Origin of the sequence: Faecalibacterium sp. i21-0019-B1 (assembly GCF_042852915.1) — a bacterium.
In the GTDB taxonomy this organism is placed as follows: domain Bacteria; phylum Bacillota; class Clostridia; order Oscillospirales; family Ruminococcaceae; genus Faecalibacterium; species Faecalibacterium taiwanense.
The window spans coordinates 2,785,939-2,898,672 of the sequence record NZ_AP031425.1 but is presented as its reverse complement, the minus strand read 5'-3'; the positions used below and the strand labels follow the sequence as shown (position 1 = coordinate 2,898,672).

Genomic DNA, 112,734 nt, shown 5'->3' with positions numbered 1-112,734 from the left:
TTCGCAGGTGCCGGCTGCCGCCCAGAGCATTGCCGACACCACCGTGGACCCGGCCCGCATCGCGGCCATCTTCCGGGAAGAGGGCGTGATCCCTGTGGCCCAGCTTGCAGCCTTCAAGGACCCCATCTCCTCCCGCACCGACCGCAGCATGGCCATCCACTACGGCGACGGCCTGTGGCTGGACGCCCAGAAGGACGGCAATGCATGGCTGAATCCCTACTCCGCTGCGGCAGTGGAATATGTAGGCGATCTGGTAGCCGAGGTGCAGGGCATGGGCTTTGAGCAGGTAGTCCTGACCAATGTCCAGTTCCCGAAGCTCAGCCGCAAACAGGACTACGGCGAGACCAGCGGCGTTTCCCGCGCGGATCAGCTCAAGGCGGATATCGCCGCCCTGCAGAGCCGCTTTGCGGGCAGCATGACCCTGTGGTTCAGCTACACGCTGGATCAGTGCAATACCAACAGCGTGTCGCTGGATGTGCCCGCTGTGACGCTGGGCATGGACAACCTGCTGGTGACGGCAGACAAGGCGATGGACGCCGACAGCCGCACCGCACTGGAGCAGTCTGCCGCCGGACAGGGCGTGCAGCATCTGGTGCTGCACAGCGCCGACATTTTCCAGTAACGTCTCTGGTTTTATAAGAGGGAGGAATCTGCTATGAATACCAAATCCTGCTTTGCACCGGCCCACATCCTTCTGCCTTCGGAGCAGATCCCACTGGAAAAGTGGGGCTGCATTGCCTGCGATCAGTTCACCAGTGACCGGGATTACTGGCAGAAAGCCGAGGCTGCCGCGGCAGGCAGCCCAAGCACCCTGAACATGATCCTGCCGGAGGTCTATCTGGAAGACGGCGATGCCGATGCACGCATTGAGAAGATCCATGCCACCATGGATGACTATGCCCGGAACGTGCTGACTCGCGCGGTGGACGGCTTTGTTTACGTGGAACGCACCGAGCAGAGCGGCAAGGTGCGGCAGGGCCTTGTGGGCATGGTGGATCTGGAAGCCTACAGCTACCGCCGGGGCGAGAAATGTACGGTGCGTCCCAGCGAAAGCACAGTGGAAAGCCGCATCCCGCCCCGCATGAAGGTGCGCACCGGTGCCGCGCTGGAAACGCCCCACATCATGATGCTGGCGGACGACCCCGGCTGCACCCTCATCGAGCCGGTGGCGGCGCATAAAGCCGAACTGCCCAAGGTATACGAGGGTGAGCTGATGCTGAACGGCGGCCACATTGCGGGCTGGGCTGTGGAAGACCCTGCCCTCATTGCGCAGATCGAAGATGCGCTGGCTGTGCTGGGCAGTCAGGAAGAATTCGACAAAAAGTATCCGGATGCCACCCGCCGCGACCCGCTGACGCTGGCCGTGGGCGACGGCAACCACTCGCTGGCCACTGCAAAGGCCTGCTGGGAGGAGCTGAAAAAGACACTCACACCGGAGCAGGCAGCAAACCATCCGGCCCGCTGGTGTCTGGCCGAGGTGTGCAATGTGCACTCGCCTGCGATCGAGATCGAGCCGATCCACCGCGTGCTGTTCAATGTGGACTGCGCAGCGGTGCTGCTGAGCCTGATCACGTGGAGCGATTCCAATATGGCCGGCTGCAGCTTTGGCGGCAGCAAGCAGCAGCCCTTCACGCTGGCCGGGCCGCACATGTCCAACGTGCTCAGCTTTGAGGACCCAACCGCACCGCTGACCGTGGGCACCATTGACGAATTTATCGAATACTATCTTGAGCACCACAAGGAAGCCCGCGTGGACTATGTGCACGACGAGCCTGCTGTGCGCGCCCTGTGCAAAAAAGGTGCTGTGGCATTCCTGATGCCGCCGTTTGCCAAGAGTGACCTGTTCAAAGGCGTTGTGATGGGCGGCGTGCTGCCGCGCAAGACCTTCAGCATGGGCCACGCAGAAGAAAAGCGGTACTATGTGGAGTGCCGGAAAATTACGGAATAATTATTGGAGAACCATGACATTTAAAGAATTGAATCTGTCCGCCCCGCTTCTGCGCGCTGTGCAGGAGGCAGGCTATGAGACCCCGTCGCCCATTCAGGCGGCGGCGATCCCGCCGGTGCTGTCCGGCCGGGATCTGATGGGCTGCGCCCAGACCGGTACCGGCAAGACGGCTGCTTTTGCGCTGCCCATGCTGGACCGGCTCACGGCCAATGCGCCCCGCAGAAAAGGGGCCATCCGCGCCCTGATCCTGACCCCTACCCGTGAGCTTGCTTTGCAGATCGGCGAAAGCTTTGATGCCTACGGCAAGTATCTCAAGCTGCGCAGCACCGTCATTTTTGGCGGCGTGGGCCAGGCACCGCAGGTGGAAGCGCTGAAAAAGGGCGTGGACATCCTGATCGCCTGCCCGGGACGGCTCAACGACCTGATCGGTCAGGGATTTATCGATCTCTCAAACCTTGAGATCTTTGTGCTGGACGAAGCCGACCGGATGCTGGATATGGGCTTTGTGCACGATGTGAAGAAGGTGATCGCAAAGCTGCCCGGGGAGCGTCAGAACCTGATGTTCAGCGCCACCATGCCCACCGAGATCGAACAGCTGGCCGCAGGCATCCTGCGCAAGCCCGCCTTCGTCAAGGTGGACCCGGTGTCCAGCACCGTGGACCGCATCCAGCAGAGCCTGTACCATGTGGAAAAGGGCAACAAGAAATTCCTGCTGCCGTGGCTCATCAAGAACCTGCAGCCCCCGGTGGTGAACGCGCTGGTGTTCAGCCGCACCAAGCACGGCGCGGATAAAATTGCAAAAGACCTCACCAAGCAGGGCATCCCGGCGGCGGCCATCCATGGCAACAAGAGCCAGACCGCCCGCGTGACCGCGCTGGAAAACTTCAAGGCCGGTAAGACCAAGGTGCTGGTAGCCACCGATATCGCCGCCCGCGGCATCGATATCAGCGAGCTGTCCCATGTGTTCAACTACGACCTGCCCGAGGTACCGGAGACTTACGTGCACCGCATCGGCCGCACGGCCCGCGCCGGTGCCGACGGTACGGCGGTCAGCTTCTGTGCACCTGAGGAGCAGGAGTATCTGGCAGGCATCGAAAAGCTGAACCGCCGCAAAATTCCCGTGGTGAGCGGCCACCCGTGGGACGGCGTGCCCGCGCCGGTGCGCCCGGAGCCGCCCGTGCGCGGCAAAAAGCCCAAGGCAGCCGCCGCTGAACCGGCAGAAAAGCCTGCCGCAAAGCAGCCGAAGCCCGCAAAGGCCGAAGCAAAAAACGCAAAACCTGAAAAAAAGGCTGCACCCGCACCCAAGGTGCAGGCAAAGCCCGCAAAAACCGAAAAAGAGGAACCACTCATGGATGATACCAAGCGTACTACCGGCGGACGCAGCAATGACCGCCGTTCCAATAATAACAGCCGCCCGCGCCGGGAGCAGAACGCTCCTGCCCGCGGCAGCAATGCGCAGCCCAAGTTTGACCCGCATTTTGTGAGCGCCCCGGAGGCCACTCCGCTGCGCCCGGCCAAAAAGACTCCGGCTGCACCCGCCGCCCCGGCCATCCGTACGGCTGCACAGCCTGCTCAGCAGAACAGCAGCATGCAAGGCCAGAAGAGCCGTCGCAATGACCGCAGCGACCGTCCGGCCCGCCAGAACAGCCAGCCTGCCGCCCAGAGCCAGAGCGCAGAGCAGGGCCGCGGTGCAAACAACGGCCAGCGCGGCCGTCAGAATACGTCCCGCAATGCGCAGCCTGCACCGGCCCGTGCCCCCAGAGCGGAGAGCAGCCGCCGCGGCCGTGCCGCTGCTGCAAGGGACGAAGACCCGGGCCTTATGCTCATCAGCCGTCGTCCGCCGCAGCAGAAGTTCACGAACTTTGAGGAGTATATGAACGCCCACGGCGGTGCAACTGCACCCATTGAGGACCACAGCGACGAAGTATGAGCAAAAATGAACCGTTTGCCCCATGGCAGTGCCCGCTGTGCGGGGAGAAACTGACCGGCGACAGCACCCTGAAATGCACAAAAGGCCACTGCTTTGACCGCGCCAAGGAGGGCTACTGGCATCTGCTGCCGGTGCAGAGCATGCGCACCAAGGCCCCCGGCGACAGCAAGGAGATGGTGGCCGCCCGCCGTGCGTTCCTGAATGCCGGATACTACGGCATCTTTGGCAAAGCGGTGGGTGAGCTGTGCGCAGAGTACGGCCAGCCTGCCAGCCCGGAGGCGGCGCTGCATCTGCTGGATGCAGGCTGCGGCGAGGGCTGGTACGACCGCTGCATCGCGCAGGCGCTTGCCGAAAAAGGCCGCCGGGTGCAGCTGGCGGGTTTTGATATCGCAAAGCCTGCGGTGCGTCTTGCGGCCAAGGCCCTGCCCACGGCACAGTATGCGGTGGCATCCAGCTTCAGCCAGCCGGTGCGCACCGGCTGGGCCGACCTGCTGCTGAACTGCTTTTCGCCCTTTGCACAGGAGGAATTCCTGCGGGTGCTGCGCCCGGGCGGACGGATGATCTATGTGGTGCCCGGTGCCGAACATCTGTACCAGATGAAGGCCGTGCTCTACGAAAAGCCCTATAAAAACCCGGTGCAGCAGATCGCCTATGACGGTTTTGCCGCCATTGGGGAACGGGAAGTGACCGGCCGCGTCACAGTGCCCCACGAACAGCTGGAAGCGCTGTTCGCCATGACACCCTATTACTGGAAAACGCCGCGCGGCGGGGCGGAGCGCCTTGCTGCGCTGTCCCAGCTGGAAACCGATATCTCGTTCCGGTTCCTTGTATTTGAAAAGCTGTAATGATAGCAGTTTGCGTTTTTAATGCACAAGCAACATCCGCAAACTGCATATCGCAAATATGCCGTTTTAATAGGCACTATTTTTGAAAATTGCGATAAAAAGCAAAAAACGCTCGTCATGCAGAACTGTGTGACGAGCGCTTTTTTGCTTCAGTTTCTGTCAAAAGCCCCGTCCCCGAGGGGGCTGTCGAGCGAATGCGAGACTGGAGGAGTTCCGTGTGATAGGTCGTCCACGAAAAACACCACTGCCCCCACCGCCGGAGGATAGGAGAAGTCCGGCAGGTGAGGGCAGCAGTGCTGTATCAGGATAGAGAGATCGCTTAGTGTTTTTCGCCCTTGGGCAGCAGACCGGCACGCTCCAGGGCCGGACGCAGGGCGAGGTACAGGATGACCGCACACACGGTGGAGGCCACGCTGTTTACAAAGGTGACGCCGCCTGCAATTTTGGTCAGCGCCTGCGCCACGGTGTATTCCTGACCAAAGATGTACACATTGCGGAAGTAGCCAAGGAACGGGTCGGTCAGCACGTTCAGCAGCAGGCCGGAACCGGCAGAAACGATCACCTTGACGAGATAGCCGGAGCTGTGCTTGTCGAGGTCGCGCAGCTTGAATGCCTTGTGCGCCACGGCACCGCAGGTGACGCCGATGATGAACTTGAGCACAAAGGTGGTGACGGCGTAGCCCGGGTCACCGGCCAGAATATCGGCCAGCGCCAGACCAATGGCACCGGCCAGACCGCCGGACACACCGTCCAGCAGCAGGGCGGTCAGGGCGGTGAAGGTGTTGCCCAGATGGAACGAAGAACCGCCGTAGAACGGCACACGGAAGAACAGATAGGCCACAAGGCTTAAAGCAGCCATGACACCGGTCAGGGCCAGCTCCTTGGTGGTGAAGGTGCGCTTGTACAGCACACTTGCAAACAGAATGACGATGACAACGACTGCCAGAAGCAGCCACATTGCAGTAGTAGACATGATTTACTCTCCCTCCAAATTTCCGTTCCCGCGGCACCAAAGCCCCACTGGGGCTTTGATTGCTTCGCAACCACTTACCTACAATCCTACTTGACATTTGGGTGTCCAGCGGGTATGCTCCTATTATACGCAGAACTGACACCATGAAAATACCCAGAATAAAGTTTTTTAATGGGGTCAGTTTGATGCAATACCCAGACAGGAGGGATAATTTATGGTCCATCTGACCACGGCGCTGGATGCTTCTTCTGGCGTGCCGCTGTACGAACAGCTGTACCGCAGCCTTGCCGGAGAGATGCGAAGCGGCACCCTTGCGGCGGGCACCCGGATGCCCGGCAAGCGGCGGCTGGCGGCAGAGCTGTCCGTCTCGGTGAATACGGTGGATGCCGCCTATCAGATGCTGGCGGCGGAAGGGTATCTGGAATCGCGGGAGCGCAGCGGCTTTTATGTACAGGAATATCTGGCCCTGCCGTCCCGGCCTGCCGGCGGGCCGGAACAGCCCGCACCGCCAAAACCGGAACCGCCTGCGCTGCCGGTGCGGTACGACCTTTCCACCCGCGGGGTAGACCCGGAGCTGTTCCCGTTCCGCACATGGGCGCGGCTGCAAAAAGAGCTGCTCTATTCCTCGCCCCAGCTGCTCACCCACGGCGATGCGCAGGGCGACCCGGCCCTGCGGCAGGCGCTGGCGGAATATCTCTCTGAATACCGCGGTGTGCAGTGCGGGCCGCACCAGATCGTGGTGGGCGCGGGATTGGAATATCTGCTGGGCCTGCTGGCACCGCTGCTGCCCGGCCCTGCAGCGGTGGAAACGCCGGGCTACCCCCGTGCTTTGCAGGTGCTGCAGAACAACGGTGTGCACTGCTGCTGCCTACCGGTGGACGAGGACGGCCTTTCGGTGGAAGCACTGAACCGGTCGGATGCAGCGGTGTGCTACGTCACGCCCAGCCACCAGTTCCCCACAGGCGTTACCATGCCTGCGGGCCGCAGGGCCGAGCTTCTGCACTGGGCAGCCCGCAGGCCGGGCGGGCGGTATATTATAGAAGATGATTACGATTCGGAGTTCCGTTTTGATACCCGGCCTCTGCCCAGCCTGCAGGGCATGGCGGGTGCAGACGGCCCGGTGGTGTACCTCTCCACCTGCTCCCGCAGTCTGGCTCCCAGCATCCGTATCGCCTATATGGTGCTGCCGGAGCATCTTCTGCCTGCATGGCGGAAAAAATACCGCCTGTACTCCGGCACGGTGAGCCGGTTTGAGCAGCAGACGCTGGCCCGCTTTATCACCGAGGGCTACTTCACCCGGCATCTGGCCCGGGAACGTGTGGCCTACAAGGCCCGGCGGGACGCACTGGCGGCAGCGTTGAACACTGCCTTTGCTCCCGGCGAGCTGACCCTTGCGGGCCTGCACACCGGACTGAACCTGCTGGCAAAGCTCAAAGACCCGCCGCCGGATGCTGCGCTGCGCTGCGCGGCGGAAGCCGAAGGCGTGCAGCTGAGCCTGCTGAGCGATTACGACCTGACCGGAGAAGCACCCTCAGCGGCGGGCACGCTGGTGCTGGGTTATGGCTCGCTGAAGGACGAGGCCTGCGCCTCGGTGGGTGAAACATTGAAAAAGGTCTGCATGGCAGCGCGGGAAACATCCGTGACCGTGTAAGTGCCGCTGGCGGCATTCCACTGGCCGGGCAGGGCCTGCGCCGCCACAGCGGCGCTGTTGTTGGCAAGAAATTCCAGTGTGCGTTCCAAAGCGTCATAGTCCAGCGCGGTCAGGTCGGTGAGCAGGGCCGAACTGCTGGCACGCAAGGCATCCGGCAGGGTGGCGGGCAGCAGGTCCAGATCCTGCCGGAGAAACGCATCCCACACGGCAGCGCGGGCCGCTGCGGTGCGTACTGGTGAAAAGGCTTCGTCGGCCTGCAGCTGGCACAGGAATTCGTGCGCGTCCCCGGCGGAAATGCCCTGCACGGCCCGGCTGCGACCATAGCGGGCAAGCTCTTCCTCGGTCAGTGCGCCGGTAAAGCCCACCCGCACCGGCCCGTACCGGCTGGCAATGCGCTCCAGCACATCGGGAGAAAAGGCCAGATACCTTGTGCCCTCCGGCAGGGCCAGCACCTGTGCCAGCGCTTCGCGGCAGCGGGCAGGGCCAGCGGCGGCATAGCAGCGGGCAAGGGATGTTTCTTCTTCTGCAAAAGGCACAGTGAGCACGGCAGGCACGCTGAGCAGATGCACGCAGTTCTGGCTGGCGTTCAGGTAGGCCAGCACAAAGCCGGGCTGTTCGCCGGAGACGCACAGCAGCACAGTGAGCTGGTCGGTCGTCCGGGGCAGCTGGATGGGCACACCGCTCTCGCTGCGGGCAGCCTGCCGCAGCTGGGTGCGCAGCTGCTGACGGGACAGCAGCACCGTGCCGCCCACCAGCGGCACCAGCACCAGCAGCGAAGCAAACAGTGCTGCCCAAAAGGGCTTCCAACCTCCACTGCGCATGGGATACACCGCCTTTCCTTTGCATAAAGCTTTGGCCTGCAGGCAAGACTTTATGCAGAAAAGGAGGCGTTTGCAGATGAAAAACAAAAAAGAGACAGCACCGACCACAGAGAAAGAACGGGAGAACTTCTGGCTGGAGATCGGCCCCGCCAGCGCCTATTACGGCACAGATTCTTACGAGACCGCGAAAGAAAACGGCGATGCCAGCCCGGATGGCAAAGCCCGGGGGTTTGAAGGCGCAGAGCCGAAAGAAAAGTAAAATAAATTTATGGCAGCGCTATGATGAGGGAGGATAAAAGTAATACCAAAACAAAATTCATCTGTCGGCATAACAGATGAAAAAGCAGCGTATGATATACAAAATGTCTTGCGCACAAGGACAGAATATGGTATAGTCTTTCTATCGCGCACAACTGTGCGCCGGAAGAACTGAAAAAGACGTGCACGGCGGGGAAAGACCGTGCACTCTGGAGAAGCCCGCTTGTAAAGTGGGTGCCGAAGGTGTAAGGCCGCAGGGAAAGCGGCTGTATCTCTCAGGCAAAAGGACAGAGCCATCGTCTTTGCGCAATGGGGCGCAGCCGGGAATGCGGCGCACCCCGGCTGCGGAAAATGAGAGCGCTCCGAATTTTGCGGGCAGAGCCTTTGGTGGGTTCTGTCCGCTTTTGTTTTGTGTATAGGGGGAAAGAGAGAATGGTCGAGATGATCACGCAGGTGAACAATGCCATCAATGGCGTGGTGTGGGGGCCGTTTGGTCTGGCACTGCTGTTCTGCACCGGCTTCTGGATGAGCGCCCGCACGGGCTTTTTCCAGTTCCGCAAAATGGGCTACTGGCTCCGGCACACCATCGGCGCGATCTTCACCAACAAGGACATCACCGCGCACACCAGCAAGGAGGATATGGCCATCAGCCAGTTCCAGAGCATGTGCACAGCGCTGGCGGGCACCATCGGCACCGGCAACATCGTGGGTGTGGCAACGGCCATCGTTTCCGGTGGGCCGGGTGCCATCTTCTGGATGTGGGTCATGGCATTGCTTGGCATGATGACCAGCTTTTCGGAAAATGTGCTGGGCGTGTACTACCGCCGCAAAAACGAAAAAGGCGAGTGGTCGGGCGGTGCCATGTACTACCTCACCGATGGTCTTGGCGCAAAGAAGGGCTGCAAACAGCTGGGCAAGGTGCTGGCAGTGTTGTTTGCCTGCTTCTGCATTCTGGCTTCCTTCGGCATTGGCAACATGAGCCAGATCAATTCCATCGCGGGCAACATGAACGCTGCTTTTGGCGTACCGACCCTCGTCACCGGCCTGTGCCTGATGGTGATCACGGCCCTTATCGTCATTGGCGGTTTGAAGCGCGTTGCCGCTGTTACCGAAAAGCTAGTGCCGCTCATGGCCCTGTTCTACATTGCAGGCGCGCTCATCATCGTAGTGCTGCACGCGGGCAACATCCCAGCGGCATTTGCGGCTATTTTCAAGGGTGCGTTCAACCTGAACGCGGCAGGCGGCGGTGCGCTGGGCTACGGCATCAGCCAAACCATCACCTGGGGCTTCAAGCGCGGTGCCTTCTCCAACGAAGCCGGTCTCGGCTCTGCCGTCATGGTCAACTCCGCTTCCAACGTCAAGGAGCCGGTGCATCAGGGCATGTGGGGCGTGTTTGAGGTGTTTGCCGATACCATCGTGGTCTGCACGCTCACTGCTCTGGTCATCCTGACCACCGGCGTGGTGGACCTGCAGAGCGGCGCTGTACTGGCCGGTGTGCAGGACAACGCATTGGTGGGTCAGGCCTTCACCGCCGCATTTGGCAGCTTTGGCCCCAAGTTCATTGCTGTTTCCATTCTGTTGTTTGCCTACTCCACTACGCTGGGCTGGAGCCACTACGGCACCAAGGCCGTGGAGTATCTCTTCGGCACCACCGGCAGCCGCATCTACAAGGTGGTCTTTGTGTGCATGACCGTGGTGGGTGCCACCATGAAGCTGGGCCTTGCGTGGGATCTTTCCGATACTTTCAACGGTCTGATGATGATCCCGAACCTGATCGGCGTGCTGGTGCTGTCCGGCACTGTGGTGGACATCACCCGCAACTACTTCGACCGCCGGGTGAAGGGCAAGGACATCGAACCCATGTGGTCGGCTTTCCTGGAGTACCAGAAGCAGGAGGAGGCCGAAGCCGCCGCAGAGGAAGCGGAGCTGGAAAAGGCCGCAAACGAATAAAATACCCAAAAGCAAGGGCTGTCTGTGAATGAGGACAGCCCTTGCTTTTGTCTGCTGCCCTGCCTTATAATAAATTAAAAAAAAACAGGGGAGGGAACAACCATGAGCGAATTTTCCCATCTGAAAAACAAACTCCTTGCCGAACAGGTGGAGGACGAAATATACCACTATATTCTGGATACCCCGCTGGAACCGGGAGCCAAGCTGCCCAATGAATTTGAGCTGGGCGAAAAATTCGGTGTGGGCCGCAGCACGGTGCGCGAAGCCGTGAAGCTGCTTTCCAGCAAGGGCATCGTGGAGGTGCGGCGCGGCTCCGGCACCTATGTGGTCACGACCGCCAAGGGCCTTTCGGACCCGCTGAACCTGCGCAGCGTGCAGGACAAGAACGCACTGGCGCTGGATCTTGTCAATGTGCGTCTGCTGCTGGAACCGGGCATGGCCGAGATGGCAGCGCTGAACGCTTCCGACGAGGACATCGAGCGCATCCAGCGCCTGTGCGACCGGGTGGAGAGCAAGATCCACAGCGGTGATCTGTACATTGAGGACGACATCGCATTCCATACCTGCATTGCCGAGAGCAGCAAGAACATGGTGGTGGAGCAGCTGATCCCCATTATTGATACGGCGGTCATGATGTTCGTGAACGTCACCCACAAAAAGCTGACGGAGGAGACCATCCTGACCCACCGCATGATCACCGAAGCCATTGCCCGGCATGACCCCATTGGCGCCCGGTCTGCCATGGTGATGCACCTGAACTTCAACCGCAACTGCATCCGAAAGCTTTACGACGGCGAATGGGAAACCTGACGCCGCCGCATTTTACGTCCCCGCACAGTGCAAGGGCTGTGCGGGGACTTTTTATGCCTGAAGTTGTCTGATGACTTTTTAAGACAAATGACACAAAAAAGTTGGAAAAGGGTTCGGATTGTATGATGTATCCAAGATTTCAGAGCAATATGCACGAAAAACTGGGCTGGTTATTGTTATAAAGTGGGTTCTGACTGCGACAACTTGCAAACGAGGCGGGAGTCGATTAAAATGAACATGTAAGATGTCCGACAGTCAAAAGGACGATTTGCAAAGCAGAAGAGTATTTTGGAGGTACGATCATGGAACTGCGTTCTCAGGCAGTGCGTAAACTGGCACCGGAAAACGATCCGCTGAAGATCGGCATGGGCTGGAAGGTGGACGACCTTGCAAAGCCCCAGATCATGGTGGAGAGCACCTTTGGCGACAGCCACCCCGGCAGCGCCCATCTGGATCAGTTCGTGAAGGAGGCTGTACAGGCAGTCAACACCCACGGCGGCAAGGCTGCACGCTATTTTGCAACCGATATGTGCGACGGTATCGCACAGGGCCACGACGGCATCAACTACTCGCTGCCCCACCGTGACGCCATCGTGAATCTGGTGGAAGCTCAGGCCAACGCCACCGTGTACGACGGCGGCGTGTTCATCGCCAGCTGTGACAAGTCCATGCCGGCCATGCTGATGAGCATTGGCCGCCTGAAGGATATGAGCGCCATCGTGGTCACCGGCGGCGTGATGGAAGCCCACACCCTGCCCAAGAAGTACGTGGTCAACGACCCCGCCTGCGCCATCAACGACCTGCTGACGCTGGAACAGATCGGCAAGTTCGACGCATGGGAAAAGACGGGCGTGATCCCCAACGAGCAGCTGGACTACTACAAGCACAATGCCTGCCCCAGCTGCGGTGCCTGCTCCTTTATGGGCACCGCTTCTACCATGCAGATTATGGCCGAGGCTCTGGGCCTGATGCTGCCCGGCACCGCCCTGATGCCGGCCACCGCCCCGGAGCTGAAGCAGGCTGCCTATGATGCCGGCGTTCAGGTGATGAAGCTGGTGGCCGAGGGCATCAAGGCCAAGGACATCGTCACCATGAAGAGCTTTGAAAACGCCATCATGGTGCACGCCGCCATCTCCGGCTCCACCAATGCCACCATGCATCTGCCCGCCATTGCACACGAGTTCGGCTTTGAGATCGATGCCGACACCTTTGACCGGATGCACCGCGGCGCACACTATCTGCTGAACATCCGTCCTTCCGGCGACTGGCCCGCACAGTACTTCTACTATGCAGGCGGCGTGCCCCGCGTGATGGAAGAGATCAAGTCCATGCTGCATCTGGACGTGATGACTGTCACCGGCAAGACGCTGGGCGAAAACTTGGAAGACCTGAAGAAGAACGGCTTCTACGAGCACTGCGACGAGATCCTGCAGGAAAAGACCAAGGGCCTGGGCATCAAAGTCACCCGCGAGGATATCATCCACAGCTTTGACAACGCCAAGGGCACCGACGGCAGCATCGCTATCCTGAAGGGCAATCTGGCCCCGGAGGGCAGTGTCATCAAGCACACCGCCTGCCCCAAGAACATGTTCCACGCCACCCTGCGCGCAAGGCCCTTTGACAGCGAGGAAGAGTGCATCAGCGCCGTTCTGAACAAGCAGGTCCAGCCCGGAGATGCCATCTTCATCCGTTACGAAGGCCCCCGCGGCAGCGGCATGCCCGAGATGTTCTACACCGGCGAGGCCATCTGCGCCGACCCGAAGCTGGCTTCCAGCGTGGCGCTCATCACCGACGGCCGCTTCTCCGGCGCAAGCCGCGGCCCGGTCATCGGCCATGTCAGCCCGGAGGCCGCTGTGGGCGGCCCCATCGCTCTGGTGGAAGAGGGCGATCTCATCCGCATCGATGTGCCGAACCGTCAGCTTGCCATCGTGGGCGTGAACGGTGAGGAAAAGACCCCCGAAGAGATGGAGGCCATCCTTGCCCAGCGCCGTGCCAACTGGAAGCCCAAGGCTCCCAAATACACCAAGGGCCTGCTGAAACTCTACTCTCAGCACGCCGTCAGCCCCATGAAGGGTGCATATATGGAGTAAAAACGCTTCGTTTGCGATAAAAACCAAAAACAAAAATCAACTGTTCAGCGTTGTTTTGCTGGACGGTCTGGATAAAGTTACGCCAAAAACAAAAAAGCGGATATTGCTTCGTCTATAAAAACCATCGAAATCCGGTGTCCGTCTGCGGGGACGGCGCTGAAATAAGACCCAAAGCACACAAAATATCAAAAAATGGAGGAAACGTTTATGACAGCTGTTGCAACCCCGGACGCCGCACGGCTCGTGTTCGCCGCGGTGGCGGGCCTGATCCTTTTGCTCATCCTCATCATCAAGTTCAAAGTCCATGCCATGATCTCCATCCTGATCGGTGCGGTGGGCATCGGCCTGATGGCCGGTATGCCCCTGTCTGACATCATCGGCTCGGTCAACGAAGGTATCGGCAACACCTTAAAGGGCATCGCTCTTCTGGTGGGCCTTGGCTCCATGTTCGGTGCCATTCTGGAAGAATCCGGCGGCGCACAGACGCTGGCCGTGACCATGGTGCGCAAGTTCGGCGACGAAAAAGCCGCATGGGCGCTGGGTATCACAGGTCTGGTGGTGGCCATGCCGGTGTTCTTTGATGCCGGTCTGATCATCCTGATCCCGCTGGCCTTCTCTCTGGCAAAGCGCACCAAGCGCTCGGTCCTGTACTATGTCATCCCTCTGCTGGCCGGTCTGGCTGTCGGCCACGCCTTCATCCCTCCCACGCCGGGCCCCGTTCTGGTGGCCAGCATGCTGAGCGTTGATCTGGGCTGGGTCATCCTCATCGGCATCTTCTGCGGCATCTTCGCCATGATCGCTGCCGGTCCCATCTGGGGCTCCATCTGCGGCAAGAAGTATATGATCGAGGTGCCCGAGCACGTTGCACAGCAGGCAGACATCGACGAGAGCAAGCTGCCCAAGTTCGGCACCATCGTGGGCATCATCCTGATCCCGCTGGTCCTCATCATTGCAAACTCTGTGGCAAAAGTGGTGCCCGCTCTGGCTGGCATCCAGCCCGTTCTGGCCTTCCTCGGTGAGCCCTTCATGGCTCTGCTGCTGGCTACCATCGCTGCTATGTATCTGCTGGGCACCCGTCACGGCTATAACAATGCCCAGCTGGAAAAGATCATGACCAAGTCCCTTGAGCCCACCGGCATGATCCTGCTGGTCACTGCCTGCGGCGGCGTGCTGCGCTACATGCTGCAGAACTCCGGTCTGGGCGATGTCATCGGCAACGCCGTGGCAAACGCCAGCCTGCCGCTGGTTCTGGTGGCCTTCATCGTGGCTGCTCTGGTGCGCATCTCCGTTGGTTCCTCTACCGTGGCTATGACCATGGCAGCAGGCATCATCTCCGCCATGCCCGGCATCAGCGAACTGAGCCCGCTGTATCTGGCCTGCGTCACCGCTGCCATCGCCGGCGGCTCCACCGTGTGCTCCCACTTCAACGACTCCGGCTTCTGGCTGGTGAAGAGCCTTGTGGGCATGGATGAAAAGACCACCCTCAAGACCTGGACCATCATGGAAACTCTGGTTGGCGGTGTGGGCTTCCTGGTAGCACTCATCATCTCCTTCTTTGCCTGATCATCCTCATCTGCGGGGCTGTGCCTGCACACAGTCTGCGCAATGCTTTGCAAATTCCTGCAATCTCCTCAGCACAGCAGACCCCCGGGCGGTTTACCGCCCGGGGGTCTGCTGCTTTCTGTATTATAAAAGCTTTCTGTATTATAAAAGAGGCAGGTCCGGCCCGGAGGCCAGCTGGATGAAGGCGTCCATTTCCCGGGTGCAGCATTTATCCTTGTGGTAGAACATCTGGCGGTACATGGTCAGCCGGAAGTCTGACACCTCCAGAATGCGCAGATCTCCTCTGGACGCAGGCTCGGCCACAGCGAAGCGCGGCAGCAGGGAAATGCCGGAGGAGCGCTCCAGCATCTTGATGATAAAGGAGGTATCGCTGATCTCAAGGCTGGGGGTCAGCTCGATCTGGCGGGAAGCCAAAAACCGGTCAAAGGTGCGGCGGTAGTTGGCGTTGCGTTCGGTGAGGAAGAAGGGCTTGTCCAGAAGCTCTGCCACCCGGTACGGGCCGGGGTGGCCGAGGTCGATGTCCGGGGAGGCCACGAACACCACCTCTTCCGGCACCTCGTTGCACTTGTGCCAGCTGTTGGAGTAGCGCGGCTCGTCCAGAATGCAGATGAGGTCCACCTCGCCGCGCTCCATCTTTTCGATCAGCTCTTCCGGGGAGCCGGTAGTGACCCGAAGGCTGACTTTGGGGTGTTCCACCCGGAACTGATGCATCAGGCCGGGCAGACGGAAAAAGCAGAGGGATTCCAGCGTGCCGATGTGCAGGCAGCCCTCCAGCTCGGCATCCTCGCTCAGGGCGCGGCGGGCGTTGTGGATGGTATCCAGAATGCTGTTGGCGTATTCCAGAAAGCACTGACCCTGTGCGGTCAGGATCACCCGCTTGCCCATGCGGTCGAACAGGCGCACACCCAGCTCTTCTTCCAGCGCTTTGATCTGCACGGTAACGGCAGACTGGGAATAGCCCAGACTTTCCGCTGCCTTGGAAAAGCTCTGGAACTGGGCGGCACGGATCAGGGTGTTCAGCTGGCGCACTTCCATGGCAAAGCTCCCTTACTATTAAGATTTTTAAACCATAACTTTATTTTTATGAATTTGAATCATGCATATGTCTATGTTAAACTAAATGTGTCAACACGTCAAGTGAAAATTTGACGTTTCGTGAAAGGCTGGCCGTGCGGGCTGCGGCGGAGAGAGCGCTGTCAGGTGCTGCACAAAGGTCAGGATAGGAAAAGGAGGATTTTATTCTTATGGAAAAGAAAAAATTCAAGCTCGGACTGCTGCCGAAGCTGCTCATCGCCATCGTGCTGGGCATCATCATCGGCCAGTTCTTCCCGGTGTGGTTCTGCCGGGTCGTCGTCACGGCATCCAGCATCTTCAGCTCGTTCCTGAAGTTCATCATCCCGCTGATGATCGTGGCCTACGTCACCATGGGCATTGCCGACCTGAAGAGCGGCGCAGGCAAGCTGCTGCTCATCACGGTGGCTCTGGCCTACGGCTCCACCCTGATCGCAGGCTCGGCATCCTATCTGGTGTCCGCAAGCCTGTTCCCCAGCTTCATGAGCGAAGGCGCTCTGGAACAGATTGCCGCCACGGCTGACAACTCTCTGGCCAGCTACATCTCCATCTCCATCCCTCCGCTGCTGGACACCCTGTCTGCCGTGGTGCTGGCCTTCGTGCTGGGCCTGTGCCTGTCCACCTTGCGCGGCAAGACCATCGGTGATACACTTTATAATGGCATGAAGGACTTCTCCGGCATCATCGATCAGGTGCTGCACAGCGTCATCATCCCGTTGCTGCCCCTGTACGTCTGCGGTACCTTCATCGACATGACCAAGTCCGGCAAGACCTACGCCATTCTGGGCATCCTGTGGAAGGTGTTCCTGGTGGTCATCATCATGCATCTGGTCTGCATCTTCCTGCAGTTCTGCGTTGCAGGCGCTGTGAGCCACAAGAGCCCCTTCAAGATGATCCGCAACCAGATCCCCGGCTACACCACCGCTCTGGGCACTCAGTCCTCTGCAGCCACCATCCCGGTCAACCTGCAGTGCGCTGCGGCTGACGGCGTGAGCGAGCAGATCCGCAACTTCGTGGTGCCTCTGTGCGCAAATATCCACATGGCAGGCTCCATGATCACCATTACCGCCTGCGCAACTGCCGTCTGCCTGATGAACCAGCTGCCCATCAGCCTTGCTACCGTGGTGCCCTTCATCATGACGCTGGGCGTTGCCATGGTGGCTTCTCCCGGTGCTCCCGGCGGCTCCATCATGACCGCTCTGCCCTTCCTGTACATGATCTTTGGCGCTGAGGCCGGTGACCCCAATGGCCCCATCTGCGCCATCATGGTGGCTCTGTACATCACTCAGGATTCCTTCGGCACTGCCTGCAACGTCTCCGGCGACAACGCCATCGGCGTGATCGTGGAGACCATCTACCAGAAGTTCATCAACAAGAGCAGCGCAAGCGTCTGATGCGCGGCGCGGTTCTTGACCTGACAGGAGTGACACCCCATGGCATTTATCAGTGTTTTTGATGTTCTGGGCCCGAACATGATCGGCCCTTCCAGCTCCCACACCGCAGGCGCGGAGATCATCGCCTTTCTGGCACAGAAGATGATCGCCCCGCCGCTGAAGCGGGCGGACTTTACCCTCTACGGCTCCTTTGCCAAGACCTACCACGGCCACGGTACCGACCGCGCCCTGCTGGGCGGCATCATGGGCTTTTCGGCCGATGATACCCGCATCCGGGATTCCTTTGCCATTGCCACCGACCGCGGCCTTGGCTACAGCTTCACCCCCAATGAGGTGGAGACCGACATCCACCCCAACACGGTGGATATCCGCATGGAGAATGCGGCCGGTCAGGTGATGACCGTGCGCGGTGAATCGCTGGGCGGCGGCAAGGTGCGCATCGTGCGGATCAACGGCGTGGAGGTGGACTTTACCGGCGAGTACAATGCCCTCATCGTGGTGCAGAAGGACAAGCCCGGCGTGGTGGCGCATATCTCAAAGATCCTCAGCGACCGCGGCGTGAACATCGCGTTCATGCGCCTGTTCCGCGAGGGAAAGGGACATACGGCTTATACCATCGTGGAGTCGGACGAGCGCCTGCCCGAGGGTGTGGATCAGCTGCTGCTGGCAAACCCGAACATCAACGATGTAATGGTCGTGCAGCCGTAAGGAGGGACGAGCGATGAACATGGATTTCAAGTCCGCCAAGGAGCTGCTGGACCTGTGCGAGGAAAACCAACTGCCCATTTCGGAAGTGATGCGCCAGCGGGAGTGCATTCTGGGCGAAGTGCCCCGGGATGCTGTGGATCACCGCATGGCAAAGGCATGGGAGATCATGCACGCTTCTGCCACCCAGCCGCTGAAAAAGCCCATCAAATCCATGGGCGGCCTGATCGGCGGCGAGGCCAAAAAGCTGGAAACACATTATAATAAGAAGAAAAACATCTGCGGCGATGTGCTGCAGAAGGCCATGACCTACGCTATGGCCGTGCTAGAAGTGAACGCTTCCATGGGCCTGATCGTGGCTGCACCCACCGCAGGCTCTGCAGGCGTGGTGCCGGGCATGATGCTGGCTCTGCAGGAGTGCTACCGTATCTCCGACCAGCGCATCGTGGATGCCCTGTTCAACGCCGGTGCCGTGGGCTATCTTGCCATGCGCAACGCCACCGTGGCCGGTGCCGTGGGCGGCTGTCAGGCCGAGGTGGGCATTGCGTCTGCCATGGCTGCTTCTGCCGCCGTGGAGCTGATGGGCGGCAACCCGCAGCAGTGTCTGGATGCAGCTTCCACCGTGCTGATGAACATGCTGGGCCTTGTGTGCGACCCCGTAGGCGGGCTGGTGGAGTACCCCTGCCAGAACCGCAACGCTGCCGGTGTGGCCAACGCCCTCATTGCAGCAGAACTGTCCCTGAGCGGCATCCGTCAGCTGATCCCCTTCGACCAGATGCTGGACGCTATGTACGCTGTGGGCAAGCGCCTGCCCGCCGAGCTGCGCGAGACCGCCCTTGGCGGCTGTGCCGCCACCCCCGCCGCCTGTGCCGCCTGCGGCCTGTGCAGCGGGAACTGATCTTTCAACATGCAGCGCCGCCGGTGTGGAAACGCCCGGCGGCGTTTTTGCGCGTTCGTGACCGGAAATGCCGGCCCAAACGGCGGGGCTTTGCATCTTTTTGTGCAAACACACCGAAAAGATGGCCGGGATGACTGGCGCTTGTCTGCGAAATGTGATAAACTAAACGCAGAAGTGCTCTGCGCAGCCCGTGCAGAGCGGCAAAAAAGATGATAAGTGAGGTCGTTTGTAATGAAGATCATTCGTGCAAAAGATTATGCGGATATGTCCCGCAAGGCAGCCAATATCATTTCGGCACAGGTCATTATGAAGCCCAACTGCGTGCTGGGTCTGGCGACCGGCGGCACCCCCGTGGGCGCGTATGCACAGCTGGTGGACTGGTACAACAAGGGCGACATTGATTTTTCTGAGGTGACCACCGTCAATCTGGACGAGTACCGCGGCCTGCCCAAGGAGCACCCGGAAAGCTACTGGAGCTTTATGCACCGCAACCTGTTCGACAAGGTGAACATCGACCCTGCAAAGATCAACCTGCCGGACGGCACCAACCCCGATGCAGAGGATGCCTGCGCAAAGTACAACCAGATCATCCACGCTGTGGGCGGCATCGACCTGCAGCTGCTGGGCATCGGCCACGACGGCCACATCGGCTTCAATGAGCCGGGCGAAGCCTTTGAGCTGGAGACCCACTGTGTGAACCTGACCGCCGAGACCATTGAGGCAAACAAGCGCTTCTTTGACGGCAATGTGGATCTGGTGCCCAAGCAGGCTTATACCATGGGCATCAAGACTATCATGCAGGCACGCAAGGTGCTCATGGTGGCAAACGGCGCAGGCAAGGCCGAGATCGTCAAGAAGGCATTCTTCGGCCCCGTCACTCCGGAGGTGCCCGCAAGCATCCTGCAGATGCATCCGGACTTCACGCTGGTGGGCGACGAGGAAGCTCTGAGCCTGATCTGATCGTTCCACGCTCTGACTGCCGCACGGTGCAATGCTGTGCGGCAGTTTTTTGCTGCCAACGGCTTTACAATCGCGCAAAAAGGCGGTATTCTTTTATATATGACACTTTTCTCAGGGAGGAAACCATGGATATCCGCCAGCTGCACTACTTTCTGGTATTGTGCGATGAAATGAATTACAGCCGCGCGGCACAGCGGCTGTTTTTGTCACGGCAGGCACTGCGGCAGAGCATCTCTGCGCTGGAAGCCGAGCTGTGCGGGCCGCTGTTCCTTAGCGCCCACCACAAGCTCACCCTTACCGACCGCGGCATGAGCCTGCAGCGCCATGCCGCGCCGGTAGTGGAGCAGTTCCAGCAGATGCAGGCATCCCTGCGGGCCGAGATCCAGTCGGCGCAGCCGGTGCGCATCGGCATCAGCGTGTCGCTGGTGCCGGACTACCTGCCCGGATTGGAGACCCAGCTGGACAAGTTCCGCCAGCAGTATCCCCATGTGGAGATGCGCTTCCGCATGATGGACAACGATGCGGTGGCGGACGATGTGGAGCAGGGGGAGCTGGACGCGGGTCTGGTCATCGATCTGGGCTGTGCTGCGCCGGTACTGGCCCGCACCACCCTGCGGGCAGACCCTGCCTGCCTGCTGGTGCCTCGGGGGCATGCGTTCTGGGATAAGGAGAGCATCCCGCTGGCAGAGCTGCGCGGTCAGCGGGTGCTGCTGCCCAGCTTGCGGCAGGATCTGTTCAGCCCGCTGTGGTCGGCCTGCGCCCGGTTGGGCTTTGCGCCGAATGCGGAGATCGGCCCCAGCTTTTATCAGGCCTATTATCTTGTGCAGGAGCAGCTTTGCACCTGTCTGACCCGCTATGAACCGGGAGCCAGACGAGAACTGGACCGTGTGCGGGATGTGCTGCTGGAAGATCTGCCCCCGCTGTGCGTCTCACTGGTGCAGCGGCGGGATCATTCCTCCGCCTACATCGACCTGCTGCGCAGCTACCTGATGGAGGTGCTGGGCGGTTCGGCCAGCCTGCCGCCCCGCCGCGGACGGCCCGCAAAGCCGTTCTACAATTTCCCGGTGCTGTCCAGCGCTGCGGCAAAGGCTGCACCGGCCCACCCGGTGCCCGGCACCCAGCTGGATTTTGCCGGCGGCACCAACTTCCGGGAGCTGGGCGGTTACGAAGCCGACGAGGGCAAGCATATCAAGTGGGGCCAGATCTGGCGCGGAATCCCTACCTGCAAGCTCACCGGTGAGGCCGACCGCGCGAAGCTGGACGCGCTGGGCCTGCGCCTGATCCTTGATCTGCGCAGCAGCGGGGAAGTGCAGAAAGAACCGGACTACGTACCGGACGGTGCACGTCTGGTGCAGATCTGCGGCCTGTGCGCCGAGGACGGCCACGAGATCTCCTTTGCGCCGGATGATATCGCCGCCCTGATGAAGGGCTATGAAGAAAGCGCCGACGGAAGCACCTTCGTGCAGGCTATGTACGAGCGGATGCTGTTTGGCAACAAGGCGTTCAAGGAGCTGTTCCGTGCGCTGGAAGCAGGCGAGACCCCCATCCTGTTCCACTGCTCGGCCGGCAAGGACCGCACCGGCGTGGCGGCCATGCTCATTCTGCTGGCACTGGGCGCTTCGGATGAGACGATCTGTGCGGACTATGAGCGCACGAATCTCTGCCGCAAGGCTGAGATCGACGCAGTGCTGGCGGAGCACGCCGAAGAGATCGCGGCAAACCCGGCCTGCCGGATGCGCTATTACCGCAAGGCGGGCGTGGACCCGGCAACCGCACCCTTTGTGCTGCGCACCATCCGCGCAAAATACGGCAGCGCCGAGAACTATCTGGAAGCCGAATACGGCCTGACCCCTGCGCGCCTGATGCGGCTGCGCAGGATGTATCTGGAATAAACGGGAACGGGGACGGCATCCGGTGCGGATACTGTCCCTGTTTTCTGCACAAAATGTTCTGCGGGGCAGGGTTTTCCTCTTGACAAGCGGGCAATTGTTTCGTACTATAATTAGTAGTATGGAATAAAAGACGCTGTGTGCAGGTCGTTCCCGTGACCCGTGTCCCTTACAGGCAGAGCCTGCCTGTTTTTATATAAGATAGAACTGTAGATAGAAAAGCTTGCAGCCTGTCCGTGCGGTATTTGCCGTGCGTGTGGTCTTGTTGCCACTTTTTGCATTGAAAGCTCACTTATAAAAAATGTTTGCAGCCTACACCTGCCCTACAGCGTCTCCTGCTTATGATTCAGAATTTTGAATTTTAACAAAGGAGAGTGAAATGCGATGTCCACGATCATCTGGATCGTGATCTTGATCGTCGCGCTTGCTGCGGGCATCGGTGCAGGCTATTTTATTGGTTACAACAACCGTAAAAAGACCGCCGAAGCCCAGATCGGCAGTGCGGAAGCCGAGGCCACCCGTCTGGTGAACGAAGCGATCAAGACCGCAGAACAGAAACGCAAGGAAGCGGTTCTGGAAGCAAAGGACGAGGCCTTCAAGCTGAAGGCCGAGGTGGATGCCCAGAAGGCAGAAGCCGATAAGGAGATCAAGCAGCGCCGTGCGGAGATCAGCCGTCAGGAGAACCGCATCGACCAGAAGGAAACCGCCCTCGACCGCAAGACCGAGGTACTGGAAAAGAAGGAAGAGGAGCTGAAAAAGCGCGCTGCTGAGGCCGAGGAGCGTCTGGCAGAGATCGACGCCCTGCGCGCCAAGGAGATGGAGCGTCTGGAAACGCTGGCCGGTCTGAGTCAGGAGGACGCCCGCGAGGTGCTGCTGCACAAGGTGGACGAGGAGCTGACCCACGAAAAGGCCGTGCGCGTTGCCGCCTACGAGACCGACCTGAAGGAGAACTGCGACAACATCGCACGCAACCTGATCGGTCAGGCCGTCAGCCGTTGCGCTGCCGACCACTGCAGCGAGACCACCGTCAGCGTGGTGCCGCTGCCCAGTGATGAAATGAAGGGCCGCATCATCGGCCGCGAGGGCCGCAACATCCGCGCTCTGGAGACCGCGACCGGCGTGGACCTGATCATCGACGATACCCCGGAGGCCATCACCCTGTCCTCCTTCGACCAGACCCGCCGCGAGGTGGCCCGCATGACGCTGGAACGCCTGATCGGCGATGGCCGCATCCACCCCGCCCGCATCGAGGAGACGGTGGAAAAGTGCCGCCACGAGCTGGAGCTGCAGATGAAGCGCGAGGGCGAGCGTGCCGTGATGGAGCTGGGCATCCATGGTCTGCACCCCGACCTGATCAAGCTGATCGGCCGGTTGAAGTACCGCACCAGCTTTGGCCAGAACGCCCTGACCCACAGCATGGAGGTGGCATGGGTGGCCGGTCTGCTGGCAGGCGAAATGGGTGTGAACGTGACCATGGCACGCCGTGCCGGTCTGCTGCATGATATCGGCAAGGCACTGGATCATGAGATCGAGGGCAGCCATGTGCAGATCGGTGTGGATATCTGCCGCAAGTATAAGGAAAACACCCAGATCATCCATGCCATTGAGGCTCACCACGGCGATGTGGAACCCAAGACCCCGCTGGCCTTCATCATTCAGGCTGCCGATGCCATCAGCGCTGCACGCCCGGGTGCCCGCCGCGAGAACGTGGAAAGCTACGTCAAGCGTCTGGAAAATCTGGAGGAGATCTCTTCCAGCTTCGAGGGTGTGGAGCAGGCCTTTGCCGTGCAGGCAGGCCGCGAAGTGCGCATCATGGTCAAGCCCGATGTCATCAGCGACGATCAGGTGATCCTGCTGGCACGCTCCATTGCCAAGAAGATCGAGGACACGCTGGATTACCCCGGCCAGATCAAGGTCAATGTGATCCGCGAGAGCCGCGCTGTGGAGTACGCAAAATAAAGTTTTGCCCAAAAAGCTGCCGTGCAGATGCACAGCAGCTTTTTTCTGCTTGTAATCCGGCGGCAAAAAAGGTATCATGGAGAAAAACAGACCGAAAGGGGAGAACCACTATATGAAACATGCAAGAAAATGGCTGGCTTGCCTGCTGGCGGGTGCACTGGCACTGGCGGTGCTGGCCGGATGCAGTGCACTGATGGACGGCACGGTGCAGAAGGATACAGAACAGGCCAAGGCCCTGATGAAAGAGGTAGACCCCAGCCTGACCTATAATACCGATCTGGAAGATGCAGCCAGCCGTCTGGCAGACTGGCTGGTGGAGGACTCCACCCAGCTGACCACCCAGTCCGGCCTGCTGACACGCAAGGTGCCCATGACCACCGGCTCCGGTGCCATGCTGGATACGAATGTGTACGATTTTATTGATCATTCCACCAGCTTTCTGTTCCTGCCCAGAGGCGTGGTGATCGGCCTTGCAATGAACAACGAATGGGGCTTTACCGGCTACCTGTATGCTCCGCCGCTGAGCGAGGCGGGCAGCGCACTGCGCAGCTATGCGGCAGGCTGCAAACAGATGGGCGCGGTGTTCATTGAATACGGCGGCGAGACTTACGTAGTGGCTATGTTTGCCTAAAAACCGAAAAAACGGTGTTTCCCTGCTGAGAACGGTGCGTTTTCAGCAGGGATTTTTTGTGTCTGGTCTGTGCACAAAAAAACAGGTTGAAAGTACGACTTATACACAAAAAATGAAAATACGCAGGTGAAATCTCTTCATCTGTTCCCCCGAAAAACACAAAAAACTCATGTTTTCGTGAAACTGTATTTTGAGCAACTACAGTATATCTTCAAAACTGCACAAAAACAAAAACAAAATTTTTGCTGACCATTGGTCAAAGCACAGAAAAACAGCCGGAAGCCTTTCCTTTTCAGGCGGAACAGCGTATAATGCGGATATCGCACAAAGGTGTGCAGCGCTCCAGAGGAGGAGCAAAAAACCTTTGTGCATTTTTCACCATTCAATGCTTTACTTCAATAAAGCATTGAGGTAAGAGAGAGGGAAAAAATATGAAATTCGATCGTCGTATTTCTCGCCGCAGCTTCCTGGCTGCTGCAGGCGTATCGGCTGCTGCACTGGCTCTGACTGCCTGCGGCGGCTCTTCCAGCACCGCTGCTTCCGGCTCCACCGCTGCTTCTGGTGCAGCCGCCTCTGCTGAGGGCGGTGTGCTGAACGTCATGCTGGAGACCGAAGTCCAGTCTCTGGACCCCCAGCTGGCTACCGACGGCACCTCCTTTGAGGTCATCGCCAACTACACCGACGGCCTGATGCAGATGGATGCGAACGGTGCAGCCGTGGAGGCTCTGGCAGAGAGCTATGAGCTGAGCGAGGACGGCAAGACCTACACCTTCCACCTGAAGGATGCAAAGTGGTCCAACGGCGATGCCGTTACCGCAGCAGACTTCGTGTTTGGCTGGCAGCGTGCTGTTGACCCCGCAAACGCATCCGAGTACGCCTACATGCTGAGCGATATCGGTCAGGTGGTCAACGCCGCCGATATCATTGCAGGCAACAAGCCCGTCACCGATCTTGGCATCACCGCAGTGGACGACAAGACCCTGAAGGTGGAGCTGAACGTTCCGGTCAGCTACTTCCTGAGCCTGATGTACTTCCCCACCTTCTACCCCATGAACCAGAAGTTCTTTGAGAGCTGCGGCGATACTTACGGCACCAGCGCAGACACCGTGCTGTCCAACGGTGCATTCGTGCTGACCAGCTATGAGCCGGCCGCCACCGCTTTTGAGCTGGTGAAGAACGCCGACTACTACGATGCTGACCGCATTGCTCTGGACGGCCTGAACTATCAGGTCATCAAGGACAGCCAGCAGGCTCTGATGAGCTATCAGAACGGCGATCTGGATATCACCCTGCTGAACGGCGAGCAGGTCGAGCAGGTCAAGGACGACCCCGAGTTCACCAGCGTGGGTGCCGGCTACCTGTGGTACATCAGCCCCAACATGGACGCTGTGCCGGAGCTGGCAAACCTGAACCTGCGCCGTGCCATAACCTTTGCACTGGATCGTGATTCCATCACCAATGACGTGCTGAAGGACGGCTCTTCTCCCGCCTACACCGCAGTGCCCGCACAGTTCGCCACCGGCCCGGACGGCAGCGATTTCAGCGCCGACCAGACCAAGTTTGCAGAGTTCTGCGCATACGATCCCGACAAGGCTGCAGAGTATTACGAGCAGGCCAAGGCTGAGCTGGGCAAGGATTCCTTCTCCTTCACCATGGTCGTCGATGCCGACGATGCTCCTCAGAAGGTCGCTCAGGTCGTTCAGGAGCAGCTGCAGACCACTCTGCCCGGCTTTACTCTGGAGCTGAAGGTGGAGCCCAAGAAGCAGCGCGTGCAGGATATGCAGGACGGCAACTTTGAGATCGGCCTGACCCGCTGGGGCCCCGACTACGCCGATCCCATGACCTATCTGGGCATGTGGGTCACCGGCAACTCCAACAACTACGGTCTGTGGAGCGATGCTGACTACGATGCCGTCATCGCAGAGTGCACCACCGGCGATCTGTGCACCGATCCCGAGGGCCGCTGGGAAGCCATGTATGACGCTGAGTCCATCGTGCTGGAGCAGGCCGCCATCTTCCCGCTGTATGGTCAGTGCAACGCCGAGATGATTTCTTCTGCCGTGACCGGCGTGGACTTCCACCCGGTTGCTCTGAACCGCGTCTACAAGGACGCAAAGAAGAGCGTCTGATCCTGATCGAGAACTGAAATGCCGCACAGTGGCAGCGAAAATGCCGCTGTGCGACTTTTTGGCTTTTGCACTGTCCGCGTGCGGTGCACGGCTGACCGCGGCAGGCGGGAGCCGTTCTGCCCCGTGCAGGGCGGAGAAGAAACTTTAAGGGGGTCTACCCAACGTGAAAAAATACACGCTCAAGCGTATCATCACTTCGTTGTTTACGCTGCTGGCCATCCTGCTGGTGTTGTTCATCCTCATGCAGCTGATGCCCGGTTCGCCCTTCAACGATGAAAAGCTGACGCCGGAAATGCGCGCATCCCTGTACGCAAAGTACGGTCTGGATCAGCCCATCTATGTACAGTTCTTCCGCTATGTGACCAACATGCTGCGCGGTGACTTCGGCGTCAGCTACAATATCTCCAAGAACACGCCCATCTCCCAGCTGATCCAGTCCCGTCTGCCCATTTCCATCCGTGTGGGCGGCATGGCTGTCACATTGGGTGCCATCGTGGGCCTTGTGCTCGGCATCATTGCAGCCCTCAAGCGGGACACCATCTTCGACACGCTGGCCACCATCATCTCGGTCATCGGCGTGTCGGTGCCGTCTTACGTGATCGCACTGGCCCTGAGCTATACCTTTGGCTTCAAGCTCAAGTGGTTCCCCATGCTGTTCTCCGCAAAGGACGTGTTCGGCTCCAGTGTGCTGCCCAGCATCTCGCTGTCCATGTTCACCATGGCTTCCATTGCCCGCTTTACCCGCAGTGAAATGATCGAGGTTCTGGACTCCGATTATATGCTGCTGGCCGAGAGCAAGGGCATTTCCGGCCCGGCGCTGATCTTCCGCCACGCGCTGCGCAACGCGCTGATCCCCATTATCACCGTGCTGGCCCCGCTGATCGTGGACCTGATGACCGGCTCGCTGGTGGTGGAGAAGATCTTCGCCATTCCCGGCGTGGGCAGCCTGCTGGTGACGGCCATCCAGTCCAACGACTACAATGTGGTCATCAGCCTGAGCTTCATCTACAGTGCCATGTACATTGGCATCATGCTGGTCGTTGACCTGCTGTACGGCATCATCGACCCGCGCATCCGCTTGGCAAAGGGGGACGACTGATATGGCAGAAAAAGCGATTCACCTGGGCGGCGAAGCCACGGCTGATGCCATCGTCAGCGCAGTGGATACCATGTATTCCGAGCATACCTTCAACGAGAAGGACTTTGCGCTCAAGCATAACGACGCAGAGATCGCAATGGACTCGAACTTTGCCGCACAGAGCTTCTGGAAGGATGTGCGGGTGCGCTTCTTCCGCAAAAAGAGCGCGGTGCTCGGCCTGATCCTCGTTGTCTTTATCGTGCTGCTGGCGGCATTTGGCCCCGGCATGAACGAGTATACCTACTCCGGTCAGGAGCTGAGCCAGAAAAACTTTGCGCCCCGCGTGCAGATGCTGGAGAACTTCGGCATCTTCAACGGTGACGAGAAAATGAGCACCACCACCGGTTCCAAGACAGTGAATGCCTATGTGGAAAAGGGCAAGGAGGATGTCTACTACTGGTTCGGCAGCGACACCTATGGCCGCGATATCTGGACCCGTACCTGGGAGGGTGCCCGCGTGTCCCTGATCATCGCGGTTGCCGCCGCCATCATCGATATGGTCATCGGCATGAGCTACGGCCTGATCTCCGGCTACTTTGGCGGCAAGGTGGATATGATGATGCAGCGTTTTCTGGAAGTTGCCAACGGCATCCCCCGTCTGGTGATCGTCACGCTGCTTCTGCTGGTGCTCAAGCCCGGCATGATCACCATTATCTTTGCTCTGATGCTCACCGAGTGGGTGGGCATGAGCCGCATTGCCCGCGCTGAGATGCTCAAGCTGAAGGATCAGGAGTTCGTGCTGGCCTCCCGCACGCTGGGTGCAGGCAGCTTCTTCATCATCTTCAAGGAAGTGCTGCCCAACATCATCGGACCTATCATCACGCAGGTCATGTTCAGCATCCCCACCGCAATTTTCACCGAGGCATTCCTGTCCTTTGTGGGTCTTGGCATCCCGGTGCCGCAGTGCTCGCTGGGTTCTCTGATCAGCGAGCTGTACAACAGCTTCACCACCCATCCTTATCAGATCATCCCGCCGATGGTGGTCATGAGCCTGCTGATGATGAGCTTCAACCTCGTGGCCGACGGCCTGCGCGAGGCTCTGGACCCCAAGATGAAGAGTATGTAAGGAGGAACACCCCATGCCTGAAAAGAAAAAAGAACAGGTCTTGTCGGTGCGAGACCTTGATATCACCTTTAAGACCACCGCAGGCCCGGTGCACGCCATCCGCGGCGTGAACATCGACCTGTACAAGGGCGAAACAGTGGCGCTGGTGGGCGAATCCGGCTCCGGCAAGTCCGTTACCATGAAAGCCGCCATGGGCATTCTGGCACAGAACGCCATTGTGAACAGCGGCTCCATCCAGTTCAGCTACCATCACGCTGATGGCAGCCCCGAGACGGTGGATCTGCTGCAGAAGGACAAAAAGTGGATCCGCCGCCACATCAACGGCAAGCGCATCGCCATGGTGTTCCAGGACCCCATGACCAGCCTTGACCCCACCATGCCCATCGGCAAGCAGATCATGGAGGGCATGCTGTGGCACTACAAGATGCCCAAGGATGCCGCCTACAAAAAGGCTGTGCAGCTGCTGGAAGAGGTGGGCATCACCGATGCCGAAAAGCGCATGAAGAGCTACCCGCACCAGCTGTCCGGCGGTATGCGCCAGCGCGTGGTCATTGCCATTGCACTGGCCTGCGACCCCGACCTGCTGATCTGTGACGAGCCCACCACGGCACTGGATGTGACCATTCAGGCCAAAATTCTGGAGCTGATCCGCAGCATCCAGCGTGAGCGCGGCATCTCGGTCATTTACATCACCCACGATCTGGGCGTTGTGGCAAAGGTGGCCGATTATGTGGACGTGATGTACGCAGGCAAGATCGTGGAGACCGGCACCATCGACGAGATCTTCTACGAGCCGCGCCACCCCTACACATGGGGCCTGCTTTCCGCCATGCCCGATCTGGACACCGCAGACGACCGTCTGTACACCATTCCGGGTTCGCCGCCGAACCTGCTGCATGAGAAGCAGGGCGATGCCTTTGCGCCGCGCAACCATTATGCCCTGAACATCGACGACGAAGTTGACCCGCCCATGTTCAAGATCAGCGACACCCACTATGCAGCTACATGGCTGCTGGACCCCCGCGCACCCAAGGTGGACATGCCGCCTGAGCTTGCTCAGCGCATTGCCCGCATGCGTGCCGAGGCAGAAAAGATCAAGGAGGCGGAATAAATGGCAGGACAGAATGCTGCTCCGCTGCTGAAGGTCGAGGGCCTGAAGCAGTATTTCCGCGTGAGCAAGAGCTATACCGTCAAGGCTGTGGACAATGTCAGCTTTGAGATCTATCCCGGCGAGACCTATGGTCTGGTGGGCGAGTCCGGTTCCGGCAAGTCCACCATCGGCCGCAGCGTCATCCGCCTGTATGACCCCACTGCCGGAAAAATCACCTTTGATGGGCATGATATCAGCGGCAGGCTGAGCCGCGTGCAGAACGATACGCTGCGCACCCAGATGCAGATGATCTTTCAGGACCCCATGGCGTCCCTGAACCCCCGCAAAAAGGTGGAGGATATCATCGGTGAGGGTCTGGACATCCACCACATGTACAAGACCCGCGAAGAGCGCCGCGAAAAGGTGGAGAAAATTCTGGCCAAGGTGGGCCTTGCGCCCGAACATGCCGAGCGCTATCCCCACCAGTTCTCTGGCGGCCAGCGCCAGCGCGTGGGCATTGCCCGCGCCCTCATTATGAACCCCAAGCTCATCATCGCAGATGAGTGCATCTCGGCGCTGGACGTGTCCATTCAGGCGCAGGTGGTCAACCTGATGAAGGATATCCAGCAGGAGACCGGCACGGCCTACCTGTTCATTGCGCATGACCTTTCCATGGTCAAGTACATCTCGGACCGCATCGGCGTGCTGCATCTGGGCCACCTGCTGGAGACGGGTACGACCGAAGAGATCTTCGAGAATCCCGTCCACCCCTACACCCGCAGTCTGCTGTCGGCCATCCCGCTGCCGAACCCCGTTGTGGAGAAGCGCCGCGTGGCTGAGACCTACGACTACGCCACTTCCGGCATCGATTACAACAAGGGCACCGATCACCATGTGAGCGGCAGCCACTATGTCAAGTGCACCGACGAAGAGTTTGCAAAATGGTGTAAATGATAGTAAACAAAGAAGGAGCGTTCCCGCGTGGAAACGCTCCTTCTTTGTTTTATTATAATTACGCAGAAAGGAATGGAATGCAGGAGATTCAGCAGTTATCGTAGCGGGCAAGGTTGCGGTTGCGGCGTTCGATAAAGTAGTACAGGGCTTTGCTCCGGCTGAAAAAGGCAAAGCGCATTTTATTGTAGAAGGACAAAATGGAACGGCTCTTTTGGTAGGCATGGCGGATGAGCTGATCCGATTCAGGGTCTAAGGCAGAACGATAGAGGATCGGGTAATCATTCAGGGCCATATCCACAAAATAGGCATCGTTTTCCAGCATGTCGGGGTACCGCTTTTCAAGAAACAGATAACGCTCTGTGACCATCGCAAGCCTGTCCTGAAAGAACTTTATACAGTCTGTATGGAGAGTGCTGCCATCGCGCTGATAATAGTAATACAGGGGTTCGTCCGAGTACACGATCTGCCCTGCGTCGAACAGGATCTTGTATGCAATGCCAAGATCTTCCATAACGCGACCGACCGGAAACCGGATGGTGTCAAACAGTTCCCGTTTGCATAATTTATTCCATGCATAACATGCGTAGGTATCCTCCGTAAAAAGCTCCCGGATGGCATCAGCACCTTGAAAGAGCGTAACGTTTCGGGAAGAAAGCGGAGCAGGGACCTCCGGCGCGTCAGCATAGACGAGTTTCCAATGGACGGCAGAAATATCAGTGTGGTACTCATGGAGCAGATCATAAAGGGTCTCGATGAAATTTTCTGCAATGTAATCATCGCTGTCAACAAAGGAGATGTACGCACCGGATGCCGCATCCAGTCCCACATTCCGGGCATCGGATAGGCCACCGTTTTTCTTATGGATGACCCTGATGCGTGCGTCCCGCTGTGCCCATGCATCACAGAGTGCAGGGCAGTTATCGGGAGAACCATCATCGACCAGGATCACCTCAAGGTTCGGATATGTCTGGGCCAGAATGCTGGCGACACATCGGTCCAGATAGGGTTCTACTTTATATACCGGAACAATGACGGACACGAGTTCGTTATTTGTATTCTGCATGATATCCTCCTCCAAGCTGGTTTAATCATATCATGGGAGCAGGGATTCCGCAATGAGAACTTTATAAGTTTTGGGTTCAAGCGGTTATGAGAACGTCGCTAATTTTGAAATCCCGTTTTTCTTGTGAAATCTTGTGACTGTCTGATAATTCCATGAAAGTGCCTTTGTGTACTTTGATGTAACTTTTGGTGGCTTTTTGTCTCTAAAACGGCTCTTTGTACCCAGAACCGTACCCAAGAATTTTTGGGTACGAAACTCGACACTTACTGTTACTATTTTGGATTTACATGGCTCACTTTCTAAAATTGAAGGTGAGCTTTTTCTTTTGCAGAAATCGGGAAGGAGGTTTTCTACTCCTCTGCTGCGGACCCCCTCTATCTGTCCGCAGCAGAACAACAAAATGCAAAAAGCCCAGAGCGATACCGCTCCAGGCTCCTTTGTCTGTATGTACATATCATATGTATAATGTCCGGGGCGGATATTGTCAAGGGAAGTGAACGGGTTTCATCTCTAGGTGCCCACCGATTCATCTTGTTTGGTGTTTTGCATCCACCGCACCAGCGCTTCGGCGTCCTGTTTGCCTTTGGCGTACATTTTTTCAAGGCAGGCGCGGTTCTTGGTCAGGGTGGACATTCCCTCGGTGCTGTCCGGGGCGATGATGCAGACAAGGCCCTGTCGCTCCAGCTCCCGCGCCCGCTGGACAGCCGTGTTGTACCGCCATGCCCGGCGGCGCAGCCCCTCGGCTGCAGCGGGGTAATGCGACTGCAGCAGGTGTGCCAGATGCTTGTCCCGGGCATCACTACTCACCAGCCCGATGGGCTTGGTCAGGATGAGAGCCACCCGGTCGCAGCCGTGGGCAAAGGCCCATTCCAGCGGGACGGGGTCGGCCAGGCCGCCATCAAAATAAGGCACGCCGTCGATGACGCAGGGCTGGTCGATGACCGGGATGCAGCAGGACGCCATGAGGACGCGGTAGTCGTCCGGGTGGAGGTCTGCCTTGGTGAAATACTGCGCCTCGCCGTTCTGTGCATTAGCGGCCACCACGCAGAGCTCTGCCGGGCTGCGGGCAAGCGCCGCGTAATCCAGCGGATTCTCGCCGCCTGCATTGCTGAGGGTGCCGTAGACATAGCCCAGATCGAGATAGGAGTGCTTGCGGATGAGGTTGTGCACGCTCATGTACTCCCTGCGGAAGGAGTATTCATCGTAAAAGGGCTTGTTCCGCCCATGCTGGCCTGCCAGATAGGACGTCATATTGGCGCTGCCCGCCGAAACGCCGATGCAGAGATCGAAGCGGAGGTCCTCCTCCAGGCAGCGGTCCAGCACGCCAGCGCCGTAAATGCCCCGCAGGCCGCCACCCACATCGATGACACCGTATTTCATGGTCTGTTCCTCCATCGTTTAATTCCATTTCTCTCCCAGTATAACGGGACGGCGGGAAATACTCATTGAGCAAACGGCGGGATCTGATGCAATTTGCGGCAGAAAGCAGGATCTGCCGCAATGGGGGGCAAACAAAAACGGCCAGCGTATCATGTGCTCTGTGATATGTACCCCTAATCGAAAAAATCCATCCGCATATGTTCCGGCACGCCTTCGTCAGCATTCTGTTGTCTAATCCCAATATCGGTGTGGCAACGGTGGCCGCAGAAGCCGGACGCGCTCAGCCCAGCACGACCCTTGCAATCTACACGCAGGTCTACGACAGACGACGTGATGAGATTCGGAAACAGATGAGCAAAGAATTGTACAAGTAAAGCGCCTATTCATGCAAAAAGAAAAGCACGAGAGCAAAATCTCGTGCTTTTTTGGTGGGCCAGGCAGGACTTGAACCCGCGATAACCCCGTTATGAGCGGGGAGTTCTAACCACTGAACTACTGGCCCTTATGGAATTTGAACGTACCCGTGAGGGCGCGTTCAAATGCTCCTTCGTAGGTAAATAGTAGGTGAAACCGCTTTTTTGAAGATTGCTACTTCAAAAAGTGACGTAAACAAACAGGTTTTGAAAATGAAAATCGTTACATCAAGCGGTTATGAGCCGCCAGCTCTGACCAACTGAGCTACTAGCCCGCATATTCTGCGCTGCGGCACTTACAAGTATACCAAAAACAGCGCAAAATGAAAAGCATTTACACAAAACTTTATTTGGTACGGTGGGCATCCAGCTTCTGCTGCATAAAACGATCAAGCATTTCCTGCGGGAACAGCGGCTCCTTGTAGCCAAAGGCCTCGCGGATGAAGATCAGGGTCACTACGGTCTGACGACCGGGGTCCAGCCGAAGGGTATACAGGGTGTCCAGTGGCTGCTGGGTGGGCTGGTGCAGGGTGAGATGCAGCAGAAAGCCGCCGTCCTTTTCCCGGCGGCACTCGTACACGAACTCGTCGGCATCCCTGTGCTCGTCCAGCCGGTCGAAGCACTCGTCCAGCGGCAGGTCGGTGCGGAACTCCGAAAGGCCGGCGGGGCCGTACTGGCTGCGGCGGTTATTCTCGCGCCGGGACAAAAGAAAAACGATCACGCCAAGTACGGCGGCAAGCAGGACAATGGAAACTGCGGCGTTCATGAAGATCCTCCTGAAGAGTTTTTCTTATTGTAACACAACCCGCATACTTTTGTGCTATAATATTTTTAATTCTTTGAAAATTTTGTCAGGAGCCTGCGCACTGCTGCAGGCGGGAGGAACACAATGAAGCTCAAATTTACACGCAAGACCTGGTACTTTTTCCTGCTGGCGGCAGCGGCAATGTCCATGCTGGGCGGCTTTGCCGTGCTGGGCGGCATGGATTTTTCGGGGCTGGAACTGATCGTGTTCTGCATCACCGGCATTGCAGTGCTGTTTTTGGCCGCACAGAAGGGTGCTCCCGCCAAGGATAAGCGCAGCTACACGCTGGTGTTCGTGCTGCTGATGCTCAGCAAGCTGGCTGCAGGCGGCTGGGCGGGCGACCTGTGCTCGGCACTGGTGTGGCCGGGCCTGCTTGCCATCGAGTACGGCCACGGCAGGCCCGTTCAGCGCCCGCTGCAGCTGGTGTGCATCTCGGAAGCGCTGCGCCTTTTGTTCTGGCTGCTGACGAAGTATGCGGGCATGAGCGCCCTTGCCTTCTGGACGAACATCATGTTCGTGCTGCTGGCCTGCGCCCGGGGCTGGGCAGCGCTTGTGCTGTATAAGACCCAGGAGGAGACCCTGTGACCCAGCGGCGCAAGTCCAAAAAAACGGAAGCGGAACCACGCCGTGTGAACCGGCGCACCTTTCTGGCGGGGGCCGGTGCTGCTGCCTGTGTGGGTGCGGGGCTGTGGCTGCGCAGAAAAAAGTTTTCCAAACGGGACAAAACGAAAGCAGAAAAACAGCCTGTTGAGAACCCTGCCCTGCCTGCAGGCGAGTGGCGGGCCGTATGGGTGAGCTATCTGGAATGGGCAGCAATGGATTTTTCCTCGGCGGATAGCTTCCGCGCCGGGTGCGTGCAAATGCTGGAAAACTGCGCGGGCCTTGGGCTGAACACGGTGCTTGCGCAGGTGCGGCCCTTCGGGGATGCACTTTACAAAAGCCAGCTGTTCCCGTGGAGCCACCTGTGCACCGGCGTGCAGGGGCAGGACCCCGGTTTTGACCCGCTGGACATCCTTTTGCAGGAGGCCCACGGGCGCGGCCTTTCGGTGGAAGCGTGGCTGAATCCCTACCGGCTGCGGTCCTCTGCAGCCATGCCGCCGAATCTGGCAGAGAACAACCTTGCCAACACCCACCCGGAATGGGTGTGTGCAGTGGGCGACGGGCTGTATCTGAACCCGGCCGAGCCTGCAGCGGCGGACTATGTGGTGCAGGGCGTGGCCGAGCTTTTGCAGAACTACGCGGTGGACGGCATCCACTTTGACGATTATTTTTACCCTACGACCGAAGAAAGCATCGATGCGGCGCAGTTTGCGGCCAGCGGTGCGGCAGACCTTGCAGCATGGCGGCGGCAGAACGTGACCGCTCTGGTCAAGAAGGTGCACGACACGGTGAAGACTGCAGACCCGACGCTGCGCTTTGGCATCAGTCCGCAGGGGAATCCCGACAACGACCTCAACAGCCAGTACAGCGATGTGACGGCGTGGCTGGCTGCGGGCGGGGAAGAACAGGTGGTGGATTATCTCTGCCCGCAGATCTACTGGGGCTATGGCTACACGCTGCAGAGCGGCAGCACCCGCTTTGCCTTTGAGAACATCGTGCCCGCGTGGCTGGCGTACCCGCGCGCAGAGGGCGTGGCCCTGTACTTCGGGCTGGGTGCGTACCGCGTGGGCACCGGTGACGGCGGCGCGAACCCGGACAGCGTGAGCGGCTGGAGCACCGGCGATGTGCTGGCCCGGCAGGTGCAGGACCTGCGCAGCCAGAACGCGGGCGGCTGGGCGCTGTACCGGTACGGCAGTCTGTTTGGTGCAGGCGCACCGGAGCAGGCCGCTGCCGAGTGTGCTGCCCTGCAGGCGGTCACTGGCAAAGAAACGTAAAATCGGGCGGCAAACCGCACAAAAAGAAAAGCCCCGGCGGGGCTTTTCTTGCAGTACGGCACAGGACAAATGTCTTGTACAGCGCCGGAAAATGCGGTATACTATATCTGTATCTGCTCTGTACAAGAACAGGGCGGAGGGATGAAAAACAAAGAGAAGCGCATTGCTTCGTGAGGAAACGTATGAAGATGAAAAAAAGGATCGTTGTGCTGCTGATGGCGCTGGTGCTTGCAGTGGGCCTGATCGGCTGCAAGGACACCCTGAAGAGCATCGTGCACAAGGCATCGGGCACTTCGGACGAAGTGCAGGAAGAGGACACTACCCGCTGGGCCGACCAGACCAGTGATCCGCTGATCATTCAGGGCATTGCAGACTCCTCGGCCAAGTTTGCCACGGCCACGGCGGATGGCTGCCTGTATGCAGTGTTCAACGGCATCTGGAGCCGCCAGACCAGCTACTTTACCGTGCCCTCCGGCACGCTGAGCATTATGGGCTGCGGCACGGCTGAGGGCACCCAGCGGTTCAAGGTGGCCGTGTGGAAAAAGGTGGACGGCGGCGCAGAGTATGTGACCGACAGCACCTATTATATCCATACCGACGGCACCGACTACCGCTGCACCATCTCCGGGCTGGACCCGGCGGCGCAGTACCGTGTGACCATCTCCTATGACTCCAGCAAGTACTACCTGTACGGCCTGCTGAAGGTGGAGGGCATTGGCTGATGAACACACAAACCAAGAACTCTCTGCTTTTGCTGCTGTGCTCCCTTATTTGGGGCACAGCCTTTGTGGCCCAGAGCGCCGGTTCCGGCATGGGAGCCTACAGCTTTCTGGCCGGGCGCAGCTGGCTGGCTGTACTGGTGCTGATCCCCACGGTGATGGTGTTTGATGCCATCCGCCGCAAAAGCGGCACCGATGCAAAGCCCAAAACTGCTGCCGAGAAGAAAAAGCTGCGGGCGGCAGGCTTTGTGTGCGGCACCCTTCTGTTTGCTGCTTCCGCTGCACAGCAGATCGGCATTACCATCAATCCGTCCACGGCAAAGGCTGGCTTCCTGACCGCCATGTACGTGGTGCTGGTGCCGGTGTTCGGCCTGTTTCTGGGCCGCAAGGGAAGCGCGCAGCTGTGGGTGAGCATGGTGGTAGCCGTGCTGGGCCTGTATCTGCTGTGCATGAAAAACGGCTTTGGCAGCATCGAATCCAGCGACTGGCTCCTGCTGAGCTGCGCGGTGCTGTTCAGCTTCCAGATCATTGCGGTGGATCACTTTGCCCCGCAGGTGGACGGCGTGCGGCTGAGCCTTGCCGAGTTTCTGGTGGTGTCGGTGGAAAGCACCGCTGCGGCTCTGCTGTTCGAGACACCTTCCGCAGCGCAGTTCGCGGAGAATGCGCTGCCGATCCTCTACTGCGGCATCATGTCCAGCGGCGTGGCCTACACCCTGCAAATTCTGGGCCAGCGGGACCTGAACCCCGCCATTGCCAGCCTGATCATGTGTCTGGAAAGCGTGTTCAGTGCGCTGGGCGGCTGGATGCTGCTGCACCAGAACCTTTCTGCCCGGGAAGTCTTTGGCTGCGTGCTGATCTTTGCTGCCGTGGTGCTGGCCCAGCTGCCGCTGGAAATGCTGCACCGGGCAAAAAAGACTACCTGACCTCATGGCGGGCAGAAAGCAGGAGACACAGCTGCGCACGGCAGGCGGCATCCAATACGAGCTGACCCGCAAACGGGTCAAGAACCTGAACATCCGTGTGCGGGAGGATGGCACCGTGGCGGTGAGCATCCCCCTGCGGACGAGCGCAGAAGCGGCAGACCGTTTTGTGGCCGCACGCGCCGACTGGGTGCAGCAGGCCCGGGAACGTGCCATGCGGCGCGCAGCGCAGGAAGCGCGGTCTCTGCCGGATAAGGAAACAGCGCTGGCCTATTTTACGGCCATGAGCGATAAGGTCTACCCGGCCTTTGCCGGAGTGCTGGGCGGGCACAAGCCTGTTATCAAAGTGCGCAGCATGACCAGCCGGTGGGGCGTGTGCTTTATGGCAAAGCGGCAGATCACCTTTGCTTTGCAGCTGTATCATATGCCCCCGGCGGCGCAGATTTATGTGGTAGTGCATGAGTACTGCCACTTTTTGCAGCCCAACCACAGCCCGGCGTTCTGGGCCGAGGTGGCAAAGCTGCTGCCGGACTGGAAAGCCCGGCGGGCGCTTTTAAAGTGACTAAATAGTGGGAAAGCGGATGCGGGCAGTCACAGACCGGCCCGCATCCGAATTGTAAAACAGGAGGGAAGTTCCCTTGGAAAACGAAAAAAAGTCCGGCGATAAATATTCAAAGCTGGCCGGCAACACATTGATCTTTGCAATTTCCAGCTTTTCGTCAAAGCTGCTCACCCTGATCGTCCAGCCGTTCCTGACCTATGCAATGGCGGAGATCTCCGATCTGGGCCTTTCCAAGATCCTGAGCCAGTACGCGAACCTGCTCATCCCGTTCGTGTCCATGGGCATGTCCAACGCCATCATCCGCTTTGGTCTGGACAAGGGCAACAGCGAAAAACAGGTGTTCACCAACGGCCTGCTGACCATTCTGGGCGGCTTTGGCATTCTGGTGCTGTGCTGGCCCATTGCGCAGTTCCTGCCCGATATGGCACAGTACGGCCTGCTCATTTACATCTATGTGCTCATGAGCTGCCTGCGCACCCTGTGCACCCAGTTCGTGCGCAGCCGCCAGTGGAACAAGCTGGTGGCCGTGGACGGCGTGCTGTGCACCGTAGCCACTATGGCTTTCTACGTGCTGTATCTGGTGGGCTTCAAGTGGGGTGCCAACGGCTACCTGCTGGCCATCATCAGCGGCGACCTTTCCAGTGTGCTGTTCCTGATGTTCACCGGCAAGCTGTGGAACTATGTGGAGCTGAAGGGCATCAACAAGGATCTGTGGAAGCAGATGCTGCGCTTCTCGCTGCCCATGATCCCGGCACAGATCAGCTTCTGGATCATCAACGCATCCGACCTGTTCTTTGTGCGTGAGATGTGCAACGGTCTGGACGGCCGCGACGGCAATGCATGGAGCGGCCTGCTTTCCACCGGCTATTTCCTGCCCACCATCCTTACTACGCTGGGCCTGATCTTCTACGATGCATGGCAGCTTTCCGCTGTGACCGAGGAAGAGGGCCGCGCAAAGTTCTTTACCAAAATTTTCCGCACCTATTCCAGTGTGCTGTTCTGCTGCGCAGCCGGTATCATCTGGCTGTGCCGCCCGGTGATGCACGTGATGAAGTCCAACTACTACTATGCATGGCACTTTGTGCCCTTCCTTGTGCTGGCTTCCACCTGCAGCTGCTTCAACCAGTTCATGAACAGCGTGTATGTGGTGAATAAAAAGTCCGCCCGCAGCATGATCACCATGATGGCGGGTGCTGTGAGCAACTGCATCATGAACTACTTCTTCATCAAGTGGTGGGGGCCTGTGGGCGCTACCTATGCGTCCTTCCTTGGCCTTGCGCTGGTGTTCACCCTGCGCGCCATCGATGCCCACCGCATGATCGGGATGCAGGTACATCCGGGCCGCGTGCTGGTGAATGCGGCTGCGCTGGTGATCGAAGCCTTTGTGCTGCTGGCCGAAACGCCGCTCTATGGCCTGTGGACCGGCATCATCACGGCGCTGATCATCCTGTACAACTTTGCCGGTGTGTGGGCCATGGCCCGTGTCCTGCTGCCCAAGCTTCTGGGCCGCCGCGGCAAGGCACTGGTAAATGTGATCGACGGCTGGATCGCACCCAAGAAAGCATAACAGCATAACTGAAAATAAACGCAGAAAGTCCCCGGAACGCTGGTTCCGGGGACTTTTTCAGCAATCGGGAAAACTTTCAGTGCCGGGCATTTTTGCCGGTCAGGCTGGCAAAAGTGCCGCCAGCCATTAGGGCAAAAAGTACCGCCATTCCTCAGAATGACGGTAAAACGGATGCGGCAGATCAGGCAAGATGCTTTTCCAGCCAGCTGCCGATATCTTCAAACACTTCCTGATGGTTCGTTTCCACCAGCAGTTCATGCCGGGCACCGGGGTACAGCTTGCACTCAATGTTCTGCACACCGGCGTCTTTCAGGCTCTGGATGGCACGCTGCACGCCCTTGCCCTGTTCGCCCACCGGGTCGGCATCGCCAGCCAAGAACAGCAGCGGCAGGTCTTTGGGCATTTTTGCAAGGAACGCCGGGTCGTGCAGGCGCAGGATGCCGCTGAACATGCTGTAGTAGGCGTTCAGCGTAAAGGTAAAGGTGCAGCGTTCGTCGGCCAGATATTTGTCCACCTCGGCCTGATCGCGGTTGAGCCAGTCGTGGGTGGTGCGGCCCTCCAGCCCTTTGTTGTAGCCCATAAAGGACATGTTGGCCACGAACTTGCTGCGGTACTGCCAGCCATGAAAGACCGCCAGCACCCGGCAGAGGGCTTTGGCAAACTGCACCAGTGCCTTGGGCTGGAAGCCGGTGCCCATGATGATGGCTCCGTCCAGCTCATGGCCGTATTCGCACAAATACTGCCGGGCATAGAACGAACCCATGCTGTGCCCCAGCAGAAAATAAGGCACGCCCGGGTACAGCTCTTTGGTGCGCACGGTCATGGCGTGCAGGTCGGCCAGAACGGCGCGGTTGCCGTCCGGCTCGGCAAAGTAGCCGTAGTCCGCTTTGGTACGGATGGAGCCGCCGTGGCCCAAATGGTCGTGGCCGGTAACAAGGATGCCCCGCCCGGCCAGATATTCCGCCAGCGGCTTGTAACGGTCAATAAATTCCACCATACCGTGGGACAGCTGCAGAACCGCCTTTACTTCACCCTCCGGCACACAGCGGAAGGCATGCAAAGTCCGCCCCGGTACAGTGGACGGGACGGTGAAATCGATCATCTGGCTCATAGCAGAGCCTCCTTTTTGTGTGTTTTACAGTGCACCGATCTTGCGGCGGCAGGCCGGGCAGATGCAGTAGCCCGCAAACTGTACCGAAGACTCATCCACCTCGCCGCAGAAATCGCAGCTGCCGGCGGGCCGATGCTTTTTGAGCACGATGGAGTCGCCATCCACAAAGATCTCTAGCTTGGTGTCAGTGTCCAGATGCATACTGGTGCGCAGCTCCTTGGGCAGAACGATGCGGCCCAGCGCATCGATGCCGCGGACAATTCCGGTACTTTTCATAGTATTCCATTCTCCTTTATCCTTTTCCTGTGATAGCCAGTCTGTGACACAATAGGAAAATTGTTCCAGTGGCGCTATGCTCAGTATACAAAAAATAACAGGGTTCGTCAATGATTGCGTGACATTTCGACAAAAAACAACCTTTTATGCAACTTCTTCCGGCTTGTTCTCCACACGGGCGCTGGTGCGTCCCTCGGGACGGATCTCTCCAGCGGCAGTCAGTGCGATCTTGGTCAGCGTGGGGCCTGCCAGCTCATACACCAGCACCGAGAACAGCACCACGTTGCGCACCATGTGGCCGTCCGAGAGCTGGGCGGCTGTGGCAGCCATGCCAAGTGCCACACCGGCCTGCGGCAGCAGGGTGATGCCGAGGTACTTCTGGATATCATCACTGCAGCGGGCCCGCGATCAGCGAAAGGGAAGAACGAAAAGGAAAAACGCAGCGCAGCCAGAAAAAACGCATATACGTCCAATATACTATCCGCCCAGACAAAAAGCAACCGGAATACGGCATTTTTGCAAAGATTTTTTGCCGTGTGACAAAAAGAAACTCCTTCCGTCATCGCTGCGAGATGCCACCCATTCCCCTTCTGGCACTTTCGTGCCACCTCCCCCGGCCGGGGGAGTCTTTCTCACGGAGGGAGGCTCTGGCGAGAAGGAGAAGTGTTCCATTCTGCCAAAGGCTCCCTCTTTGAGGAAGCTGGCACGGCGTAAGACGTGACGGAAGAAGTAAATTTCAAACAATCAGTTGAACTTGAAGACCTTGCGCAGCTGGCGGTACACGCCCAGAGTGAGCTTGTCGCCGCCGGGGAACTTCAGGTCGGTCAGACCGCCCAGATTGTAGCGCACGGCGCGGTAAACGCCGGTGCTTACGTGGTCCTTGAGGTACTGCCACAGCCCGGTGCGCTTGGCCTTTGCCTCGTCGCTGCCGTCCAGCAGCAGGAAGATGTCGCTCACAGCCATCATCACGGACAGATAGTGCACCATGTAGGCGTGCAGACGTTTCTGATCCTTCAGCTCATCCAGATCCTGACAGTCGATCATGTGCCGGGTGACCCGCAGCTGCTGATCCACCCGCTTGACCATGATGCTCTCGTTCACGCTCTGGTCGGCACGGCCGATGAAGTAGCGGTACAGATCCAGATCCATGTAGTACATGCTCTTGACATAGGGCAGGGGCTGGTAGACAAAAATGTTGTCCACATAGAAGGTGTGCTTGGGCAGCACCATGCCGCACTTGCGCAGCACCTCGGTGCGGTACATCACCGAGTGCATCAGGATGTTCTGGTCCGGGCGGAAGTGGCCCACATGGGTCCAGTTGAACAGGCGGTTCTGGGGGAACACGTTGGTGTAGCGCACGGTCAGGGTGGTGTTGTCCTCCACATGCTCGTACACATAGTTGCAGATCATCATGTCCGGCGCGGTGCCGCGGGCCACCAGAGTGGTCAGGCGGGCCAGAACCTTTTTCAGGGCGTCGGTGTCCAGCCAGTCGTCGCTGTCCACTACCTTATAGTACAGGCCTGTGGCGTTGCGGATGCCCTGATTCACACCCTCGCCGTGGCCGCCATTTTCCTGATGGATGGTCTTGACGATGGTGGGATATTTGGCGGCGTACTCGTCGCAGATGGCGGGGGTATCGTCCTTCACGGAACCGTCGTCCACAAGGATGATCTCGGCCTGCTCTCCGGCAGAAAGCAGGGTCTCGATGCAATGGCGCATATATGCCGCCGAGTTGTAGCACGGAACGGCGAAGGTGATGAGTTTCTGCTGCATAAGATGATTGCTCCTTTTTCTATCAACAGTCGGCGCACAAAAAACGCCGGACATGGAGTTATGTGCTCCTATTATATCATTTTCGCGCCTGAAAAGCTATCATTTGCAAAAAAATTACCTTTGACATTTCGTGCTTTTTGCCAAAAAAACGGCTCTGCACCTGCGCAAAAGCCCGGCTTTTGTGGTATACTGATATGGTTTTGAAGACATTGCGCAGAAAAAAACCTATTCTATGATACGGAGGAACCCATGGAAAACCCGCACTCGATCTTAAAAAAGGTATTTGGCTACGACAGCTTCCGCCCCGGGCAGGAGGAGATCGTCAGCCGCCTGCTTGCCGGGCAGGATGTACTGGCGGTGATGCCCACCGGTGCGGGTAAATCCATCTGCTATCAGGTGCCGGCGCTGCTTTTGCCGGGCATCACCATCGTGGTGTCGCCGCTGGTCAGCCTGATGAAGGATCAGGTGGGGGCACTGGTGCAGGCCGGTGTGGCGGCGGCTTTCCTCAACAACAGCCTCACCGACAACCAGAAGGCCCTGATGCTGCGCCGCGCCCGGGAAGGCTGGTACAAGATCATCTATGTGGCACCGGAGCGGCTGGAAATGCCCGGCTTCCAGCGGTTTGCGCAGGAACGGACCATCAGTATGGTGACGGTGGACGAGGCCCACTGCATCAGCCAGTGGGGACAGGACTTCCGGCCCAGCTACCTGCGCATCAAAGCCTTTGTGGACAGCCTGCCCAGCCGTCCGGTGGTAGGCGCATTCACGGCCACGGCCACCGCCCATGTGCGGGACGACATCCGGGAACAGCTGGCCTTGCAGAAGCCCTACGAGGTGACCACCAGCTTTGACCGGCCCAACCTCTATTTTGAGACCCGGCGCGCCCTGCCCAGCCAGAATCCGAAGGAGCTGCTGGATCTTGTGCTGAAAGAGGGTGACAACGCGGGCATCGTCTACTGCAGCACCACAAAGCAGGTGGATGAGACTGCCCGCCTGCTGCAGAGCCGCGGTATCCGGGCTGCGGCCTACCATGCCAAGCTGGACGCGGATACCCGGCGGAAGAATCAGGACGATTTCCTCTATGACCGGGTGCAGGTCATGGTGGCGACCAATGCCTTCGGCATGGGCATCGACAAGCCCAACGTGCGGTTCGTGATCCACTACAATATGCCCAAGGATGTGGAAAGTTATTATCAGGAAGCAGGCCGTGCAGGCCGCGATGGACAGCCCGCCCGGTGCACGCTGCTCTATTCCGGCACCGATGTGCGCACCATCCGGTTCTTCATCGAGAAGGAGATGGAGGCAGACAACGGCCTGCCCGCCGATGTAAAGGCCGAAGCTGCCCGCAAGGCCGAGGAACGGCTCAAGTACATGACATTTTATTCCACCACGCAGGACTGTCTGCGGGGATTTCTGCTGCATTACTTCGGCGAAGCTGCACCAAAGAAATGCGGCAACTGCTCCTGCTGTCTGGCCGCAGAGCAGGAAGCGCAGCTGCAGGTGGAGTATTCCCGGCGGCGCGCGGCGGATAATGCCCGCCGCCTGACCGAGAAGCCGCGCCGCACAAAGGCGGTGGCAGGCGAGCTGAGCGAGTTTGACGAAAAGCTGCTGAATGCCCTCTATGCTCAGCGCAAGCGGCTGGCCGGAAAGCAGAATATCCCGGCCTTTATGGTGTTCAGCGATGCCACCCTGCGGGAAATGGTGGAAAAGAAGCCGCTGAGCACCGATGAACTGCTGAATATCAGCGGTGTGGGCGAGAAGAAAGCCGCCCGCTACGGCAATGCCTTCCTGCGCATCATCGAGGATGCCGTGGGCAGCAGAGAGTAAAACAAAAAAGAAAGCGTTCGGTTTTCCACACGTTCCGTTCAGGAAGTGGAAAACCGGACGCTCTTTTCTGTTATGTTTATTTTTCCATAGTATGGGTGGCGAACACCTTTTCGTCCTCCCACCACACGGGCTGACCGGCGGCAAGGGTCTTTTTCACATCCAGCAGACGCTGGTTGCTGCTGCCCCGGAACCGCAGGGAGATATCGTGCTTTGCCTGCACGAACTCGCCGTCCACCAGCACATCCAGCAGGCTCAGCAGCTCGTCGGTGGCTTCACACCGGGCAAGGCTTGGCTCTTTGCCGGTCAGCTGTTCCCAGGTGTAGCCGGAATAGCACCATACCGTTTTGTTCGGGTACAAGGCCTTGAAGTTGCGCACGAAGGGCAGCAGCTCCCGCTGATTTTCCGGCTCCATGGGTTCGCCGCCCAGCAGAGAAAGGCCCGCGATATAGTCCGGCTGGCAGGATGCAAACACTTCGTTGCGGGTGGGTTTGTCGAAGGGCTGGCCATAGTCAAAGTCCCACGCCACGGCGTTGAAGCACCCTGGGCAGTGGTGGCGGCAGCCGGACACGAACACGCTGGTGCGCACCCCCGGGCCGTTGGCAATGTCATAGTATTTGATGGTTGCGTAGTTCATAATTTTAGCGGCCTAGCCCTCTCAGGCCGCTTCGCGCCCAGCCTGTTCCCCCTTTTGGCTTCGCCATCTTCCCCCGGCGCGGGGGAAGTCTGTCAAAGGGAGAGCCCCTGGCGAAACCACACACTTTGCATGGACTGTCAAGGCCTCCCACTTTGGGGGAGGTGGCATCGCGTCAGCGATGACGGAGAGGGCAAGGATGCTTTCCTTTCTACAAAAAGGTTACAGATGCAGCACGCGGTCCTTGATCTCCTGCGTGCGGCCCTGATTCCAGAACTGGGTGCCGATATAGCCACAGGTGCGGCGGGCAACGTTCAGCTTGTTCTGGTCGCGGTTGCCGCACTTGGGGCACTCCCACACCAACTTGCCGTCATCCTCCACGATCTTGATCTCGCCGTCATAACCGCAGACCTGACAGTAATCCGACTTGGTGTTCAACTCCGCATACATGATGTTGTCATAGATGAACTGCAGCACACTTATGACGGCTTCCAGATTGTCCTGCATGTTGGGCACTTCCACATAACTGATGGCACCGCCCGGGGACAGGCGCTGGAAGTCGGATTCAAACTTCAGCTTGGTGAAGGCATCGATCTGCTCCGACACATGCACATGGTAGCTGTTGGTGATATAGTTCTTGTCGGTAATGCCGGGCACGATGCCAAAGCGCTTCTGCAGGCACTTGGCGAACTTGTAGGTGGTGGATTCCAGCGGGGTGCCATAGAGAGAGTAGTCGATGTTCTCGGCCTTTTTCCAGGCGTTGCACTTGTCGTTCATGTGCTGCATCACGCTCAGAGCAAAGGGCTTTGCACCGGCATCGGTGTGGCTCTTGCCGGTCATATACTTCACGCACTCATACAGACCGGCATAGCCCAGACTGATGGTGGAGTAGCCGCCGAACAGCAGCTTGTCGATCTTTTCCCCCTTTTTCAGGCGAGCCAGTGCACCATACTGCCACAGAATGGGAGCGGCATCGCTGGGAGTGCCCAGCAGCCGCTTGTGCCGTGCCTGCAGTGCGCGGTGGCACAGGGCCAGACGCTCGTCGAAGATCTTCCAGAACTTCTCAAAGTTGCCCTTGGAGGAGAGTGCCACATCCACCAGATTGATGGTGACAACGCCCTGATTGAACCGACCGTAGTATTTGGGCTTGCCGGTCTCGGGGTCCACATAGGGGGTCAGGAAGCTGCGGCAGCCCATGCAGGTGTAGCAGTGGCCTTCGCCGTTTTTGTCCACCTTGAGCTCCAGCATCTTCTTCTCGGAGATATAGTCGGGCACCATGCGTTTTGCGGTGCACTTGGCGGCCAGCTCGGTCAGATAATAGTAGGGAGTGCCGGGGCGGATGTTGTCCTCTTCCAGCACATAGATCAGCTTGGGGAAGGCGGGGGTGATCCACACACCGGCCTCGTTCTTCACGCCCTGATAGCGCTGGCGGATAGTCTCCTCAATGATGATGGCAAGGTCTGCCTTCTCCTGCGGATTGCGCGCCTCACCCAGATACATGAACACGGTGATAAAGGGGGCCTGACCATTGGTGGTCATCAGCGTGACCACCTGATACTGGATGGTCTGCACACCGCGGTTGATCTCGCTGCGCAGGCGGCGCTCTACGATCTCCTTCTTGCGCTCGGCAGAAACGTCCAGACCGGCCATTTCCACTTCTACCTCAGCGGCGATCTTCTTGCGGGAGACATCCACAAAGGGGGCGAGGTGGGTCAGGCTGATGCTCTGGCCGCCGTACTGGTTGGATGCCACCTGTGCAATGATCTGGGTGGCGATGTTGCAGGCGGTGGAGAAGCTGTGAGGCTTTTCAATATAGGTGCCGGAAATGACGGTGCCGTTCTGCAGCATGTCCTCCAGATTCACCAGATCGCAGTTGTGCATGTGCTGGGCAAAGTAGTCGGAATCGTGGAAGTGGATCAGACCCTCCTGATGTGCCTTGACGATCTCCGGGTCCAGCAGCAGACGGGCGGTCAGATCTTTGGAGATCTCACCGGCCATATAGTCGCGCTGTACGCTGTTCACGGTGGGGTTCTTATTGGCGTTCTCCTGCTTGACCTCTTCGTTCTGGCACTCGATCAGGCTCAGGATGCGCTCATCGGTGGTGTTGGTCTGGCGCTTCAGGCTCTGCACATAGCGGTAGGTGATGTAGTGCCGGGCCACATCATGTGCCTTGATGTCCATGAGCTGGTTCTCCACCATATCCTGCACTTCTTCCACGCTGACGGCGCGGTTCAGCGCCTGACACTGGTCGGTAACAGCAGCGGCGATCTGGGTGATCTGGTCCTTGGTTAGACGGCTCTGGCCGCTCACGGAATCGCTGGCCTTAGTAACAGCGGTGATGATCTTGGTGATATCAAAGGGGACCTCTGCACCGTTGCGTTTGATGATCTTCATCGGCTCTCCTCCTTAACAAATAAAGCACAGTGTGAACGGGTATCTCTTACAATAAGAGATACCCGTTTTACGCACACGATATCCAACAAACTGAATGTAGCTCTATTCTATCACTATCTAGTGGCAAGTCAAGGAAAATACCACTACATTTTGCGTTTTGGAGTTTTAGCCAAAATTCATGGATAATTTTCAGGATAAAATCTGAGCCAAGACCTCTTGACAACGCACACCTGTTTCCGAGGTGTAATATCGCAAAATATTATACGGCGAAAGCTTTATAATACATTATATAAGTAAAGAGAAAGGGCATTTGTGCCAAGCTGCACCAAAGCAGCTGCGGCGCATATACCTCACGGTCAGATGCCGTTTCCGGTCGTGCGCAAAAAAGAATGGAAAAAATCTGTCAAAAAGTGTTGACAAGGAGGCGGGGGTGTGGTATTATACTTGAGCGCCAAGTGCTGAGGCAAAAGAATGACTTCCGAAGCCTCAGCAGGAAGCCCTTGAAAAGAACCAATAGACGCAGAAAACACCAGCTGACACTGAGATGCTTGAAGCAGTCCAAGTTCAGAAAGTTCAAAAGCTTCTAAAAAATAAGGCTTGACAAAAAACCACTTCGGTGGTACAATAAACAGGTCGTCAGCCGAAAGGCTGAGGCGCTACAGGACCTTGAAAATTGAACAATATCGAAAAACTTGTAAGGAACCTTTTAAGTGTTTGGAAAAACACTAAAAACAATTCCAAAAGTAATTCACACAGGACGCAAGCGATTGCGTGCTGAGCGAACAAGATTTAACACTTTAAAAGTGATAAATATCATTTATAAAGAGTTTGATCCTGGCTCAGGACGAACGCTGGCGGCGCGCCTAACACATGCAAGTCGAACGAGCGAGAGAGAGCTTGCTTTCTCGAGCGAGTGGCGAACGGGTGAGTAACGCGTGAGGAACCTGCCTCAAAGAGGGGGACAACAGTTGGAAACGACTGCTAATACCGCATAAGCCCACGGGTCGGCATCGACCAGAGGGAAAAGGAGCAATCCGCTTTGAGATGGCCTCGCGTCCGATTAGCTAGTTGGTGAGGTAATGGCCCACCAAGGCAACGATCGGTAGCCGGACTGAGAGGTTGAACGGCCACATTGGGACTGAGACACGGCCCAGACTCCTACGGGAGGCAGCAGTGGGGAATATTGCACAATGGGGGAAACCCTGATGCAGCGACGCCGCGTGGAGGAAGAAGGTCTTCGGATTGTAAACTCCTGTTGTTGGGGAAGATAATGACGGTACCCAACAAGGAAGTGACGGCTAACTACGTGCCAGCAGCCGCGGTAAAACGTAGGTCACAAGCGTTGTCCGGAATTACTGGGTGTAAAGGGAGCGCAGGCGGGAAGACAAGTTGGAAGTGAAATCTATGGGCTCAACCCATAAACTGCTTTCAAAACTGTTTTTCTTGAGTAGTGCAGAGGTAGGCGGAATTCCCGGTGTAGCGGTGGAATGCGTAGATATCGGGAGGAACACCAGTGGCGAAGGCGGCCTACTGGGCACCAACTGACGCTGAGGCTCGAAAGTGTGGGTAGCAAACAGGATTAGATACCCTGGTAGTCCACACCGTAAACGATGATTACTAGGTGTTGGAGGATTGACCCCTTCAGTGCCGCAGTTAACACAATAAGTAATCCACCTGGGGAGTACGACCGCAAGGTTGAAACTCAAAGGAATTGACGGGGGCCCGCACAAGCAGTGGAGTATGTGGTTTAATTCGACGCAACGCGAAGAACCTTACCAAGTCTTGACATCCCTTGACAGACATAGAAATATGTAATCTCTTCGGAGCAAGGAGACAGGTGGTGCATGGTTGTCGTCAGCTCGTGTCGTGAGATGTTGGGTTAAGTCCCGCAACGAGCGCAACCCTTATGGTCAGTTACTACGCAAGAGGACTCTGGCCAGACTGCCGTTGACAAAACGGAGGAAGGTGGGGATGACGTCAAATCATCATGCCCTTTATGACTTGGGCTACACACGTACTACAATGGCGTTAAACAAAGAGAAGCAAGACCGCGAGGTGGAGCAAAACTCAGAAACAACGTCCCAGTTCGGACTGCAGGCTGCAACTCGCCTGCACGAAGTCGGAATTGCTAGTAATCGTGGATCAGCATGCCACGGTGAATACGTTCCCGGGCCTTGTACACACCGCCCGTCACACCATGAGAGCCGGGGGGACCCGAAGTCGGTAGTCTAACCGCAAGGAGGACGCCGCCGAAGGTAAAACTGGTGATTGGGGTGAAGTCGTAACAAGGTAGCCGTAGGAGAACCTGCGGCTGGATCACCTCCTTTCTAAGGAGTCAGGCAAGGACAGGACATCAAAAGATGGACAGTCCTTGGACAGGTAACAAACGAGAAGAGTAGATATTGTTCGATTTTGAGGGCCCTGAAAAGGGAACTCAATTCCTAATGTGGGGGTTTAGCTCAGCTGGGAGAGCACCTGCTTTGCAAGCAGGGGGTCAAGGGTTCGATTCCCTTAATCTCCACCACATGGGCCAATAGCTCAGCTGGCTAGAGCACACGACTGATAATCGTGAGGTCGATGGTTCGAGTCCATTTTGGCCCACCATGTGATGTTTCTCAAAGTTCCGGGAGACCGGGCTTTGAAGAACATCACCAAGACGTACCTTGAAAACTGAATAATAACTGCGAAACAAAGATTATAGTAAGTTCTTTTTAAGAAATATTGCAATTTCAAAAGGAAGGGTAACAATAATCTTCGTTGGCAAGAGAGAATCAAGAGGATACCAAATGTTCCAAGAGAACGTTTGAAAGGTCAAGCGAACAAGGGCGCAGGGCGAATGCCTTGGCACTGGGAGCCGATGAAAGACGTGATAAGCTGCGATAAGCTTCGGGGAGCTGCAAATAAGCATTGATCCGGAGATCTCTGAATGAGGAAACTCACCTGGGTTCATACTCAGGTACGTTATACTGAACTTCAAAATAGGTATATCGAGGGAACCGCCTGAACTGAAACATCTAAGTAGGGCGAGGAAGAGACATCAAACGAGATTCCGTAAGTAGTGGCGAGCGAACGCGGAAGAGGGCAAACCGAGAGTAGAAATACTTTCGGGGTACGGAGCGCATTTAGGACTTAAGTTGTTAACCGAACGGCATGGGAAGGCCGGTCAGAGAGTGTGAGAACCACGTAGGTGAAAACGACAAGAGCCGAGCGAATTCCAGAGTACGGCCAGACACGTGAAACCTGGTCGGAATACGGGGGGACCACCCTCCAACCCTAAATACTACCCAGTGACCGATAGCGTATAGTACTGTGAAGGAAAGGTGAAAAGCACCCCGGGAGGGGAGTGAAAAAGAACCTGAAACCCTGTGCCTACAAGCACCTAGAGCGCGTCAAAGCGTGATAGGGTACTTTTTGTAGAACGGTCCGGCGAGCGATTGTATGCAGCAAGGTTAAGGACTTAAGGTCTGGAGCCGAAGCGAAAGCGAGTTTGAAAAGGGCGTTAAGTTGCATATAATGGGCCCGAAACCGGGTGACCTACCCATGGTCAGGTTGAAGTGGAAGTAAAATTCCATGGAGGACCGAACCGACCTCCGTTGAAAAGGCGGCGGATGAACTGTGGGTAGCGGAGAAATTCCAATCGAACCCGGAGATAGCTGGTTCTCCCCGAAATAGTTTTAGGACTAGCCTCAAGTTAGATACCTGGAGGTAAAGCACTGAATAGCCTAGCGGCCGAGAGGTTAGCGAAGCTTATCAAACTCAGAATGCCAGAGTATTGATGCTTGGGAGTCAGACAGTGTCAGATAAATGTCATTGTCAAAAGGGAAACAGCCCAGATCTACAGCTAAGGTCCCAAAGTCAGGTTAAGTGGAAAACGATGTGAAGATACGTAGACAACCAGGATGTTGGCTCAGAAGCAGCCACTCATTCAAAGAGTGCGTAATAGCTCACTGGTCGAGCGTCTTTGCGCGGAGAATTTAACGGGGCTAAACCTGACACCGAAGCTTAGGCAATACAGCAATGTATTGGGTAGGGGAGCGTTGTATACGCGGTGAAACAGTAGCGCAAGCGGCTGTGGAGTGTATAGAAGTGAGAATGCCGGAATGAGTAGCGCGAATGCAGTGAGAATCTGCATGGCCGAAAGCCTCAGGTTTCTGGAGGAAGGTTCGTCCGCTCCAGGTTAGTCGGGAGCTAAGGTGAGGCCTAACGGCGTAGCCGATGCACAGACGGTAGAGATTCCGTCACCACCAAAAGAGTTAAGCACAGGGACACATATGAAGTCTCGGAGCCGGGTGTTGGTTCCGGTAGCGATCGAGGGAAGTTAGTACCGAAGTCCGGGATGGAAGATGGCGAGAAAAGCTGTGTGAATTTCTGCGGTGCCCGTACCGCAAACCGACACAGGTAGGTAGGAAGAAGATTCTAAGGCCAACGGGAGAAGGGTTGTTAAGGAACTCGGCAAATTGACCCCGTAACTTCGGGAGAAGGGGTGCTGCAGCAATGCAGCCGCAGAGAATCGGCCCAAGCAACTGTTTACCAAAAACACAGGTTTGTGCTAAATCGAAAGATGACGTATACGAGCTGACGCCTGCCCGGTGCTGGAAGGTTAAGAGGAGATGTGCAAGCATTGAATCGAAGCCCCAGTGAACGGCGGCCGTAACTATAACGGTCCTAAGGTAGCGAAATTCCTTGTCAGGTAAGTTCTGACCCGCATGAAAGGCGTAATGATTTGGGCACTGTCTCAACAGCCCGCCCGGCGAAATTGTAGTACCGGTGAAGATGCCGGTTACCCGCGACAAGACGGAAAGACCCCATGGAGCTTTACTGTAGCCTAATATTGGGTTTCGATGTTGCATGCACAGGATAGATGGGACACTGGGAAGCAGGTGCTTTGGCGCTTGTGGAGTGGCCGTTGGGATACCATCCTTGCGATATTGGAATTCTAACCTGCGCCTTTGAATCAAGGCGGGGGACATTGTTAGGTGGGCAGTTTGACTGGGGCGGTCGCCTCCTAAAGAGTAACGGAGGCGTTCAAAGGTTCGCTCAGCTTGAACGGAAATCAAGCAAAAGAGTGCAAACGCAGAAGCGAGCCTAACTGCGAGACTGACGGGTCGAGCAGTAACGAAAGTTGGAGTTAGTGATCCGGTGGTATGTGAGTGGAAATGCCATCGCTCAACGGATAAAAGTTACCCTGGGGATAACAGGCTGATCTCCCCCAAGAGTCCACATCGACGGGGAGGTTTGGCACCTCGATGTCGGCTCATCGCATCCTGGGGCTGTATTCGGTCCCAAGGGTTTGGCTGTTCGCCAATTAAAGCGGTACGCGAGCTGGGTTCAGAACGTCGTGAGACAGTTCGGTCCCTATCTGTCGTGGGCGCAGGATATTTGATGGGAGCTGTTCCTAGTACGAGAGGACCGGAGCGGACGTACCTCTGGCGCACCAGTTGTTCTGCCAAGAGCATAGCTGGGCAACTATGTACGGATCGGATAAACGCTGAAAGCATCTAAGCGTGAAGCCGACCCAAAGATAAGATATCCCATTGTTTCAAACAAGTAAGACCCCTTGAAGACTACAAGGTTGATAGGCACGATGTGTAAGTGGAGCGATCCATTCAGCAAGCGTGTACTAATAGGTCGAGGGCTTGACCACAATTCGCTTGAGACTCTAAGAGTCAACGAAAAAATGTAAGCAGTGATTATTCAGTTTTGAAGGCACGTCCTTCTAAGAAATACTGGACAAAGTACAACAGATATGTTATACTGGTTCAGTCAGATCGGTCGGTGTCGATGACGGTGAGGTTCCACCTGTTCCCATTCCGAACACAGAAGTTAAGCTCACTTGTGCCGAAGATAGTTCGCTGGAAACGGCGCGTGAAAATAGGTAGTCGCCGACTTGAACAAAAAACGCTTCAGAAGAAATTCTGAGGCGTTTTTCTTTTGCCGGAAAGCTTTGTCAAATCTTTTTCTCCGGGTTTATACAGGGATGCTGGTATCAAAAAATATCAGAGTGCCGGCGGCGTCCAGATTTCTCCGCCTTCCTCCCCATCATGTTTTTTGGCAAAAATCACCATATAGTCTGCCGCTTCACCTTGTCCATCTGCGGCCTCCTGCTTCACAATTTCAACGCAGTACTCAACAGTATTGCCATTGTATTGATAATAATACAGAAAATTTGCCACCAATGCATTCGCAGCTCTTTTCCACGCCTGCGGATCAACAGCATTCTCCGGCATGGAAAAGACAGCCGTTCCGAATCCGTCGTTACCGACAGTTACGTCTGTCGGGCAAAAATTGGTTACATTCTGAGGCTCAAAGACATCCGTGTATCCAGCCTCAACTTCCTCAAGATATGCCTCCAGAATGGCCCGTGCATTTACACTCAGTGCTTTGTTTTCGACCAGATTATAAGAATCCTCGCTTTGCTCAACTGCCGCTTTCAGTGCAGTCTTTACTGCATTTTTTGTCTGCTCCGAACTGCTGCTGCCGCCGCTGGGCCAGCAGCCTGTCAGTGCAGTCGCAGAAAACTTGCAATAAAAAAGCAGCTCTGCCAAGGCAGAGCTGCAAAGGTTGCAATATGGGTAAAATCAGCGCTTAGAGAACTGAGGTGCACGACGGGCAGCCTTCAGACCGTACTTCTTACGTTCCTTCATACGAGGATCGCGGGTCAGGAAGCCTTCCTTCTTCAGAGCAGCACGGTTCTCCTCGTTCTGCTGCAGCAGAGCGCGGCTCAGGCCGTGGCGGATAGCGCCAGCCTGACCGGAAACACCGCCGCCGGAAACGCGGACGACGACATCGTACTTGCCCTCCAGGCCCAGCAGGACCAGCGGAGAACGGACGATCAGCTTCAGGGTCTCCAGACCAAAGTAATTGTCGATATCACGATCGTTGATGGTGATCTTGCCAGTGCCGGTGTAAACACGAACGCGGGCAACGGAATCCTTACGACGACCAGTGCCGTAGAAATAAGGTTTGGTTTCGTACATGTTCGATTGCCTCCTTCTTAGAACTCGATCTTCTCGGGCTTCTGAGCTGCGTGAGCGTGCTCGGCACCCTGGTAGCAGTGCAGGCGGGTCAGAGCCTTAGCACCGATGGTGTTGGAAGGGATCATGCCCTTGACAGCGTAGGTCATGGCCAGATCGCTGTGCTCAGCCATCAGCTTGCTGTACTGGACCTTCTTCAGGCCGCCGATGTACTTGCTGTGGGTGATGTGGAACTTCTGCACAGCCTTCTTGCCGGTCAGAACAGCCTGATCGCAGTTGATGACAACAACGAAATCGCCGCAGTCCACGTTGGGGGTATAATCGACCTTCTGCTTGCCGCGCAGCAGAACAGCGGCCTCAGCAGCGACGTGGCCCAGGCTCTTGCCGGCAGCGTCGAGCAGGTACCACTTGCGCTCGACTTCAGCGGGCTTCACGAGAGTAGTGCTCATATCTATTTCCTCCTGATAAGCTTTTTGTACGTTTCAGGCGCCTTTCTGGGGCGCGAGTGTCAGTATACATCATAAAAAGGTGCCTGTCAACAGCATTTTTTGATTTTTTCATTGTAATTTTTTCAATCTCGCAAAATCTCACGTTTTCTCTTGAATCCTCATTATTCCTAAAAACGCATTTTCTGCAAAATTTTCTGCCCACGGCCGCACATTTTCTGCCGCTGCCCGCTACAATTTTGTCTGCCGGTGTGGTATACTATAAAGGATATGGCAGCTTTTGCTGCGCACTGATACAAGGAGAATTTTTTACATGCCAAACGACATCGACCACAACGCCTCTGCCCAGCGCCGCACCTCCAAGCTTCTGGCCGCTATGGGCATCTTTGTTGCTCTGGGCATCATTACTTACATTATTTTAACGCTGCTGGTCAACCGCAGCGTGCCCGCAAACCCGGACACCCACTACACCGGCACAAACGGCGTTTCCGTCTACTATGACAGTTCCATCTGGAAGGTATGCCAGATGACCGAGGACAGCACCCTTGGTACCGTGCTGGAACTCGCCACGGCAGACAGCGCCGACGGTGAGGACTACGAAGCTGTGCTGCTGCAGCGCGGCACTGCCGACAGCTATGCGGACTTTATCGATGCGTCCGAGAAGGACCTCAAGCAGGCCTATGGCGTCATCAAGCCCCGCAAGGTGAACCTGACCGTGGACGGTGCCGAGGTGGAGGCCGTGCGCTGCGACATTCAGGCGTATTATGCGGTGCTGGCCACCATTACCTACCCCAGCGGTGACGTGGTGTATGTTTCCGGCCTGACAAAGCTTGCCTCCATCAACGACATTGTGAACCTTGTGGAAAGTGTGACCCTGTCATGAGCAGTTCCCGTGCAATGCAGCGTCTGTGCGGCCTGATGCGCAAGGCTGTGCAGGACTATGAAATGATCGCTCCCGGCGATAAAGTGATGGTGGGCGTTTCCGGCGGCAAGGACAGCGTGGCCCTTACTATCGGCCTTGCCGAACTGCGCAAGTACATCGGCTTTGATTTTACGGTGCAGGCCGTCACGCTGGACCCGCAGTTCGGCGGCAGGCCCATGGATTATACCGTATTGCAGGAGCTGTTTGCCCGGTACGATATCCCCTATGAGATCCGCCGCACCGAGATCGGCCCTGTGGTGTTCGACTACCGCAAGGAGAAGAACCCCTGCGCCCTGTGCGCCAAGCTGCGGCGCGGTGCACTGCACACGGCAGCGCAGGAACTGGGCTGCAACAAGGTGGCGCTGGGCCACCATCTGGACGATGCCGTGGAGACCTTTTACATGAATCTCTGGCGGGAGGGACGCATCGGCTGCTTCTCGCCGGTCACTTATCTTTCGCGCCGGGACCTCACCCTCATCCGGCCCATGCTGCTGGCCACCGAGCAGGAGGTCATTTCCGCAGTGAACGCCGAGGGGCTGCCCATCGTCAAGAGCGTCTGCCCTGCCGACGGCGTGACCGTGCGCGAACAGACCAAGGAGTTCGTCAAGGAGCGCTGCCGCACCGACCACGCTTTCCGCCAGAAAACCCTGCACGCACTGCAGGAGAGCGGCATCGATGGCTGGCGGCCCGTCCACACCGGGCGCGGCAGCTTTGCAATTACAAACGAGGAAGAATGAATCATGAAGACTCAACCTTTTGAAAAACACGTCTGGGCCGAGATCGACCTCGATGCCCTGCGGCATAACTTCCGGGCCGTCAAAGCCCGGGCCGGTGACCTGCCGCTGTGCGCGGTGGTCAAGGCCGACAGCTACGGCCACGGCGCTGTGCAGTGTGCCCGCGTTTTTGCGCAGGAGGGTGCAGCATGGCTGGCAGTAAGCTGCCTGACCGAGGCCGTGCAGCTGCGTCAGGACGGGCAGACTCTGCCCATCCTTATTTTGGGCCATGTTCAGCCGGAGTACGCCCAGACCCTCATCCACGAGGATATCACCGTAGCGTGCTACTCCACCGAACAGGCGCAGAACCTTTCCGCTGCTGCCGTAAAGGCAGGCGGCAGAGTAAAGATCCACCTCAAGGCAGATACCGGCATGGGCCGCATCGGCTTTGCCCTGCGCACCGATTTTGATGCCGCCATCCGCGAAATGCTGGCTGTGTGTGAGCTGCCGGGCCTTGAGATGACCGGCCTGTTCCAGCACTTCTCGGTGGCCGACGACACCGCCGAAGAGAACGTTGCCTATACCGCGGAGCAGCACGCACTGTTCGTCAGAGCGTTCCATGCGCTCAAGGCGGCAGGCCGCGAGCCGCAGACCGTCCACTGTGACAACTCTGCGGGCGTGATGCTGCACCCGGACTGGCCCGAGGGATTGGCCCGGGAGCGCTGCATGGCGCGGCCCGGCATCATCCTCTACGGCTACGACCCCAGCGACGAGGTGCGCTTTGGGCAGTTCCGGCCGGTGATGACCCTCAAGACCGTGGTGAGCATGATCAAGGAAATGCAGCCCGGTCAGAGCGCCAGCTATGGCCGCCGCTTCACCGCCGAAAAGCCCACGCTGGTGGCCACCCTGTGCACCGGTTATGCGGACGGTTATCCCCGCCAGCTGAGCTGCGGCAAGGGCATCGTGGAGATCCACGGCAAGGCCTGCCCGGTGCTGGGCCGCGTGTGCATGGACCAGATGATGGTGGATGTGACCGGTATCCCGGACATCCACGAGGGCGACGAAGCCATCCTGTGGGGCGGCAGCGTCAGTGATACTGCCGAGACCATCGCCCGCAAGACCGACACCATTTCCTACGAGGTGCTGTGCGGCGTGTCCCGCCGCGTGCCCCGCGTCTACCTCGAGCACGGAAAGATCGTGGATGTCGAGGATTGGATACTGGAAGCTTAAATTTCTCCCGGAGGAACTACATGGCAAGAGACAATATCCGCAATTTCTGCATCATTGCACACATTGACCACGGCAAATCCACCCTGTCGGACCGTATTCTGGAGCTGACCAAGAGTGTGGACGAGCGCACCATGGAAGACCAGATTTTGGACAACATGGACATTGAGCGCGAGCGCGGCATCACCATCAAGGCCCGCGCTGTCACCATGAACTATACCGCCAAGGACGGCAAGACCTACGAGTTCAACCTCATCGATACCCCGGGCCACGTGGACTTTGCCTACGAGGTCAGCCGCAGTCTGGCCGCCTGCGAGGGTGCCATCCTTGTGGTGGATGCCACCCAGGGCGTGGAAGCTCAGACGCTGGCCAACACCTACATGGCGCTGGAGCATGATCTGGAATTGGTGCCCATCCTGAATAAGATCGACCTGCCCAGCGCTCACCCGGACGAGGTGGCGCAGGAGGTGGAGGACGTGATCGGCCTGCCCTGTCTGGATGCGCCCCGCGTCTCTGCCAAGACCGGCCTGAATGTGGATCAGGTGCTGGAGCGTGTCGTCACCGACATTCCTGCTCCCACCGGCGACCCGGATGCCCCGCTGAAGGCGCTGATCTTCGACAGCATCTACGACAGCTACAAGGGCGTTATCGTCTATATCCGTGTGTTTGAGGGCACCGTGAAGCCCGGCGATACCATCCGCATGATGGCCACCGGCGCGGAGTTCACGCTGGTAGAAGTGGGCCACATGGGTGCTACCAACCTTTCTCCCTGTGCCCAGCTGCAGGCTGGTGAGGTCGGCTATCTGACCGCCAGCATCAAGACCGTGCAGGACACCCGCGTGGGCGATACCGTCACGCTGGCCAATAATCCCACCGCCGAAGCACTGCCCGGCTACCGTCAGGTCAAGCCTATGGTGTTCTGCGGCATCTACCCCGCCGACGGTGCCAAGTACCCCGACCTGAAGGATGCACTGGAAAAGCTGCAGCTGAACGACGCCTCCCTCACCTTTGAGCTGGAGACCAGCGCCGCGCTGGGCTTCGGTTTCCGCTGCGGCTTCCTTGGCCTGCTGCACATGGAGATCATCACCGAGCGTCTGGAACGGGAATTTGATCTGGATATCATCACCACCACCCCCAGCGTGCGCTACCGCATTACCCTGACCGACGGCACTGTGGAGATGATCGACAATCCTTCCAGCTACCCCGACCCCTCCAACATCGTCAAGCAGGAAGAGCCTTTTGTGGATGTGCACCTGTACACCCCCAACGACTATGTGGGCGGCCTGATGGATCTGTGCCAGAACAAGCGCGGCGTGCTGATCGACATGAAGTATCTGGACGATGTGCGCGTTGATCTGCACTATGCTCTGCCGCTGGGCGAGATCGTGTACGACTTCTTTGATGCCATCAAGAGCCGCAGCCGGGGCTACGCCAGCTACGATTACGAGTTTAAGGAGTACCGCGAGAGCGACCTTGTCAAGCTGGACTTCCTGCTCAATGGCGACCCTGTGGACGCGCTGTCCATGATCGTGTTCCGCGATAATGCCTATGCCAAGGGCCGCCGCATCTGCGAAAAGCTGCGGGATAACATCCCCCGCAACCTGTTCGAGATCCCGGTACAGGCTGCCATCGGCGGCAAGATCATTGCCCGTGAAACGGTCAAGGCCATGCGCAAGGACGTGCTTGCCAAGTGCTACGGCGGCGACATCTCCCGCAAAAAGAAGCTGCTGGAAAAGCAGAAGGAAGGCAAAAAGAAGATGCGTCAGCTGGGCAGCGTTTCCCTGCCCAGTGAAGCCTTTACCGCTGTGCTCAAGCTGGACAGCGACGACGATTAAACTTTATAGATCAAAGAGAACCCGCGCTCTGGTAGGCTGCAATGCACCCAGCGCGCGGGTTCTATCTGTTTTTTCACAATCTCAGTTTACAACAAAAAATGAGATAGGCACCCCCTTTCGGGGAAACCTATCTCATTTTTTGTTGGGACTATTTTGCAACAGTTCCTTTACGTTGGGGCGTTAGGGGGCCGCTTACAGTCTCTTGACTGCTCTTTTCCGATTTGCTTCTGCCCGGATTATACATGATTTCAGTGCGAAAGTCATCGAAACCTGCGCGAAACGTTCTTGAATCTGCGTGAACGAATCATCTGGGCAGCAAAAAAGCCCCGGAAAGGCTGTCTGGGTGCCTTCCGGGGCTGCTGTGAAAGATGACTGCATCGTAATACTTTTCAGTCAAAAAGTACTACTGATACACTGCTTCGAGGGCTTTCTCACTCACTTTTCTGCTTCAGGCGGGCGTATTCGGCATCGGCCTGAATGGCTGCAGAGGTGAAGCTGTTGTTGTTCCACCAGCTGATCAGCGCGGCCACGGTGGTGATGCCGGCGGTCACCAGCTGTTCCACAGTCTGGCTCTCAATGGGCAGCATAGGTTTGCCCAGAGCGCTCAGCACCTGATTGGTCAGGGCAAGCAGCAGCACAGCGGTGCGGGCGATGGTGGCGGCAGAAATTTTACCAAAGTTCATATCAATTCCTCACTTTCTCATTTTGTTCAAGGTCAGCGATGCGGTGGTTGGCCACCTTCATCTGTTCTTCTAAAATCGGTACGCGGCGGGCAAAATTGTTATGCTCGCGCACCTCGCGGGTCAGCTCTTCGAGCTTGGTGTCGGTCACGGCCTGACTGCGGCTGTTGGCGATCAGCACGCCGATCAGGGTCACGGCCCCGGCAATGACAGCGGATAAGATCGTTTCCATTCCGTTCACCGCCTTTACCCGGCCCACCGGCTTTTTGCTTTGCGCACATCCACATGGACAAAGCCTTTTGCGGGGTAGCGGCCGATGCCGCCGGTGCCGGGCAGCAGGGTCTCGGCGTAGGCGGCAAGCTGCTCTACCGGCACACCGGACACCCGGATATCCGCGGCACGGCCATACTGATGCTGGCTGTAAACCGCTCCGCCCACAGCCCTGTTGTGTGCAGCGGTGCGGTAGCCGCTGGTAATGACCACCGGTGCGCCAAAATGGTCACGGATGGCCTGCAGCACCTGCACCAGTTCGCTGTCCACAAACAAAGGGTCGGTGCCGTCTTTGCAGGCAAATTCCTTTGCGCGGAAGCTGCGGCTCAGCAGCGTTTCGCCATCCCTTGTGCAGGAGTAAACATTAAGCATGGCCGTCCTCCTGCAGCAGCGCTGCCACGGCATCCCTTAGCCGGGCGGGCACATCCTCCAGCGTTTTGATGCCCTTGCGGATCAGGGCCGCATAGATCCTTGCCATTACACACCACCTCCTTCGTACAGTTCACACAGGGCCAGCTGCAGGTCGGTCAGCTGGCAGGTCAGGCTGGCGATCGTCTCGGGCAGACGGGCTGCTTCCTCGGCCTGCTGGCGCTCTTTTTCCCGCGCGGCCAATTCTTCTTCCGTATAGCGGATGTATCTCTGCACCGGCACCTGTTCGGTCCATGTGGCCTGCGCAGGCACGCCCGGCATGTCGATGACCTTCCGCACATCCCTGCCGCCGCCGGGATACTCCGTTACGGTCTCGTAGTGGCTCACTTCCTCCACGCCTTCCACGGCGGGGTGCTCCACTGGCTCGGTGTCGCCCACCAGATACCCAAGCGTCAGGTCAGGGGTCTCAATGGCTGCACCGTTCTCGTCAATGATCTTCATGGTTCAAAACCTCCTTTCTCAGGCCACGCGCCGCCAGATGTGCACATAGTAGGCGGCAGGCTGCACGGTGGCGCTGCGGCCGTAGATGGCATTAGACTTGGATGCATCCAGACTGAACTTATATACATCAGAAAAGGAATTGTATTCGCCCGTAGATGCGATCACGTTGCCGGCAGTGAATGCGCCGGATACCTTATGTTCACCCTTTTTTACATCCGAGACAAAAGAGCCTGTGATGTTCGGCAGTCCGGCCTTTACTGTGGTGCCCGCTGCGTGGCTGCTGCTGGCACCCATCAGCACGCGCTCCGATGCGATCTGCTCCCATGTGCCGCCAAACAGGGCGGCAGGGCTGGTGGGGGCGGTGCTCTGGTAGATGCTGCCCACCGGGTAGGCAGCGGAGCTGGGTGCGGCCAGCAAAGCATCGACATCTTCCTTTGTATAATAGGAAGAAAAATCGGCACCGAAGGTGCGCAGGGCGTTTGCCTTTTCGGCAGCGGTCCATTCCCCGGCGGCTGCGGCGGTGGTCAGAGCCTTCTTCACGCCATAAGGCAGCAGGGCTGCGGTCAGCGGCAGAAGTGCATCCGTCATGCTGTCCAGCTGTTCGCGGGCAGCTGGTGCGATGATCAGGGTTCCGTCGCTGCGCACGTTGATGCCGCAGGCGGGGTCCACCCGCACTGCGCCGGGGGCCGAAGCCGTGGGCACCGTGCTGCTGCGCAGATAGGGCGACAGATCCGGCATGGCGGCAGTATCGGTCAACACGGCCCCGGTGTTGGGGTCCACACTCAGCACCCGAAGCAGCTGGCCGGAGACCGGAACTGCCGGGCAGGGAAGCGCCCCCACATCCTGCGCCGTCAGTTTTACGATGCCGCTTTTGCCGTTCACGCTCACTACCTGACCGTCGGTAGGCACAAGCTCCTCTGCCCGTGCGGCAGCAGCCTCGGCACGGGCTGCACAGCGGGATGCAGCGGCACTGTCGGCGCTGGTGCGCTGTGCCGCGGTCTGGGCCTGTGCCGCATTGGATGCCGTGCTTGCAGCACTGGCTGCGGCACGCTGCGCGGCGGTGGAAGCGGTACTGGCACTTTCCAGCACACGCGCCACGAACTGCTCATACTGCGAGGGCGGCAGCTCTTCCGCGCCGCCGTCGGTGGGCAGGATAGCGTAGGTGTCGTAGCTGCCGGGCCGGGTATAGGCGGCGTAGCCGCTGGCATCGATGGCTGCCAGCATCCACTGTCCGCCGGTGCTTCCGGTCAGGCGGCGGTCCACGGTGACGCAGTGCTGCGTGTCCAGTGAGACCGGTGCCAGCAGGGTGCCGTCGCTGCGGCGCAGGTAGAGCGCAACGGTGCACCCGGCCCATGCTTCCGGCAGCGTGAAGCACAGCTCGTCCACACCGGCAGCGTTCTGTGCACCGAGGTGCAGGCGGTGCGGCTGGGACAGAAATTCAGTGCCGCCGCACTGCCTTTGAATGATCTTGATGTTCACTTGAAAACCTTCCTTTCTGTTTTTTGTTTGATTGTACAGCCGCTGCCCGGCAGCTGCCAGTGTGGTCTTTTGCTGCACAAATTTCTGTGCTTCGGCATTTTGCCGGAAGGCGCTTTTCATGGGTAATTCGCACAGTTCTTTGTGGGTGAAAAATGGGATGAAAAAGAGGTGGCTTCGTACGGAAAACCAGCGATTTTTGGCCGCTTGCCGCATGGGAAAACGAACCCAAAAGTGCAGTTTCCGGTGCAAAAAGTCCAAAATAAATGTTAAAAATTCGTGAACAAAACACCCCGGAAAACAGGTCGAAAATCGGAAGGAAATAACCGAAAAAACAATATTTTGGAGAAAACAATGTTAAAGTTGCACAAAAAACAACGTCAAAAAACTAACAAAGTATGAGAAGGTGATTTGACAAATGGCCATTGGACTGGTAAAATAAGAGCCGCTCAACGGAACCAACAGACGTTGCAGCGTTTAAAAATTATCTGGATGAAGTAAAAAGCCGTCTTATATACGGCGCGGCGCGGGCAGATGGGGTCCGGGCCGGGAGGGTAACTGCACCCTCCGCAGCGGAGTCCAAATTGTATACGATGCTCGATTTTACCAAAAAGAGGGCATCGTATTTGATTGTGGGGCCAGATGGCATCTGCCCGCCCCGCAGTCCGGGCGGCCGGGGCATGAAAAACATGTCCGCAGCCGCAGCCAATTTTGAAAAGAGAGGAGTTGTCTCGTATCGCTTCCGTAAAATTGAAGAAAGCATTGTCTGACTGCAAGCATGCAGTCTCTCCCCGTGTGCTGGCGTTTTGTGTCATGGTCGTGTGCCTTGTGGCTACACTCAGTGTGACCGCTGCGAATCTGCGGCTGACCTACGTCACAGACTCCAATGGTGCCCGGCAGGTGATCCTCACCTCCGAGACCGACCCTGCACAGGTTATGAACCTTTCCGGCATCCAGTCCGAAGAGGGCGATCAGGTCTATTACACGGCCTACAGCGGCAATCTTGCCGCCCTGAACATTGAGCGCGCATTCTCCGTCAGCATCACTGCCGACGGTCAGGAGTACCCCGTCAAAATGGTGTTCGGCACCGTGGCGGATGCCCTGAAGCGTGCCGGTATCACCCTGGAGGGTGACGACTACACCGAGCCTGCTCTGGACCAGCTGGTGAGCGCAGGTTCCACCATCACGGTGCACCGCGTGGACTACACCGACCGTGTGGAGACGCAGGCCATCCCCTACGATACCGAGTACGTCTACACCAGCCTGTATTTCCGCAACACCGGCCGCGCCACCACGGTGCGCCATGGTGCGGAAGGCCAGCAGACCATCACCACCCGCGACCGCTATGTGGACGGCGAGCTGGAAAACAGCATCGTGGTGGATTCCACCACCACTGTGGAGCCGACCAACCACATCGTAAAGACCTATGGCGCAGGCGCGCCGGTCTCCCCGCTGACCGGCCCGGACGGCACCACCAATGCACCCGCCTCTTACAGCAAGGTGCTCACCGGCAAGGCCACCGGCTACTATTCCAAGACCGGCAAGGGTTCTTCCGGTCTGGGTCTGGGCTACGGCACTGTGGCTGTGGACCCGGATGTGATCCCCTACGGCACCAAGCTGTATATCACCTCCACCGACGGCAAGTTCGTGTACGGCTATGCGGTGGCTACCGATACCGGCATTGCCGTGCAGAAGGGCCAGATCCTTGTGGACCTGTTCTACGAGACCTACGCCGAGAGCGTGATCAATGGAGCCATTCAGGTGAACGTCTACGTGGTGGGCTGAGCAGGCTGAAAAGAACCGGGGAAACCGGAACTGAAAATTTTCAACAGAAACAGAGAGCTTCTGTACACCTTCCCTTTGGGAGGGTGCGCAGAGGCTCTTTTTTATTGTCAGATTGGCAGGATTCACCATAAAATTTGTAAAAATTTAGCGGGTATGTATATAAGAGAAAAATATCAATGAAAAGATTATGGTAAATTTTACAGTAAAATGCGGCGAAACTCTTGAAAAACAGACCGAAATTCTTTAATATAAAAGGGTAAAAAGCTACAGGTGCGCTTTGTGCATCTGTACGGGGAGGAGCAGTCTATGAAACCGACCGAGGAGAAGATCCAGAGCAATGCATCGGACCTGCCGGTGTATCTGTTTAAACAGGGCAATAACTGTGAAGCATACCGCTACTTTGGCGCACACATGGAAACGCGTGCCGGTGAAGCAGGTGTGGTGTTCCGCGTGTGGGCACCCCATGCTGTAGCCATCAGCGTGGTGGGCGACTTTAACAGCTGGAAGCCGGGCAGCCACCCGATGCGCAAGGTGGATGGCGATTCCGTATGGGAATTGTTCATCCCGGGCATGAAGGAATATGATGTTTATAAATACTGCGTGACCACCCGCGCAGGTGATCTGGTCTATAAGGCTGATCCCTATGCGTTCCACGCCGAGACCCGCCCGTCCAACGGCAGCAAGGTCTACGATATCAGTGGTTTTGCGTGGCACGATGATGCATGGCAGGCAGCACAGAAAAAGGCTGATGTGATCAACAGCCCGATGAATATTTACGAGATGCACGCCGGCAGCTGGAAGATGAAGGAGGGCGGCAAGCCCTACAATTATTCCGAGCTGGCAGACGAGCTGATCCCGTATATCACAGAGATGGGCTATACCCATGTGGAACTGCTGCCGGTCATGGAATATCCGTTTGACGGCAGCTGGGGCTATCAGGTCACCGGCTATTTTGCGCCCACCAGCCGCTACGGCACCCCCAAGGACCTGATGGCCTTTGTGGATAAGCTCCATGCCGCCGGCATCGGTGTGATCATGGACTGGGTGCCTGCTCACTTCCCGAAGGATCAGTTCGGCCTGTACAACTTTGATGGCGAAGCCTGCTACGAGGACCCAAATCCGAAGCGCGGCGAACATAAGGAGTGGGGCACCATGGTGTTCGACTTCGGCCGCAGCGAGGTGCAGAGCTTCCTGATCTCCAGCGCACTGTATTGGCTGGAGCAGTACCATATCGACGGTCTGCGCGTGGACGCGGTGGCATCCATGCTGTATCTGGACTATAACCGCAAGCAGGGCGAGTGGGAGCCGAACAAGGACGGCGGCAAGGAAAATCTGGAGGCTGTTGCTTTCCTGCGCAAGCTGAACGACACCGTGCTGGGCCGTCACCCCCACAAGTACATGATCGCGGAAGAGTCCACTGCATGGCCCATGGTCACAAAGCCTGCTTCGGACGGCGGCCTTGGCTTCAACTTCAAGTGGAACATGGGCTGGATGAACGATATGCTCAGCTACATGAAGACCGACCCGCTCTTCCGTTCCGGCAACCACAACAAGGTCACCTTCAGCTTCTTCTACGCCTTCAGCGAGAACTTTGTGCTGCCCATCAGCCACGATGAGGTGGTGCACGGCAAGGGCAGCCTGATCAACAAGATGCCCGGCGAGTACGACGCCAAGTTTGCAAACCTGCGCACCTTCTTTGGCTACATGATGGCCCACCCGGGCAAGAAGCTGCTGTTCATGGGTCAGGAGTTCGGCCAGTTCGCTGAGTGGAACGAGACAAAGCCGCTGGACTGGATGCTGCTGGGCTACGATAAGCACACCGAGCTGCAGACCTACGTCAAGACCCTGAACGCCTTCTACAAGGAGCATCCCGCCTTCTGGCAGGTGGATTACAGCTGGGAGGGCTTCCAGTGGATCGTGCCGGATGACTCGCAGCAGAGCGTCATCGCCTTCCTGCGCAAGGACACCTCCGGCAAGCAGATCCTTGTGGTGTGCAACTTCAACCCCGTCCTGCGCGAGGGCTACACGCTGGGCGCACCGGTGGCAGGCTCCTACAAGGAGATCCTGAACAGCGACGATGCAGAGTTCGGCGGTTCCGGCGCAGTCCACAACAAGGCCGTGCGCACCCACAAAAAGCCGATGCACGGCTTTGAGCAGAGCATCACGATCACCCTGCCGCCCATGAGCACCCTGTATTTTGAAGTGCCCGCCAAGCGCACCCGCAAGGCCGCAGCGGACAAGACCGATAAGGCGGGAAAAAAGACTGCAGCCAAAAAGACAAAGACCGTTGCGGAGAAAGCTGCAGCAAAGGTGGTAAAGAAGCCGGGCCGCAAGCCCAAGGCAGAAGCTGCCGCTGCAGAGGAAAAGCCGGTGAAAAAGACCGCCCGCAAGGCAAAGGTTGAGCCGGAAAAGGCCGAGGAAGCACCCAAAAAGCGCGGACGCAAGCCCAAGGCAGAGGCAGAACCCAAGGCGGAAAAAGCACCCGCAAAACGCACCCGCAAACCGAAGGAGCCCAAGGAATGACCCGGCTCTTCGGCCGACCCATACCGCACATGTTGACGCTCATTTCCGAACAACGGAAATGTTAATGTTAAAGGGGAGAATAAAGCTATGGCAAAAGAAATTGTGGCAATGATCCTTGCCGGTGGACGTGGCTCGCGCTTGTACGCGCTGACACAGAAAACGGCAAAACCCGCAGTGTCCTTCGGCGGTAAGTACCGCATCGTGGACTTCCCGCTGTCCAACTGCGTGAACTCCAACATCGACACCGTTGGCATCGCGACCCAGTATCAGCCCCAGAAGCTGAACGAGTACATCGGCAACGGCCAGCCCTGGGATCTGGATCGTCTGCACGGCGGCGTGCACACCCTGCCGCCCTACGAGCAGGCAAAGGGCACCGACTGGTACAAGGGCACTGCAAACGCCATCTACCAGAACATCGGCTTCATCGACAGCTACGATCCCGAGTATGTGATCATCCTGTCCGGCGACCAGATCTGCAAGCAGGACTATGCCGACTTCCTGCGCTTCCACAAGGAAAAGGGCGCAGAGTTCTCTGTGGCTGTTATGGAAGTGGACTGGAAGGAAGCTTCCCGCTTCGGCCTGATGGTGGCTGACGAGAACGACCGCATCACTGAGTTCCAGGAGAAGCCCCCGGTACCCAAGTCCAATCTGGCTTCCATGGGCATCTACATCTTCAACTGGGATGTGCTGAAGAAGTATCTGGAAGAGGACGAAGCAGACCCCAACTCCAAGAACGACTTTGGCATGAACATCATCCCCGCCCTGCTGCGCGACGGCCGCAAGATGTACGCCTACCGCTTTGCCGGCTACTGGCGTGACGTGGGCACGATCGACAGCCTGTGGGAAGCCAACATGGAAGTGCTGGACCCCGAAAACTCCGGCATCGATATCTTCGACGAGAAGTGGAAGATCTACAGCCGCAACCCGGTCCTGCCTCCGCAGAAGATCGGCCCCCGCGCTGTGGTGCAGGATTCCCTCGTCACGGAGGGCTGCAAGATCTACGGCAATGTGCATCACTCTGTGCTGAGCGCAGGCGTTGTTGTGGAAGAGGGCGCTACTGTTGAGGACGCAGTCCTGATGGACGGCGTTGTGGTCAAGGCTGGTGCTGTTGTCAAGCGCTGCATCCTGGCGGAGGATGTTGTGGTCGGTGCAGGTGCACGAGTGGGCGGCGATGGCCCCATTGCCCATGTGGGCACCGGCCTGACCGTCGGCGCAGGCGCAACCGTCAAGGAAGGTGCCAAAGTCTTTGAATCCGTCAAGGAGGGTATGGAAGTATGCTGAGCCAGAACACCAATGCGTTGGGTATTATTTTCCCCAACAGTTATGATAATACCGTCCCCGAGCTGGTGACCGAGCGCGCAATGGCTTCGATCCCCTTCGCGGGCCGCTACCGTATGGTGGACTTTGTTCTGTCCAGCATGGCAAACTGCGGTATCTCCAATGTCTCCATCGTGGTGCGCAAGAACTACCACTCCCTGATGGATCATCTGGGCACTGGTCGTGAGTGGGATATGGCCCGCCGTCACGGCGGCCTGAACATCGTGCCGCCTTTCGCTGAGAAGGGCGTGCGCATCTATTCCGGCCGTGTGGAAGCTCTGGGCTCCATCATGAACTTCCTGGAGAACCAGAAGGAAAAGTACGTGGTTATGAGCGACGCCAATGTTGCCCTGAACTACGACTTCAACGCCCTGCTGGCTGCCCATCAGGCAAGCGGTGCCGATGTGACCGTTGCTTACCAGAAGACCGAGATCCCCGAGGGCCGCAAGAATGACAACTACACCCTGACCGTTGATGCTGATGGCCGTGTGACCGAGCTGCTGTTCAACGATTACCGCCCCGGCGTGCAGAACCTTGACTTGAACATCTATGTTCTGGAGCGCGAGACCCTGCTCAAGCTGGTCCGGGATGCGACCTCCCGCGGCCTGATCTACTTCGAGCGCGATATTCTGGCCCACAATGTCAACATCCTGAACATCCACGCTCTGGAGTACACCGGCTATGTGGCACATGTCTGTGACATGAAGAGCTACTTCGACGAGAACCTCAAGCTGACCGATGACGAGAATCTGGAAAAGCTGTTCCCCAAGAAGAGCCCGGTCTACACCAAGATCCGCGACGACAACCCCACCCGCTATGTGCCGGGCTGCAAGGTGACCGATTCCATTCTGGCCGACGGCTGCGTCATCGAGGGCACGGTGGAGAACTGTGTGCTGTTCCGCGGCGTCAAGGTCAAGAAGGGTGCCGTCGTCAAGAACTGCGTGCTGATGCAGGATACGGTGGTGGAAGCCAATGCCGAGCTGGACTGCGTTGTTACCGATAAGAACGTGAAGATCACCGCCGGCAAGAAGCTGTCCGGCACCGAGAGCTTCCCGGTGTACGTACAGAAGAAGCACACCGTCTGATTTTACTGAGTTATCCATAGGGGCGGCTTCCTCCCCGGTAGCCCCTCTTGAGAGGGGCGGGGGCATCTGTGTGCCCCCGCCTGCTCTTTTGTAAAAATGGTTCGTGCTGCCTGCAAGGGCGGTGGGGGAGAACGAAAATATCCCACTATATGGAAGGAGCGATCCTATGAGAATCCTGTATGCTGCTTCGGAAGCTGCACCCTTTGCAAAGTCCGGCGGTCTGGCCGACGTTGCGGGTGCCCTGCCCAAGGCTCTGGTCAAGGACGGCGTGGATGCCCGCGTCATTATGCCCCTGTACGGCGATTTGAAGTTCCGTGATACGCTGGAGTACGTGACCAATTATTCCGTCCCCGTGGGCTGGCGCAGCCAGTACTGCGGCCTGTTCAAGACCGAGCGGAACGGCGTGACCTACTACTTCCTGGACAACGAGTATTACTTCAAGCGCCGCGGCCTGTACGGCTTCTACGATGACGGCGAGCGTTTCGCCTTCTTCTCCCGCGCCGTTTTAGAGACTTTGTTCTACATCGATTTCACCCCCGATATCATCAACTGCAACGACTGGCAGACCGCTCTGGTGCCGGTGTACCTGAACCTGTACTATCGCCATCTGGATAAGTTCAACCGCATCAAGACCATCTTCACCATCCATAATATCGCTTATCAGGGCAAGTACGGCACCGACATTCTGGAGGATACCTGCGGCATCGGCCGCCGTGACCAGCACATCGTAGAGTACGACGGCTGCGCAAACTTCATGAAGGGTGCTTTCGAGACTGCCGATAAGATCACCACTGTCAGCCCCACCTATGCCATGGAAATCCTCGACCCGTGGTTCAGCTATGGTCTGGACGCTCTGCTGCGCGAGAAGCAGTACAAGCTGTGCGGCATCCTGAACGGCATCGATACCGATTCCAACGATCCCGCTACGGATAAGAACATCCCCTTCAACTACGACATCACCAACTTTGAAGAGGGCAAGGCAAAGTGCAAGGAAGCCCTGCAGGATAAGTTCGGCCTGAACAAGGATGGCAGCCCCGTCTTTGCCATGGTCAGCCGCATGGTCGGCATGAAGGGCTTTGATCTGGTGCAGAGCATCGCCGATGGTCTGGTGGACCGCGGCATCGAGCTGGTCGTTCTGGGCAGCGGCGAGAGCCAGTACGAGAACTTCTTCTCCGACCTGTGCGCACGCCATCCGGGCCGCGTAGGCACCTACATCGGCTTCGAACCGGCCCTGTCGCAGGAGATCTACGCAGGCGCAGATGCCTTCATCATGCCTTCCAAGAGCGAACCCTGCGGTCTGGCACAGATGGTGGCCTGCCGCTACGGCACGCCTCCCATCGTCCGCGAGACCGGCGGTCTGCGCGACTCCATCCACGACAGCACCATGGGCGAGGGCAACGGCTTCACCTTTGCGGGCTACAATGCCCACGAGCTGTATGTGGCCTGCTGCAACGCACAGAATGCTTACTATGACAAGGAGAACTGGAAGAACCTCGTGCATCACTGCATGGAGTGCGATTTCAGCTGGGATGTCTCCGCCAAGAGCTATGAGGGCCTGTACAATGAGACGGCAAACCTCTGGTAATATCCTGAAAACTGCATAACGGCTGCCGCCCGGTTCCCAAAGAGCCGGGCGGCTTTTTTGTGTGACCCTCTCAGCTTCGCTTCGCTCAGCAGCTCCCCCGGAAGGGGGAGCTTTATTTGTGCTGCCCGAAAGATGCATAAAAGCTCGCCCTTCGGGAGAGCTGGCGCGTCAGCGCCTGAGAGGGCTCGCCCGTTTTTTGCATTCTGCACAACAAATCCATCAAACTTTTGGTATTGATGCGCCCGCAGACGCACAAACTCCATACAGGGCGTACAGTTACGGCATTAGTTTGAACAAACTATGAAATTTTACTAGAAAATAGTGGAAAATTGATTGAAAAAACAGCCGGTTTGAATTATACTATCGTTATAAGATTTTTTGCTGATTGCAAATCCTTGGCAAAGAATCCAGAATCTGGCTTTTGCAAAGGCACATCACACAGGGAGGAAACGCAGGTTGAAGGGCTGGTATAAGGCACTGGAGGATCTTGTCTGGCTGACCCAGCTGGGCCTGAATATGCTGCTGCCGCTGGTCATGTGTCTGGGCGGTGCATGGTGGGCGGTGAACAACTGGAGCTGGCCGGAATGGGTGTTCCTGCCGGCCATCCTGCTGGGGCTTGCTGCCGGGGCACAGAACTTCTGGTATTTTGCAAAGGAACACATGGACCGCACCAAAAAGGAAAAACCAAAGCGGGTGGGGTTCAACTCGCATCAGTAAACTTAACAGGAGGTTTCCCTTTATGAAACTGCAGCCGGAATCCAAAAAGGAGCTGACCCGCATCGCCTGCGGCACGGCCATCTGTACCGCCGTCATGTGGGTGATCTTTGCAGCTCTGCACCTGGTTGGCTGGGTGAAATTTGATTACACTGTTGTTCTGGGCAGTCTCATCGGCGCGGCCGTGGCCATCGGCAACTTTGCGGGCATCTGCCTCGTGTGCCAGAAGGTCATCGACGAGCAGGATGAGAAACGGCGCAAAGCGACATTGCAGGCTTCCTACAATGTCCGGATGCTTTTGCAGGCGGTGTGGATCATCGTTGCCATCGGGGCACCGGTGTTCCAGCCGTTTGCCGGTGTTCTGCCCCTGCTTTTCCCGCGCGTTACGATCTACTACCTGCAAATAACCGGCAAGTACAAGCCTCTTGCACCGGCCGGGCCTTCGGTGGACGTCTCTGTGGAGGACGACCCCGAACCCGCACCGGAGCCGGAAGCTGAACCCCGTGACGAAGGGGGTGAAACGTAACAAATGGAACTGAACGGCGCAAAGATCCTGTATACCATCCATACGGACATCCCCCTGCTGGGTGATTTCAAGATCTCCCAGACCTTAGTCAGCACCTGGATCGTCATGGCGCTGCTTTCGGGTCTTGCCATCTGGCTGGGCAGCAACCTCAAGCTGGAAAATGTCTCAAAGCGGCAGGCCGCCGCCGAGTTCATCGTAGAACGGCTGGACCAGTTCGTGCACGACAACATGGGCTATCACTTTGATAAGTATATCCCGCTCATCGGCGCGATCTTCGCTCTGAGCATCGGCTGCAACCTCATCAGTGTCATCGGCCTGTGGAGCCCCACAGCCGACCTGAACACCGAGGCGGCGTGGGCCATTGTGGTGTTCGTGCTGATCATGTACTACAAGATCAAGACCAACGGCATCCTTTCCTACCTGAAAGGTCTTTTGGACCCCATCTTCATCATGGCACCCATCAATGTGCTGTCGGAGGTTTCCACCCCCGTCAGTATGGCGTTCCGTCACTTTGGCAACATCTTGTCCGGTACGGTCATTTCCACACTGCTGTACTGGGCGCTGGCAAGCCTGAGCCACGTCATTTTCGGCTGGCTGCCGGGTGCCTTGAGTCAGATCCAGCTGTTCCAGATCGGCATTCCGGCCTTTACGGGCCTGTATTTCGACTGGTTCGGCGGCTGCATTCAGGCGTTCATCTTCTGCACCCTGACCGCAATTTTCATCAAACGTGCTGCCGGTGAGGACTAAGCCCTCACAACGGCATCTCCCAAAACAAAAAACTTTTTTGGAGGACAAATCTTATGACTGACTTTCAGTACCTCGCTCGTGGTATCGCTCTGGCAGGCTGCGGCATCGGCGCAGGCTGCGCACTGATCGCAGGTATCGGCCCCGGTATCGGCGAAGGCAACGCAGCAGCTGCTGCCTGTGAAGCTGTGGGCCGTCAGCCCGAGTGCAAGAGCGACGTTACCAGCACCCTGATCCTGGGCGTTGCACTTTCCGAGACCACCGGTATTTACGGCTTCGTCACCGGCCTGCTGCTGATCTTCCTGGCACCCGGTATGTTCATGAAGTTCCTGGCATAAGCGGAACCTTTTACAAAATAACGAAAGGAGACGCTTATGGAACTGTACCAGGCGTTGATCACGCTGGACGGCTGGACCTTTCTGGCCCAGATCTGCAACCTGATGATCCAGCTGTTCATCTTCAAAAAGTTCCTGCTGAATCCGGTCAAAAACGTGATCGCAGAGCGCAAGGCGAAGGCAGACAGCCAGATCGCCGATGCCACCAAGCTGCGCACCGAAGCCGAAGCCATGAAGGCAGAGTACGAGCAGAACCTGCAGAATGCCCGCACCGAGGCCAACGAGATCGTTGCCAATGCGCAGAAGACGGCCACCGCCCGCGGCGAAGAGATCGTGGGCGAGGCCCGCGCGCAGGCTGCTGCCCTCAAGCAGAAGGCCGAAGCCGACATTGCGCAGGAGCGCAAGAAGGCCGTGAACGAGGTCAAGGACGAGATCGGCGACATCGCCATGGAGATCGCCTCCAAGGTGGTGGAGCGTGAGATCAGCGAGAAGGACCACAAGGATCTGATCGACGAATTTATCAAAAATGTGGGTGAAGCATCATGACCGAGACTGCAAGGATGTACGGCGGAAGCCTGTACGATCTGGCGGCGGAGGAAGGGCTGGAGGCCCGCATTCTGGGTGAGCTGGACGAAGCCGTGGCGCTTTTTAAGGCGAACCCGGACTACCTGCATCTGCTCAGCACCCCCAGCATCCCGAAAAGAGAGCGCTGCGGCCTGCTGGATGAAGCACTGCGGGATCAGGTCCACCTCTATGTGCTGAACTTTTTGAAGATCCTGTGCGAGAAGGGCACCCTGCGAGAGCTGTCCGGCTGTGCACGGGCTTACCGTGTGCGCTACAATCAGGCACACGGCATTCTGGAAGCAACGGCGACCACTGCAGTGGCAATGACGGAGCAGCAGGCAAAGAGCCTGCACGAAAAGCTGGAAAAGCTCACCGGCAAGACCATCGACCTGAAAACAAAGGTCGATCCGGCAGTGCTGGGCGGCATCCGGCTGGATATCGAAGGCACCGAGCTGGACGGCACGGTGCAGAACCGTCTGGCGGCCCTGCGCAGGGACATTGCTTCCGTGACACTGTGATCGAATTTCCACCCGAAAGATTTTTAAGAATTGAGTGGTGAACAAACAAAGATGCAACTGAAACCTGAAGAGATCTCCAAGATCATCCGTGCGCAGATCAAGCATTACGAAAATGCCATTGAGCAGAGCGAGACCGGCACGGTCATTATGGTGGGCGACGGCATCGCCCGCGCCAGTGGTCTGGAAAAGTGCATGGCAGGTGAGCTGCTTCAGTTTGATAACGGCGAATACGGCATGGCCCAGAATCTGGAGGAGAACACCGTCTCCATCGTTCTGCTGGGCTCCGACGTCGGCATCAAGGAAGGCAGCACTGTCAAGCGCACCGGCAAGGTGGTGTCCGTGCCGGTGGGCGAAGCCATGATCGGCCGCGTGGTCAACGCGCTGGGCCAGCCCATCGACGGCGCAGGCCCCATCGAGACCACCGAGTTCCGCGCCATTGAAAGCCGCGCTCCCGGCATCATCGACCGTCAGCCGGTCAAGGAGCCGCTGCAGACCGGCATCAAGGCCATCGACTCCATGATCCCCATTGGCCGCGGCCAGCGCGAGCTGATCATCGGCGACCGCCAGACCGGCAAGACCACCATCGCCTCCGATACTATCATCAACCAGAAGGGCAAGGATGTCATCTGCATTTACGTTGCCATCGGTCAGAAGCGCTCTACCGTGGCAAACCTTGTGCAGAGCCTGACCGAGGCCGGTGCTATGGGCTACACCATCGTGGTGTCCGCAACGGCATCCGAGCTTTCGCCCCTGCAGTATATCGCACCCTACTCCGGCTGTGCCATGGGCGAATATTTCATGCATCAGGGCAAGCATGTCCTCATCATCTACGACGATCTGTCCAAGCACGCCGTGGCCTACCGTGCACTGTCGCTGCTGATCCGCCGTCCCCCGGGACGTGAGGCCTACCCCGGCGACGTGTTCTATCTGCACTCTCGTCTGCTGGAACGCGCGGCCAAGCTCTCCAATGAGCTGGGCGGCGGCAGCCTGACGGCTCTGCCCATCATCGAGACGCAGGCGGGCGATGTTTCCGCCTACATCCCCACGAATGTCATTTCCATCACCGATGGTCAGATCTTCCTGGAGACGGAGCTGTTCCACTCCGGTGTCATGCCGGCAGTCAACCCCGGCATCTCGGTGTCCCGCGTGGGCGGCAATGCCCAGATCAAGGCCATGAAGAAGGTCGCCGGCACCCTGAAGCTGATCTACTCCCAGTACCGCGAGCTGCAGAGCTTTGCACAGTTCGGTTCCGATCTGGATGCCGACACCAAGGCCCGCCTTGCACAGGGCGAGCGCATCGTGGAAGTGCTCAAGCAGAACCGTTCCGCTCCCGTGCCTGTGGAAAAGCAGGTGGCCATCCTGTATGCGACCATTCACGATCACCTTGTGAAGGTCAAGGTGCCGGACGTGGCCGAGTATGAGAAGGGCCTGTACGAATATCTGGACAACAATGCTGCGGGTGCCGCCGTCATGGAGACCATCCGCACCACCGGCAATCTGGATAAGGACACTGAGGAGCAGCTTAAGAGCGTGCTCACAGCCTATACCGACAGCTTCGTCAAGGCGCACTAAGGAAGGAGGCGTAACGCATGGCTGGTTCCATGAAGGACATCAAGCTGCGCATCAAAAGCGTAGAGAGCACCATGCAGATCACCAAGGCAATGGAACTGGTGGCTTCCTCCAAAATGCGCCGCGCCAAGGAACGGGTGGAGCACAGCCGCCCCTACTTTGAAACGCTGCATGAGACTTTGACCAAGATCGCCGCGGCCGACCCCCGCGCCCGCAACCCCTACCTGCGCCGTGACGAAGTGAAGCGCACCCTGCTCATCGTTATTGCAGGCGACCGCGGCCTTGCCGGCGGATACAATTCCAACGTGCTCAAGCAGGCCGGGGCCGAAGAAGGCGAAGTGCTGGTGCTGCCCATCGGCAAGCGCTCGGCAGAGTATTTCGTCCATCACGAGGTGCCCCTGTTCACGCAGGAGGTGCTGCTGGCGGCAGATGTCTCGGTGGGCGAGTGCTTCCAGCTGTCCCGCCAGATCACGGAAGGATATCTCAAGGGCGAGTACGATGCGGTAAAGATCTGCTACACCCGGTTCGATTCCATGATGACCCAGACCGCAGCCACCATGGAGGTGCTGCCGCTGTCCATCGAACCCACCGAGCAGCAGAAGGCGGATGCCCGCCGCAGCCAGATCCTGTACAAGCCCAGCAGCGAGGAAGTATTCAGCGCGATCATCCCGGAGTATGTGGCAGGCATCGTCTACGGTGCCGTGTGCGAGAGCGTAGCCAGTGAGTTGGCAGCCCGCCGCACTGCCATGGATGCCGCCACCAAGAACGCCGGTGAGATGATCGACCATTTGAACCTGTATTATAACCGTGCCCGTCAGGCTGCCATCACGCAGGAGATCACCGAGATCGTGGCCGGCGCGGAGATTTAAAACCTATCAAAAAGGAGTTGTAGCCTATGTCCGAAAAACATATCGGCAAGGTGCTCCAGGTCATCGGCCCGGTGCTGGACATCCAGTTTGAGGATGGCCAGCTGCCGGAGCTGCTCAACGCCATCGAGATCGACAACCACGGCGAAAAGCTGGTGGTCGAGGTGGCACAGCACACCGGCGATAACGTGGTGCGCTGCATTGCAATGAACAGCACCGATGGTCTGGTGCGCGGCACCGAAGCCGTGGATACCGGCGAACCCATCAAAGTGCCCGTGGGCGACCAGTGTCTGGGCCGCGTGTTCAACCTGCTGGGTGAGCCCGTGGACAACAAGCCCGCCCCGGCCCCGGAGGCCTACTGGCCCATCCACCGCCCTGCTCCCAGCTACGAGGAGCAGCAGTCCACCACCGAAATCCTCGAGACCGGCATCAAGGTCGTGGACCTGATCTGCCCCTACGCAAAGGGCGGCAAGATCGGTCTGTTCGGCGGTGCAGGCGTCGGCAAGACGGTCCTGATCCAGGAGCTGATCTATAACATCGCCACCGAGCACAACGGCTACTCGGTGTTCACCGGCGTTGGCGAGCGCACCCGTGAGGGCAACGACCTGTACGGCGAAATGACCGAGAGCGGCGTTATCAACAAGACTGCACTGGTCTATGGCCAGATGAACGAACCCCCGGGAGCCCGTATGCGCGTGGCACTGTCCGGCCTGACCATGGCGGAGTATTTCCGCGATGTGAAGAATCAGGACGTGCTGCTCTTCATCGATAACATCTTCCGCTTCACCCAGGCTGGTTCTGAGGTGTCCGCACTGCTGGGCCGTATGCCTTCCGCCGTCGGCTACCAGCCCACGCTGGCCACCGAGATGGGTGCTCTGCAGGAGCGCATCACCTCCACCCGCAAGGGTTCCATCACCTCGGTGCAGGCCGTCTACGTGCCCGCCGATGACCTGACCGACCCGGCCCCTGCCACCACCTTTACCCATCTGGATGCCACCACGGTCCTGAGCCGTGACATTGCTTCGCAGGGCATCTACCCCGCTGTGGACCCGCTGGATTCCACCAGCCGCATCCTCAGCCCAGAGGTCGTGGGTCAGGAGCACTACGAGATCGCCCGCGCCGTCCAGAAGGTGCTGCAGCGCTACAAGGAGCTGCAGGACATCATTGCCATCATGGGCATGGACGAGCTGAGCGAGGAAGACAAGCGCACGGTCAGCCGCGCCCGCAAGGTGCAGCGCTTCCTGAGCCAGAGCTTCCACGTGGCAGAGCAGTTCACCGGTATGCCCGGCCAGTATGTGCCGCTCAAGGAGACCCTGCGCGGCTTCAAGATGATCCTGAACGGCGAGTGCGACGAGCTGCCCGAGAGCGCATTCCTGTTCGCGGGCACCATCGATGACGTGTTCGCAAAAGCGAAGAAAGGGTAAACCATGACGACCTTTCATCTGACGGTGGTCACGCCGGACGGCTGCGCCTTTGACGGGCAGGCCGAGCGCATCGTCTGCCGCGCCATTGACGGCGATCTGGCCATCCTTGCCAAACACGGGGATTACTGCACCGCGCTGGGCATGGGCGAAGCCCATATCGTGGATGCCGAGGGCCAGCGCCGCCGCGCCGCCTGCATGGGCGGGCTGCTGAGCGTGCTGGATGGCGAAGTGCGTCTGGTCGCCACCACATGGGAGTGGGCCGAGGAGATCGATCAGGCCCGCGCCGAGGCTTCCAAGAAGCGCGCGGAGGAGATCCTTGCGCAGAAGAACCTCGACAAGCGGGACTACGAGCTGGCTCAGGCGCGTCTCAAGCGCGCACTGGTGCGTACCTCTATCCACTGAGATAAGAAAAAAGGAGCCATTGCACAACCTGTGCGGTGGCTCCTTTTGCGTGCATGATGAAATTAAAAATAAGATTTCCGCTGAACATGCCCAGAGCGAATGCGGAGGGCATTTAAATCGTAAAGACGTTACATCGTCGCTGCGGTTGTGGTTGGAGTAGTCATACACCGGGCAGTCGATGGCGCGGCCTGCCTTCAGCTCCTGCAGATGGTAGATCAGCAAGGCGTTGTAAAAGCATCCGGATGGTCGTAGTTCAGCTTGCAGCGCTCCTCAAAGGGCAGCTCGTCGTGGCGTTTGTAATAGCTGTCGTGGGAGATCAGGCGCACTTCATCCTCGCCAAAACGCTCCTTCAGCCGCAGAGCAAGGGTGGTCTTGCCGCTGCCGGAGCCGCCAGCAATGCCAATGATCAGATTATTCATAGGGGTCCCTCCTGCATCATCCTGCCGCTTTGGGTGGAAAAAAGGGCAGGAATGGATTATAATAGGTGCAAAGCTGCCTGTCCGGGACACAGCGCCGGGCGGGCTTGTTCCTGTACATCATAACACAAACCGGCACATTTTTACAGCCCCAGGGCTGCAAATGTGTGAGATAAGGAAAAATGCCATGCAGAAAAAACAATTTCAGCAAAATATGAAGGACAAGGTCCGGGTGTTTGAGGATGGCGGCATCCGCCTGCTCAAACGGGGACAGAAGGGCGTGGTACACGCTATTTTCAGCCGTTTTGGCCTAGTGCTGGTTCTGCTGCTTTTACAGGCGTTCGCGCTGTTCAGCCTGCTGCAGTGGTTCGGCGGGCTGCTGCCGCATTATTTTGGCGGCACCCTGCTGGTAACAGCGGCAATGATGGTCTATCTGCTCAATCAGGACATGGACAACAGCGTGCGCATTACATGGCTGGTGGTCACAGCGCTGATGCCGGTGCTGGGCGTGCCGCTGTTCTGGTACACCAAAAGTGATGTGGGCCACAATGCCCTGAAGCGCCGCCTGCTGGATCTGGAGGGCCAGACCCGCGCCCAGCTGCCGCAGAATGAGCAGACCGTGGAGCTTTTGCAGGAGCAGGCACCCGAAGCGGTGCCGCTGGCACGGTATCTGCGGGGCAAGGGAGGCGGATTTCCGGTCTATGCCGACACGGTGGCCACCTACTTCAACGGCGGCGAAGCTATGTTCGATGAAATGCTGCGCCAGCTGGAAACGGCAAAAAAATACATCTTTCTGGAATATTTCATCGTGGATGAAGGCCTGATGTGGGGCCGCATTCTGGAAGTGCTGGCCCGCAAGGCGGCGCAGGGGGTGGATGTGCGTGTGATGTATGATGGCACCTGCGAGTTCTCCACCCTGCCGCGGGATTACCCCAGCCGGCTGGAAGCGCTGGGCATCCAGTGCAAGGTGTTCTCGCCGGTCACGCCCTTCGTTTCCACCCACTACAACTACCGCGACCACCGCAAAATTCTGGTCATTGATGGCCAGGTGGGCTTTACCGGCGGCGTGAATCTGGCAGATGAGTACATCAACCACATAGAAAAGTATGGCCGCTGGAAGGACTCGGCCCTGATGCTGGAAGGCGAAGGTGTGCGCTCCATGACGGCGCTGTTCCTGCAGATGTGGAGCATCCTGTGCCAGCCGGAGTTTGAGCAGTTCCTGTCCGATCCCATCCCGGCGGCAGCAAACGCCAAGGGCTTTGTGGTGCCCTACGGAGACTGCCCGCTGGACGGTGAGCGGGTGGGCGAAATGGTGTACATGGATATGCTCAACCGCGCCCGGAAGTATGTGCACATCATCACGCCGTATCTGATTTTAGACGGCGAGCTGGAAACGGCCCTGCGCTTTGCGGCAGAGCGCGGTGTGGATGTGCACCTGATCCTGCCCGGCAAGCCGGATAAGTGGTTCGTTTATGCACTGGCCAAGACCCACTACAAGGCGCTGCTTTCTTCGGGTGTGAAGATCAGCGAGTGGCAGCCCGGCTTTACCCATGCGAAGATCGTGATCGCCGACGGCGTGGAAGCTGTGGCGGGCACCATCAATCTGGACTACCGCAGCCTGTACCATCACTTTGAAAACGCGGTCTGGATGCGCGGCACCGACTGCATTGCCAACATGGAAGCGGATTTTCAGGATACGCTCACCCGGTGCCGCAGGGTGGAGCGGACGAAAGAAAGCATCTGGCAGGGCAAAAAGCTGCTGCATCTGGCGGGCATCCTGCTCAAGTTCATTGCGCCGCTGGTGTGAAGGACTTCCTCCGTTATGGCTGCGTAAGCAGACAGGAGAAGCTCTGAATACAAAAAGGCCCGCTGCCTTTCGACAGCGGGCCTTTTGTTACCGATTTAAATAAAAATCAGCGCTTAGTTCTGCTTCATGCGAGCGAAGCAGTCAGAGCAGTAGACCGGACGGTCCTCACGGGGCTGGAAGGGGACCTTGCAAGCCTTGCCGCAAGCTGCGCAGACAGCATCGAACATCTGACGCTCACCGCTGTTGCTGCGTGCGCCGCCGTTCTTGCGGGCGTCACGGCAGGGCTTGCAGCGCTGGGGCTGATTCTCGAAGCCGCGAGATGCGTAGAACTCCTGCTCACCAGCAGTCCAAACAAATTCCTTACCGCAGTCCTTGCAGACCAGAGTCTTGTCTTCAAACATAGTAGTATCTCCTCTTTAGTTAGTTCTTGCCCACGGAAGGATTGTAACCATACCTTTGGTTTTGGGACCATCGCGCTGATCAGTAAGCTTACCAGGGGCTTGAATGAATGGACGTCCTCCAATTGAGGACTTTTCTATTGTACCGTTCTTTTTGAAATTTGTCAACCAAAAAACAACCATTCGCCTTGTTATTTGTATAGATAGCACAATCCGACAGGGCTGATTTGGGTAAAATAACTGCCGGAAGATGAAAAAGGGGCTGCCGCACATTCCGTGCAGCAGCCCCTGCAAAGCCCTTTGGAAAACGGTTACTTCTCAATGACTTCCTTGGTGTCGCGGGCGATCATCAGCTCCTCGTCGGTAGCAATGACCAGAGTGCGCACCTTTGCGCCCCAGGCAGTAATCTCGCACACATCGCCCACGGGGTGCTTGTTCTTCTCGGTATCGATGCGGATGCCCAGCCAATCCATGTGGTGGCAGACCTTTGCACGGGCAATCGCGTCGTGCTCGCCGATGCCGCCGGTGAAGACGATGGCATCCACGCCGCCCATTGCAGCGATGTAAGCGCCAACGGTCTTCTTGATCTGGTAGTTCAGCATGTCGGAAGCCAGCTGTGCGCGCTTGTTGCCGGCAGCAGCTGCCTCTTCCACGTCACGCTTGTCGCTGGAAACACCGGAGATGCCCAGCAGGCCGGACTTCTTGTTCAGGATCTCGTCCAGCTCGTGGCCGGTGATGTTCAGGGTGTACTTCAGGTAGTTGACCACAGAGGGGTCCAGGTCGCCGCAGCGGGTGCCCATCATCAGGCCGGCCAGCGGGGTCATGCCCATGGAGGTGTCCACGACCTTGCCCTGATCCACAGCGGCAATGGAGGAACCGTTGCCCAGATGGCAGGTGATCAGCTTCAGGCGCTCAATGGGCTCTTCCAGATACTCGGCAGCCTTGTGGGCAACGTACTTGTGGCTGGTGCCGTGGAAGCCGTAGCGGCGCACGCCGTACTTCTCGTAGTACTCATACGGAATGGCGTACATATAAGCCTTCGGAGGCATGGTGCTGTGGAAAGCGGTATCGAACACAGCCACCATGGGGATGTTGCCGAACACCTTGCGTGCGGCCTCGATGCCCAGAATGCCGGCGGGGTTGTGCAGGGGAGCCAGAGGGCTCAGCTCGCGGATGGTCTCGATGACCTCGTCGGTGATCAGGCAGCTCTCCTTGAACTTCTCGCCGCCGTGCACGACACGGTGACCGATGGCATCGATCTCGCTGACGTCGTTGATGCACTTGCCTTCGCCGGTGGTCATCTTCTTCACGACCTCGGCAAATGCCTCGGTGTGGGTGGGGAAGATGGCGGGCGTGGTGGCCTTGTGGCCGTTTGCCTCGTGGGTGATCATGCTGCTTTCCATGCCAATGCGCTCGCACAGGCCCTTGCACAGCACCTTCTCGCCGTCCATATCGATCAGCTGATACTTCAGAGAAGAAGAGCCGCAGTTAATAACCAGAACTTTCATCTGTGTTGCCTCCTGTATGTTTTTGGTCTGCCCTCTTTTTAAACCTGAGGACAGAATTTTACAGATTCCTGTGTTTATTATATAATAGGGTGGGCGGCTTTTCAAGCCGCAACCCGGGCAAAGCGGTAAAGCTTGTGTACAAGGTTTTTGTACATACTGCCCACAAATGCGCAAAACCACTGCAGTTTTCTGTATATACGATATAAATTTAACAATCTTTCCGAGGGCGCAGCAGCCCTGCAGAGGAGCTTATCTATGAAATTTGCCGGTATCATTGCAGAGTACGACCCCTTTCACAACGGCCATGCATGGCAGCTGGCGCAGGCAAAAGCGCTGGGAGCACAGCATGTGGCGGTGGCCATGAGCTGCGGGCTGACCCAGCGCGGCGCACTGCCGCTGCTGCCGGAAGCGGTGCGGGTGCAGGCTGCACTGCAATGCGGGGCAGATCTGATATTTGCGCTGCCTGCGCCCTGTGCCTGTGCGGGGGCAGAGGCTTTTGCCCGGGCGGGGGTGCGCATCCTTGCCGCCGCCGGGTGCGATGCGCTGGTGTTCGGGGCAGAGACACCGGACGCAGCCCTGCTGATGGAAGCTGCCCGGGTACTGAACAGCGAGGCCTACCGCACCGAGCTGAAGCGCCAGCTTGCAGCCGGTGCCCGCAGCTTTGCGGCGGCGCGGCAGGCGGCGGTGGAAGCGCTCTGCCCGGGCACGGCACTGGCCGCGCTGTTGGATAAGCCCAACAACAATCTGGCAGTAGAATACTGCAAGGCCATTCTGGAACAGGAGGCACCCATGACCCCGGTGCCGCTGCCCCGCGTGGGGGCGGGCCACGGGCAGGCCCTTGCCGAAAGCGGCCACGCACAGTTTGCCAGTGCCAGCGCGCTGCGCGCCCTCTGGGCAGAGCAGGGCGCGGATGCGCTGACTCCTTATGTGCCGGAAAAAGCACTGGAACTGTATAAAAAAGCGGAAATCGACGGAATGTATACGGAGCATGCCGCTGCGGGCCGGTGTGAGCTGGCTCTGCTGCGGGCGGCCTGTGCACGACCGGAACCTTTTGCCGCAGTGCGGGGCGTTTCCGAGGGATTGGACCACCGGCTGGAAAACGCCGTGCGCAGCTGCACCGGCCTGCCCCAGCTGCTGGACGCGCTGACCACTGTGCGTTACCCCCGGGCCCGGATGCGCCGTCTTGCCATGGATGCGGCACTGGGCTATGCGGCGGAGACCGTGCCTGCCCTGCCGCCCTATCTGCATTTGCTGGGGGCAAGGCGGAAAGCACTTCCGCTGCTGAAGCATGCATCCCTGCCGCTGAGCCACTCGCTGGCAAAGCTGGAAAAAGAAAACGATGCCTGCGCCCGCATGGCGGCGGCACAGGCAGCAGCCAGCGATTTTGGCGCACTGTGCCGCCGGGTGCCCGGGCCAATGGGCAGAGCATATCGTCAAAAAATTATCTTTTTGACGAATTGACAAAAAATAATCGAAGAAATTTTATTCAGAAACACTTGTGCCCGGGCGGTTTGTGGTGTATGATTAGAGCAATGCAATGTTGGATACAACAAACGAGAATGAAATCAGAAAACTGCACGCAATAAGGAGGAAACTTCATGGCACTTCACGTTCTGGACGAAGCCAACCGCTGTCTGGGCTGCAAAAAGCCGCTGTGCCAGCAGGGCTGCCCCATCCACACCAACATCCCGGAGGTCATTCGGCTGCTCAAGGCAAACCAGATGGACGAAGCTGGCAGAATGCTGTTTGAGAATAACCCGCTGACCACCGTTTGTGCGTTGGTGTGCAACCACGAGAACCAGTGCGAGGGCCACTGCGTGCGCAACCGGATGCCCAGCCACGACCCGGTGCACTTCTCCATTATTGAGGACTACATTTCCACGACCTACGCCAACAAAATGACCGCCGGCCCTGCCCCCAAAAATGGCATGAAGGCGGCAGTCGTTGGCTCCGGCCCGGCGGGCCTGACCATTGCGGTGCTGCTGGCACGCTGGGGCTACGATGTGACCATCTTTGATGCCCGCGATAAAATTGGCGGCGTCATGCGCTACGGCATCCCCAACTATCGCCTGCCGGACAGCGTGCTGGACGATTTCCAGTACCGCCATCTGGAGCTGAAGGGCATCAAGGTTCGGCCCAACACCACCATCGGCAAGACCATCACCATCGATGATCTGTTCCGCGACGGCTACAAGAGCGTGTTCATCGGTGCCGGTCTGTGGAAGGCCAACGCCATGCATATCAAGGGTGAGACGCTGGGAAATGTAGCCTTTGGCATCGATTATCTGGCAAACTCCAAGGCGTTCCGTCTGGGCAGCGATGTTGCGGTGATCGGCGTGGGCAACTCTGCCATGGACTGCGCCCGCACCGCCATCCGCAACGGCGCCCGCCACGTCACCTGCTATGCCCGCCGCGACGAGAGCTGCATCAGTGCTTCCGAGTACGAGGTGAGCTATGCAAAGCTGGAGGGCGTGGGCTTCCGCTTCTGCAAAGCACCAGTGGAGATCCGCGAGAACGGCCTGATCTGCCGCGATACCGTCAAGGGCGAAGATGGCAGGTTCACTCAGGTGGAGGGCAGTGAGACTTTCTACCCCCACACCGGCGTGATCGTGTCGGTCAGCCAGGGCTCGGAGAGCAACCTCGTCAAGACCACTACCGGCATCGAGACCAACCAGAAGGGTCTGCTCACCGTCAGCGAGGACGGCAGCACCACCCGCGAGGGCGTATTTGCCGGCGGCGATGCCGTGATGGGCGCACGCACCGTGGTGGAGGCGGTGGCTGTGGCCAAGAAGGTGGCCGAGAGCATGGATGCCTACATGAAGAGCCTGCCTGCAGAAGAAGTGGCTGACCCCTATGCCAATATCCCGGTGTTCCAGACCCCCACCTCGGACGTGCTGGCAAAGCAGGAGATCTGACGAAATAAAGACAAACTTGGAAGAAACTGTAAAGCTTCTGCGTCTTTGCCGATCTTTGCCGCTCCGTTTGTTGACGGGGCGGCTTTCGCTTTGTATACTATTCATATACTTGTTTCTGATTTGTACAAACTGGATATAAAACAGTGAAAGGCGGTGGACGCTATCCTGAAAGCATCCCTCCCGAAACTGCGGGAAAAACTATTGGAAGCGCTGCAGGCAGTGCTGCCCATTGCAGCCATCGTGCTGGTGCTCTGCTTTACCATTGCGCCGGTGTCGCCCAGCATCCTGCTGTGCTTTTTGCTGGGGGCCGCCATGATCGTGGTGGGCATCATGTTCTTCACACTGGGCGCGGAGATGAGCATGACCCCCATGGGCGAGCGCGTGGGTGCGGTGATCACCAAAAGCCGGAAGCTGCCGGTGATCTTGGGCATCGGCTTTCTGCTGGGCTTCCTCATCACCATTTCGGAGCCGGACCTGCAGGTGCTGGCAAATCAGGTGCCCTCCATCCCGAACCGCACCCTTATTTTATCGGTGGCGGCGGGCGTGGGCCTGTTTCTGGTGTTTGCCTTCCTGCGTATGCTCATTGGCATCTCGCTGCCAAAGCTTCTGGTGCTGTTCTACGGCATGATCTTTCTTCTGGCGGCGTTTGTGCCCAAGGAATTTCTTGCTGTGGCCTTTGACTCCGGCGGTGTGACCACCGGCCCCATGACTGTGCCCTTTATCATGGCGCTGGGCGTGGGTGTGTCAGCTATCCGCGGCGACCGCCACGCGGCGGACGACAGCTTTGGTCTGGTGGCCATGTGCTCCATCGGCCCCATTCTGGCAGTGCTCATTCTGGGCATCGTGTTCCGCGCCTCGGACAGCACCTATATCCCGCCGGTGCTGCCGGAGGTGAGCGACTCGGTGGAGCTGTGGCAGCTGTTCCATGTCAGCCTGCCTACGTATCTGGAAGAGATCGCTGTCTCGCTGCTGCCCATTATCGTGATGTTCGGCATTTTTCAATTTGTGGCTCTGCACATGGATCGCCGGTCGCTGGGCCGCATTGCGGTGGGTCTTGCGTATACCTACGTGGGCCTTGTGCTGTTCCTCACCGGCGCAAATGTGGGCTTTATGCCCGCCGGTAATTATCTGGGTCAGGTGCTGGCCGGGCAGAGCTTCCGCTGGATCATCATTCCCATTGGAATGCTCATCGGTTACTTCATCGTCAAGGCCGAGCCGGCCGTCTATGTGCTGAACAAACAGGTGGAAGAGGTGACCGACGGTGCCATTTCGGCCAAGGCCATGGGCATGGCACTCTCGGCAGGTGTTTCCATCTCGGTGGGCCTTGCCATGGTGCGGGTGCTCACCGGCGTTTCCATCCTGTGGTTCCTCGTGCCGGGCTATGTGTTTGCCATCGGCATCTCCTTTGTGGTGCCAAAGCTGTTCACCGCCATTGCATTTGACGCGGGCGGCGTGGCATCCGGCCCCATGACGGCCACCTTCCTGCTGCCGCTGGCACAGGGTGCCTGCGTGGCCGTGGGCGGCAATATCGTCACCGACGCTTTCGGCGTGGTGGCCATGGTGGCCATGACCCCGCTCATTACGGTGCAGCTGATGGGCCTTGTGGCACAGCTGCGCACCCGCAAGGCCCGGCGCCTGCAGCCTGCGGCCATGGGTGCGGCCTTTGCCGGTCTGGCGGACGATGATATCATTGAACTGTAAGGAGGGCTCGGCATGAGTTCGTTGTTTTTGATGGTGACCATCACCGACCGCTGCTCCACCGATGCCTTTTTGCAGCTGTACCAGCAGCGCGGCGTGGATGTGAACCTGCGCACGGTGGGCAGCGGCACAGCGGTGCGGGAAACGCTGGCCACGCTGGGTCTGGAAAAGACCGAGAAGGCGGTGCTGCTGGCGGTGGTGACAGAGGATACATGGAAGGCCGTCCGGACAGACCTGCGCCGCAAAATGCGCATCGACGTGCCGGGCACCGGCATTGCATTCACGGTGCCGCTGAGCAGCATCGGCGGCAGAAGGGCGCTGATGTTCCTCACCCAGCACCAGCCGCTGACATTGAAGGAGGAGAGCACCTTGAAGGATACCCGTTACGAACTGCTGCTGGTGATCGCCAATCAGGGCCACACCGGCACCATTATGGATGCCGCCCGCGCAGCAGGTGCCGGCGGCGGCACGGTGATCCACGCCAAGGGTACTGGCATGGAAGGCGCAGCCCAGTTCCTTGGCGTGGAGCTGGTGAATGAAAAAGAGCTGGTGCTCATCGTGGCCCGCACGCCGGAAAAGAACCGCATCATGAAAGCCATCATGGACGGTGCCGGGCCAAAGGCGGGCGCGATCGTGTTCTCGCTGCCGGTGACGGATACCGCCGGTCTGCGTCTGCTGGAGGACGAGGAACCGGTGCAGGAGACCTCTGCGCAGTAAACAACAAAATGTAATTTATTCCGGGATTATTCCGCATTTATGGGCGAAACGCTTGATAAATGCGGATTTTTTCGTTATCATAGAAGAAAGAAATTCAAGAATGAGGGACAAAAGATGATAAAGCTTTCATATGAGCAGCAGATCGCATTCAATTCGCTGTCCATCATCGTGGGCAATGCACTGTATGCACTCACGGTGGTGCTGTTTCTTGTGCCGTCAGGCCTGATCACCGGCGGTGCCACCGGCATCGCACTGGGCATCAACCGTGCATTGGGACTGCCGGTGTCCGGTGTGCTGTTCGTCATCAACATGACCATGCTTACGGTGGGCTGGGTGCTGCTGGGGCGGCGCTTTGCCATCACCACCATTGCCAGCACCGTGCTCAGCCCCCTGTTTCTGGCCCTGTGGGAGCGGGTGTTCACAGGCTTTGTGCTCACCGATGATCTGGTGCTCAACACCATTTTTGCAGGCTTCGGCGTAGGCATTTCGCTGGGCATCACCATCCGGGCAGGCGCATCCACCGGCGGCATGGACATCCCTCCGCTGGTGCTGAACAAATATTTCCACATCCCGGTGTCGGCCAGTATGCTGGTGTTCGATATGCTCATCCTCTGCATGCAGGCGGCGTTCAGCCCGCTGCAGCAGTGTCTGTACGGCATCGTGATGGTGATTGTGTATACGGTGGTGCTGGACAAGGTGCTCATCTTCGGCACTACCCGCACCGAGGTAAAGATCATCAGCCAGCACGCCGATGATATCCGCGAGGCCATCTTCACCCAGCTGGACCGCGGTGTGACCGTGCTGCATGGCGAGGGAGGCTACAGCCACGAGCCGGAGCAGGTGCTGCTGAGCATCGTGAGCAACCGCCAGCTGCCGAAGCTGGAAAAGCTGGCCCATGCCATCGACCCCACCTGCTTTATGATCGTGAGCCATGTGACCGAGGTGAGCGGGCGCGGCTTCTCGCTGGATAAGAATTACCAGTAAACGCTAAAAATCCCAGCAGATACTTGAAAAACAGTACCGGTTTAGGGTATAGTATAGAAGAACGGTAGGTTATGCCGTGATTTTACCCAACAGGAAAGGAAAACCATCATGTTTGATATTTTCAATATGCTCAAGAAGGAAGAACACAAGGACGCAAAGCAGGTGACCCGCGAGACCATCATCGGCGATATCCTGGATATGGACCAGACCACCGCTCCCTACTTCATGGAGATCGGCATGCACTGCCTGGGCTGCCCTGCATCCCGCGGCGAGAGCATCGAGGAGGCCTGTGCTGTCCACGGCGTGGACTGCGATGAGCTGATCGAGAAGCTGAACGAGCATCTGGCCGCAAAGAAGGCATAAATTGCTGCCCACACTGGATGCGCGTCTGGCTGCCGCCGCAGAGCTTGTGCGGCCGGGAGAGCCGGTGGCGGACATCGGCTGCGACCACGGCAAGCTGACGGCGGTGCTGGCGGCTTCGGGAAAATACCCGAAGGTGATCGGTGCCGACCTGCGGCCCGGCCCGCTGGCAAAGGCAGAGCAGACGCTGGAACATGCAGGCTGTAAAGACCGCGCTGAGCTTCGGCTTGGCGACGGTCTTTCTGTGCTTACGGAGAACGAAGTAGGCAGCATCGTGTTGGCGGGCGTTTCCGCCCAGACCACTTGGGAAATTTTAGAGAAAGCCCCGTGGGTGTTCACCGTGGGAGGGCCGCGGATCATCATGATCCCGGCCACCCGCCACGACGCGCTGCGCCGCTGGTTGTGGGAGCATGGCTTCTCCTTTGCAGCCGACCGCCCGGTGCAGGCGGCGGGCCGTTGGTACGCGGTGATGGCGGCAGAGTACACCGGCAGGGTGTATGCGCCCACCTTTGCCGAGTGCCTGTTTGGCAGTACGGGAGAGTGGCCCGAGGGAAAAGGCTACGCCGACTGGCAGAAGGCAAAGCTGCCCCGGATGCGCCTTGGCGTGCCGGATGGCAGTCCGCTTGCCGCCGAGATCGATGCAATTTTAAAAGAGGGGACAGAAGGATGACAACAGTACGGCAGGTATACGAAGCAATGCAGGCCATCGCGCCGCTGGAGCTGGCGGAACACTGGGATAATCCCGGCCTGCTGGTGGACTGCGGCGGGCAGATGCACCGGGTGCTGGCAGCACTGGACATCACCCCCGAAGTGGTGGCCGAAGCCGCTGCAAAGCAGTGTGAGATGATCGTGTCCCACCACCCGGTCATTTTTGATCCGCTCAAAAAGATCGGCCCGCAGGATGTGCCTTTCCAGCTGGTGCAGGCAGGCATTTCTGCCATCTGTATGCACACCAATCTGGATGCTGCCGAGGGCGGCGTGAACGAAGTGCTGGCAGGCATCTTTGACATGAAGAATATGGAAACCTTTGCCGAGGGCTGCGGCCGTGTGGGAGCCATTGAAGAAATCGCGGTTCCAAAGCTTGCCCGCAAGGCAAAGCAGGAGCTTGCTGCGCGCTGCAACCAGTCGAAGAACGGCCCGGCGGTGCAGGTGAAGTTTGTGGATGCGGGTAAGCCGGTCAAGCGCTTGGCGGTCATCAGCGGTGCGGGCGGAAGCCTGTTTGCAGATGCCATTGCTATGGGCGCGGACTGCCTGCTGACCGGCGAAGCCAACCACCACCACGCCATCGATGCCAAGCGGCTGGGCCTTTCGCTCATTGCGGCGGGCCACTATGCCACCGAATTTCCGGTGACTGCCGCCGTGGCTGCAAAGCTGCGCGCCGCCCTGCCGGAGCTGGAAGTGCTGGTGAGCACCGAGAACCGGGACCCGTATACGTATTTGTGAGGGAAAGCCGCTGCTTTTTCTTGCAGCGATTTTCCGGCTGAGATGAAGATCGCCGCTGCAGCCTCTTCTGTGAAAGAGTAATTCGGCAAAGCCCGCAGGCTTTGCCGAATTACAAATACAAATAAAAATTCCGCTGATTATGGCCAAAGCGAATGCGGCGGCCATTTAAAATCGTTAAATGAGGTAAACACTATGGCATTGGATGCCGCGACACTGGCCCTTACGGCAGCAGAGCTCAAAGCAACGCTGACCGACGCCAAGATCGCAAAACTATTTGAACCCACCCGTGATGAGCTGGTGCTCACCCTGCGCACCCGCACGGATACCTATGCGCTGCTGCTTTCGGCCCGCAGCGGTTCCGCCCGCGTGTGCCTGACCGAAGAAAGCTTTGAAAACCCGGAGACGCCGCCCTCCTTCTGTATGCTGATGCGCAAGCATCTCACCGGCGGCAGGCTGCTGGACGTGCACATGGAGCCGGGAGACCGCATCGTGTATTTTGATTTCCAGTGCACCAACGAGATGGGCGACCTTGTGCGCAACACCCTGTGTGCCGAATTGATGGGCCGCTACTCCAATCTGGTTCTGGTGCAGAACGGCAAGATCATTGACGCACTCAAGCGCGTGGATTTTGAGGACAGCGATGTGCGCCAGCTGCTGCCGGGCCTGCCCTATACCACGCCGCCCAAGCCTGCAAGACCGGACTTCCTGCTGGTGAGCAGTGCGTCCATCGTGGCAGCAGCCTGCCAGAGAGATCTGCCGGTGGCAGATGCCCTCAACAAGACCGTGGCCGGTGTTGGCCCGGTGGTCTGCCGCGAAGCTGCATGGCGTGCCTTTGACGGCGAACATCTGCCCGCCAATGAGCTGACCGAGGAACAGAAGCGCAAGCTTATGGCTGCCATCGACGAGCTGAAGGAAGAGCACGCAACCGGCGGTACGCCCTGCAGCGTCACCGACCCCAGCGGCAAGCCCATCGAGTATACCTTCTTCCGCCCGCAGCAGTACGGCGAAAAATATATTATAAAGGAGTGGCCCTCCTTCAACGCCATGCTGGAGGGCTACTACGCTGAGAAGGACCGCGCGGAACGCTTGCGCACCAAAAGCAAGGAGCTGCACAAGGCCGTGCACAATATGTACGAGCGCGCCGTGCGCAAGCAGGCCGCCCGTCAGGAAGAGCTTGCTGCCAGCGGCAAGAGCGAAAAGCTGCGTCTGTACGGTGAGCTGCTCTCGGCAAACCTCTATCTGGCCCAGAAGGGCATGAAGAGCATCACCGTGCCCAACTGGTACGACGAGGGCAAGGAAGTGACCATCCCGCTGGACCTGCGGTTCACACCCAGCCAGAACGCTCAGAACTTCTTCAAAAACTATAAAAAGAAGCAGACCGCCGCCCGGATGCTGGTGGATCTGCTGGCAGAGGGTGAAAAGGAGATCGCCTATCTGGAAACGGTGCTCTACGAGGTGGAGTCCGCTTCCGGTGAAGCGGCCCTCAACGAGATCCGGGCAGAGCTGAAGAGTCAGGGCTACCTGAAATACTACAAGCAGCGGGATAAGCGCCAGAAGCCTGCAGATTTCCTGCGGTTCACTTCCACCGATGGCTTTGAGATCCTGGTGGGCCGGAACAATGCCCAGAACGACAAGCTCACCCTGCACACCGCCCGGGGCAAAGACCTGTGGTTCCATGTGCAGAAGGCCCCCGGCAGCCACGTTGTGGTCATGAGCCGGGGCGAGGAGATCCCGGACACCACCAAGCAGGAGGCCGCGGAGCTGGCAGTCATCTACTCCAGCACCTACAAGGCAGGCACCGGCGCCAAGGTGGCGGTGGACACCACCGAGGTGAAAAACATCTGGAAAGCCAGCGGTGCCAAACCCGGCATGGTGCTGTACGAGGTGTACACCACGGTCTACGTCACGCCTCGGGATGGGCTGGCGGAACAGCTGAAGAAGAGATAAAAAACGAACTCCTTCAGGCGCTTACGCGCCAGCTCCCTCACGGAGGGAGCCCTTGGCAGTACGGAAAAGTTTCCCTCTTTGCCAAGGGCTCTTCCTTTAGGAGAGCTGTCACGAAGTGACGGAGAGGGTGAGGCCGCTTCCCTTTGTATAATAGGTATAATCCGCAGCAAAACCGTCCATACTACCTCTGCAAAAGCGGGGTAGGGGAGTTTTCCACCGGCAGAAAAGCCTGCGGATTGTGCATCTTGCACAGAAAATGCGCTCTTTGACAAAACGGAGAAAATAAAAAAGAAAATTCGTTCTTTTTTCTAAAAAACACTTGCCAAATGCACGAAGGTGTGATAGAATAACTCTCGGCTGCAAAGGGCTTGTGCGATACAAGTCGTGCAGGCCAGCGATATGCGTAGATGCGGGAGGTTGTCATCCGGCGATAGCTGCGATGGGTTATTTCCGCGGAGTATGTCCGATCTTAGAACCGGGCGAAAGAATTACTGACAGCGATGGAATACGTTCCCTCGGCAGAGAAGTTACTCCTCTGCGAAACGGGCGGAACCAATGTTCGGATTTGATTTGCTAATATGTTTCCGGGAGAACTGCCATGCGGTTCACCGGTTTTTATAGTGCCAAATCGAGGAACACCCGGAACTGTGTAGAGCAATTTATCGGCTCGCCTAGGGCAAAATCAATTTTTTCAGGAGGCGTAAGCAATGGCAGTCAAAGAGAAAATCAGAATCCGTCTGCAGAGCTATGATGCTCAACTGATCGATGCCGCAGCAGAGAAGATCGTGGAGACCGCAAAGCACACCGGTGCACGCGTGTCCGGCCCCATCCCCCTGCCCACCGATCGTGAGATCGTTACCGTTCTGCGCGCTACCCACAAGTACAAGGATAGCCGCGAGCAGTTCGAGAGCCGCACTCATAAGCGTCTGATCGACATTCTGAAGCCGTCCAACAAGACGGTCGAGGCTCTGATGAGCCTCCAGCTCCCCGCTGGCGTGGACATCGAGATCAAGCTGTAAAAGACACTCGATCAAATTCGATGCCCTCGTTTCCCGAGGGGTCATGTTGGCAGTGACGTGCGCTGCCAACCAATAACCTTTACAGGAGGAAAAGAAAATGGTTAAAGGCATTATCGGCAAGAAAGTCGGTATGACCCAGCTGTTCGACGCGAACGGCAAGGTCGTTCCCGTCACCGTCATCGAGGCTGGTCCCTGCACCGTCGTGCAGAAGAAGACCGTCGAGAGCGATGGCTACCAGGCTGTTCAGCTGGGCTTCGGCGAGGTTTCCGCCAAGAAGGTCAACAAGGCAGCTGCAGGCCACTTCAAGAAGGCAAACGTTGCCCCCAAGAAGACCCTGCGCGAGTTCCGTCTGGAAGATGTTTCCGCAATGAACGTTGGCGACGTGCTGAAGGCTGATGTCTTCGCAGAGGGCGACAAGGTGGACGTTGTGGGCGTTTCCAAGGGCAAGGGCTACCAGGGCGTTATCAAGCGCTACGGTCAGCACCGTCTGCGTGAGAGCCACGGCACCGGTCCTGTTGCTCGTCATGCAGGTTCTAACGGTTCCACTTCTACCCCTGCTCGCGTGTTCCCCGGCAAGCGCCTGCCCGGCCACATGGGCTTTGTGCGCGTCACCGTGCAGAACCTGACTGTTGTCAAGGTTGACACCGAGAACAATCTGATCGCTGTCAAGGGTGCGGTCCCCGGTTCCAAGGGCACCATCATCACTCTGGCCAACAGCGTGAAGGCGTAAGGAGGAAAGCTACAATGGCAAAGTTTAACGTAGTCGATATGAACGGTCAGCATGTTAGCGAGATCGAGCTTTCCGACGCCGTGTTCGGTATCACCCCGAACGAGAAGGCTGTCCACATTGCTGTGGTGAACTTCCTGGCCAACCAGCGTCAGGGCACCCAGAACACCAAGATCCGCATGGAAGTTTCCGGCGGCGGCAAGAAGCCCTGGCGTCAGAAGGGCACCGGCCACGCTCGTCAGGGTTCCATCCGTGCACCGCAGTGGACTCACGGCGGCGTCGCTCTGGGCCCCAAGCCCCGCAGCTACAACTACCACATCAACAACAAGGTCAAGCGCCTGGCTCTGCTGAGCGTGTTGTCCGACAAGGCTGCCAATGGCAACATGGTCGTTGTTGACAAGTTCGCTTGCGATGAGTACAAGACCAAGACCGTGGTTGCAATGCTGAACGCTGTTGGTGCCGGCAAGAAGAACCTGCTGGTCAACGAGACTGTCGATGCAAAGTTCGTCAAGAGCGCTGGCAACATTGCCGGTGTGAAGACCACCTTCGCAGGCAGCGTGAACACCTACGATGTGCTGAATGCCGACAAGCTGATCATCAGCGTCGACGCAGCTAAGAAGCTCGAGGAGGTGCTTGGCTAATGAAAACCGCACATGATATCATCCTGAAGCCGGTCATTACCGAGAACTCCATGGCTGGCATCGCTGACAAGAAGTACACCTTCAAGGTCGCTACCGATGCTACCAAGGTCGAGATCGCTCAGGCCGTTGAGGTCCTGTTCCCGGGCGCTAAGGTCGCAAAGGTCAACACCATCTCTGTGCGCGGCCGTTTCCGCCGCCAGGGCATGCACGCCGGTTACACCGCTGCATCCAAGAAGGCTATCGTGACCCTGACCAAGGACTCCAAGGAAATCGAGTTCTTCAACAGCATGGTCTAAGCCGAACCCGCCGAGGGTTCCTCTATGGGGATATGACCCCGATAATAATTCATAAGATAAACAAAGGAGAATAGCACTATGGCTATCAAGAAGTATGGCCCCACTACTCCGGGCCGCCGCGGCATGACCGTCACGGATTACAGCGTCCTGTCTAAGGTCGCTCCCGAGCGCAGCCTGCTGGAGCCCATGAAGAAGCACAGCGGCCGCAACAACACCGGTCGCATCACCGTCCGTCATCAGGGCGGCGGCAACCGCACCAAGTATCGTGTCATCGACTTCAAGCGTCAGAAGACCGATATGCCCGCTACCGTCAAGACTCTCGAGTACGATCCGAACCGCAGCGCATTCATCGCTCTGGTCGAGTACACCGATGGCGTCAAGAGCTACATCATTGCTCCCGATGGCCTGAAGGTGGGCGATGTGGTCGTCAGCAGCAAGTCTGCCGATATCAAGCCCGGCAACTGCCTGCCCTTCGAGAACATCCCCGTCGGTACCATCATCCACAACATCGAGCTGTATCCCGGCCGCGGCGCTCAGCTGGTTCGTTCCGCTGGCAACATGGCTCAGCTGATGGCTAAGGAGAATGGCTACGCTCTGGTTCGTCTGCCCTCCGGTGAGATGCGCAACGTGCCCGTGAACTGCACTGCAGTCATCGGTCAGGTTTCCAACATCGACCACGAGAACGTCAACCTGGGCAAGGCTGGCCGCAAGCGCCACATGGGCGTGCGTCCCGGCAGCCGTGGTACCGTCATGAACCCCTGCGACCATCCCCACGGTGGTGGCGAGGGCCGCGCACCTGTTGGTCACTCCGGTCCTATGACTCCCTGGGGCAAGCCCGCTCTGGGTCTCAAGACTCGCAAGCATCATAAGCGCTCCGATAAGCTGATCGTGAAGCGTGCAGGTAAGTAAGAGAGGAGTTTAAGACAATGGGTAGAAGCATTAAAAAAGGACCTTTCGTCCAGGCTGCTCTTATGAAGCACGTTGAAGCGATGAACGCTTCCGGCAAGAAGCAGGTCATCAAGACCTGGAGCCGCGCCTCCACGATCTTCCCCGAATTCGTTGGTCACACCTTTGCCGTCCACGACGGCCGCAAGCATGTGCCTGTGTATGTGACTGAGGACATGGTTGGCCACAAGCTGGGTGAGTTCGTTCCCACCCGTACCTTCAAGGGCCACACTGGTAATTCTAAGTAATAGAGGGAGGAACACAACATGGAAGCTCGGGCAATTCTTCGTTATGCCCGCATTAGTCCTCGTAAGGTGTCTATCGTTATGGACCTGATCCGTAACAAGCCCCTGGACGAAGCGCTGGCAATCCTGCAGTACACCCCGAAGGCAGCTTGTGAGCCCCTTCTGAAGCTGGTGAAGTCTGCAGCCGCTAATGCGGAAAACAACTTCAATATGGACAAGAACAACCTCTACGTCGCCGAGTGCTACGTCTGCCCCGGCCCGACGCTGAAGCGCATGATGCCTCGTGCACAGGGCCGCGGCTACCGCATCCTGAAGCGCACCAGCCACATGACCGTTGTTCTGAAAGAGAAAGAGTAAGGAGGGAAAACAATGGGCCAGAAAGTAAATCCGCACGGCATTCGTGTCGGCGTTATTAAAGACTGGGACAGCCGCTGGTTTGCCTCCAAGAAGGATTTCAGCGATAACCTCGTCGAGGACCACAAGATCCGCACTGAGCTGAAGGCTCAGCTGAAGGATGCTGGTGTGCCCAAGATCGAGATCGAGCGTACTGTGGACCCGTCCACTTCCGCTCCTCGCGTAACTGTCAACATCTACTGCGCTAAGCCCGGCATGGTCATCGGCAAGGGCGGCGAAGAGCGCGTTGCTCTGCAGAACAAGCTGACCAAGGAGTATGGCAAGACTGTCATCGTCAACGTCATCGAGGTCAAGAGCGCTGCTACCAACGCTCAGCTGGTTGCTGAGGATATCGCTCGTCAGCTGGAGAACCGCGTGACCTTCCGCCGTGCCATGAAGCAGTGCATGCGCAATGCCATGAGCCCCCGCGATCGCGCAACCGTTCCCGCAAAGGGCATCAAGGCAATGTGCTCCGGCCGTCTGGGCGGCGCTGATATCGCTCGTACCGAGAGCTATCACGAGGGCACCATCCCCCTGCAGACCCTGCGTGCTGACATTGACTACGGCTTTGCAGAGGCTGCTACCACCTACGGCCGCATCGGCGTCAAGGTGTGGGTCTACAAGGGCGAAGTCCTGAAGAGCGCTAAGACCGCTCAGAAGAAGGAAGGAGGCAACAAGTAATGTTACTGCCTAAGCGTGTTAAGTACCGCCGCGTCCAGCGCGGCCGCATGACCGGTAAGGCTACCCGCGGCAACGTGGTGTGCCAGGGCCAGTACGGCCTTGTTGCTCTGGAGCCGGCATGGATCTCTTCCACCCAGATCGAGGCTGCTCGTGTTGCCATGACTCGTTACATCAAGCGTGGCGGCAAGGTGTGGATCAAGATCTTCCCCGATAAGCCCGTGACTGAAAAGCCCGCTGAGACCCGCATGGGTTCCGGTAAAGGCTCTCCCGAATACTGGGTCGCTGTTGTGAAGCCCGGCCGCGTTCTGTTCGAGCTGGCAGATGTCGATGAGGCAACTGCCCGCGAGGCTCTGCGCCTGGCTATGCACAAGCTGCCCATCAAGTGCAAATTTGTTGTCCGTGAGGACTCCGTGAAGGAGGATGGCACCAATGAAGGCTAATGAACTCCGCGAAATGCAGACCGCAGAGCTGACCAGCAAGCTGGCAGACCTGAAGGCCGAGCTGTTTAACCTGCGCTTCCAGCATGCCATCAACCAGCTGGAGAACCCCGGCCGCATCGAAGCAGTCAAGAAGGACATCGCCCGCGTGATGACCGTTCTGGCTGAGAAGCAGTAAGGAGGTTAAACGATGGAAGAACGTAATCTGAGAAAGACCCGCGTCGGCGTCGTCGTGTCCGACAAGATGGATAAGACCATCGTGGTTGCCGTTAAGGATAGCGTGCAGCACCCCCTGTACAAGAAGATCCTGAAGCGTACCGCCAAGTTCAAGGCTCGTGATGAGCAGAACGAGTGCGGCATCGGTGACCGTGTTGAGATCATGGAGTGCCGCCCCCTGTCCAAGGATGTGCGCTGGCGCCTGGTCCGTATCGTTGAGAAGGCAAAGTAATTTGCCCGCTGCTTTGAACAGTTTGAAAGGAGATATCTGATATGGTTCAGATGCAAACTTATCTCAAAGTTGCCGACAACACCGGTGCCAAGGAGCTGATGTGCTTCCGCGTGCTGGGCGGCACCCGCAAGAGATACGCAAACATTGGTGACGTCGTGGTCTGCTCTGTCAAGAAGGCAGCCCCCGGCGGCTCCGTTAAGAAGGGCGACGTCGTCAAGGCTGTCATCGTGCGCAGCAAGCATGGCGTCCGCCGCGACGACGGCTCCTACATCCGTTTCGATGAGAACGCCGCCGTTATCGTTATGGCCGACAAGAGCCCCAAGGGTACCCGTATCTTTGGACCCGTTGCTCGCGAGCTGCGTGATGCCGGCTACACCAAGATCCTGAGCCTGGCTCCGGAATCGCTGTAAGGAGGTTTTAAAAATGAATAATCTTCATGTTAAAACCGGCGACAACGTTATGATCATCAGCGGCAAGGACAAGGGCCACACTGGTAAGGTCCTGCAGGTCAGCCCCTCTGAGAACAAGGTCATCGTTGAGGGCCAGAACATGGTTACCAAGCACGTCAAGCCTCGTCGTCAGGGCGAGCAGGGCGGCATCGTCAAGGCTGAGGGTGCTATGTACGCATCCAAGGTCATGCCCATCTGCCCCAAGTGCGGCAAGGCCGTGCGTGTGGGCCACGTCGAGAAGGACGGCAAGATGGTTCGCGTCTGCAAGAAGTGCGGCGCTGAGCTGTAAGAAAGGAGTAAGGAACAATGGCTCGTTTGAAAGAACAGTATGTCAATGAAATTGCTCCTGCTCTGAACTCCAAGTTCGGTTACAAGAGCGTTATGCAGATCCCCAAGCTGGACAAGGTCGTCATCAACGTTGCCTGCGGCGAAGCCAAGGACAACGAGAAGATCCTGGAAGCTGTCATGAAGGATCTGGGCCAGATCACTGGCCAGAAGGCAGTTGTGTGCCGTGCCAAGAAGAGCGTTGCTAACTTCAAGCTGCGCCAGGGCACTCCCATCGGCTGCAAGGTCACCCTGCGCGGTGAGCGTATGTATGAGTTTGTCGATCGCTTCTTCAACATCGCACTGCCCCGTGTCCGCGACTTCCGCGGCATCAACGGCAACGGTTTTGATGGCCGCGGCAACTTTGCATGCGGCATCAAGGAGCAGATCATCTTCCCCGAGATCGACTTCGAGAAGGTCGATGCAGTCCGCGGCATGGATGTCTGCTTTGTCACCACTGCCAAGACTGACGAAGAGGGCAAGGAGCTGCTGAAGGCTCTGGGCGCTCCGTTCGCAGAGAACAACTAAGGGAGGAGATTTCTACAATGGCTAAACTGTCTATGAAGCTGAAGCAGTCTCGTCCTGCTAAGTTCTCTACCCGTGCATACACCCGCTGCCGCATCTGCGGCCGTCCCCACTCCGTGCTGCGCAAGTACGGCGTGTGCCGTGTGTGCTTCCGTGAGCTGGCCTACAAGGGCGAGATCCCGGGCGTGAAGAAGGCTTCCTGGTAATCAAGCCAGAGGGCTGGATAATTTGTCGGATATCCGCCCCGGGGCAACGATGTTTCGGGGCGGTATCATTATAAAACAAACGAGAGCTAATCTAAGGAGGTTAGTGGCAAATGCAGATTACTGATCCTATCGCGGACCTGCTGACTCGCATCCGCAACGCTAGCACTGCCAAACACCCTTCTGTGGAGATCCCCGCTTCCAACATGAAGAAGGCTATCTGCCAGATTCTGGTTGACGAGGGCTACATCAAGGGCATGCAGGTCAAGAACGACACCGTTCAGGGCACCATCGTTGTCACCCTGAAGTATCAGGCTAACGGCGAGCCCGTTATCGCTGGTCTGCGCCGCGTGTCCAAGCCCGGCCTGCGCATCTACACCAACTGCGAGGATATGCCCAAGGTCATGAAGGGCCTGGGCACCGCAATCATTTCCACCTCTAAGGGCATCATGACTGATAAGGCTGCACGTGCTGCACACGTCGGCGGCGAAGTCCTGGCCTACGTGTGGTAAGAAAGGGGTAAAAGACAATGTCGAGAATTGGAAGAAAACCCATCGTCATTCCTGCCGGCGTTACTGTCACTGTCGATGAGGCAGCACATCACGTCGCCGTCAAGGGCCCCAAGGGCAGCCTGAATTCCAACTATCATCCCCTGATGACCGTCAAGGTCGAGGGCAATGAAGTTCTGGTTACCCGCCCCAATGACGAACCCCAGGCCCGCAGCCTGCACGGCCTGACCCGTACCAACATCGCCAACATGGTGAACGGTGTTGTGAACGGCTACGAGAAGAAGCTGGAGATCGTGGGCGTCGGCCTGCGCTGCCAGAAGCAGGGCTCCAACCTGGTCATGAACCTGGGCTTCTCTCATCAGGTGAACATTCCTGATACTGAGGACTGCACCATCGTGTGGCAGGATCCCAACCACTTCACCGTTACCGGTATTGACAAGCAGAAGGTCGGCCAGTATGCTGCCGAGATCCGCGCCAAGAAGCCGCCCGAGCCTTACAAGGGCAAGGGCATTCGCTACGAGGGCGAGGTTGTCAAGCACAAAGAAGGCAAGGCCGGCAAGGGCAAGAAATAAGGTAAGGAGTGAAAGACAATGGTTAAGCAGATCGACAAGAACGAAGCTCGTCTTCGTCGTCATCGCCGCGTTCGTAACAAGATCAGCGGCACCGCAGCACGTCCTCGCCTGGATGTTTTCCGCTCCGCCAAGCACATTTACGCTCAGATCATCGATGATGAGCAGGGCGTGACTCTGGTGTCGGCTTCTACTATGGACAAGGACTTCAACGGCAACGGCGGCAACGTCGAGGCCGCTGCTGAGATCGGCAAGAAGATCGCAGCAAAGGCTCTGGAAAAGGGCATCACCGAGGTCGTGTTCGACCGTGGTGGCTACGTTTATCATGGCCGTGTTAAGGCCCTGGCTGATGGCGCCCGTGAGGGCGGCCTGAAGCTGTAATGAGAGGAGGAAACACATTATGGCTATGAGAAACCGTGAAGACGACGGCATGATCACCAAGGTTGTCTCCATCAACCGCGTTTCCAAGACTGTCAAGGGCGGCCGCATCATGAAGTTTGCCGCTCTGGTTGTCGTGGGCGACGGCAAGGGCACCATTGGTTACGGCATCGGCAAGTCCGGCGAAGTGCCTGAGGCAATCCGCAAGGGCGAAGCTGCTGCTAAGAAGAACATGCACAAGGTTGCCCTGAAGGGCACCACCATCCCCCACGAGATCGTCGGCAAGTACGGCGCAGGCGCCGTTCTGCTCAAGCCGGCTGCACCCGGTACCGGTATGATCGCCGGCGGCCCTGTGCGTGCCGTCATTGAGGCAGCTGGCATCAAGGACATCCGTGCGAAGTCTATGCGTTCCAACAACCCCATCAACGTTGTTTCTGCTACCTTCGCAGGTCTGTGCGGCCTGGTCAGCGCTGAGTCTGTCGCTGAGAAGCGCGGCAAGACCGTGAAAGAAATTCTGGGTTAAGGAGGTAACAAACCATGGCAGATAAGATGCTCAAGATCGAGCTGAAGAAGAGCCTGATTGGCCGCGGCGCTAAGCAGATCGCTACCGCTGAGGCTCTGGGCCTGAAGAAGCCGGGCGACGTTACCGTTCAGCCTGACAATGCCGCTACGCAGGGCAAGATCGCAAAGATCGGCTTTATGCTCAGCGTCACCGAAGCCTAATAGCAGGGGGTATACGCATAATGAAACTTCATGAATTGCACGCGATTCCCGGCGCAAACAAGGCTGTGACCCGCAAGGGCCGCGGCATTGGCTCCGGCAATGGCAAGACTGCCGGCTTCGGCAGCAAGGGCCAGAAGGCCCGTTCCGGCGTGAAGCACGCTGGTTTCGAGGGCGGCCAGATGCCTCTGGCACGCCGCCTGCCCAAGGTTGGCTTTAACAACATCTTTGCTACCCAGTACGCCATCGTCAACGTGGCTGATCTGGAAGCTGCTTTCAATGCCGGCGATGTCGTCGATACCGAGGCTCTGAAGGCAAAGGGTCTGGTCAAGAAGACTCTGGACGGCGTTAAGGTTCTGGGCAACGGCGAGCTGACCAAGGCTCTGACCGTGAAGGCCGCAGCCTATTCCGCTTCTGCCAAAGAGAAAATCGAGAAGGCAGGCGGAAAGGCTGAGGTGATGTAAGGTGTTCCAGACATTCCGTAACGCATGGAAGATCCCCGAGCTTAAAAATCGTCTCCTGTTCACGCTGGCGATCCTCGTGGTGTACCGTCTGGGCTGTGCCATCCCCGTTCCGTTCGTTTCCGGCTCTGCGCTGACGCAGATGTTCGCAAACGGCGACATGCTCTCCTATCTGAACATGATGAGCGGTGGTGCTCTGGCCCGTTGCACGCTCTTCGCGTTAGGTGTGACACCCTATATCAACGCCTCCATTATTGTGCAGCTGCTCACCGTGGCAATTCCCGCGCTGGAAAATCTGGCAAAGGAAGCCGACGGCCAGCAGAAGCTGCAGCAGATCAACCGGTACGCAGGTGCTGTGGTCGCTCTGATCATGAGCATCGGCTACTACTTCGTGATCCGCAATATGGGCGCACTGAAGTACGTTTCCGGCGGTGCTGGCATCTTTGCCGCCATCGTCATCATCGCAACCTTTGTGGCTGGCGCACAGCTGATCACATGGTGCGGTGAGCAGATCGATGACAAGGGCATCGGCAACGGTGTCTCGCTCATCATCTTTGCTTCGATCGTCTCCAACTGGTCTTCGCTGTACACCTCTGTCAAGGGTCTGCTGACTCAGGCAGCGTCCGGCAAGCCCCAGTACTACTTCTTCCTGCCGCTGCTGATCGTGCTGGCACTGGTGGCTGTGGTCTTCGTGGTCGTCATGACCAACGCAGAGCGCCGCATCACCATTCAGTACGCAAAGCGCGTGGTAGGCCGCAAGCAGATGGGCGGTCAGAACAGCTATCTGCCCCTGAAGCTGAACATGAGCGGCGTTATGCCCATCATCTTCGCTTCGGCTCTGGTGTCCATCCCGGGCACCATCGGCAGCTTCCTGCAGATCGACCAGCAGGCACACCCGGTGTGGTATGCATTCTTCCACACCTTCAACTACACCTCCTGGCTGTACGTTGTGATCTACCTGCTGCTGATTCTGGCATTCAACTACTTCTATGTGGCCATCCAGTACAACCCCGTTGAGATCGCCAACAATCTGCGCCGCAACAACGGCTCGATCCCCGGCTTCCGTCCCGGCAAGCCGACCAGCGATTTCATCACCCGCACCCTGAACAAGATCACCCTCATCGGTGCCATCTTCCTGGCTGCGGTGGCTGTGCTGCCGATCATTCTGGGCAACCTGACCGGTATGAGCATCCAGCTGGGCGGTACCAGCCTGCTGATCGTGGTCGGTGTGGCACTTGATACCACCCGCAGCCTCGACAGCTTCATGACGATGCGCAACCACAAGGGCTTCCTTGGTTGATCCACAATAATTAAGATGTGAGAAAGCACTGGAAAGGAGAGTACGCTCGAACTTTTCAGTGCTTTTTTACTTTTTTGGAGTTTACATCCTCTAACAAAGGAAAGGAATGATCCTATGAATCTGATCCTGTTGGGCGCACCTGGTGCTGGTAAGGGCACGCAGGCCGAGATCATCTGCGCCAAGCTGAACATCCCCTCCATCAGCACCGGCAACATTCTGCGCGCTGCTGTCAAGGAAGGCACCGAGATGGGCCTGAAGGCAAAGAGCTTTATGGACGCTGGCGCTCTGGTGCCCGATGAGGTCATCATCGGCATCCTGAAAGAGCGTCTGGCTCAGCCGGACTGCGCAAACGGCTTCATCCTGGACGGTGTGCCCCGCACCATCGCTCAGGCCGAGGCCATCGAGACCATGGGCATCCGCATCGACAAGGTGCTGGAGCTGCAGGTCGAGGACAATGTGATCGTTGACCGCATGAGCGGCCGCCGCGTCTGCGAGAAGTGCGGCGCAAGCTACCACATCGTCAACAAGAAGAGCAAGGTCGAGGGTGTATGCGACCTGTGCGGCGGCAAGACCGTCATCCGCAAGGACGACCAGCCTGCCACCGTGCTGGATCGTCTGAAAGCATATCATGAGCAGACCGAGCCGCTGGTGGAGTTCTACCGTACCCGCGGCAAGCTGGCAGAGATCAAGTTCTGCCCCTCCATCGAGGAGACCACGGCTGAAGTCATGAAGGCTTTGGAGGCATAATCGTGATTCAGATCAAAAATGCGAAAGAGCTGGACGGCATGCGCAAGGCAAATGCCCTGAGCGCAGCTGCCCTGAAGTACGGCGGTGAGCATATCGAAGCAGGTATGACCACATGGGAATTGGATAAGCTGATCTACGACTTCATCGTGAAGCACGGCGGCACCCCCAATTTCAAGGGTCTGTATGGCTTTCCGGGCACGGCCTGCATCAGCCTGAACGATACCGTTATCCACGGTATCCCTTCGCATGACATCGTCATTCGTCCCGGTGATATCGTCAGCATCGATACCGGCGCAAAGATCGATGGCTTCAACGGCGACAATGCCTGCACCTATGCGGTGGGTAAGGTCGATCTGGAAGCACAGCGCCTGCTGGATGTGACCAAGGCTGCTCTGTATAAGGGTATCGAGCAGGCCAAGGCCGGCAACCGCATCGGCGACATTGGCTATGCCGTGCAGAGCTACTGCGAGGATGCCGGTTTCTCGGTCGTCCGCGAGTTCGTGGGCCACGGCACCGGCCGTGAGCTGCACGAGGACCCGGAAGTGCCCAACTACGGCCATCAGGGCCGCGGCCCGCGCCTTGTGCCCGGCATGACCATTGCCATTGAGCCCATGATCTGCCAGTACGACTGCAAGATCACCCAGTCCAAGGACGGCTGGACCGTCAAGACCAAGGACGGTGGTCTGGCTGCGCACTTTGAGCACTCCAATGCGATCCTGAAGGATCACACTGAGATCATGACCCGCTTCTGGGACGACCCGGATTTTGACCCGGAAAAGTTCAGCCTGAAGTAAGCTGATCCCTGAAATATGAGAAGCGCCGCCTGTGAAGAGCAGAAATGCTCCGCCGCAGGCGGCGTTTTTGCAGGGACAGACCTGCTGTTTGTGCAATTATGACAACTTTTGGTGAAAAAGTTTCATCTTTGCGGTGGAGAAAAACCAAGACCGGGGAGAGAAAGGACAGCTTTTGAATTTCGAGAATTTTTTATCGGAAATACGGAAAAAAGCTCTTGCAAATTGACAACAAAAGGTGTATAATCTATAAATGGCTGTGGAAGCCAGATACTTCCTCGGCGGACAGGGATTTTCTGCCCGTTTTGCGGATTTTGTGCCGCGAAAGATGAAGTATGTGGCGATCATCGCCGCCTGTCCGTCTGTGGACCGGCACTGGAACTGAAGAACGCTGAAGCGGCAAGCTGCGGTCAAACGGGCGCAGGCACGTGAAAACCGCGGCGCTTTCAGGGTTCCAAGGCAAAGGCACCGGTTCAGGTTCAACGACAAACTGAGCAGATCCAATGAGGAGGCAAATAGCTTGTCTAAGGAAGACGTTATCGAGATCGAAGGCATTGTGCGTGAAGCCATGCCCAACGCCATCTTTAAGGTGGAAATGTTGAGCGAGGATAAGAACACCGGGAAGCTCACTCCCAGCGGTCACATCCTCTTAGCGCACATCTCCGGCAAGCTGCGGACCAATTTCATCCGTATCCTGCCCGGGGACAAGGTTACCGTGGAAATGTCGCCCTATGATCTTTCTAAGGGCCGCATCACCTGGCGCTCCAAATAAGCACCAGGGTATCAACCAAAAGGAGGTTCAACATCATGAAGGTCAAGCCTTCCGTGAAACCCATCTGCGAAAAGTGCAAGGTCATCCGCCGCAAAGGCCGCGTGATGGTCATCTGCCAGAACCCCAAGCATAAGCAGCGCCAGGGCTAATTCGGGCGCCTGGGGGTCAAGTGCGTAGAGTCCCGGCGCAGACCCCGACACTGACATGGGATGATTTTTGGAGGAAACTACTATGGCACGTATTGCCGGCGTTGACCTGCCCCGCGAGAAGCGCGTTCAGGTGGGTCTCACCTACGTTTATGGTATCGGCCAGACCACTGCTAACAAGATCCTGGAAGCAACTGGCATCAACCCCGATACCCGCGTCAAGGACCTGACTCTGGAAGAAGAGGCTAAGATCCGTGACTACATCGATCAGGCTAACATCATCGTTGAAGGCGACCTGCGCCGCAACGTTGCTCTGGACATCAAGCGCCTGGTTGAGATCCAGTCCTTCCGTGGCACCCGCCATCGCAAGAATCTGCCCTGCCGCGGCCAGCGTACCAAGACCAATGCACGTACCTGCAAGGGTCCCAAGCGCACTGTCGCTAACAAGAAGAAGTAAGGAGGATTTGAGAAATGGCAAGTGCAAATAATGCCAAGAAGGGCGCTAATGTCCGCATGAAGCGCAAAGAGCGCAAGAACATTGCTGCTGGTCAGGCTCATATCCAGTCTACCTTCAACAATACTGTTGTCACCATCACCGACCTGCAGGGTAATGCAGTGTCTTGGTGCTCCTCCGGCTCCCTGAACTTCCGCGGCAGCCGTAAGAGCACTCCGTTCGCAGCCCAGTCTGCTGCTGAGACCGCAGCCAAGGTTGCTATCGAGCATGGCATGAAGACCGTTGAGGTCTACGTCAAGGGCCCCGGCGCTGGCCGTGAGTCCGCTATTCGTGCGCTGCAGGCTACCGGCCTGGAAGTCACCCTGATCAAGGACGTGACTCCCATCCCCCACAATGGCTGCCGTCCCCCGAAGCGCCGTCGTGTCTGATCGAAGGAGGAAATTGAATTATGGCAAAGAATACGCAGCCTATCGCAAAGCGTTGCAAGGCCCTGGGCATTTCTCCTGCGGTCATGGGCTATGCAAAGAAGAATACCACCCGCAACTCCAATGGCAACATGCGCAAGAAGCAGTCTGAGTACGCATCTCAGCTGAAGGAGAAGCAGAAGGTCAAGTTTATCTACGGCGTTCTGGAAAAGCAGTTCCACAATGCTTACCTGCGTGCTGAGGCCCGCCCCGGCAAGACTGGTGAGAACCTGCTGCAGATCATGGAGTGCCGTCTGGACAACGTCGTGTTCCGTCTGGGCTTTGCTCAGACCCGCCGCGACGCTCGTCAGCTGGTGTCCCACGCTCACTTCACCGTCAACGGCAAGAAGGTCAACATTCCTTCTTATCAGGTGAAGGCTGGCGACGTGATCGAAGTGCGCGAGTCCAGCCGCAGCTCTGCAAAGTTTGCAAAGCTGACCGGTCCCGAGGCTCCCGTTGTTGCTCTGCCCGCATGGCTGAACCGTGAGACCGGTTCTCTGAAGGGTGTTGTCGCAAAGCTGCCCGAGCGCAGCGATATCGACTACGAAGTCGCAGAGCACCTCATCGTCGAGCTGTACTCCAAGTAATCCATTAAGAAGGCTGGGCCTTCCCCGTGGACGGCTCACTTTCGCATTCTTTTCTTTGAAAGAATTTAATAATGGGCCGGCGGCAGCGCCGGTTTGACAAGGAGGGCATAGATATGATGGAGATTGAACGTCCCAAAATCGAAACGGCAAGCCTGTCCCCGGACGGCCGCTACGGCAAATTCGTGGCAGAACCGCTGGAGCGTGGCTTTGGCATCACACTGGGCAATAGCCTGCGTCGTGTGCTTCTTTCCTCTCTGCCCGGTGTCGCCGTGACCAGCGTCAAGATTGATGGCGTGGTTCACGAGTTCTCCACCATTGAGGGCGTCAAGGAAGACGTTACCGAAATTGTCCTGAACCTGAAGGGTATTGCTGCAAAGCTGTACACCGATGGTCCGAAGACAGTGCGTGTTGAGGCAGTCGGCCCCTGTGAGGTCACCGCTGACAACATCAAGCAGGGCGACGACATCGAAATTCTGAACCCTGAGTGGCACATCGCAACCCTGGGCGAGGGCGGCAAGCTCGTCATGGAGCTGACCTTCGATAAGGGCCGCGGCTATGTGCCCGCAGAGCGCAACAAACAGGCTATCATCGAGAAGAACGATATCAACACTCTTCCCGTTGACAGCATTTACACCCCTGTGCTCAAGGTGAACTACAACGTCGAGAGCACCCGTGTTGGCCAGGCGATCGATTATGACAAGCTGACCATTGAGGTTTGGACCGATGGCACGATCAATGCGCAGGAAGCCGTTTCTCTGGCTGCCCGTGTGCTGACCGAGCACCTGAACCTGTTCGTCAACCTGTCCGATGAGGCAGCCGGCGCTGAGATCATGGTGGAGAAGACCAACGACGACAAGGAAAAGGCTCTGGAAATGACCATTGAAGAGCTGGATCTGAGCGTGCGTTCCTTCAACTGCCTGAAGCGCGCAGGCATCAACACGGTGGAAGATCTGGTCAGCAAGAGCGAGGACGAGATGATGAAGGTTCGCAACCTCGGTCGCAAGAGCCTGGAAGAGGTCATGGCAAAGCTGGATTCTCTGGGCTTCAAGCTGAACACGGATGACGATAACTAAAAATAATTAAGGAGTGAAACGGGATGCCCGGTACCAGAAAGCTCGGTAGAACCAGCGACAGCCGCAACGCTATGATGCGCGCTATGGTTACCTACCTGTTAGAGAATGGCAAGATTGAGACCACTGTCACTCGCGCTAAGGACGTTCGTTCCATGGCCGAGAAGATGATCAGCCTTGGCAAGGCAAGCGACCTGCACACCAAGCGTCAGGTTTATGCCTATATCACCAAGGAAGATGTTGCAAAGAAGCTGTTTGATGAGATCAGCCCCAAGTACGCTGACCGCAACGGCGGCTACACCCGCATCATCAAGATCGGCGCTCGCCGCGGCGACGCAGCTGAGATGGCAGTTCTGGAGCTCGTCTGATCTGCTCTGACTGTTTGATACAGTGTTCAAAAGCCCTTTCCCAGCAATGGGAGAGGGTTTTTTTTGCGTGGCATTTTCATTGCTTCTGAATGTTCCCGGGAATAGCGGGCCAAACCGCAAACATTTCAACAAGTCCACTAAAAACTCGAACCTATTTTCTAGCAAAATGCCTCTTGATATGTTGTATGGGGGGGGGGGTAAACTTAAAGAGCAGACGGTGCCTTTTGGGGTGGGTGCCTGCAAAATAACAAACGAAAAGAGGAAGAGAACATGAGAAAAAAGAGTACGAGACTTCTCAGTGCAGCACTTGCGGTGTGCATGATGCTGTCGGTTCTGCCAGTGGGCGCGTTTGCGGCGGAGCCGGGGGCGGAAGAACAGGAAAATGGCGCGAGTGCGCAGGCGGATGCTGCTGTGCCGGAGGGGGATATCGCAATCGACGAGACAAACTTTCCGGACGAAAATTTTAGAGACTATGTGGCGGGAGAATGGGATAAAAATCAAGACAAGTATTTCAGCCCAAGTGAGATCGCGAACGCAAAGTGGATTTCTTGTGATAATAAAGAAATAAGTAACTTAAAGGGAATCGAGTTTTTTACGAACATCTGGCTCCTCGAGTGCTATTATAATAATCTGACAACGATAGATTTGAGCCATAACAAAAAGCTGTCATATATTAACTGTCATCATAACCAATTGAAAGAGCTGGATGTAAGCGGGTTGCCGCTATTGAAAACATTCTACTGTAATTACAATGAGTTACCGTCGATCAACGTGAGCAAAAATGAGAAGCTGGAAGATTTTAATTGTCAAAATAACCACCTGGATACATTGAATGTAAGTCAAAACAAGGAATTAGTGAAATTAAGCTGCGGACACAACAATCTGACGGAATTGGATGTCAGTGAAAATAAAAAACTTAAAACGCTCGGGTGTTATGAGAATAAATTGAGAAATCTGAATCTGGGGAATCAGATAGAATTGGAATGGTTAAGTTGCGGAACAAATCCACTGAGTGTATTGGATGTAAGTGCGAACACGAAGCTGAAGGAGTTGTATGTTTCTAAGACAAATCTGACGGAATTGAATGTAAGTGCGAACACGGATCTGGAGACGTTGTTTGCTTCTGAGACAAATCTGACGGAATTGAATATCAGTGCGAACACGAAGCTGAAGAATTTGGATGTTTCTAATACAAATCTGACGTCGCTGGATGCAACGAACAATACGGCTTTGGAGAAGTTTAAGGGGAAGAACTGCAGCTATAATATTGCAGTTGAAGGTGATGGAAAGTTTGACCTTACCACTTTGCCGGGACACTTTGACGCAAGCAAAGCAACTGCTACAGGTGGCGGCACAATCAATGAAAATGAAAATATCCTTACGGTTGACCCCAATTCCAAGACGTTCCGCTACGATTATGATATCGGACAACCCAACAAAAAAATGAATGTCGTACTGAATGTGCATTGGCATAATTACCAGTGGAAACATGACGGTACCAAACACTGGAGGGAGTGCACTACTGCAAACTGCCCGGGCCTGACGGATGCGCAGGAAGCCCCCCATGTTTACGACAATGCAAAAGACAAGGACTGCAATACATGCGGTTATGTGCGTCCGCTGTACACTGTGACCACAGTCAATGCCACTGCAAAGCTTGAGAGCGAAGCTGAAGAACTGAAGGCTCCTGTGGCCGCAGGCACTGAAGTGATTTTGAGTGCCGGAAATGCTCCCGAAGGAAAGACATTTGCAGGCTGGAAACTGTATAAAGTTGTAAATGATACTGAGAGTGAAATCACGGACGAAACAGAACTTGCCGAGCTGTTGAGGAATGGCATCGCCACCACCGCGACCCTGACCCTGACCATGCCCGCCTATGATGTTAAAGCGGAACCGTATTATAGCAATATTCCGTATAACATCACACCTGTAAACTGCACTGTGGATAAGACCGAAGCTGCTAAGGGCGATACTGTAACAGCAACGCGCAGGAAGCCGGAAGCCAACGAGCGCTTTACCGGCTGGACGGTGAAGGTAAATGGTGTTGAGCAAGACACGGACGACTTCCTGACCCCGGACGCGAACGACCCCGCCAAAGTGAGATTTACCATGCCGGCTGAGAACGTGGAAATAAAGGCAAACTTTGAGGGGAATCCCACGCTGAACATCGGCGATCATGTGACTGCGAACATTGACGGCAGCGATGCGTCCGTACCGAGCGGCAGCACTGTGCCGGTGGGTGAAACCGTGCACCTGACAGCCATTGCGCCGGAGGGACAGCACTTCACCGGCTGGACGGTGAAGGTAGGCGATGAGGAGCAGAAAGCAGACACCTTCCTGACGACCCCGAACGCAAACGACCCCACCAAGGTGACCTTTACGATGCCGAGTGAGAATGTGGAAGTGACGGCAAACTTTGCGAGCAACCCCACTCTGAACCCCACTCTGAGGGTCGGCGACCATG

The 112,734-nt window shown here is 57.6% G+C and carries 113 protein-coding genes, 3 tRNA genes, 3 rRNA genes, 1 pseudogene and 1 riboswitch (2 of these 121 cut by a window edge); of the genes and pseudogenes, 95 read left to right on the top strand and 25 right to left on the bottom strand.

Annotation, left to right across the window (positions count from 1 at the left end):
• The 4 genes in view from ACGHP1_RS14395 to ACGHP1_RS14380 are tightly spaced (at most 33 nt apart) and all read left to right on the top strand, a layout consistent with a single transcriptional unit that may run on beyond the window.
• On the top strand, positions 1 to 622 hold the 3' portion of the coding sequence (locus ACGHP1_RS14395; RefSeq protein ID WP_390509740.1) for a putative glycoside hydrolase. The gene continues 458 nt to the left of window position 1, outside the view; 622 of the gene's 1,080 nt are visible here — the last part of the coding sequence; the start codon falls outside the window, past its left edge; it ends in the stop codon at positions 620 to 622.
• A 33-nt stretch (positions 623 to 655) separates the two neighbouring features.
• A complete protein-coding gene (locus ACGHP1_RS14390; RefSeq protein WP_005938304.1) occupies positions 656 to 1,948 on the top strand; it encodes a DUF1015 domain-containing protein in 1,293 nt (430 codons plus the stop codon).
• Positions 1,949 to 1,961: 13 nt separating this feature from the next.
• Positions 1,962 to 3,878 (top strand): DEAD/DEAH box helicase, encoded by a 1,917-nt coding sequence (locus ACGHP1_RS14385; protein ID WP_390509739.1) that lies wholly within the window; start codon positions 1,962 to 1,964, stop codon positions 3,876 to 3,878.
• Positions 3,875 to 4,723: a putative RNA methyltransferase gene (locus ACGHP1_RS14380; RefSeq protein WP_005938310.1), complete on the top strand. Its 849-nt coding sequence runs from the start codon at positions 3,875 to 3,877 to the stop codon at positions 4,721 to 4,723. Before ACGHP1_RS14385 ends, ACGHP1_RS14380 begins: the two co-directional genes overlap by 4 nt.
• 319 nt (positions 4,724 to 5,042) lie before the next feature.
• On the opposite strand, the gene ACGHP1_RS14375 is transcribed toward ACGHP1_RS14380, so the two are convergent.
• Positions 5,043 to 5,696, bottom strand: coding sequence for an ECF transporter S component (locus ACGHP1_RS14375; RefSeq protein ID WP_390509738.1), 654 nt, complete (start codon positions 5,694 to 5,696; stop codon positions 5,043 to 5,045).
• Positions 5,697 to 5,910: 214 nt separating this feature from the next.
• Between ACGHP1_RS14375 and ACGHP1_RS14370 the strand changes: the two genes are divergently transcribed.
• Positions 5,911 to 7,347, top strand: a complete 1,437-nt coding sequence (locus tag ACGHP1_RS14370; RefSeq protein WP_390509737.1) for a PLP-dependent aminotransferase family protein — start codon at positions 5,911 to 5,913, stop codon at positions 7,345 to 7,347.
• On the opposite strand, the gene ACGHP1_RS14365 is transcribed toward ACGHP1_RS14370, so the two are convergent.
• Positions 7,254 to 8,168: a hypothetical protein gene (locus ACGHP1_RS14365; protein WP_390509736.1), complete on the bottom strand. Its 915-nt coding sequence runs from the start codon at positions 8,166 to 8,168 to the stop codon at positions 7,254 to 7,256. The genes ACGHP1_RS14370 and ACGHP1_RS14365 overlap by 94 nt on opposite strands.
• A gap of 76 nt (positions 8,169 to 8,244) precedes the next feature.
• Here ACGHP1_RS14365 and ACGHP1_RS14360 point away from each other — a divergent pair, with 76 nt between their 5' ends.
• The 5 genes from ACGHP1_RS14360 to ACGHP1_RS14340 all read left to right on the top strand — a co-directional run bounded on the left by ACGHP1_RS14360 (position 8,245) and on the right by ACGHP1_RS14340 (position 14,839).
• Positions 8,245 to 8,427, top strand: a complete 183-nt coding sequence (locus tag ACGHP1_RS14360) for a hypothetical protein (protein ID WP_044953367.1) — start codon at positions 8,245 to 8,247, stop codon at positions 8,425 to 8,427.
• A 198-nt stretch (positions 8,428 to 8,625) separates the two neighbouring features.
• Positions 8,626 to 8,727: riboswitch (glycine riboswitch) on the top strand.
• Between the two features lie 131 nt (positions 8,728 to 8,858).
• The gene (locus tag ACGHP1_RS14355; RefSeq protein ID WP_390509735.1) at positions 8,859 to 10,376 is read left to right on the top strand and encodes an alanine/glycine:cation symporter family protein; all 1,518 of its coding nucleotides are present in this window, start codon (positions 8,859 to 8,861) and stop codon (positions 10,374 to 10,376) included.
• A 102-nt stretch (positions 10,377 to 10,478) separates the two neighbouring features.
• Entirely contained in the window at positions 10,479 to 11,186 is a 708-nt protein-coding gene (locus tag ACGHP1_RS14350; RefSeq protein WP_097780994.1) for a FadR/GntR family transcriptional regulator, read from the top strand.
• Positions 11,187 to 11,488: 302 nt separating this feature from the next.
• The gene (gene ilvD, locus ACGHP1_RS14345) at positions 11,489 to 13,276 is read left to right on the top strand and encodes a dihydroxy-acid dehydratase (RefSeq protein ID WP_337679927.1); all 1,788 of its coding nucleotides are present in this window, start codon (positions 11,489 to 11,491) and stop codon (positions 13,274 to 13,276) included.
• 207 nt (positions 13,277 to 13,483) lie between these two features.
• Positions 13,484 to 14,839, top strand: coding sequence for a GntP family permease (locus ACGHP1_RS14340; protein WP_390509733.1), 1,356 nt, complete (start codon positions 13,484 to 13,486; stop codon positions 14,837 to 14,839).
• 141 nt (positions 14,840 to 14,980) lie between these two features.
• Here ACGHP1_RS14340 and ACGHP1_RS14335 read toward each other — a convergent pair whose 3' ends face one another.
• Positions 14,981 to 15,874, bottom strand: a complete 894-nt coding sequence (locus tag ACGHP1_RS14335) for a LysR family transcriptional regulator (protein ID WP_118528432.1) — start codon at positions 15,872 to 15,874, stop codon at positions 14,981 to 14,983.
• A 209-nt stretch (positions 15,875 to 16,083) separates the two neighbouring features.
• On the opposite strand from ACGHP1_RS14335, the gene ACGHP1_RS14330 reads away from it, so the two are divergent.
• From ACGHP1_RS14330 to ACGHP1_RS14275, 12 genes are all read left to right on the top strand, one after another.
• Complete coding sequence (locus ACGHP1_RS14330; protein WP_154260958.1) at positions 16,084 to 17,304, top strand: dicarboxylate/amino acid:cation symporter; 1,221 nt, start codon at positions 16,084 to 16,086, stop codon at positions 17,302 to 17,304.
• A gap of 39 nt (positions 17,305 to 17,343) precedes the next feature.
• Positions 17,344 to 18,012 (top strand): L-serine ammonia-lyase, iron-sulfur-dependent subunit beta, encoded by a 669-nt coding sequence (gene sdaAB, locus ACGHP1_RS14325; protein ID WP_154256401.1) that lies wholly within the window; start codon positions 17,344 to 17,346, stop codon positions 18,010 to 18,012.
• 19 nt (positions 18,013 to 18,031) lie between these two features.
• Entirely contained in the window at positions 18,032 to 18,907 is an 876-nt protein-coding gene (gene sdaAA / locus ACGHP1_RS14320) for an L-serine ammonia-lyase, iron-sulfur-dependent, subunit alpha (RefSeq protein ID WP_097774199.1), read from the top strand.
• A 231-nt stretch (positions 18,908 to 19,138) separates the two neighbouring features.
• Positions 19,139 to 19,867, top strand: a complete 729-nt coding sequence (gene nagB / locus ACGHP1_RS14315; protein ID WP_005936840.1) for a glucosamine-6-phosphate deaminase — start codon at positions 19,139 to 19,141, stop codon at positions 19,865 to 19,867.
• Between the two features lie 125 nt (positions 19,868 to 19,992).
• On the top strand, positions 19,993 to 21,759 hold the full coding sequence (locus ACGHP1_RS14310) for a tyrosine-protein phosphatase (protein WP_097774150.1): 1,767 nt from the start codon (positions 19,993 to 19,995) through the stop codon (positions 21,757 to 21,759).
• 381 nt (positions 21,760 to 22,140) lie between these two features.
• Positions 22,141 to 23,715 carry a ribonuclease Y gene (rny, locus tag ACGHP1_RS14305; RefSeq protein ID WP_005936849.1) on the top strand — a complete coding sequence of 525 codons (1,575 nt, stop codon included), beginning with the start codon at positions 22,141 to 22,143 and terminating at the stop codon, positions 23,713 to 23,715.
• A 112-nt stretch (positions 23,716 to 23,827) separates the two neighbouring features.
• Positions 23,828 to 24,346 carry a hypothetical protein gene (locus ACGHP1_RS14300; RefSeq protein ID WP_390509730.1) on the top strand — a complete coding sequence of 173 codons (519 nt, stop codon included), beginning with the start codon at positions 23,828 to 23,830 and terminating at the stop codon, positions 24,344 to 24,346.
• Positions 24,347 to 24,777: 431 nt separating this feature from the next.
• Positions 24,778 to 26,475 carry a peptide ABC transporter substrate-binding protein gene (locus ACGHP1_RS14295; RefSeq protein ID WP_390509729.1) on the top strand — a complete coding sequence of 566 codons (1,698 nt, stop codon included), beginning with the start codon at positions 24,778 to 24,780 and terminating at the stop codon, positions 26,473 to 26,475.
• A gap of 163 nt (positions 26,476 to 26,638) precedes the next feature.
• Positions 26,639 to 27,574 carry an ABC transporter permease gene (locus ACGHP1_RS14290; RefSeq protein ID WP_005936865.1) on the top strand — a complete coding sequence of 312 codons (936 nt, stop codon included), beginning with the start codon at positions 26,639 to 26,641 and terminating at the stop codon, positions 27,572 to 27,574.
• A gap of 1 nt (position 27,575) precedes the next feature.
• The gene (locus ACGHP1_RS14285) at positions 27,576 to 28,679 is read left to right on the top strand and encodes an ABC transporter permease (protein WP_337679915.1); all 1,104 of its coding nucleotides are present in this window, start codon (positions 27,576 to 27,578) and stop codon (positions 28,677 to 28,679) included.
• Between the two features lie 13 nt (positions 28,680 to 28,692).
• Complete coding sequence (locus tag ACGHP1_RS14280; protein ID WP_154256391.1) at positions 28,693 to 29,790, top strand: ABC transporter ATP-binding protein; 1,098 nt, start codon at positions 28,693 to 28,695, stop codon at positions 29,788 to 29,790.
• On the top strand, positions 29,791 to 30,723 hold the full coding sequence (locus ACGHP1_RS14275) for an ABC transporter ATP-binding protein (RefSeq protein ID WP_154256389.1): 933 nt from the start codon (positions 29,791 to 29,793) through the stop codon (positions 30,721 to 30,723).
• An 88-nt stretch (positions 30,724 to 30,811) separates the two neighbouring features.
• Here ACGHP1_RS14275 and ACGHP1_RS14270 read toward each other — a convergent pair whose 3' ends face one another.
• The 4 genes from ACGHP1_RS14270 to ACGHP1_RS14255 form a co-directional block, all read right to left on the bottom strand.
• The gene (locus tag ACGHP1_RS14270; protein WP_154256387.1) at positions 30,812 to 31,786 is read right to left on the bottom strand and encodes a glycosyltransferase; all 975 of its coding nucleotides are present in this window, start codon (positions 31,784 to 31,786) and stop codon (positions 30,812 to 30,814) included.
• A gap of 510 nt (positions 31,787 to 32,296) precedes the next feature.
• Complete coding sequence (locus ACGHP1_RS14265) at positions 32,297 to 33,166, bottom strand: patatin family protein (protein ID WP_242960011.1); 870 nt, start codon at positions 33,164 to 33,166, stop codon at positions 32,297 to 32,299.
• Between the two features lie 426 nt (positions 33,167 to 33,592).
• Positions 33,593 to 33,668 (bottom strand) — tRNA-Ile (locus ACGHP1_RS14260).
• A gap of 257 nt (positions 33,669 to 33,925) precedes the next feature.
• Positions 33,926 to 34,345 (bottom strand): hypothetical protein, encoded by a 420-nt coding sequence (locus ACGHP1_RS14255; RefSeq protein ID WP_371289955.1) that lies wholly within the window; start codon positions 34,343 to 34,345, stop codon positions 33,926 to 33,928.
• 123 nt (positions 34,346 to 34,468) lie between these two features.
• Here ACGHP1_RS14255 and ACGHP1_RS14250 point away from each other — a divergent pair, with 123 nt between their 5' ends.
• The 6 genes from ACGHP1_RS14250 (at position 34,469) to ACGHP1_RS14225 (ending at position 40,026) form a co-directional block, all read left to right on the top strand.
• Positions 34,469 to 34,969 (top strand): conjugal transfer protein TraD, encoded by a 501-nt coding sequence (locus ACGHP1_RS14250; RefSeq protein WP_332376836.1) that lies wholly within the window; start codon positions 34,469 to 34,471, stop codon positions 34,967 to 34,969.
• Positions 34,966 to 36,258, top strand: coding sequence for a glycoside hydrolase family 10 protein (locus tag ACGHP1_RS14245; protein ID WP_390509727.1), 1,293 nt, complete (start codon positions 34,966 to 34,968; stop codon positions 36,256 to 36,258). Before ACGHP1_RS14250 ends, ACGHP1_RS14245 begins: the two co-directional genes overlap by 4 nt.
• 188 nt (positions 36,259 to 36,446) lie before the next feature.
• Positions 36,447 to 36,980 carry a hypothetical protein gene (locus tag ACGHP1_RS14240; RefSeq protein ID WP_143405573.1) on the top strand — a complete coding sequence of 178 codons (534 nt, stop codon included), beginning with the start codon at positions 36,447 to 36,449 and terminating at the stop codon, positions 36,978 to 36,980.
• Positions 36,980 to 37,900: a DMT family transporter gene (locus ACGHP1_RS14235; RefSeq protein WP_332376833.1), complete on the top strand. Its 921-nt coding sequence runs from the start codon at positions 36,980 to 36,982 to the stop codon at positions 37,898 to 37,900. Before ACGHP1_RS14240 ends, ACGHP1_RS14235 begins: the two co-directional genes overlap by 1 nt.
• Before the next feature lie 4 nt (positions 37,901 to 37,904).
• On the top strand, positions 37,905 to 38,459 hold the full coding sequence (locus ACGHP1_RS14230) for a M48 family metallopeptidase (protein WP_097774138.1): 555 nt from the start codon (positions 37,905 to 37,907) through the stop codon (positions 38,457 to 38,459).
• Between the two features lie 76 nt (positions 38,460 to 38,535).
• On the top strand, positions 38,536 to 40,026 hold the full coding sequence (locus tag ACGHP1_RS14225) for a lipopolysaccharide biosynthesis protein (RefSeq protein ID WP_154261213.1): 1,491 nt from the start codon (positions 38,536 to 38,538) through the stop codon (positions 40,024 to 40,026).
• A 181-nt stretch (positions 40,027 to 40,207) separates the two neighbouring features.
• On the opposite strand, the gene ACGHP1_RS14220 is transcribed toward ACGHP1_RS14225, so the two are convergent.
• From ACGHP1_RS14220 to ACGHP1_RS14205, 4 genes are all read right to left on the bottom strand, one after another.
• Complete coding sequence (locus tag ACGHP1_RS14220; protein WP_390509724.1) at positions 40,208 to 41,137, bottom strand: alpha/beta fold hydrolase; 930 nt, start codon at positions 41,135 to 41,137, stop codon at positions 40,208 to 40,210.
• Between the two features lie 24 nt (positions 41,138 to 41,161).
• A complete protein-coding gene (locus ACGHP1_RS14215) occupies positions 41,162 to 41,413 on the bottom strand; it encodes an AbrB/MazE/SpoVT family DNA-binding domain-containing protein (protein WP_005938917.1) in 252 nt (83 codons plus the stop codon).
• A 144-nt stretch (positions 41,414 to 41,557) separates the two neighbouring features.
• Positions 41,558 to 41,755 (bottom strand): hypothetical protein, encoded by a 198-nt coding sequence (locus tag ACGHP1_RS14210; RefSeq protein ID WP_044953354.1) that lies wholly within the window; start codon positions 41,753 to 41,755, stop codon positions 41,558 to 41,560.
• A gap of 402 nt (positions 41,756 to 42,157) precedes the next feature.
• The gene (locus ACGHP1_RS14205; RefSeq protein ID WP_120081345.1) at positions 42,158 to 43,186 is read right to left on the bottom strand and encodes a glycosyltransferase family 2 protein; all 1,029 of its coding nucleotides are present in this window, start codon (positions 43,184 to 43,186) and stop codon (positions 42,158 to 42,160) included.
• Positions 43,187 to 43,435: 249 nt separating this feature from the next.
• Between ACGHP1_RS14205 and ACGHP1_RS14200 the strand changes: the two genes are divergently transcribed.
• Positions 43,436 to 45,013, top strand: a complete 1,578-nt coding sequence (locus tag ACGHP1_RS14200) for a RecQ family ATP-dependent DNA helicase (RefSeq protein ID WP_390509722.1) — start codon at positions 43,436 to 43,438, stop codon at positions 45,011 to 45,013.
• A gap of 76 nt (positions 45,014 to 45,089) precedes the next feature.
• On the opposite strand, the gene nrdG is transcribed toward ACGHP1_RS14200, so the two are convergent.
• Positions 45,090 to 45,647 (bottom strand): anaerobic ribonucleoside-triphosphate reductase activating protein, encoded by a 558-nt coding sequence (gene nrdG / locus ACGHP1_RS14195; RefSeq protein WP_005938932.1) that lies wholly within the window; start codon positions 45,645 to 45,647, stop codon positions 45,090 to 45,092.
• A gap of 219 nt (positions 45,648 to 45,866) precedes the next feature.
• The gene (gene nrdD / locus ACGHP1_RS14190; protein WP_005938935.1) at positions 45,867 to 48,038 is read right to left on the bottom strand and encodes an anaerobic ribonucleoside-triphosphate reductase; all 2,172 of its coding nucleotides are present in this window, start codon (positions 48,036 to 48,038) and stop codon (positions 45,867 to 45,869) included.
• An 816-nt stretch (positions 48,039 to 48,854) separates the two neighbouring features.
• Between nrdD and ACGHP1_RS14185 the strand changes: the two genes are divergently transcribed.
• The 5 genes from ACGHP1_RS14185 (at position 48,855) to rrf (ending at position 53,926) form a co-directional block, all read left to right on the top strand.
• A 16S ribosomal RNA gene (locus ACGHP1_RS14185) occupies positions 48,855 to 50,365 on the top strand.
• A gap of 121 nt (positions 50,366 to 50,486) precedes the next feature.
• Positions 50,487 to 50,562: transfer RNA gene (locus ACGHP1_RS14180), tRNA-Ala, on the top strand.
• A 3-nt stretch (positions 50,563 to 50,565) separates the two neighbouring features.
• Positions 50,566 to 50,642: transfer RNA gene (locus ACGHP1_RS14175), tRNA-Ile, on the top strand.
• A 205-nt stretch (positions 50,643 to 50,847) separates the two neighbouring features.
• Positions 50,848 to 53,682: ribosomal RNA gene (locus ACGHP1_RS14170) — 23S ribosomal RNA — on the top strand.
• A 127-nt stretch (positions 53,683 to 53,809) separates the two neighbouring features.
• A 5S ribosomal RNA gene (gene rrf / locus ACGHP1_RS14165) occupies positions 53,810 to 53,926 on the top strand.
• Together the 16S, 23S and 5S rRNA genes with 2 tRNA genes alongside form the textbook arrangement of a ribosomal RNA operon.
• Before the next feature lie 108 nt (positions 53,927 to 54,034).
• Here rrf and ACGHP1_RS14160 read toward each other — a convergent pair.
• Genes ACGHP1_RS14160 through rplM form a run of 3 tightly spaced genes read right to left on the bottom strand, consistent with a single transcriptional unit; the run spans position 54,035 to position 55,461 of the window.
• A complete protein-coding gene (locus ACGHP1_RS14160; protein ID WP_390509719.1) occupies positions 54,035 to 54,583 on the bottom strand; it encodes a hypothetical protein in 549 nt (182 codons plus the stop codon).
• Between the two features lie 33 nt (positions 54,584 to 54,616).
• Positions 54,617 to 55,015: a 30S ribosomal protein S9 gene (gene rpsI / locus ACGHP1_RS14155; RefSeq protein WP_005938160.1), complete on the bottom strand. Its 399-nt coding sequence runs from the start codon at positions 55,013 to 55,015 to the stop codon at positions 54,617 to 54,619.
• A gap of 17 nt (positions 55,016 to 55,032) precedes the next feature.
• Positions 55,033 to 55,461, bottom strand: a complete 429-nt coding sequence (rplM, locus tag ACGHP1_RS14150) for a 50S ribosomal protein L13 (protein WP_390509717.1) — start codon at positions 55,459 to 55,461, stop codon at positions 55,033 to 55,035.
• 310 nt (positions 55,462 to 55,771) lie between these two features.
• On the opposite strand from rplM, the gene ACGHP1_RS14145 reads away from it, so the two are divergent.
• The 4 genes from ACGHP1_RS14145 to lepA are packed head-to-tail and all read left to right on the top strand — an operon-like array spanning position 55,772 to position 60,155.
• Positions 55,772 to 56,341 carry a hypothetical protein gene (locus ACGHP1_RS14145; protein WP_390509715.1) on the top strand — a complete coding sequence of 190 codons (570 nt, stop codon included), beginning with the start codon at positions 55,772 to 55,774 and terminating at the stop codon, positions 56,339 to 56,341.
• A complete protein-coding gene (locus tag ACGHP1_RS14140; RefSeq protein ID WP_120079735.1) occupies positions 56,338 to 57,117 on the top strand; it encodes a tRNA 2-thiocytidine biosynthesis TtcA family protein in 780 nt (259 codons plus the stop codon). Before ACGHP1_RS14145 ends, ACGHP1_RS14140 begins: the two co-directional genes overlap by 4 nt.
• A gap of 3 nt (positions 57,118 to 57,120) precedes the next feature.
• Entirely contained in the window at positions 57,121 to 58,323 is a 1,203-nt protein-coding gene (gene alr, locus ACGHP1_RS14135; protein ID WP_390509713.1) for an alanine racemase, read from the top strand.
• Positions 58,324 to 58,343: 20 nt separating this feature from the next.
• The gene (gene lepA / locus ACGHP1_RS14130) at positions 58,344 to 60,155 is read left to right on the top strand and encodes a translation elongation factor 4 (RefSeq protein WP_291012936.1); all 1,812 of its coding nucleotides are present in this window, start codon (positions 58,344 to 58,346) and stop codon (positions 60,153 to 60,155) included.
• A 431-nt stretch (positions 60,156 to 60,586) separates the two neighbouring features.
• On the opposite strand, the gene ACGHP1_RS14125 is transcribed toward lepA, so the two are convergent.
• Genes ACGHP1_RS14125 through ACGHP1_RS14100 form a run of 6 tightly spaced genes read right to left on the bottom strand, consistent with a single transcriptional unit; the run spans position 60,587 to position 63,454 of the window.
• Entirely contained in the window at positions 60,587 to 60,838 is a 252-nt protein-coding gene (locus ACGHP1_RS14125; protein ID WP_005938144.1) for a phage holin, read from the bottom strand.
• Between the two features lies 1 nt (position 60,839).
• The gene (locus ACGHP1_RS14120) at positions 60,840 to 61,067 is read right to left on the bottom strand and encodes a hypothetical protein (protein ID WP_044953283.1); all 228 of its coding nucleotides are present in this window, start codon (positions 61,065 to 61,067) and stop codon (positions 60,840 to 60,842) included.
• Between the two features lie 14 nt (positions 61,068 to 61,081).
• Positions 61,082 to 61,477: a YcbK family protein gene (locus ACGHP1_RS14115; RefSeq protein WP_390509710.1), complete on the bottom strand. Its 396-nt coding sequence runs from the start codon at positions 61,475 to 61,477 to the stop codon at positions 61,082 to 61,084.
• A complete protein-coding gene (locus tag ACGHP1_RS14110) occupies positions 61,470 to 61,583 on the bottom strand; it encodes a CD1375 family protein (protein WP_263287078.1) in 114 nt (37 codons plus the stop codon). Before ACGHP1_RS14110 ends, ACGHP1_RS14115 begins: the two co-directional genes overlap by 8 nt.
• Positions 61,583 to 61,975 (bottom strand): hypothetical protein, encoded by a 393-nt coding sequence (locus ACGHP1_RS14105; RefSeq protein ID WP_390509708.1) that lies wholly within the window; start codon positions 61,973 to 61,975, stop codon positions 61,583 to 61,585. The genes ACGHP1_RS14110 and ACGHP1_RS14105 overlap by 1 nt, the downstream gene beginning before the upstream one ends.
• An 18-nt stretch (positions 61,976 to 61,993) precedes the next feature.
• A complete protein-coding gene (locus ACGHP1_RS14100; protein WP_390509707.1) occupies positions 61,994 to 63,454 on the bottom strand; it encodes a phage baseplate protein in 1,461 nt (486 codons plus the stop codon).
• A gap of 759 nt (positions 63,455 to 64,213) precedes the next feature.
• On the opposite strand from ACGHP1_RS14100, the gene ACGHP1_RS14095 reads away from it, so the two are divergent.
• The 15 genes from ACGHP1_RS14095 (at position 64,214) to atpC (ending at position 79,408) form a co-directional block, all read left to right on the top strand.
• On the top strand, positions 64,214 to 65,236 hold the full coding sequence (locus tag ACGHP1_RS14095) for a ubiquitin-like domain-containing protein (RefSeq protein WP_390509706.1): 1,023 nt from the start codon (positions 64,214 to 64,216) through the stop codon (positions 65,234 to 65,236).
• Between the two features lie 306 nt (positions 65,237 to 65,542).
• Complete coding sequence (glgB, locus tag ACGHP1_RS14090) at positions 65,543 to 67,759, top strand: 1,4-alpha-glucan branching protein GlgB (RefSeq protein ID WP_390509705.1); 2,217 nt, start codon at positions 65,543 to 65,545, stop codon at positions 67,757 to 67,759.
• Between the two features lie 87 nt (positions 67,760 to 67,846).
• A complete protein-coding gene (locus ACGHP1_RS14085; protein WP_005938116.1) occupies positions 67,847 to 69,040 on the top strand; it encodes a glucose-1-phosphate adenylyltransferase in 1,194 nt (397 codons plus the stop codon).
• Positions 69,034 to 70,161, top strand: coding sequence for a glucose-1-phosphate adenylyltransferase subunit GlgD (glgD, locus tag ACGHP1_RS14080; RefSeq protein WP_005938113.1), 1,128 nt, complete (start codon positions 69,034 to 69,036; stop codon positions 70,159 to 70,161). Before ACGHP1_RS14085 ends, glgD begins: the two co-directional genes overlap by 7 nt.
• A 166-nt stretch (positions 70,162 to 70,327) precedes the next feature.
• On the top strand, positions 70,328 to 71,746 hold the full coding sequence (locus tag ACGHP1_RS14075; RefSeq protein ID WP_154256295.1) for a glycogen synthase: 1,419 nt from the start codon (positions 70,328 to 70,330) through the stop codon (positions 71,744 to 71,746).
• A gap of 456 nt (positions 71,747 to 72,202) precedes the next feature.
• A complete protein-coding gene (locus ACGHP1_RS14070; RefSeq protein WP_044953278.1) occupies positions 72,203 to 72,463 on the top strand; it encodes an AtpZ/AtpI family protein in 261 nt (86 codons plus the stop codon).
• A 22-nt stretch (positions 72,464 to 72,485) separates the two neighbouring features.
• The gene (locus ACGHP1_RS14065; RefSeq protein WP_005938105.1) at positions 72,486 to 72,986 is read left to right on the top strand and encodes an ATP synthase subunit I; all 501 of its coding nucleotides are present in this window, start codon (positions 72,486 to 72,488) and stop codon (positions 72,984 to 72,986) included.
• Between the two features lie 3 nt (positions 72,987 to 72,989).
• Complete coding sequence (locus tag ACGHP1_RS14060) at positions 72,990 to 73,733, top strand: F0F1 ATP synthase subunit A (protein WP_154259627.1); 744 nt, start codon at positions 72,990 to 72,992, stop codon at positions 73,731 to 73,733.
• A gap of 53 nt (positions 73,734 to 73,786) precedes the next feature.
• Positions 73,787 to 74,068: an ATP synthase F0 subunit C gene (gene atpE / locus ACGHP1_RS14055; RefSeq protein WP_005930278.1), complete on the top strand. Its 282-nt coding sequence runs from the start codon at positions 73,787 to 73,789 to the stop codon at positions 74,066 to 74,068.
• 36 nt (positions 74,069 to 74,104) lie between these two features.
• A complete protein-coding gene (gene atpF, locus ACGHP1_RS14050; protein WP_390509703.1) occupies positions 74,105 to 74,611 on the top strand; it encodes a F0F1 ATP synthase subunit B in 507 nt (168 codons plus the stop codon).
• The gene (gene atpH, locus ACGHP1_RS14045; protein WP_097781253.1) at positions 74,608 to 75,147 is read left to right on the top strand and encodes an ATP synthase F1 subunit delta; all 540 of its coding nucleotides are present in this window, start codon (positions 74,608 to 74,610) and stop codon (positions 75,145 to 75,147) included. The genes atpF and atpH overlap by 4 nt, the downstream gene beginning before the upstream one ends.
• 51 nt (positions 75,148 to 75,198) lie before the next feature.
• The gene (atpA, locus tag ACGHP1_RS14040) at positions 75,199 to 76,719 is read left to right on the top strand and encodes a F0F1 ATP synthase subunit alpha (RefSeq protein WP_097774385.1); all 1,521 of its coding nucleotides are present in this window, start codon (positions 75,199 to 75,201) and stop codon (positions 76,717 to 76,719) included.
• A 17-nt stretch (positions 76,720 to 76,736) separates the two neighbouring features.
• Positions 76,737 to 77,585: an ATP synthase F1 subunit gamma gene (gene atpG, locus ACGHP1_RS14035; protein ID WP_005938091.1), complete on the top strand. Its 849-nt coding sequence runs from the start codon at positions 76,737 to 76,739 to the stop codon at positions 77,583 to 77,585.
• 26 nt (positions 77,586 to 77,611) lie between these two features.
• Complete coding sequence (atpD, locus tag ACGHP1_RS14030) at positions 77,612 to 79,006, top strand: F0F1 ATP synthase subunit beta (protein WP_005938088.1); 1,395 nt, start codon at positions 77,612 to 77,614, stop codon at positions 79,004 to 79,006.
• A 3-nt stretch (positions 79,007 to 79,009) separates the two neighbouring features.
• The gene (gene atpC / locus ACGHP1_RS14025; protein ID WP_005938085.1) at positions 79,010 to 79,408 is read left to right on the top strand and encodes an ATP synthase F1 subunit epsilon; all 399 of its coding nucleotides are present in this window, start codon (positions 79,010 to 79,012) and stop codon (positions 79,406 to 79,408) included.
• 129 nt (positions 79,409 to 79,537) lie between these two features.
• On the opposite strand, the pseudogene ACGHP1_RS14020 reads toward atpC, so the two are convergent.
• Positions 79,538 to 79,827, bottom strand: a pseudogene (locus ACGHP1_RS14020) (uridine kinase); the annotation flags it as partial.
• Between the two features lie 184 nt (positions 79,828 to 80,011).
• On the opposite strand from ACGHP1_RS14020, the gene ACGHP1_RS14015 reads away from it, so the two are divergent.
• Positions 80,012 to 81,631 carry a phosphatidylserine/phosphatidylglycerophosphate/cardiolipin synthase family protein gene (locus ACGHP1_RS14015; protein ID WP_390509701.1) on the top strand — a complete coding sequence of 540 codons (1,620 nt, stop codon included), beginning with the start codon at positions 80,012 to 80,014 and terminating at the stop codon, positions 81,629 to 81,631.
• 113 nt (positions 81,632 to 81,744) lie between these two features.
• Here ACGHP1_RS14015 and ACGHP1_RS14010 read toward each other — a convergent pair whose 3' ends face one another.
• Together ACGHP1_RS14010 and ACGHP1_RS14005 are read right to left on the bottom strand one after the other, a co-directional pair.
• Positions 81,745 to 82,032, bottom strand: a complete 288-nt coding sequence (locus ACGHP1_RS14010; protein WP_005921120.1) for a zinc-ribbon domain containing protein — start codon at positions 82,030 to 82,032, stop codon at positions 81,745 to 81,747.
• Between the two features lie 308 nt (positions 82,033 to 82,340).
• Entirely contained in the window at positions 82,341 to 83,537 is a 1,197-nt protein-coding gene (locus ACGHP1_RS14005; RefSeq protein WP_097774388.1) for an acetate/propionate family kinase, read from the bottom strand.
• Positions 83,538 to 83,792: 255 nt separating this feature from the next.
• Here ACGHP1_RS14005 and ACGHP1_RS14000 point away from each other — a divergent pair, with 255 nt between their 5' ends.
• The 41 genes from ACGHP1_RS14000 to ACGHP1_RS13800 form a co-directional block, all read left to right on the top strand.
• Positions 83,793 to 84,998, top strand: a complete 1,206-nt coding sequence (locus ACGHP1_RS14000) for a nucleotidyltransferase family protein (protein ID WP_390509700.1) — start codon at positions 83,793 to 83,795, stop codon at positions 84,996 to 84,998.
• 137 nt (positions 84,999 to 85,135) lie between these two features.
• A complete protein-coding gene (locus ACGHP1_RS13995) occupies positions 85,136 to 86,452 on the top strand; it encodes an NAD(P)-dependent oxidoreductase (RefSeq protein ID WP_390509699.1) in 1,317 nt (438 codons plus the stop codon).
• Between the two features lie 153 nt (positions 86,453 to 86,605).
• Positions 86,606 to 88,153 (top strand): DUF1538 domain-containing protein, encoded by a 1,548-nt coding sequence (locus ACGHP1_RS13990; RefSeq protein ID WP_097781259.1) that lies wholly within the window; start codon positions 86,606 to 86,608, stop codon positions 88,151 to 88,153.
• Positions 88,154 to 88,165: 12 nt separating this feature from the next.
• Positions 88,166 to 88,867, top strand: coding sequence for a P-II family nitrogen regulator (locus tag ACGHP1_RS13985; RefSeq protein ID WP_097774392.1), 702 nt, complete (start codon positions 88,166 to 88,168; stop codon positions 88,865 to 88,867).
• 114 nt (positions 88,868 to 88,981) lie between these two features.
• Positions 88,982 to 89,851 carry a YitT family protein gene (locus tag ACGHP1_RS13980; RefSeq protein WP_390509698.1) on the top strand — a complete coding sequence of 290 codons (870 nt, stop codon included), beginning with the start codon at positions 88,982 to 88,984 and terminating at the stop codon, positions 89,849 to 89,851.
• A 108-nt stretch (positions 89,852 to 89,959) separates the two neighbouring features.
• Complete coding sequence (locus ACGHP1_RS13975) at positions 89,960 to 90,214, top strand: DUF1858 domain-containing protein (protein ID WP_005938058.1); 255 nt, start codon at positions 89,960 to 89,962, stop codon at positions 90,212 to 90,214.
• Position 90,215: 1 nt separating this feature from the next.
• Positions 90,216 to 90,881, top strand: coding sequence for a class I SAM-dependent methyltransferase (locus tag ACGHP1_RS13970; protein ID WP_154259616.1), 666 nt, complete (start codon positions 90,216 to 90,218; stop codon positions 90,879 to 90,881).
• Entirely contained in the window at positions 90,878 to 91,654 is a 777-nt protein-coding gene (locus ACGHP1_RS13965) for a Nif3-like dinuclear metal center hexameric protein (protein WP_390509697.1), read from the top strand. Before ACGHP1_RS13970 ends, ACGHP1_RS13965 begins: the two co-directional genes overlap by 4 nt.
• A gap of 192 nt (positions 91,655 to 91,846) precedes the next feature.
• Entirely contained in the window at positions 91,847 to 93,601 is a 1,755-nt protein-coding gene (locus ACGHP1_RS13960) for an NFACT family protein (protein WP_390509696.1), read from the top strand.
• 707 nt (positions 93,602 to 94,308) lie between these two features.
• A complete protein-coding gene (rpsJ, locus tag ACGHP1_RS13955; protein WP_005934923.1) occupies positions 94,309 to 94,620 on the top strand; it encodes a 30S ribosomal protein S10 in 312 nt (103 codons plus the stop codon).
• A gap of 97 nt (positions 94,621 to 94,717) precedes the next feature.
• The gene (rplC, locus tag ACGHP1_RS13950) at positions 94,718 to 95,350 is read left to right on the top strand and encodes a 50S ribosomal protein L3 (protein ID WP_005938036.1); all 633 of its coding nucleotides are present in this window, start codon (positions 94,718 to 94,720) and stop codon (positions 95,348 to 95,350) included.
• A 14-nt stretch (positions 95,351 to 95,364) separates the two neighbouring features.
• A complete protein-coding gene (rplD, locus tag ACGHP1_RS13945) occupies positions 95,365 to 95,988 on the top strand; it encodes a 50S ribosomal protein L4 (RefSeq protein ID WP_005938033.1) in 624 nt (207 codons plus the stop codon).
• Positions 95,988 to 96,284 carry a 50S ribosomal protein L23 gene (gene rplW, locus ACGHP1_RS13940; protein WP_005938030.1) on the top strand — a complete coding sequence of 99 codons (297 nt, stop codon included), beginning with the start codon at positions 95,988 to 95,990 and terminating at the stop codon, positions 96,282 to 96,284. Before rplD ends, rplW begins: the two co-directional genes overlap by 1 nt.
• A gap of 78 nt (positions 96,285 to 96,362) precedes the next feature.
• Positions 96,363 to 97,193 (top strand): 50S ribosomal protein L2, encoded by an 831-nt coding sequence (gene rplB, locus ACGHP1_RS13935; protein WP_097777144.1) that lies wholly within the window; start codon positions 96,363 to 96,365, stop codon positions 97,191 to 97,193.
• A 17-nt stretch (positions 97,194 to 97,210) separates the two neighbouring features.
• Positions 97,211 to 97,477, top strand: coding sequence for a 30S ribosomal protein S19 (rpsS, locus tag ACGHP1_RS13930; RefSeq protein ID WP_005921883.1), 267 nt, complete (start codon positions 97,211 to 97,213; stop codon positions 97,475 to 97,477).
• 18 nt (positions 97,478 to 97,495) lie between these two features.
• Positions 97,496 to 97,831 carry a 50S ribosomal protein L22 gene (gene rplV / locus ACGHP1_RS13925; protein WP_005921882.1) on the top strand — a complete coding sequence of 112 codons (336 nt, stop codon included), beginning with the start codon at positions 97,496 to 97,498 and terminating at the stop codon, positions 97,829 to 97,831.
• 12 nt (positions 97,832 to 97,843) lie between these two features.
• The gene (gene rpsC / locus ACGHP1_RS13920) at positions 97,844 to 98,548 is read left to right on the top strand and encodes a 30S ribosomal protein S3 (RefSeq protein WP_005938023.1); all 705 of its coding nucleotides are present in this window, start codon (positions 97,844 to 97,846) and stop codon (positions 98,546 to 98,548) included.
• Entirely contained in the window at positions 98,548 to 98,988 is a 441-nt protein-coding gene (gene rplP / locus ACGHP1_RS13915; RefSeq protein ID WP_005938020.1) for a 50S ribosomal protein L16, read from the top strand. The genes rpsC and rplP overlap by 1 nt, the downstream gene beginning before the upstream one ends.
• On the top strand, positions 98,978 to 99,163 hold the full coding sequence (rpmC, locus tag ACGHP1_RS13910; RefSeq protein ID WP_005921879.1) for a 50S ribosomal protein L29: 186 nt from the start codon (positions 98,978 to 98,980) through the stop codon (positions 99,161 to 99,163). The genes rplP and rpmC overlap by 11 nt, the downstream gene beginning before the upstream one ends.
• 12 nt (positions 99,164 to 99,175) lie before the next feature.
• Positions 99,176 to 99,433, top strand: a complete 258-nt coding sequence (gene rpsQ, locus ACGHP1_RS13905; protein ID WP_005938017.1) for a 30S ribosomal protein S17 — start codon at positions 99,176 to 99,178, stop codon at positions 99,431 to 99,433.
• A 41-nt stretch (positions 99,434 to 99,474) separates the two neighbouring features.
• On the top strand, positions 99,475 to 99,843 hold the full coding sequence (rplN, locus tag ACGHP1_RS13900; protein WP_005938014.1) for a 50S ribosomal protein L14: 369 nt from the start codon (positions 99,475 to 99,477) through the stop codon (positions 99,841 to 99,843).
• A 13-nt stretch (positions 99,844 to 99,856) separates the two neighbouring features.
• On the top strand, positions 99,857 to 100,171 hold the full coding sequence (rplX, locus tag ACGHP1_RS13895; protein WP_005934911.1) for a 50S ribosomal protein L24: 315 nt from the start codon (positions 99,857 to 99,859) through the stop codon (positions 100,169 to 100,171).
• 17 nt (positions 100,172 to 100,188) lie between these two features.
• Complete coding sequence (gene rplE / locus ACGHP1_RS13890) at positions 100,189 to 100,734, top strand: 50S ribosomal protein L5 (RefSeq protein ID WP_005938011.1); 546 nt, start codon at positions 100,189 to 100,191, stop codon at positions 100,732 to 100,734.
• A gap of 17 nt (positions 100,735 to 100,751) precedes the next feature.
• Entirely contained in the window at positions 100,752 to 100,937 is a 186-nt protein-coding gene (locus ACGHP1_RS13885) for a type Z 30S ribosomal protein S14 (RefSeq protein WP_005921866.1), read from the top strand.
• 110 nt (positions 100,938 to 101,047) lie between these two features.
• A complete protein-coding gene (gene rpsH / locus ACGHP1_RS13880) occupies positions 101,048 to 101,446 on the top strand; it encodes a 30S ribosomal protein S8 (RefSeq protein WP_005938007.1) in 399 nt (132 codons plus the stop codon).
• A gap of 17 nt (positions 101,447 to 101,463) precedes the next feature.
• Positions 101,464 to 102,015, top strand: a complete 552-nt coding sequence (gene rplF / locus ACGHP1_RS13875) for a 50S ribosomal protein L6 (protein ID WP_005938003.1) — start codon at positions 101,464 to 101,466, stop codon at positions 102,013 to 102,015.
• An 18-nt stretch (positions 102,016 to 102,033) separates the two neighbouring features.
• The gene (gene rplR / locus ACGHP1_RS13870; protein WP_005938000.1) at positions 102,034 to 102,393 is read left to right on the top strand and encodes a 50S ribosomal protein L18; all 360 of its coding nucleotides are present in this window, start codon (positions 102,034 to 102,036) and stop codon (positions 102,391 to 102,393) included.
• Between the two features lie 19 nt (positions 102,394 to 102,412).
• Positions 102,413 to 102,913, top strand: a complete 501-nt coding sequence (gene rpsE, locus ACGHP1_RS13865) for a 30S ribosomal protein S5 (protein ID WP_005937997.1) — start codon at positions 102,413 to 102,415, stop codon at positions 102,911 to 102,913.
• A gap of 14 nt (positions 102,914 to 102,927) precedes the next feature.
• Positions 102,928 to 103,113, top strand: a complete 186-nt coding sequence (gene rpmD, locus ACGHP1_RS13860) for a 50S ribosomal protein L30 (protein ID WP_005934904.1) — start codon at positions 102,928 to 102,930, stop codon at positions 103,111 to 103,113.
• A 20-nt stretch (positions 103,114 to 103,133) separates the two neighbouring features.
• The gene (rplO, locus tag ACGHP1_RS13855) at positions 103,134 to 103,574 is read left to right on the top strand and encodes a 50S ribosomal protein L15 (protein WP_005934902.1); all 441 of its coding nucleotides are present in this window, start codon (positions 103,134 to 103,136) and stop codon (positions 103,572 to 103,574) included.
• A gap of 1 nt (position 103,575) precedes the next feature.
• On the top strand, positions 103,576 to 104,871 hold the full coding sequence (secY, locus tag ACGHP1_RS13850; RefSeq protein ID WP_005937994.1) for a preprotein translocase subunit SecY: 1,296 nt from the start codon (positions 103,576 to 103,578) through the stop codon (positions 104,869 to 104,871).
• Positions 104,872 to 104,985: 114 nt separating this feature from the next.
• Entirely contained in the window at positions 104,986 to 105,618 is a 633-nt protein-coding gene (locus ACGHP1_RS13845; RefSeq protein WP_005937991.1) for an adenylate kinase, read from the top strand.
• Between the two features lie 2 nt (positions 105,619 to 105,620).
• Complete coding sequence (gene map / locus ACGHP1_RS13840) at positions 105,621 to 106,412, top strand: type I methionyl aminopeptidase (RefSeq protein WP_390509693.1); 792 nt, start codon at positions 105,621 to 105,623, stop codon at positions 106,410 to 106,412.
• A 517-nt stretch (positions 106,413 to 106,929) separates the two neighbouring features.
• Positions 106,930 to 107,181: a translation initiation factor IF-1 gene (gene infA, locus ACGHP1_RS13835; RefSeq protein ID WP_005937979.1), complete on the top strand. Its 252-nt coding sequence runs from the start codon at positions 106,930 to 106,932 to the stop codon at positions 107,179 to 107,181.
• 35 nt (positions 107,182 to 107,216) lie between these two features.
• Positions 107,217 to 107,330 carry a 50S ribosomal protein L36 gene (gene rpmJ, locus ACGHP1_RS13830; RefSeq protein ID WP_005921832.1) on the top strand — a complete coding sequence of 38 codons (114 nt, stop codon included), beginning with the start codon at positions 107,217 to 107,219 and terminating at the stop codon, positions 107,328 to 107,330.
• 82 nt (positions 107,331 to 107,412) lie between these two features.
• Positions 107,413 to 107,784: a 30S ribosomal protein S13 gene (gene rpsM, locus ACGHP1_RS13825; protein ID WP_005937976.1), complete on the top strand. Its 372-nt coding sequence runs from the start codon at positions 107,413 to 107,415 to the stop codon at positions 107,782 to 107,784.
• Between the two features lie 14 nt (positions 107,785 to 107,798).
• Complete coding sequence (gene rpsK / locus ACGHP1_RS13820) at positions 107,799 to 108,209, top strand: 30S ribosomal protein S11 (protein ID WP_005934894.1); 411 nt, start codon at positions 107,799 to 107,801, stop codon at positions 108,207 to 108,209.
• A gap of 20 nt (positions 108,210 to 108,229) precedes the next feature.
• Complete coding sequence (gene rpsD, locus ACGHP1_RS13815; protein ID WP_005937973.1) at positions 108,230 to 108,832, top strand: 30S ribosomal protein S4; 603 nt, start codon at positions 108,230 to 108,232, stop codon at positions 108,830 to 108,832.
• A 113-nt stretch (positions 108,833 to 108,945) separates the two neighbouring features.
• Positions 108,946 to 109,905: a DNA-directed RNA polymerase subunit alpha gene (locus ACGHP1_RS13810; RefSeq protein ID WP_044953267.1), complete on the top strand. Its 960-nt coding sequence runs from the start codon at positions 108,946 to 108,948 to the stop codon at positions 109,903 to 109,905.
• Positions 109,906 to 109,928: 23 nt separating this feature from the next.
• Positions 109,929 to 110,270, top strand: coding sequence for a 50S ribosomal protein L17 (rplQ, locus tag ACGHP1_RS13805; protein WP_005921819.1), 342 nt, complete (start codon positions 109,929 to 109,931; stop codon positions 110,268 to 110,270).
• Between the two features lie 1,230 nt (positions 110,271 to 111,500).
• Positions 111,501 to 112,734 carry the 5' portion of a hypothetical protein gene (locus tag ACGHP1_RS13800; RefSeq protein ID WP_390509691.1) on the top strand. The gene runs 665 nt beyond the window's last position, so only the first 1,234 of its 1,899 coding nucleotides appear in the window; it begins with the start codon at positions 111,501 to 111,503; its stop codon lies off the right edge, out of view.

Bases quoted from the DNA above. Each gene is read 5' to 3' on its own strand.
- ACGHP1_RS14370 (WP_390509737.1), top strand. From the start codon at position 5,911: ATGGTCCATCTGACCACGGCGCTGGATGCTTCTTCTGGCGTGCCGCTG.
- ACGHP1_RS14360 (WP_044953367.1), top strand. From the start codon at position 8,245: ATGAAAAACAAAAAAGAGACAGCACCGACCACAGAGAAAGAACGGGAG.
- ACGHP1_RS14340 (WP_390509733.1), top strand. From the start codon at position 13,484: ATGACAGCTGTTGCAACCCCGGACGCCGCACGGCTCGTGTTCGCCGCG.
- lepA (WP_291012936.1), top strand. From the start codon at position 58,344: ATGGCAAGAGACAATATCCGCAATTTCTGCATCATTGCACACATTGAC.
- ACGHP1_RS13810 (WP_044953267.1), top strand. From the start codon at position 108,946: ATGATGGAGATTGAACGTCCCAAAATCGAAACGGCAAGCCTGTCCCCG.
- atpE (WP_005930278.1), top strand. From the start codon at position 73,787: ATGACTGACTTTCAGTACCTCGCTCGTGGTATCGCTCTGGCAGGCTGC.
- rplE (WP_005938011.1), top strand. From the start codon at position 100,189: ATGGCTCGTTTGAAAGAACAGTATGTCAATGAAATTGCTCCTGCTCTG.
- ACGHP1_RS14380 (WP_005938310.1), top strand. From the start codon at position 3,875: ATGAGCAAAAATGAACCGTTTGCCCCATGGCAGTGCCCGCTGTGCGGG.
- ACGHP1_RS14375 (WP_390509738.1), bottom strand. From the start codon at position 5,696: ATGTCTACTACTGCAATGTGGCTGCTTCTGGCAGTCGTTGTCATCGTC.
- ACGHP1_RS14215 (WP_005938917.1), bottom strand. From the start codon at position 41,413: ATGAAAAGTACCGGAATTGTCCGCGGCATCGATGCGCTGGGCCGCATC.
- rplN (WP_005938014.1), top strand. From the start codon at position 99,475: ATGGTTCAGATGCAAACTTATCTCAAAGTTGCCGACAACACCGGTGCC.
- rplD (WP_005938033.1), top strand. From the start codon at position 95,365: ATGGCAAAGTTTAACGTAGTCGATATGAACGGTCAGCATGTTAGCGAG.
- ACGHP1_RS14230 (WP_097774138.1), top strand. From the start codon at position 37,905: ATGGCGGGCAGAAAGCAGGAGACACAGCTGCGCACGGCAGGCGGCATC.
- nagB (WP_005936840.1), top strand. From the start codon at position 19,139: ATGAAGATCATTCGTGCAAAAGATTATGCGGATATGTCCCGCAAGGCA.
- ACGHP1_RS14205 (WP_120081345.1), bottom strand. From the start codon at position 43,186: ATGCAGCAGAAACTCATCACCTTCGCCGTTCCGTGCTACAACTCGGCG.
- ACGHP1_RS14390 (WP_005938304.1), top strand. From the start codon at position 656: ATGAATACCAAATCCTGCTTTGCACCGGCCCACATCCTTCTGCCTTCG.
- rplQ (WP_005921819.1), top strand. From the start codon at position 109,929: ATGCCCGGTACCAGAAAGCTCGGTAGAACCAGCGACAGCCGCAACGCT.
- ACGHP1_RS14085 (WP_005938116.1), top strand. From the start codon at position 67,847: ATGGCAAAAGAAATTGTGGCAATGATCCTTGCCGGTGGACGTGGCTCG.
- ACGHP1_RS14330 (WP_154260958.1), top strand. From the start codon at position 16,084: ATGGAAAAGAAAAAATTCAAGCTCGGACTGCTGCCGAAGCTGCTCATC.
- rplV (WP_005921882.1), top strand. From the start codon at position 97,496: ATGGAAGCTCGGGCAATTCTTCGTTATGCCCGCATTAGTCCTCGTAAG.
- sdaAB (WP_154256401.1), top strand. From the start codon at position 17,344: ATGGCATTTATCAGTGTTTTTGATGTTCTGGGCCCGAACATGATCGGC.
- ACGHP1_RS14075 (WP_154256295.1), top strand. From the start codon at position 70,328: ATGAGAATCCTGTATGCTGCTTCGGAAGCTGCACCCTTTGCAAAGTCC.
- ACGHP1_RS14010 (WP_005921120.1), bottom strand. From the start codon at position 82,032: ATGTTTGAAGACAAGACTCTGGTCTGCAAGGACTGCGGTAAGGAATTT.
- rplC (WP_005938036.1), top strand. From the start codon at position 94,718: ATGGTTAAAGGCATTATCGGCAAGAAAGTCGGTATGACCCAGCTGTTC.
- ACGHP1_RS14015 (WP_390509701.1), top strand. From the start codon at position 80,012: ATGCAGAAAAAACAATTTCAGCAAAATATGAAGGACAAGGTCCGGGTG.
- rpsJ (WP_005934923.1), top strand. From the start codon at position 94,309: ATGGCAGTCAAAGAGAAAATCAGAATCCGTCTGCAGAGCTATGATGCT.
- rplX (WP_005934911.1), top strand. From the start codon at position 99,857: ATGAATAATCTTCATGTTAAAACCGGCGACAACGTTATGATCATCAGC.
- ACGHP1_RS14385 (WP_390509739.1), top strand. From the start codon at position 1,962: ATGACATTTAAAGAATTGAATCTGTCCGCCCCGCTTCTGCGCGCTGTG.
- ACGHP1_RS14220 (WP_390509724.1), bottom strand. From the start codon at position 41,137: ATGAGCCAGATGATCGATTTCACCGTCCCGTCCACTGTACCGGGGCGG.
- ACGHP1_RS14000 (WP_390509700.1), top strand. From the start codon at position 83,793: ATGAAATTTGCCGGTATCATTGCAGAGTACGACCCCTTTCACAACGGC.
- rplB (WP_097777144.1), top strand. From the start codon at position 96,363: ATGGCTATCAAGAAGTATGGCCCCACTACTCCGGGCCGCCGCGGCATG.
- glgB (WP_390509705.1), top strand. From the start codon at position 65,543: ATGAAACCGACCGAGGAGAAGATCCAGAGCAATGCATCGGACCTGCCG.
- ACGHP1_RS14355 (WP_390509735.1), top strand. From the start codon at position 8,859: ATGGTCGAGATGATCACGCAGGTGAACAATGCCATCAATGGCGTGGTG.
- atpD (WP_005938088.1), top strand. From the start codon at position 77,612: ATGTCCGAAAAACATATCGGCAAGGTGCTCCAGGTCATCGGCCCGGTG.
- ACGHP1_RS14120 (WP_044953283.1), bottom strand. From the start codon at position 61,067: ATGGAAACGATCTTATCCGCTGTCATTGCCGGGGCCGTGACCCTGATC.
- nrdG (WP_005938932.1), bottom strand. From the start codon at position 45,647: ATGAACTACGCAACCATCAAATACTATGACATTGCCAACGGCCCGGGG.
- glgD (WP_005938113.1), top strand. From the start codon at position 69,034: ATGCTGAGCCAGAACACCAATGCGTTGGGTATTATTTTCCCCAACAGT.
- ACGHP1_RS14255 (WP_371289955.1), bottom strand. From the start codon at position 34,345: ATGAACGCCGCAGTTTCCATTGTCCTGCTTGCCGCCGTACTTGGCGTG.
- atpC (WP_005938085.1), top strand. From the start codon at position 79,010: ATGACGACCTTTCATCTGACGGTGGTCACGCCGGACGGCTGCGCCTTT.
- rplO (WP_005934902.1), top strand. From the start codon at position 103,134: ATGAAACTTCATGAATTGCACGCGATTCCCGGCGCAAACAAGGCTGTG.
- rpmC (WP_005921879.1), top strand. From the start codon at position 98,978: ATGAAGGCTAATGAACTCCGCGAAATGCAGACCGCAGAGCTGACCAGC.
- ACGHP1_RS14265 (WP_242960011.1), bottom strand. From the start codon at position 33,166: ATGAAATACGGTGTCATCGATGTGGGTGGCGGCCTGCGGGGCATTTAC.
- ACGHP1_RS14275 (WP_154256389.1), top strand. From the start codon at position 29,791: ATGGCAGGACAGAATGCTGCTCCGCTGCTGAAGGTCGAGGGCCTGAAG.
- sdaAA (WP_097774199.1), top strand. From the start codon at position 18,032: ATGGATTTCAAGTCCGCCAAGGAGCTGCTGGACCTGTGCGAGGAAAAC.
- rpsK (WP_005934894.1), top strand. From the start codon at position 107,799: ATGGCAAGTGCAAATAATGCCAAGAAGGGCGCTAATGTCCGCATGAAG.
- rplW (WP_005938030.1), top strand. From the start codon at position 95,988: ATGAAAACCGCACATGATATCATCCTGAAGCCGGTCATTACCGAGAAC.
- rpmD (WP_005934904.1), top strand. From the start codon at position 102,928: ATGGCAGATAAGATGCTCAAGATCGAGCTGAAGAAGAGCCTGATTGGC.
- rny (WP_005936849.1), top strand. From the start codon at position 22,141: ATGTCCACGATCATCTGGATCGTGATCTTGATCGTCGCGCTTGCTGCG.
- ACGHP1_RS14115 (WP_390509710.1), bottom strand. From the start codon at position 61,477: ATGCTTAATGTTTACTCCTGCACAAGGGATGGCGAAACGCTGCTGAGC.
- ACGHP1_RS14065 (WP_005938105.1), top strand. From the start codon at position 72,486: ATGAAACTGCAGCCGGAATCCAAAAAGGAGCTGACCCGCATCGCCTGC.
- ACGHP1_RS13885 (WP_005921866.1), top strand. From the start codon at position 100,752: ATGGCTAAACTGTCTATGAAGCTGAAGCAGTCTCGTCCTGCTAAGTTC.
- rplM (WP_390509717.1), bottom strand. From the start codon at position 55,461: ATGAGCACTACTCTCGTGAAGCCCGCTGAAGTCGAGCGCAAGTGGTAC.
- ACGHP1_RS14280 (WP_154256391.1), top strand. From the start codon at position 28,693: ATGCCTGAAAAGAAAAAAGAACAGGTCTTGTCGGTGCGAGACCTTGAT.
- ACGHP1_RS13975 (WP_005938058.1), top strand. From the start codon at position 89,960: ATGTTTGATATTTTCAATATGCTCAAGAAGGAAGAACACAAGGACGCA.
- ACGHP1_RS14240 (WP_143405573.1), top strand. From the start codon at position 36,447: ATGAAAAAAAGGATCGTTGTGCTGCTGATGGCGCTGGTGCTTGCAGTG.
- ACGHP1_RS13995 (WP_390509699.1), top strand. From the start codon at position 85,136: ATGGCACTTCACGTTCTGGACGAAGCCAACCGCTGTCTGGGCTGCAAA.
- ACGHP1_RS13960 (WP_390509696.1), top strand. From the start codon at position 91,847: ATGGCATTGGATGCCGCGACACTGGCCCTTACGGCAGCAGAGCTCAAA.
- rpsS (WP_005921883.1), top strand. From the start codon at position 97,211: ATGGGTAGAAGCATTAAAAAAGGACCTTTCGTCCAGGCTGCTCTTATG.
- ilvD (WP_337679927.1), top strand. From the start codon at position 11,489: ATGGAACTGCGTTCTCAGGCAGTGCGTAAACTGGCACCGGAAAACGAT.
- atpF (WP_390509703.1), top strand. From the start codon at position 74,105: ATGGAACTGTACCAGGCGTTGATCACGCTGGACGGCTGGACCTTTCTG.
- ACGHP1_RS14295 (WP_390509729.1), top strand. From the start codon at position 24,778: ATGAAATTCGATCGTCGTATTTCTCGCCGCAGCTTCCTGGCTGCTGCA.
- ACGHP1_RS14310 (WP_097774150.1), top strand. From the start codon at position 19,993: ATGGATATCCGCCAGCTGCACTACTTTCTGGTATTGTGCGATGAAATG.
- ACGHP1_RS14285 (WP_337679915.1), top strand. From the start codon at position 27,576: ATGGCAGAAAAAGCGATTCACCTGGGCGGCGAAGCCACGGCTGATGCC.
- ACGHP1_RS14005 (WP_097774388.1), bottom strand. From the start codon at position 83,537: ATGAAAGTTCTGGTTATTAACTGCGGCTCTTCTTCTCTGAAGTATCAG.
- ACGHP1_RS13845 (WP_005937991.1), top strand. From the start codon at position 104,986: ATGAATCTGATCCTGTTGGGCGCACCTGGTGCTGGTAAGGGCACGCAG.
- rpsD (WP_005937973.1), top strand. From the start codon at position 108,230: ATGGCAAAGAATACGCAGCCTATCGCAAAGCGTTGCAAGGCCCTGGGC.
- ACGHP1_RS14250 (WP_332376836.1), top strand. From the start codon at position 34,469: ATGAAGCTCAAATTTACACGCAAGACCTGGTACTTTTTCCTGCTGGCG.
- ACGHP1_RS14140 (WP_120079735.1), top strand. From the start codon at position 56,338: ATGAGCAGTTCCCGTGCAATGCAGCGTCTGTGCGGCCTGATGCGCAAG.
- rpsQ (WP_005938017.1), top strand. From the start codon at position 99,176: ATGGAAGAACGTAATCTGAGAAAGACCCGCGTCGGCGTCGTCGTGTCC.
- ACGHP1_RS14365 (WP_390509736.1), bottom strand. From the start codon at position 8,168: ATGCGCAGTGGAGGTTGGAAGCCCTTTTGGGCAGCACTGTTTGCTTCG.
- ACGHP1_RS14060 (WP_154259627.1), top strand. From the start codon at position 72,990: ATGGAACTGAACGGCGCAAAGATCCTGTATACCATCCATACGGACATC.
- ACGHP1_RS14200 (WP_390509722.1), top strand. From the start codon at position 43,436: ATGGAAAACCCGCACTCGATCTTAAAAAAGGTATTTGGCTACGACAGC.
- ACGHP1_RS13980 (WP_390509698.1), top strand. From the start codon at position 88,982: ATGATAAAGCTTTCATATGAGCAGCAGATCGCATTCAATTCGCTGTCC.
- ACGHP1_RS14125 (WP_005938144.1), bottom strand. From the start codon at position 60,838: ATGAACTTTGGTAAAATTTCTGCCGCCACCATCGCCCGCACCGCTGTG.
- atpA (WP_097774385.1), top strand. From the start codon at position 75,199: ATGCAACTGAAACCTGAAGAGATCTCCAAGATCATCCGTGCGCAGATC.
- ACGHP1_RS14110 (WP_263287078.1), bottom strand. From the start codon at position 61,583: ATGGCAAGGATCTATGCGGCCCTGATCCGCAAGGGCATCAAAACGCTG.
- ACGHP1_RS13965 (WP_390509697.1), top strand. From the start codon at position 90,878: ATGACAACAGTACGGCAGGTATACGAAGCAATGCAGGCCATCGCGCCG.
- ACGHP1_RS14300 (WP_390509730.1), top strand. From the start codon at position 23,828: ATGAAACATGCAAGAAAATGGCTGGCTTGCCTGCTGGCGGGTGCACTG.
- rpsE (WP_005937997.1), top strand. From the start codon at position 102,413: ATGGCTATGAGAAACCGTGAAGACGACGGCATGATCACCAAGGTTGTC.
- nrdD (WP_005938935.1), bottom strand. From the start codon at position 48,038: ATGAAGATCATCAAACGCAACGGTGCAGAGGTCCCCTTTGATATCACC.
- ACGHP1_RS13985 (WP_097774392.1), top strand. From the start codon at position 88,166: ATGAGTTCGTTGTTTTTGATGGTGACCATCACCGACCGCTGCTCCACC.
- atpH (WP_097781253.1), top strand. From the start codon at position 74,608: ATGACCGAGACTGCAAGGATGTACGGCGGAAGCCTGTACGATCTGGCG.
- ACGHP1_RS14350 (WP_097780994.1), top strand. From the start codon at position 10,479: ATGAGCGAATTTTCCCATCTGAAAAACAAACTCCTTGCCGAACAGGTG.
- ACGHP1_RS14145 (WP_390509715.1), top strand. From the start codon at position 55,772: ATGCCAAACGACATCGACCACAACGCCTCTGCCCAGCGCCGCACCTCC.
- rplR (WP_005938000.1), top strand. From the start codon at position 102,034: ATGGTTAAGCAGATCGACAAGAACGAAGCTCGTCTTCGTCGTCATCGC.
- rpsM (WP_005937976.1), top strand. From the start codon at position 107,413: ATGGCACGTATTGCCGGCGTTGACCTGCCCCGCGAGAAGCGCGTTCAG.
- ACGHP1_RS14105 (WP_390509708.1), bottom strand. From the start codon at position 61,975: ATGAAGATCATTGACGAGAACGGTGCAGCCATTGAGACCCCTGACCTG.
- rpsC (WP_005938023.1), top strand. From the start codon at position 97,844: ATGGGCCAGAAAGTAAATCCGCACGGCATTCGTGTCGGCGTTATTAAA.
- rpsI (WP_005938160.1), bottom strand. From the start codon at position 55,015: ATGTACGAAACCAAACCTTATTTCTACGGCACTGGTCGTCGTAAGGAT.
- atpG (WP_005938091.1), top strand. From the start codon at position 76,737: ATGGCTGGTTCCATGAAGGACATCAAGCTGCGCATCAAAAGCGTAGAG.
- ACGHP1_RS14235 (WP_332376833.1), top strand. From the start codon at position 36,980: ATGAACACACAAACCAAGAACTCTCTGCTTTTGCTGCTGTGCTCCCTT.
- rpsH (WP_005938007.1), top strand. From the start codon at position 101,048: ATGCAGATTACTGATCCTATCGCGGACCTGCTGACTCGCATCCGCAAC.
- rpmJ (WP_005921832.1), top strand. From the start codon at position 107,217: ATGAAGGTCAAGCCTTCCGTGAAACCCATCTGCGAAAAGTGCAAGGTC.
- rplP (WP_005938020.1), top strand. From the start codon at position 98,548: ATGTTACTGCCTAAGCGTGTTAAGTACCGCCGCGTCCAGCGCGGCCGC.
- rplF (WP_005938003.1), top strand. From the start codon at position 101,464: ATGTCGAGAATTGGAAGAAAACCCATCGTCATTCCTGCCGGCGTTACT.
- ACGHP1_RS14335 (WP_118528432.1), bottom strand. From the start codon at position 15,874: ATGGAAGTGCGCCAGCTGAACACCCTGATCCGTGCCGCCCAGTTCCAG.
- ACGHP1_RS14270 (WP_154256387.1), bottom strand. From the start codon at position 31,786: ATGCAGAATACAAATAACGAACTCGTGTCCGTCATTGTTCCGGTATAT.
- alr (WP_390509713.1), top strand. From the start codon at position 57,121: ATGAAGACTCAACCTTTTGAAAAACACGTCTGGGCCGAGATCGACCTC.